Origin of the sequence: Oceanicella actignis, assembly GCF_008124525.1 — a bacterium.
GTDB classification, from domain to species: Bacteria; Pseudomonadota; Alphaproteobacteria; order Rhodobacterales; family Rhodobacteraceae; genus Oceanicella; species Oceanicella actignis.
Genome location: NZ_VNHJ01000007.1, coordinates 54,771 through 164,648 on the forward strand (window position 1 = coordinate 54,771; position 109,878 = coordinate 164,648).

The following is a 109,878-nucleotide window of genomic DNA, read 5'->3' on the forward strand; positions in this document are numbered from 1 at the left end:
GGCGAAGCTGGACCACGTCGAGATGCATTGCGCGGCTCCGAGGCTTGGGACAGGATGCGCCCGACCTTAACAGCTTCGCGCGCCCGGCGGTAACCCGGCCGCGCACCGCGAAAGGAGGCGCCGATGGCCCTGCACGTGACCGTGATCCCCTGCCTTTCCGACAACTACGGATACCTGATCCACGACGACGAAGCGGGCGTGAGCGCGCTGATCGACGCGCCCGAGGCCGCGCCGCTGCGCCGCGCCATCGAGGCGGCGGGGCGGGGGCTGGACCTGATCCTGCTGACCCACCACCACGCCGATCACGTCCAGGCCGCGGCCGAGCTGGCGCGCGCATACGGCGCGCGAATCGCCGGCCCGGCGGACGAGGCCGACAGGATGCCGCCCCTCGACCTGCATCTGCGCGACGGCGACGTGATAGCGGTGGGCGCGCAGCCGGCCCGGGTCATGGCCGTGCCGGGCCACACGCTGGGGCACATCGCCTATCACTTCCCCGACGCCGAGGTCGCCTTCACCGCCGACAGCCTCATGGCGCTGGGCTGCGGGCGCGTGTTCGAGGGCACGCATCTGATGATGTGGGAAAGCCTGAGCAAGCTGGCCGCCCTGCCCCCGCGCACGCGCATCTATTCGGGCCACAACTACGGCGCCGCCAACGGCCGCTTCGCCCTGACCATCGAGCCCGACAACGCGGCGCTGCGCGACCGGGTGGCGCGCATCGCGGCGCTGGACGCCGAGGGCGCGCCCATCGTCCCCGCCACGCTCGAGGAAGAGCTGGCCACCAATCCCTTCCTGCGCGCCTCGGTTCCGGCGGTGAAGGCGGCGGTCGGCCTGCCCGACGCCGACGACGCCGCCGTCTTCGCCGAGATCCGCCGGCGCAAGGACGCCTTCTGATGCCTCCGCCGCGCCCGGCGCCGCGCAAGATCCGCGCGCCGGGCGACGGCGCGCTGCCCGAAACGCTCTGGGGCTATGTCGTGCAGATGAGCGGCCGCAGCCAGCTGGGGCTGTGCCTGCTGGCGGTCGGGGTCTCGGCGCTGAACCTTGCGCCGGTCGAGCTGCAACGGCGCATCATCGACGACGCGATCGCCGCGGGCGACGCGGCGCTGCTGACGCGGCTTGCGGCCCTTTACGGCGCGGCGCTGCTGGTCCACCAGGGCGCCAAGTTCGCGTTGCGCATGTGGCAGGGGTGGATCTCGGAAAGCGCCATCGCCCATACCCGCCGGCGCGCGCTGGCGGCCAGGCGCGCGCGCACCGGCCAGAACGCGCCCAAGGGCGCGCCCATCGTCCTGGGCGCCGAGATCGACAAGCTGGGCGGCTTCGTGGGCGAAGGCCTGTCGGGCGCGGCGGCGAACCTGGCCATGCTGATCGGCGCGGCGGGCTACATGCTGGCGGTCGAGCCGACGATCGCCGCCTTCGCCATGCTGTTCCTGGCGCCCCAGCTGGCGCTGACGCCGCTCCTGCAGCGCCGGCTCAACGCGCTGATCGAAGAGCGCGTGGCCCTCGTGCGCGAGATGGGCGCGAGCGTGCGCAACCCCGACCTGTCGCCCGAGGCGCAGAGCGCGCAGATCGCGCCCATCTTCCGCAACCGGATGAAATTCCTGGCCTTGAAATTCGCCATGAAGGCGGCGCTGAACCTGTCCAGCGCGCTGGCGCCGCTGGCGGTGCTGGGCGTGGGCGGCATGATGGCCGTGCGCGGCGAAACCAGCGTCGGCGTGCTGGTGGCCTTCCTGTCCGGCTTCCAGCGCATCGCCGACCCGCTGCGCAAGACGGTCTCGTTCTACCGCCAATGGGCTCAGACCGAGGTCCAGCGCCGGATGGTCGCGCGCTGGATGCGCGGCGAGGACGGCCTAGATGAGGACGGCTGACGTCGCGCCCGCAGGCGGGCGCATGCCAACCGCCGCCGGCAAGGCGGCGCCGAAGAAGGAACCCCGATGACCGACGAACCGCTCTTGCTGCTCGTCTGCGGCTCGCTGCGCAAGGAAAGCCGGAACGCCGCGCTGTTGAACGAAGCCGCGCGCCTGTTCGGCCCCGCCCGGATCGAGCGCGCCGACCTGCGCCTGCCGCTATACGACGGCGATCTCGAGGCGCAGGGGATTCCGCCCGAGGTGATGCGCCTGGTCGAGCAGTTCCGCCGCGCCGACGCGGCGGCGATCGCCACGCCCGAGTACAACAAGAACCTGTCCGGCGTGCTCAAGAACGCGCTCGACTGGATCAGCCGCGTCAAGCCGCAGCCGCTTCTGGACAAGCCGGTCGCGATCATGTCCGCCGCGGCGGGGCGCTCGGGCGGCGAGCGCAGCCAGTTCTCGCTGCGCCACTGCCTGACGCCCTTCCAGCCGCGGGTGCTGCAGGGCCCCGAAGTGCTGATCGCCAACTGCGATCAGGCGTTCGACGAGGACGGGCGCCTGAAGGATGACCAGGCGCAGGCGCTGCTGCGGCGGCTGATGAACAAGCTGCGCGCCGAGATCGCGCTGCGCGCGGCGCAAGGCTCGTGACGCGCGGCCGCGCGCAGCGGGGGGCCTGAAGCGCCGCCGTCCGGGGGACCCGATGCGCCGGCGCGCGGCGCGGGCGGGCCGAAGCGCCGCCGCCGGACGCGCGCCCGACGGCGGCCGACGCGCCTAGCGGCGGATCTTTTCGGGCAGGATGCCCCTGGGCGCAAAGCGCAGCACCAGCAGCAGGATGAGCCCCATGAAGATCATCCGCATGTGCGGCGCGCCCTCGGACAGCGCCTGCGCCAGCGGGCTGCCCTCGGGCAGCAAGGCGCCCACGGTCTCGGCCAGCATCAACCCCGCCGGTTCGGCCTGAACCCAGACGAACCAGATCAGGAAGCCGCCCAGCACCGCGCCCCAGTTGTTGCCCGAGCCGCCCACGATCACCATCACCCAGATCAGGAATGTGTAGCGCAGCGGGTTGTAGGTTCCGGGCGTGAACTGACCGTCCAGCGTGGTCAGCATGGCGCCGGCCATGCCGATCACCGCCGAGCCCAGCACGAACACCTGCAGATGGCGCGCGGTCACGTCCTTGCCCATGGCCGCGGCCGCATGCTCGTTGTCGCGGATGGCGCGCATCATGCGCCCCCAGGGCGAGCGCAGCGCCCGCTCGGCCAGCCACAGGATCGCCAGCAGAACCGCCGCGAACAGCCCCGCATACATCGCCTTGACCGCCAGGCCCGAGGCCTCGGCCGGGTCCAGCCCCCAGGACTGCGCCTTGGCCACGAACCAGGCGCTCTGCTGCAGCTCCAGCTCGTAAGGCACCGGGCGCGACAGGCCGGACACGTTCTTGACCCCGCGCGCCAGCCAGTCCTCGTTCTTGATGATGGCGATGATGATCTCCGAGATGCCCAGCGTCGCGATGGCCAGATAATCCGAGCGCAGCCCCAGCGCGATCTTGCCCACCAGCCAGGCAGCCGCGGCCGCGAACAGCCCGCCCACCGGCCAGGACAGGATGATCGGCAGGCCAAGGCCGCCGATGTTGCCCGCGCTCGACGGGTCGATCGCCTCGATGGCCTCGACCGCCGGGTCGAAGAAATGCCGCGCCAGCGCATAGCCGCCCATGGCCAGGATGGCGGTCAGCGCCCCGCGCGCAAGGCCCGGCCGCATGCGCCGCCGGATGGCCGCGATCAGCGCCGCCGCCGCCAGCGCGCTGGCCGCCGCCGCGCCCAGCCCCGCGCCGCCGGCGCGCCATGCCTCGGGGCGGAAGGGCTCGGACACCAGCACCGCCGCCAGCCCGCCCAGCGCGACGAAACCCATCACGCCGGCATTGAACAGCCCCGCATAACCCCACTGGATGTTCAGCCCAAGCGCCATGATCGCCGAGATCAGGCACAGGTTGAGCATGGCCAGGCTGACCGACCAGCTCTGCGCATAGCCCACCGCGATCAGCAGCGCCGCCATCGCCCCGAAGGCCGCAAGGCCGCGGCCAAGCCCATTGCCCGCCATCACAGCACCCTTCCCTTGAAGATGCCCGTCGGCCGCACCAGCAGCACGACGACCAGGATGATGAAGCTGACCGCGAACTTGTAGTCGGTCGAGAGGATCTGCAGCAGCCCGTCGGGCTCCCACGCCGGGACCAGATAGGCGAAGAACTTGCGATAGGCGTAGGTCAGCGTGATTTCCGAGAAGGCGACCAGGTAGCCGCCCACGATGGCCCCGATCGGCTGGCCGATGCCCCCGACGATGGCGGCGGCGAAGATCGGCAGCAGAAGCTGGAAATAGGTGAAGGGCTTGAAGCTCTTGTCGAGGCCGTAGAGCACGCCGGCGATGGTCGCCAGCGCCGCGGCGATGATCCAGGTCACGCGCACCACCCGGTCGGGGTCCACGCCCGAGAGCAGCGCCAGATCCTCGTTGTCGGAATAGGCGCGCATGGCCTTGCCCGTGCGGGTGCGCTGAAGGAACCAGAACAGCGCCGCGACCACCAGCGCCGCCACGACCACGGTCAGCGCCTGGCTCTGACGCAGGGCGACGCCCTCGGCCAGCCCAGACCATTCCTTGAAGTCGCGGGCCGTGAAGACGAAGCGCGCGCCGTCGGCGAAGCGTTGATCGTTCGGCCCGATGATCAGGCGCACCAGACCGTTGAACAGGAACATCACGCCCACCGAGGCCATGACGAAGATCACCGGCTTGGCCCGCCGCGCGCGGTAGAAGCGGAACACCGCGCGGTCCGCGGCCAGGCTCAGCGCCACGGCGCCGAGAATGGCGACCGGCAGCGCCAGCAGCGCCGTCGGCAGCGGCGCGATGCCGATCCCCGCCCCCTGCAGCCCCCAGGTGGTCAGCACCGCCAGCATGGTGCCGAAGGCCATCAGGTCGCCATGGGCGAAATAGGCGAAGCGCAGGATCCCGAAGATCAGCGTCACGCCCAGCGCCCCCAGCGCCAGCTGCGAGCCATAGGCCAGCGCCGGGATCGCCACGAAATTCGCGAACAGCGCCAGCGCGTTGAGAATGTCGATCGTCTCGGGCACGGCCTCAGCCTCCCAGGAATGAACGGCGCACCTCGGGGTCGGCCAGCAGCTCGGCCCCCGTGCCCGTGTAGCGGTTGCGCCCCTGCACCAGCACATAGCCGCGGTCGGCGATGTTCAGCGCCTGGCGCGCGTTCTGCTCAACCATCAGCACGGCGATGCCCGCGCGGGCGATCTCGATGATGCGGTCGAACAGCTCATCCATGACGATGGGCGACACGCCTGCCGTCGGCTCGTCCAGCATCAGCACCGAGGGCCGCGTCATCAGCGCGCGCCCCACCGCCACCTGCTGGCGCTGGCCGCCCGACAGTTCGCCCGCGGGCTGGCGGCGCTTCTCGCGCAGCACGGGGAACAGCTCGAACACCTGCTCCATCGTGGCCGAGAAGTCGTCGTCGCGGATGAAGGCCCCCATCTCGAGATTCTCCTCGACGGTCATCGAGGCGAAGACGTTGTTCGTCTGCGGCACGAAGGCCATGCCCTCGCGCACGCGCTCCTGCGGGGTCAGGGCGGTGATGTCGCGCCCGCCCAGCCGAACCTGGCCCGCGCGCAGCGGCAGCATGCCGAACATCGCCTTCATGGCGGTCGACTTGCCGGCGCCGTTGGGGCCGACGATGACGGCGATCTCGCCCTTGTCCACGGCGATGGTCACGCCATGCAGGATGTCGGCGCCGCCATAGCCGCCGGTCATCTCGTCGCCGATCAGATAGCTGCCGGTCATGCGCGCGCCTCCGCCGCCCGCTGGGCGGGCGTCTTGTTCTTCAGGCCCGTGCCCAGATAGGCCTCGATCACGCGCTCGTCGTTCTTGATCTCTTCGGCCGTGCCCTGGGCCAGAACCTTGCCCTCGGCCATGCAGATCACCGGGTCGCACAGGCGCGAGATGAAATCCATGTCGTGCTCGATCATGCAGAAGGTGTAGCCGCGCTCGCGATTGAGGCGCAGGATCGCGTCGCCGATGGTGTTGAGCAGCGTGCGGTTCACGCCCGCGCCGACCTCGTCCAGGAACACGATGCGCGCGTCTGTCATCATGGTGCGCCCCAGCTCGAGCAGCTTCTTCTGGCCGCCCGACAGGTTGCCGGCCAGCTCGTCGGCGACGTGGCCGATCTCGAGAAACTCGATCACCTCGTCGGCGCGGGCGCGGATGCGCTCTTCCTCCTCGCGCACGGCGCCGCCGTGGAACCAGGCCTGCCACAGGCGCTCGCCCGGCTGGTTCGGCGGCACCATCATCAGATTCTCGCGCACCGTCAGGGTCGAGAACTCGTGCGCGATCTGGAAGGTGCGCAGCAGACCCTTGGCGAACAGCTGGTGAGGCTTGAGGCCGGTGATGTCCTCGCCGTCCAGATAGACCTTGCCCGAGGTCGGGGGAAAGGCCCCGGCGATGACGTTGAACAACGTCGTCTTTCCCGCTCCGTTGGGGCCGATCAGGCCGGTGATCGTCCCGGTCTTGATCTCGAGCGTCGCTCCGTCCACCGCGTGCACGCCGCCGAAATGCTTGTGCAGGTTCTCGACACGGATCATGAGACGCGTCCCGTCTTGTCAAAGACCCGGCGCGGGGGCCGCGCCGGGTCCGGTTGCGTGGATGAGGCCGCGCTCAGCGAACGCGGACGGTGGTGAACTTGCCGCCCTTGACCTCGAGTTCGCGATACGAGCCGGCGGCCTCGCCCGGGCCGATCAGCTCGACATTGGTGGCGCCGACGTAATCGACGTCGCCGCCCTTGGCCAGGATGTCCAGCGCCTTGGCCAGCTCGCCGGGGCCGATGGGCTCGCCGGGGGCGTTGGCCACCTCGATGATCTTGGACTGGATGGCGGCGCGGTCGTCGGAACCGGCGGCCTGCATGGCCAGCGCGATCAGCGCCGCGGCGTCGTAGGATTCGCCGCGATAGGGACCGTCGCCCATGATGCCGTTGGCCTTGGCCATCTTGTCGAACTTGGCGAAGTTGTCTCCCGCCGAGCCGGGCGCGGTGCCGAAGCTGCCGTCCAGCGCCGAGCCGAAGGTCTGGGTCAGGCTGTCGCCGATCATGCCGTCGCCAAGGATGAAGGTGTCGAAGGCGCCGGTGTCGAGCGCGGCCTGGATCACGCCCTTGCCGCCCTGATCGACATAGCCGAACACGGCCAGCGCGTCGGCGCCCGCCGCGGCCAGCGCGCCGACTTCGGCCGAGTAGTCGCCCTTGCCGTCCTCATGCGCCGAGACGATCGGAACCTCGCCGCCCGCGGCGGTGAAGGCGGCGACGAAGGCGTCGGCCAGGCCCTTGCCGTAGTCGTTGTTGGTGTAGGTGACGGCCACGCTCTTGATGCCGCGCTCCTTGACGATGTCGGCCAGCACCTGGCCCTGGCGCGCGTCGGACGGCGCGGTGCGGAAGAAGTAGCCCTTGTCCTCGATGGTCGAGAGCGCCGGCGAGGTGGCCGAGGGCGAGATGGTGACGACGCCGTTGGGCACCGACACGTTCGCGGTCACGGCCATGGTCACGCCCGAGCAGTCGGGGCCGTAGATGGCGGCGACCTTCTCCGAGGTGACCAGGCGCTCGGCCGCGGCGACGGCGGCGGCCGAGTCGACGCAGGTGCTGTCGGCGCGCACGGGCACGAGCACCTTGCCGCCCAGCAGCGTGCCGGCGTCCGAGGCCTCCTTCATGGCCAGCTCGGCCGAGGCGGCCATGTCGGGGGTCAGCGACTCGATCGGGCCGGTGAAGCCCAGGATGACGCCGATCTTGACCTCCTGCGCGCCCGCGGCGCCGGTCAGCGCCAGCGCGACGGCGGCCGAGGCGAGAAGCGTTTTCTTCATGATCATCTCCCGTTGGGTGTCTCGTTGCTTGTTGGGCGCGCGCCGGGCGCGCGGCGACGGAAAAGCCTTCCGCGCCGCCCGCCGGGGCGCCATGCCGCGGCGCCATTGTGTCTTGGATCGGCGGCGCGCTGTCAATCAAGACAAGCGCCAGCATATGTCTATTTGCGCGCCCTGCGCGCAGAATTCCGCCCCCGCAGAGGGCCGCGCGGCAATTTTCTTCCCAACTTTCCCCGCCGCGCCCCCCGCGCGCGAAATCCGCCCCGGCCGCGGCCGCGAAGGCGCGCTCAAGCGCCCTTGCGAGCGGCGCGCCGAGCCGCGATAAAGACCTGATCCTTCCCGCGGCGCCCCGGCCGCTCACAGGAACAAGGCTGGAATGGAAGCGAAAGACGTCAACCCGCGCTCGCTCGGCTTTCTGATCACCGACGTGGCGCGGCTGCTGCGCGCCGACCTGGAACGGCGCGTGGCCAGGGCCGGGCTGGCCCTGACCAGCGGCGAGGCGCGCGCGCTGGTTCATGCCGCCGCCGCCGAGGGCGCGCGCCAGACCCACCTGGCCGAGCGCATGGGCGTCGAGCCGATGACCCTGTGCGGCTATGTGGACCGCCTGGAATCGCAGGGGCTGGTGGCCCGCCAGCCGCACCCGCAGGACGGGCGCGCCAAGATCGTCACCCTGACCCCGCAAGGGCGCGAGATGATCCGCGAGATCGCGCCCCTGCTCGTCGCCATGCTGGCCGACGCCACCGAGGGCATGTCGCAGGCGCAGATCGACGCGCTGCGCGCCGCGCTCGAACACATGCGCGCGCGCCTGACCTCGGACGAGGGCTGAACGCTCAGCCCTACGGGGCGTGGAGGAACCGCGCCTCGGGCGCGCCGCGCACATCCTCCAGATCGATCGCGAACACCGCCCCCGCATCGGGCTGCGCGGCCAGCTGCGCCTCGCTCAGCCCCGCGCGCGCCGAGACCACGAAAAGCCGCCGCAGATCCGGGCCCCCGAAGGCCGGGCAGGTCGGGCGCTGGATCGGCAGCTCGACCACCCGCTCCTCGCGCCCGTCCGGGGCGTAGCGCACCACGCGCCAGGCGTCCCACTGCGCGTTCCACACATGCCCCTCGGCGTCGCAGACCGAGCCGTCGGGCCAGGCCTTGCCGCGCAGGTCCACGAACACCTCGGACTCGCCGCGCGGCGCGCCGTCGGCCGGGTCGAGCGGCTGGCGCCAGATGATCTGCTCGACCGTGTCGGTCCAGTAGGCCGCGCGCCCGTCGGGCGAGAAGCAGATCGAGTTGGGCACCGTCACGCCCTTGCGCCAGAGCCGCGGCCCCTCGGCGCCGACGCGCCAGATGGCGCCCGCGCCGCGCTCGAACTTCCAGCCCATGGTCCCGATCCAGAAGTTCCCCCACGGATCCGCCCGCCCGTCATTCGCGCGCGTGACGGGATCGTCGGCCTCGAGCGGCCAGAGGCGCTCGCACGCCTCGCCGTCCAGATCGAGCCGCCAGAGCCCGCTCTGCGAGGCGGCCAGGATGCGGCGGCGGTCGATCCAGGCGGCGGCCGAGAAGGCCTCGGGCAAGGCGCGGCGGCGCAGATTCCCGCCCTCCGCGCCGCATTGGAACATCGCGCGCTCGGGGATGTCGAACCAGATCAGCTCGCCGCGCTCGGGATGCCAGAGCGGCCCCTCGCCCAGACGGCAGCGCGTCGGCGCGATCACGCGCGGCCTGCCCATGCCTGCGCCTCCAGCCGGCGCGCTCAGCGGCCCGGCCCGAGCGATTCGCGCGCCATCTCGGCCGACAGGGCCAGGAACAGCCGCCACGGCGCCGCCAACAGCGTCATCATGTTCTGCACGCCCTGCAGCTGCGCCTCGGCAGCCCCGAACGAGAACGCGTCGCCCGCGACGGGCGCCGGGGCCTCGGTCATCGAATGTCTGCTCATCTTCGCCTCACGCAACTTTCTCGCGATCAACGGCGCAGCTGCGCAACGCCGTTTCGCAAAAGCTATCATGCGAAGAGTTTATGACAGGTTTCAAGCGCTTCGATCAGCGCATCGACCTCTTCGATGGTGTTATACAGCCCGAAGCTCGCCCGGCAGGTGGCGGGCACGCCCAGATGCTCCATCAGCGGCTGCGCGCAGTGATGGCCCGCGCGCACGGCCACGCCCTTGCGGTCGAGCACGGTCGAGATGTCGTGCGCATGGGCCGGCCCGCGCATGGTGAACGAGAAGATCGCCCCCTTGCCCGGCGCATCGCCCTGCACCTCGAGCCAGTCGAGCGCGCCGAGCCGCGCGCGGGCATGATCGCGCAGCCGCGCCTCGTGGGCGGCGATGTTCTCCATCCCCAGCCCCTCGAGATAGTCGATCGCCGCGCCCAGCCCGATCATCTGCACGATGGCGGGGGTGCCGGCCTCGAACTTGTGCGGCGGATCGTTGTAGGACACCGCGTCGCGGCGCACCTCGCGAATCATGTCGCCGCCGCCGAAGAAGGGGCGCATCTGCGCCAGCCGCTCGGCGCGCGCGAACAGCGCCCCCGAGCCGGTGGGGCCATACAGCTTGTGGCCTGTGATCACATAGAAGTCGCAGCCGATGCGCGAGACGTCCACCTTCATGTGCACCGCCGCCTGACTGCCGTCGATCAGCGTCGCCACGCCCCGCTCGCGCGCGGCGGCGCACACGCGCGCCACATCCACCACCGTGCCCAGCACGTTCGACATGTGCGTCAGCGCCACCAGCTTCGTGCGCGGCCCGATGGCGTCGATCACCTTCTGCGGATCGAGGCTGCCGTCGGGCTCGGGCTCGACCCAGCGCAGGACCGCGCCGTGGCGCTCGCGCATGAAATGCCAGGGGACGATGTTGGCGTGGTGCTCCATCACCGACAGGACGATCTCGTCGCCCGCCTCGATGCGCGGCTCGAGCCAGGCGTAGGAGACCAGGTTGACGCCATGCGTGGCGCCCGAGGTGAAGATGATCTCCTCCTCCGAGGGCGCGCCGAGGAAGGCGGCGATGCGGGCGCGCACGCTCTCGTAGCGCTCGGTGGCCAGGTTGGACAGGTGGTGCAGGCCGCGATGGACGTTGGCGTATTCCTCGGCATAGGCGCGCGTCACCGCCTCGATGACCGCGCGCGGCTTCTGCGCCGAGGCGCCGTTGTCCAGATAGACCAGCGGCTTGCCGTGGACGGTGCGCGAGAGGATCGGGAAATCCCGGCGCACGGCGTGAACGTCATACATGCGAAAGCCTCCTTGGATACCCGGCCCTCATCCCAGCAGCCCCCCGATCAGCCCCGCGGCGACCAGCGCCACGAAGCCCAGCGCGACGAAGCCGACCAGCGTGGCGCCGATGACCGGCGCAAGGCGCGTGAAGCCATGCGCCTCGGCCACGAACTGCGCGAACATCCAGATCGACACGCCGACCGAGAAGGGCAGCAGCAGCGCCAGCCCCTCGGGCAGCCCCGCCTCGGGGCGCGCGGCGGCCATGCCCAGCGCCGTCGCCGGCGCCAGGGCCGAGGTCGCCAGGCTGTGCCACGCCACCGCGGCCGCCACCTGCATGCGCGCGCCGCGCCCGCCGAAACGCGCGCCAAGGGCGTAGGCGCCCTGCGCGAGCAGCGCGAACATGAACAGCTGCGCCAGGAGCTCGAGCGCGCGCGCCGCCAGCCCCGCCGGCGCCGGCGGCAGGCCGGCCAGCGCGAAGGTCAGCCCCGACAGCACCGACTGGATCAGGTAGCCCAGCGTCACCATCAGCACGCAGGCCGACATGTCGGGCGCCGCGGCGATGATCCGCCGCGCCGATTCGCGCGGGCGCAGATAGGCGTCGCGCAGGTTCAGAAGAAAGTCGTTGATCATGCGGCGCGTCCCCTGATGCCGGGGCGACGCGCCGCGCGCGCGCGGGTCAGACGACGCCCCTCGCCGCCAGATAAACCGTGAAGACCGAAAGCGCCACCGCCGCGACGGACAATCCCATGAAGAGGAAACCCATGCGCCGGAAGCCATGCACCTCGGCCAGGGCGGAGGAGATGAAGAACAGGAAGGGAATCAGCCCCACGTAATAGGGCGGCAGGGCCAGCATGTCGTGCCTGAGGATCGGAAAATCGTCCTCGAACCAGCTCATCGCCACCGTCAGCAGCGCCGCCGCCAGGCCGAAGGGCGCCGAGACCAGCGCCCCCCAGAACACGGCCAGGCGCGTCTCCCACCACCCGGCGGCGCCGCCGAAGACGCGGCACACGATCCGCAGCCCGGCCGCGAGCGCATACATGAAGCTCGTGCGCGCCAGCAGCGCCAGCACCAGCCACATCCCGATCTGCGCCGGCAGCTTGGCCTGCGCGGCCGCGGTGGGCGCGACCACCGTCTTGATGGTCCAGCTGAGGAAGAAGATGATGTCCGAGAGCATGACGTAGAACAGGAGCCGCGCCTCGGAAGGCTCCTCGCGCAGCAGGCGCCGGGTCGAGGCGCGCATGTCCGCCCACGCATCCAGCACCCTGTCCTTGAGCGAGGCCCGCGCCAGATCGTCGCCATCCATGGCCGCAAGCCCGGAGTCCGCACGCTCCATCGATCCGCTCCCCTACGCAACGCACACGCCAAGCGCCCCCCGAAGGCAGGCGCCGCGCGCCGAGGCTAGCAAAGAACGGTCGGGTTGCGAAACCCTTTCGCGCATCGCGGCCCGCGGGCGCGGGCGTCGGGCAGCGCGCGGGGCCGGGCGCGCTCATGCCCCGCCCGTCAGCGCCGCCAGCGTCATGAAGGCCAGCGCCGCCCCGTTGACCAGCACGAACAGGCCCGCGAACACCGCCGCCGCCGAGCGGAAGCCATGCGCCTGCGCCACGCACGAGGCCCAGATCCACGCCGTCAGCGCCCAGGCCGCGGCGCCAAGCGCCGTCGCCGCCCAGCCCGCCCCCGCCATGCGCAAGAGGTCGCCGACCAGCGTCGCCCCCAGCTGCGCCGGCGCCGCCACGAGCAGCGCCCAGAAGGTCGCCAGCCGCGTCTCGTACCAGCCGCCGGCGCCGCCGAAGGCCCGCGCCCCCAGCTGCGTCAGCGCCGCGACGGCGTAAAGAACCAGCGGCAGAAAGAACAAAAGCGCCAGCATCGCCGCCCCGACCTGCGCGCCAAGCCCGCCCTGCAGGCTGCCCGCGGGCGCATGCAGCAGCTGCGCCAGACGGCCCAGGAACAGCGCCAGGCACGCGCCCATCGCATAGGCCAGCAGCCGCGACTCGGGCGGCCGCTCGGCCAGCTGCGCGGCCATCGAGGCGCGAAACCGCGGATACGCCCCCAGCACCGCCGCGGCCAGGCCGCGGCGGCGGGCGGGGGCGGATCCGGCGCCCGGCGCGCTCATCGCGAGCGGCGCTCGAGCCACGCGGCGACGCGCGCGCGCACCACGTCGGCCAGGGCCTCGTCCTCGATCTCGGCCACGGCCTCGTCGAGGAAGGCCAGCACCAGCATGTTGCGCGCCGCATCGGCCGGAATCCCGCGCGAGCGCAGATAGAACAGCGCCGTCTCGTCCACCGCCCCGACGGTCGAGCCGTGCGAGCACGCCACGTCGTCGGCGTAGATCTCGAGCTCGGGCTTGGAGTCGAACTCGGCGTTCTCGGTCAGCAGAAGCCCCTGGCTGAGCTGATACCCGTCGGTCTTCTGCGCGCCGGGCCGGACCAGGATCTTGCCCTGGAAGACGCCGCGCGCGCCCTCGCGCAGGACCTTCTTGAACACCTGGCGGCTTTCGCAGCCCACGGCGTCATGGGTGATGAACACCGTGTCGTCGTGCAGGAAGGCGCCGTCGCCCACGCACGCCCCGGCCAGATGCGCCGAGGCGCCGTCGCCCGCCAGGCGCACCACGGTCTCGTTGCGCGTCAGCCGCCCGTTCGCGGTCAGCGTGAAGCTCTTGAACGAGGCCTCCGCGTCGAGCAGCGCGAAGATGTGCGCGGCGCCCACGCGCTCGTGATCGCGCCCCTGCGCGCGCACGTGATGCAGCCGCGCGCCCTCGGCCAGCGAGACCTCGAGGCACATGTTCGCGCGCGCCGCCACGGCCCCCTCCTCGAGCAGCGTCAGCTCGGCGCCCGGCTCGAGCCGCACCAGGTTGCGCACCATGGCGTCGGCGCGCGGATCCTCGTGCACGTAGCGCAGGTCGATCGGACGCGCCGCCTTGCCGGTCGCGCGGATGGCGAAGCCCTGCGCCGCGCACGCAGTGTTGAGCGCGGCCAGCGGGCGCTCGACCTGCGACTGGCCCTCGGCCTCGAGCCGGCCGAACAGGTCGGCCGCCCAGTGGATGTCGGCCGCAAGCGCCTCGGACAGGGGCGCGATCTCGACCCCCTCCATGCGCGGATCGTCCGACAGGTCGGGGCGGAAGACGCCGTCCACGAACACCAGGCGCAGCGCGTCGGTCCCGGCCCAGAGCGGCCCCTCGTCGTCGGCCATGGCGGGCGCGGCGTCCGGCGCGGGCTGGAGCAGCGGCGCGGGGTCGGTGTATTTCCAGTATTCGTCGCGGCGCGCGGGCGCGCCCATCTCGCGCAGGCGCGCCTCGGCCGCGGCGCGGGCCTCGCGCGCCCAGCGCGCCTCGCCCTCGGGCGCGGGCCGGGCGGCCAGCAGCGCCTCGGCCGCCTCGAGCTTCTGCGGCGTCTTGCGGGTGCGGATCGGCGCCAGCATCAGGCGACCTCCGCCAGGATGTCGGAATAGCCGTTGCGCTCGACCTCGAGCGCCAGCTCGGGCCCGCCGGTCTTGACGATGCGCCCATCGGCCATGATGTGCACCACGTCGGGCGCGATGTGGTCCAGCAGGCGCTGGTAATGCGTGATGACCAGGAAGGCCCGCCCCGCGTCGCGCAGCGCGTTCACGCCCTCGGCCACCAGCTTCATCGCATCGACGTCAAGGCCCGAGTCGGTCTCGTCCAGGATGCACATCTTCGGCTCGAGCACCGCCATCTGAAGGATCTCGTTGCGCTTCTTCTCGCCGCCCGAGAAGCCCACATTGACCGGCCGCTTGAGCATCTCGGCGTCGATCTTCAGCGCCTTGGCCTTCTCGCGCACGATCTTGAGGAACTCGGCGGCCGAGACCTCGGGCTCGCCGCGCGCCTTGCGCTGGGCGTTGTAGGCGGTGCGCAGGAAGGTCATGTTGCCGACGCCGGGGATCTCGACCGGATACTGAAAGGCCAGGAACAGGCCGGCGGCGGCGCGCTCCTCGGGCTCCATCTCGAGCAGGTCCTTGCCCAGCAGCGTGACCGAGCCCTCGGTCACCTCGTAGCCCTCGCGCCCGGCCAGCACGTAGCTGAGCGTCGACTTGCCCGAGCCGTTGGGCCCCATGATCGCGTGCACCTTGCCCGCCTCGACCGTCAGATCGACGCCCTTGAGGATCGCCTTGTCCTCTTCCTCGAGCTTCACGTGCAGGTTCCTGATCTCAAGCATTCCCGATTTCCTTCTTTCCGTTTCGTCGGCCGCCTGGCGGCCATGTTCCGCGGGCGTCAGGGGCGCGACAGCGAAACCGCCGTGCCCGAAGCCGACACCATCAGCATCGACTCGCCCAAAACCTCGTAGTCCAGATCGACGCCCACCACCGCGTCGGCGCCCAGCGCGGCGGCGCGCTCGGTCATCTCGCGCAGCGCCGTCTCGCGCGCGTCGGCCAGCTTGCCTTCATAGGCGCCCGAGCGGCCGCCCACGATGTCGGTGATGGAGGCGAAGAAGTCGCGCAGCACGTTCGCGCCCATGATCGCCTCGCCCGTCACGATGCCGCGATAGGCCGTGATGCGCGCGCCCTCGACGGCGTGGGTTGTGGTCACGATCATGCCTCTCGCTCCGTCTCGTCGGCCTGACGCCGCTCCTCGTCCCCTTCGGCCAGGTTGAGCAGGATGCCCACCAGCGCCATGCCCGACAGCGCCGCCGCGCCCAGCGCGGCGCGCCCGACGCCCGTGGCGAAGCCGCCGCCGAAAAGCCCCGCCGCCGCCGCCGCCAGCATCAGCGCGAAGGCGGCCATGGCCCATGCCCGCGCCCCGCCCGACAGGAAGCGCGCCGCGGCGCGCCGCCCCTGGCGCGGGTCCGGCGCCCAGCGCGCCATGAAACCCGACAGGGTCAGAGCCCAGGTGCCCTGCGCCACCACCAGAAAGATCGCCGCCTGCGAGACCAGACCGCCCCCGGCGCGCGCCGACAGCGTGGCCGCCCCCTGGGCCGCCAGGACGGGGGCCAGCACGCAGGCGGCCCCCTCGAGCATCTGGCGCAGGCGGCGCGGCGTCACCCGACCGACCCTTCGAGCGAGATCGCCACCAGGCTTTGCGCCTCCATGGCGAATTCCATGGGCAGGGCCTGCAGCACCTCGCGGCAGAAGCCGTTGACCACCAGCGCCACGGCCTCTTCCTCGGTCATGCCGCGCTGGCGGCAGTAGAACAGCTGGTCCTCGTCCACCTTCGAGGCGGTCGCCTCGTGCTCGACCCGCGACGAGCTGTTCTTGCACTCGATGTAGGGCACGGTGTGGGCGCCGCACTTGTCGCCGATCAGCAGGCTGTCGCACTGGGTGTAGTTGCGGCTGCCCGACGCCTTGGGATGGATCGAGACCAGCCCGCGATAGGTGTTCTGCGCCCGACCCGCGCTGATGCCCTTCGAGACGATGCGGCTGCGCGTGTTGCGCCCCAGATGGATCATCTTCGTGCCTGTGTCGGCCTGCTGCATGTTGTTGGCGATGGCGATCGAGTAGAACTCGCCCTGGCTGCCCTCGCCGCGCAGGATGCACGACGGATACTTCCAGGTGATGGCCGAGCCCGTCTCGACCTGCGTCCACATCACCTTCGAGCGCGCGCCGCGGCAGTCGGCGCGCTTGGTGACGAAGTTGTAGATGCCGCCCTTGCCGTTCTCGTCGCCCGGATACCAGTTCTGCACCGTCGAATACTTGATCTCGGCGTCGTCCAGCGCCACCAGCTCGACCACCGCGGCGTGCAGCTGATTGGTGTCGCGCATGGGCGCGGTGCAGCCCTCGAGATAGCTGACGTAGGAACCCTTGTCGGCGATGATCAGCGTGCGCTCGAACTGGCCGGTGTTCTCGGCGTTGATGCGGAAATAGGTGCTCAGCTCCATCGGGCAGCGCACGCCGGGCGGCACGTAGACGAACGAGCCGTCCGAGAACACGGCCGAGTTGAGCGTGGCGTAGAAGTTGTCCGTGGCCGGCACGACCGAGCCCAGATACTTGCGCACCAGCTCGGGATGCTCCTGCACCGCCTCGGAGATCGAGCAGAAGATGACGCCGGCGCGCGCCAGCTCTTCCTTGAAGGTGGTGCCGACCGAGACCGAGTCGAACACCGCGTCCACCGCCACCTTGCGCGCGTCGGCGCGCGCGTCGGCCGGCGCCGCCTCGGCGCCCTCGACGCCGGCCAGGATCATCTGCTCGCGCAGCGGAATGCCCAGCTTCTCGTAGGTGCGCAGAAGCTCGGGGTCCACCTCGTCCAGCGACTTGGGCTTCTTGGCCATGCTCTTGGGCTGGGCGTAGTAATACTGCTCCTGGAAGTCGATGGGCGGATGCTCGAGCATCGCCCAGCGCGGCGGCTCCATGCCCTGCCAGCGGCGGAAGGCGTTCAGGCGCCATTCGAGCAGCCATTCGGGCTCGTTCTTCTTGGCCGAGATCAGACGCACGATGTCCTCGTTCAGGCCCTTGGGCGCGTATTCCGTCTCGACCTTGCTCTCGAAGCCGTATTTGTAGCGCTCGCCGATCGAGCGGACCGCCTCGACGGTCTCCTTCTCGACGCCTTCCTTGACCTTCGTCTCGTCCAAAGCGGCCATCCTCGTCTCCATTGCGTTTCGCCGGGGCGCAAGGCCGGCCGGCGTCCTGTCCTGCTGCGCGGCCCCCGCGGGCCGCATGGGGGCGCGCCCCCGTTCGTTCCTCATCCCCCGTCCGGATCCCCCGTCCGGGCCCCTCGGCGCCCGCGCGGGCCGTTCAGGCCGCCGAGGCGCTCCGGCGGCGCCGGCGCAGCTCGGCCCAGGCCTCGGCGAAGGCCAGCGCCTCGTCCTCGCGCGTGTCCGGGCCCAGCGAGACCCGCAGCGCGCAGCGCGCCAGTTCGGGCGCCAGCCCCATCGCCGCCAGCGCGCGGCTGGGCGCCGTCTTGCCCGAGGCGCAGGCCGAGCCGGCGCTGACCGCGAAGCCGGCGAGATCCAGCTGCATCACCTGCGTCTCGCCCTTCCAGCCCGGCGTGACGGCGCAGGTCGTGTTGGGCAGGCGCGGCGACCCCCTGCCGGGGAAGATGGTTTCGGGAGAAGCCTTTTCGAGCCGCTCCTCGATCATGTCGCGCAGCCTTTCGACCCGCGCCCAGACGCCCGCCTCCAGATCGCGCAGCGCCGCCTCGGCCGCGGCGCCGAAGCCGGCGATGCCGGGCACGTTCTCGGTGCCCGGCCGGCGGCGCAGCTCCTGCCCGCCGCCGGCGGGGCCGAAATCGACCCCGGCGCCCGCGCGCACGATCAGCGCGCCCACGCCCTTGGGCCCACCGATCTTGTGCGCCGACAGCATGAGCGCCCGCGCGCCCATGGCCGCGAAATCCAGCGCCGTCTTGCCCGCCGCCTGGGTGGCGTCGCACAGAAGAAGGGGTGCGCGGCGCGCGGCCGGCTGCATCACGCCGGTCTCGGAATTGGCCAGCTGAAGCGTCGCGGGCGCGCCCTCGGGCGCATCTTCAAGACGCACGCGCCCGCCCGCCTCGACCCCCAGCCGCGCCGGCGCGGCGCAGGCGACGGCCTCGGCATGGACCGAATCGTGCTCGACATCGGCGAAGGCCAGCGCGCGGCGCCCGCGCAGCATGATCCGCGCCGCCTCGGTGGCGCCCGAGGTGAAGACGACCTCTTCGGGCGCGCAGCCCGCCAGCGCGGCGACCTGGCGGCGCGCGCGCTCGATCGCGGCGCGGGCGGCGCGGCCCTCGGCATGGACCGAGGACGGGTTGCCGCAAAGGTCCAGCGCCGCCAGCATGGCCGCGCGCGCCTCGGGGCGCAGCGGGGCGCTGGCGTTCCAGTCCAGATAGACGCGCCGGGCGCTCATGGCGCGTTCGCCGCCGCGGCGGAATCCTCGGCGTCGTCCTCGATCAGCGCGGCGAAATCCGGCACCGCCGGGCACGGCGCCAGCCGGTCGGCCACCACGTCGGCCAGCGTCATGCGCGCCAGGAACACATGCACATGGGCCGAGAGCTGCTCCCACAGGTTATGCGTGAGGCAACCCGCCTTCGAGCCCCCGCAGCCCTGCCCCGGCTTCTTGTCGCAGCCCATGGCGTTGAGGCGCTCGTCCACCGCCGCCATGATCTGCGCGATGTTGATCTGCGTCGCGGGCCGCGCCAGCCGGTAGCCGCCGCCCGGGCCGCGCATCGACTCGACCAGCCCCGCCCGGCGCAGGCGCGCGAAGAGCTGCTCGAGATAGGCCAGCGAGATGTCCTGCCGCTCGGCGATCTCGGCCAGCGAGACCAGCCGCGCCTCGTCCCCGCCCGGCTCGGCGCCCTGCAGCGCGATGTCGGCCAGCGCGGTCACGGCGTAGCGTCCCTTGGTGCTGAGCTTCATGGCCGTGTCCTTTCCGAGGGGCGCGCAGGCGCACGCGACGCCGCGGCCATTGACGGCGCGGCCCGCGCCGACTACCTCCTGTCGGTCGATCCAGGCCGCGCACGGCGTGGCGGCCGCGCTCGATTCTGGAATGTTTCTAGGTTTTCCTAGTCAAACAGTCAAGCATCGGCGCGCGCATTCGCCGCCGCCGGCCCCAAAGGATGAGGAAAAGGCATGCCCGAGGTGATTTTTCCCGGCCCCGAAGGCTGGCTGGAGGGACGCTATCACCCGCAGAAGGAGAAGGACGCGCCGATCGCGCTGATCCTTCACCCCCACCCCCAATACGGGGGGACGATGAACAACAAGGTCGTCTACAATCTGCACTACGCCTTTCACCGTCTGGGCTTCTCGGTGCTGCGGTTCAATTTCCGCGGGGTCGGCCGCAGCCAGGGCGAATATGACCAGGGCGTGGGCGAGCTGTCGGACGCCGCTTCGGCGCTGGACTATCTGCAGGCGATGAACCCGGGCGCGCGCACGACCTGGGTGGCGGGGTTCTCGTTCGGCGCGTGGATCGGGATGCAGCTGCTCATGCGCCGCCCCGAGATCACGGGATTCGTCTCGGTCGCGCCGCCGGCGAACATGTATGACTTCAGCTTCCTCGCCCCCTGCCCGGCCTCGGGCCTGATCATCAACGGCGAGGCCGACCGCATCGCTCCGAAGGACGACGTGCAGAAGCTGGTGGACAAGCTCAAGACCCAGCGCGGCATCGAGATCACGCACAAGGTCATCCCCGGCGCGGGCCACTTCTTCGAGAAGGAGCTGGACGACATGATCGCCCAGGTCGAGGACTACGTGCGCGGGCGCATGCTGGCCGACGCCATCTGACCGGCCGCTCCCGCCCGACGCCATCTGATCGGCCGCTCCCGCCCGACGCCATCTGATCGGCCGCTCCCGCCGCCGCCTGGCGCAGGGCCGCGCGGGCGGGGCCGCGGCGCGCCGCGCGCTCAGGGCGGGCTGACGCGGCCGCCCCTGGTGGGCGCGCGGCAGCCCGTCGCGCCCGGCGCCGACAGCGGCAGGCCGCGCAGCGCGCGCACCGCCAGATGCGCGAAGGCCTGCGCCTCGAGCATGTCGCCGTCCAGCCCCGCCGCCTCGACCGGCTCGACCGGGGCGTCGAGCCGCTCGGCCAGCATCGCCATCAGCGCCGCGTTGCGCCGCCCGCCTCCGCAGATCAGCCAGCGCGCCGGGGCCGCCGGCAGGCGGCTTGCCGCCGCCGCGACGCAATCGGCCGTCAGCGCCGTCAGCGTGGCCGCGCCGTCCTCGACGCTCATCCCCGCGACCGCCGCCATCGCCGGCGCGAAATCGTTGCGGTCGAGGGATTTGGGCGGCGGACGCTCGAGCCACGCGGCGACGCCGCCAAGCCGCGCCAGACGCGCGCGCACGCGCCCGGCGGCCGCCGCCGCGCCGTTCTCATCGCATGGCGCGCCGGCGCGCGCGCGCATCCAGTCGTCGATCAGCGCATTGCCCGGCCCGGTGTCGAAGGCGACCAGGGCGCCGGGCGCCTCGGGCGCCGGGGCCGCGGGATCGACCCAGGTCACGTTCCCCACCCCGCCCAGGTTCAGAAACGCCAGCGGCGCGTCGGCGCCGATCATCCGCGCCAGCGCGAAGTGAAAGAACGGGGCCAGCGGCGCCCCCTGCCCGCCCGCCCGCATGTCCGCCGAGCGGAAATCCCACGCCACCGGCACGCCCAGCGCCCGCGCCAGCGCCGCGCCGTCGCCCAGCTGCCAGGTCCAGCCCTGATCGGGCGCATGCGCCACCGTCTGCCCGTGAAAGCCGACGATCGCGGCCGGCGGCGCGCCCGGCGCCGCCAGAAGCCGCCGCGCCGCGCGCGCGTGCAGCGTCAGCACCTCGTCCTCGGCCGCGGCCAACGCCGCCGCCTCGGCCGGGCCGCGCGGCGGGCGGAACGGGCGCCAGTCGGCGTGAACGCGCCTGAGCGCCGGCGCGTCGCCGGGCCCGTAGGGCGCCGCCAGGCTGGGGCCGAAGGCGCGCGGGGTCTCGCCGTCGGTCAGCACCAGCGCCGCGTCGATCCCGTCCAGCGAGGTGCCGCTCATCAGCCCGAGAGCCCATACCGGGCCATGCGCCGCTTCGTTCATGCGCTGCTCTTTCCTTCCTCGCGCGGCCGGTGCATACATCGCGGGCCGACCGGCCAGAGGTTAGCCAAAGCGACGGAACAGGACCATGACCTACACGCCCAAGTCTGACTTCCTTCACGTCATGCAGACGCGCGGCTTCCTGCAGGACTGCACGGACCTGCAGGGCCTGGACGAGGCGCTGCTTGCGGGCGTGGTGCCGGGCTATATCGGCTTCGACGCGACGGCGCCCTCGCTGCATGTGGGCTCGCTGATCCAGATCATGATGCTGCGCTGGCTGCAGAAGACCGGCCACAAGCCGCTCGTCCTGATGGGCGGCGGCACCTCGAAGGTGGGCGACCCCTCGTTCCGCGCCGAAGAGCGCGCGCTGCTGTCCGAGGAGCAGATCGCCGCCAACATCGCGGGCATCCGCCGCGTCTTCGCCAACTATGTCGAATTCTCGGACGCGCCGACCGGCGCGCTCATGCTCGACAACGCCGAGTGGCTCGACAACCTGAACTACCTGCGTTTCCTGCGCGAGGTGGGGCGGCATTTCTCGGTCGGGCGCATGCTCAGCTTCGAAAGCGTCAAGCAGCGCCTCGAGCGCGAGCAGTCGCTGAGCTTTCTCGAATTCAACTACATGATCCTGCAGGCCTACGACTTCATGGAGCTGAACGCCCGCTACGGCTGCCGGCTGCAGATGGGCGGGTCGGACCAGTGGGGCAACATCGTCAACGGCATCGACCTGACGCGGCGCATGCGCCGGCAGGAGGTGTTCGGCCTGACCTCGCCGCTGCTGACCACGGCCGACGGCAGGAAGATGGGCAAGACGCAGGACGGCGCGGTGTGGCTGAACGCCGACATGCGCTCGCCCTATGAGTTCTGGCAGTTCTGGCGCAACACCGCCGACGCGGATGTGGGCCGGTTCCTCAAGCTCTACACCGAGCTGCCGCTCGAGGAATGCGCGCGGCTGGGCGCGCTGCAGGGCGCCGAGATCAACGAAGCCAAGATCCGCCTGGCCAACGAGGTCACCGCCCTGGCCCACGGCCCCGAGGCTGCGGCCGCCGCCGAGGCCACCGCGCGCGAGGTGTTCGAGCGCGGCGGCGCGGGCGAAGACCTGCCCAGCGTCGCCCTCGGCGCCGACGAGCTGGCCGGCGGCCTGAGCGCGGCGCAGCTTTTCGTGCGCGCGGGGCTGGCGGCCTCGGGCAAGGAGGCGCGGCGGCTGTTCAAGGAGGGCGGCGCGCGCATCAACGACCGCCCCGAAAGCGACCCGGGCCGGATGATCGGCGCCGCCGACTTCGCCGACGGGCCGCTCAAGCTGTCGGCCGGCAAGAAGCGCCACGCCCTGGCCCGCCTGGCCTGAGGCCGCCCGCCGCGCCGGCGATCGCGGCGGCGGGCGCGGCCGGCCGGCCCCCGCGCCCCGTCGCGGGCCGCCCGCGCCGCCGGGCGCCGACAAGGGCCGCGCGCACGGGCAAGGCCACGCGCGCGCCGACACGCACCGGGCGCACGGGCAAGGCCATGCCCGCGCGGACATGCACCGCGCGCAGGAGCAAGGCGGCGCGCGAGGCCGACACGCACCGGGCGCTGCGGGCAAGGCGAAGCGGACCGGGCGTAGCCGCCGCGGCGACCGAGCCGCTCGGCGCCGGTCCCGCGGCCTGCGGCATGTCGCGTCTCAGCGTTCGATGCGCTCGTCATCCCGGACCGAGAACCCACCGCGGCGTCCAAGCCGCTCGGCGCCGGTCGGGCGCCCTGCGGCATGTCGCGTCTCAGCGTTCGATGCGCTCGTCATCCCAGACCGAGAACCCGCCGCGGCGCGCCGGAGGCGCCGGCTGCGCCGCGGGCGGACGAGCGCCCGCGGCCCCGTCGCCGGGCGCATCGGCGTCGCCCGCCGCCGCGCCGCTCCCGGCCCCGGCCCGGTCGGGCGGCGGGGCGGCTTGCGGCTCGCTTGCCCCGCCCGATCCGCCCGGCCCCGCCGACGCGGCTGCGGGGCCATCGCCGCTCGGGGCGGAGGACTGCGCATCCGCGCCCGGCCCCGCCGCAGCCGCATTTGCGCCTTCGGGCTGCGCGGGGCCCGCATCCGGCCCGCTACGGGCCAGGCCGCCCTCGTCGGGGCTGGCCACATCCTCGGGCACGCCGCGGCGCGGGGCGATCAGCTTGCGCAGCACCCCCGGCGCCAGCGCGGACAGCGGGTTGACCGACACCTCGGGATCCTCGCGCGGGCCGGCGATGGCGAAGGTCACGCCGATCAGCCCCTCGCCCTTGCCGCCGAACAGCGCGCCCAGAACCGGCAGCTGGGCCAGCGCCCCGTTGACGGCGTAGGCGGGGGTCAACACCCCGTCCATGGCGATGCGCCCGTCGCGCAGGTTGTAGACGCCGCCCAGCGTCAGCCCAAGGCTGGGGCCCTGGGCGCGGGCGTTCTCGATCTCGATCACGTCGCCATGCAGGCGGAAGGGCGCGTCGATGGTGGTGAACAGAAGGCCGCCGCCGCCCATGTCCTCGATCACGCCGAACAGCGACGCCGAGCGCAAGAGCCGCGTCAACGCCGTGTCGCTTTTCACGCGCATTCCGCGCACGACCAGCCGCCCGGTCAGATCCGCCCCCTGGGCGCCGCCCTGCGCGGCCGGGCGCGCGGTCAGCGTCAGCGCGCCGCCCTCGCCCGAGGGGAACAGATCGAGCGCGCGCAGCGTCGCGCCGGCATCCTCGGCCCGCACCCGCAGGCGCCCGCCCTGGCCGTCGTCGCTCCAGCGCGCCGTCGCCTCGGGGCCGCCGTTCACGCGCCCGCTCACCTCGGCGAGGACGCGGCCGGGCGCGATCTCGGCCGATCCGCGGGCCTCGTGCAGCGCGGCGCCTTCGGCCAGGATCAGCCGCTCGAGCGCAAGCGAGACGCGGGTCGGCACCCCCTCCGAGGCGCCCCCCGAGGCGCCCGACGAGCCCGCGTCCCGGGGCGCGGCGCCCTCGGACATCGCCTTGAGGCGGCGCAGATCCAGCAAGGCGCCGCTCAGCCGCAGCGTGCGCGCGCGCGCGTCGTCCTGCGACAGCTCGACCGCCAGATCGGCCGCCCCGTCGATCTTCAGCCGCGACAGCCGCAGCCGCGTCAGCGCCCCGCCGGCCGAGACCTGGCCCCGCCCCTCGGCCTCGAGCCCCGGCGCGCGAAGGCGCAGCGCGGTGATGCGCGCCGCCCCGCCGGGCGCGATCGCCGCCTCGGCCGACAGCGTTCCGGGCGCGCCGGCGGGCTTCGACCAGCCAAGCGCCGGGATCGACAGCGCCGCCTCCTCCAGCCGCGCATCGAGCCGCGCTTCGCCGCCGCGCCCGATGCGCGCATCAAGGCTGACCGCGGCCGCTCCCGCCTCGATGCGCACCGCCTCAACCCCCAGCCGACGCAGCAGCGCTCCGTCCACCGCCGCCGAGGCGCGCAGCCGCGTGCCCGCCCCCCCATCCGGCGGCGAAAAGCTCTCGTCCCAGCGCAGACGCACCGGCGCGCCTTCGATCATCGCGTCGCCGCTCAGGCTCAGCCCGTCGTCATCGGCCTTGAGCGTCGCCGTCTCGGCCCGCACCTGCAGGCCCAGCGCCGGATCGCGCAGCGCCAGCCCGCGCAGCGCCGCCTCGACCTGAACGCCCACGCGCTCGATCGACAGATCGGCCAGAAGCGGCACGCGCAGCCGCGCGCGCACGTCGGCGACGCCCCGCACCGGCCCCAGATCGGCGCCCAGCCGGCGCACGAGCCCAAGCGGCGGCTGGTCGATCAGCGCCAGCATGTCGGCGACGGCCCCGCGCGCGCGGATGTCCGGGCGGCCGATCTCGGGCGAGCGGGACAGGTCCTCGATGGCGAAGGACGATCCGGCCAGGTCGATGCGCCCGCCGCCCGGCGGCGCCGTCCAGCCGCGATCGATGCCGATCTCGAAGCGCCCGCCCGCAAGGCGCCCGCGCCCGGCGCCCTCGCGTATCGGGGGCATGCCGTCGAGCACGCGCGCCGACACGCCCGAGAAGGCGAAGTCAAGCGCCGCCTCGACGTCGTCGGGGCCGCGGCGGGCGAAAAGCTGGGCGCCGTCCACCCTGCCGCCGCTCAGACTGCGCGCGACCCATGCCCGCGCCCCGGGGGCCGCACCCAGCGGCCAGTTGGGCGCCAGCGCGGCGACGGGCATGGGGCCGAGCGTCGCGTGCAGCGCGCCCGCAAGGCCCGCCTCGACCAGGCGCCCCTCGACCCGGCCCTCGATGCGCGCGCCGGCCAGCGTCAGGGCGAAGCGCCCGTCGCGCAGCGCCCAGCCGGCGGACGGGTCGGACAGGTCGAGCGCGCCGCGAAACTCGGCCCCTTCCAGCGGGCGCGGCGCGGCGAACCCCAGCCCCGCGCCCAGCGCCCCGCGCTCGAGCAGCCGCAGCGCAAGCCGCGCCCCCGCGATGCGCCCCTCGGGATCGCGCGTCAGATCGGCGCGCCCCGCCAGCTTCAGCGCGCCGACATCGCCGCTCAGACTGGCCTCGCGCAAGGTCACGCGGTCGGACGAGGCATCATAGGCGAAGCGCGCCAGGGCCTCGGAGAGCGCCGGAACGGGCGCGGACAACGGCGCGCCCTGCCGCTCGAGACGCGCCGCGCCCTCGAGCGAGACCAAACGCAGCCCCGGGGCGAGGCGCGCGCGCGCCTCGATCGCGGCCGAGCCCTCCAGCCCCAGCCCCGCAAGCGCCGGCGCGCGCGCGCTCAGCGCGTCAAGACGCACCCCGGTCAGCCGCAGCCGCGCCTCGACGAGGCCGTCGGCGTCCATGCGCCGCGCCGTCGCGGTCAGCCGCGCGGGCGCGCCGCCGGGCAGCGGCAGCTCGGCGGCAAGCGCGGCCGACACGCCCCCGGCGACCCGCCGCAGCGTCAGCCGCGCGTTGCGCGCCGTCAGGTTCGCCCCCGCGGCGCGATCGACGTAGCGCAGACGCAGGCCGCGCCCCTCGATCACCCGCAAGGCCCCGGTCGGCCCCTCGGCGTCGGGCAGAAGCAGGTCCAGAAGCTGGTCGCCCGCCGCATCCTCCTCGGCGGCGCCCAGCGCGATGTCGAGCCGCCCGTCGCGGCCGCGCTCGAGCCGCAGATCGAGCCCCTCGGCCAGGATCGCCGTCGGCCTCAGCCGCCCCATGACCAGGTCCGGCAGGCGCACGCGCATGGTCAGCGCCGGCAGCCGCGCCACCACGCGCCCGTCCGCGTCGCGCATCCGCACGCCGCGCAGGCGCAGCCCGCCCATGCCCTCGGCCGCGCCAAGGGCGAATTCGGCGCCGTCCGCTTCGAACAGCGCGTTGGACGACTGGTTCAGCGCCTCGATCGCCGGCGCCAGCAGCGCATCCAGCGGCGCAGGCCCCTGGCGCAGGCGCAGATACCCCGCCGCGCCGACCAGCGCCGCCAGCATGGTCAGGCTGACCGCCAGGCCGACAAGCCGCGCCAGCGCCGCGCGCGCCGCAGAGCGCCGCGGCGGCCCCGCGCGGCGCGCCCGCGCCATTCGTTTGCGGTGATGCGGGTGCATCGGCCTCCATCTTTCGCCGCGCCGCGGACGAAGGGCGCCGCGCGCTTGACGCGGGCGGCGGCGGCTGTCTTCCTCGCCCGCGGAACCAGCAATGCTGGTCCACTCTAGGGCCCCTGCCCGTCAAGGAGAAGTCGAAGGATGAACGAACCGCTCAAGGTCGGCGCCCCCGCGCCGGATTTCACCCTGCCCAAGGCCGGCGGCGGCGAAACGTCGCTGCGCGATCTGCGCGGACGCAAGGTCGTGCTCTACTTCTACCCCAAGGACGACACCTCCGGCTGCACCCGCGAGGCGCAGGAGTTCACCGCCCTGCTGCCCGAATTCGAAGCCGCCGGCGCCGTCGTTCTGGGCGTGTCGCGCGATCCGGTCTCGAAGCACGAGAAATTCGCCGCCAAGCACGGGCTCGGCGTCACGCTGCTGTCGGACGAACAGGGCGAGACCTGCGCGCGCTACGGCGTGTGGGTCGAGAAAAGCATGTATGGCCGCAAGTACATGGGCATCGAGCGCGCCACCTTCCTGATCGACCCCGAGGGCCGCATCGCCCGCATCTGGCGCAAGGTCAAGGTTCCGGGCCACGCGCAGGCGGTGCTGGACGCGGTCAAGGCGCAATGAGGGGGTCCGACGCCCCCTCCGCCGCACAGCCCCCGGCGCTGCCGCCGACCCTGGCCGCCTGCGCCGAGGCGGTGCTGCGCGAGGGCGACGCGCGCGCCAAGGCCGCGCTGGCCCGCCGCGCCGCCGCCGCCTGGCTGGCCGGGCGCGAGGCCGGCGCGCCCATGCCGGTCGGGCGCGCCGATCCGCCCGACTTCCCCGCCCGACCCGCGCGCCCGGAACTGCGCCCCCCGCGCGAGATGCCCCGCCGCCGCGGCGGCACGCAGGCCGGGCGCGCGGCGCTGCTGCATGCGGTGGCGCATATCGAGCTCAACGCCGTCGATCTGCACTGGGACGTCATCGCGCGCTTCGCCCACATCCCCATGCCGCCGGGCTTTTACGACGACTGGGTGCGCGCCGCCGATGACGAGGCCAGGCACTTCAACCTGCTGGCCGACCGGCTCGAGGCGATGGGCAGCTTCTACGGCGCCCTGCCCGCCCATGCGGGCATGTGGCGCGCCGCCTCGGACACCGCGCATGACCTGATGGCGCGCCTGGCGGTGGCGCCCATGGTGCTCGAGGCGCGCGGGCTGGACGTGACGCCCGGCATGATCGAGCTCTTCCGCAAGGCCGGCGACGCCGAGACCGTGGCCGCGCTCGAGATCATCTACGCCGACGAGGTCAGCCACGTCGCCTACGGCGCCAAGTGGTTCAACTTTCTTTGCGGGCGCCATGACCTCGACCCGCGCGACGCCTTCCACGCCCTGGTGCGCAAGCATTTCCGCGGCGCGCTCAAGCCCCCCTTCAACGAGGAAAAGCGCGCCGAGGCCGGCCTGCCGCCCGATTTCTACTGGCCTCTGGCCGAAGAGCTCGCGCAGGCGGACGGGACGGCCGAGACCGATTGACGCGACGATCGCCGCGCGCGGGCGCGATTTACGTTGATCGCGGGGTCAAGCTTCGCTATCGATGCATTTCGACAACACAAGAACAAAAAATGCGGCCCCCGCGCGCCCTTCCCCACGCGCGACGGCCGCGCAAGCCGAGGGACCCGGACGATGGCTCAAGACGGGAATCACGCCGGCGGCTCGTCGCCCGAACATCCGGCGGGGCGCGCCGGCGCCGGCCTTTTCGCCGAGAAGCGCATCTTCATCCGCAGCGGCGAGCGCATGCGCTATCTGCGCCTGTCGCGGCGCGCGCAGATCGCCGCGGCGGCGCTCGGCGCGGCGCTGACCTGCTGGACGGCCTTCGCCACGGTCTCGCTGGCGACGCTTTACGCCGAGCGCGCGGCGCAAGGCGAGGCGGTCGCGGCGCTTCGCGCGGGCTACGAGCGGCGCCTGGCGCGCGAGGTCGCGCGCGCCGAGGCGGCCCAGGACGCCATGAGCCGCCTGCGCGAGCGCGTGGCGGCGCTGGATGCGGCGCTCGATTCCGAGCGCGGCGCGGTGATCGCCGCGCGCGCCGACCGCGCCGCCGCCCAGGCCGAGGCCGCCGCGCTGCGCGAGCGTCTGCGCCAGGCGGTCGCCGAGCGCGAGGCGGCCCGCCGCTCGGCCGAGGCGCTGCGCCGGGGGCTGGACCAGGCGCGCCGCCGGCTGGCAGGTCTGGACGACGCGGCCGAGGACTGGGGCGCGACCGTCGCCGCCGTCGCCGAGGCGCTGGATTCGGCCGTGGCCGAGCGCGACGCCGCCGAGCGCCGCGCCGCCGAGGCGGCCGAGAAGCTGGCCGCGCTCGAGAACCGCATGCGCGAGGACGAGGCGCGGCGCGCGCGCATGTATGCCCAGCTTGAGGATGCGATGCAGATCGGGCTCGGCTCGCTCGAGCGGATCTTCGCGCGCGCGGGCATGGATGTGGAAAAGCTGATCGGCCGCGTTCGGGCCGAGTATTCGGGCGCGGGCGGCCCGTTCATCCCCGTCGAGCCGGCTTCGGTGAACGCCGAGGCCGGCTCGGACGCGGCGCGGGTGACTTCGCTCATCACCGGGCTCGAGCGGCTCAACCTGATGCAGGTGGCGGCCGCGCGCCTGCCCCTGGCGGCGCCGCTGCGCGGGTCCTACCGCCTGACCTCGGGCTTCGGCATCCGCCGCGACCCCAAGAACGGACGCCGGCGCATGCATGACGGCGTGGACGTGGCCTCGGCCCGCGGCACGCCCATCCTGGCCACGGCCGACGGGGTGGTGACCTATGCCGGCTGGCAGCGCGGCTATGGCCGCGTGGTCAAGATCAGGCATGATTTCGGCTACGAAACCGTCTACGCGCATCTGGACAAGATCCGCGTCAAGAAGGGCGAGCGGGTTGCGCAGGGCGACCGTATCGGCGATATGGGGAACTCTGGTCGAAGCACCGGCGTCCATCTCCACTACGAGGTGCGCAATGGCGGAAGGCCGATCAACCCGCTCAGATATATCGAGGCTGCGCGCAATGTTTTCTAAGCCGAAGATCACCGACCCGATCGAGCCCGCGAAGGACCAGGCCGCCCCCAAGGCGCCGCCGGCCGCCCCGCCCGCGCCCTCGGGCGCGCCGGCCAAGCCCAAGGCCGCGCCCTCGGTGCTGTCCTCGGACCTGACCATCAAGGGCAACGTGACCACCACCGGCGACGTGCAGGTGGAAGGCTCGGTCGAGGGCGACATCCACGCCCATCTGCTGACCGTGGGCGAGACTGCCACCATCCGCGGCGAGGTCGTGGCCGACGACGTGGTCGTGCACGGCCGCGTGGTGGGCCGGCTGCGGGGGCTCAAGGTGCGGCTGACCTCGACCGCCAAGGTCGAGGGCGACATCATTCACAAGACCATCGCCATCGAATCGGGCGCGCATTTCGAGGGCTCTGTGCAGCGCTCGGACGACCCGCTGGGCGACGGCGGCAAGGCCAAGCCCGCCGCGGGCTGACGGCCTAAGACCGCTTGCCGGGACCGAGCGCCCGGCGCGCTTGGGGGGGGCGGGCGGCCGCAGGGCCGGCCCGCCCCTTTCGCATTTCTCCGCGGCGTTTCCGCCGGCCCGGCGCCGACAGGAGGCGGGCAAGCGCCTTGAGTCGGACAGGACGCACCGCGCCGCAAGAACCACGCCGGGCCGGGGCAGCGCCCGCGATGGGGCGCACCGCCTCGCGCCCCGGTTCGGCCGGCCGAGCGGCGGCTTGGGGGCGTCCCGCGCCCGGTTCCCTTGGTCTGGTTCCTTGCGCCCGGTTCCTTGCGCCCGGTTCCTTGCGCTCAGTCCTCGGCCTGGGCCTCGGCGCGCGACTTGCCGGAGACCTCCATGGCCAGGGCGGCGGCCATGAAGCGGTCGAGATCGCCGTCGAGCACGCCCTGGGTGTCGGAGGTCTCGACGCCCGTGCGCAGGTCCTTCACCATCTGGTAGGGCTGCAGGACGTAGGAACGGATCTGGTTGCCCCAGCCGATCTCGCCCTTGGCGTCGTGCTGCTCCTGGATCGCCTGGGTGCGCTTGCGCATCTCCAGCTCGTAAAGGCGCGACTTCAGCGCCGCCATGGCGTTGGCGCGGTTCTGGTGCTGCGACTTTTCCGAGCTGGTCACCACGATGCCCGTGGGCAGGTGGGTGATGCGCACCGCCGAGTCGGTGGTGTTCACGTGCTGCCCGCCCGCGCCGGACGAGCGGTAGGTGTCGATGCGGATCTCGTTGGGCTTGATCTCGATCTCGATGCTGTCGTCCACCACCGGATAGACCCACACCGACGAGAACGAGGTGTGCCGCCGCGCGGCGCTGTCATAGGGCGAGATGCGCACCAGGCGGTGCACCCCGCTTTCCGACTTCAGCCAGCCATAGGCGTTGGGGCCGATGATCTTGTAGGTGGCCGACTTGATGCCCGCCTCTTCGCCGGGGTTTTCCGAGATCAGCTCGACCTTGTAGCCGTGCTTCTCGGCCCAGCGCACATACATGCGCGCCAGCATCGCCGCCCAGTCGCAGCTTTCGGTGCCGCCGGCGCCGGCGTTGATTTCAAGGAAGGTGTCGTTGCCGTCGGCCTCGCCGTCCAGCAGCGCCTCGATCTCCTTCTGCGCGGCGCGCTCGCGCAGGTCCAGAAGGGCCTGCTCGGCCTCGGCCACCACCTCGGCGTCGCCCTCGGCCTCGCCCATCTCGATCAGCGCCCGGTTGTCGTCCAGCTCCTGCATCAAGGCCTTGCAGGCGTCGATGGCGTCGGCCAGCGTCTGGCGCTCGCGCATCACCTTCTGGGCCTTTTCGGGATCGTTCCACAGCTCGGGGTCCTCGGAGCGCGCGTTCAGCTCCTCGAGCCGGTGCTCGGCGGTTTCCCAGCCCAGGCGCTGGCGGATCAGATCCAGCGACTTCTCGATCTGCGCGACGGCGGATTGGATTTCGGCCCGCATCTGAAGTTCCGCTCCCATCATCGATGCCGCGCGCCAGCGCGCGCGCGAGGGTCAGAGAGATAGCCGCCGACGCGCGCCCCCGCAAGGGCGCGCGGGGCGCCGTTCAGTAGAGCCCGCCGCTGCCGAAGCCCGCGGCCGGGCGCGGCGGCGCCGGGCGCGCGTCCTGCCCGGCGCCGGGCGCGGCGGAGCCGGGGGCGCCGGAGGGCGGCGGCGCGGGCGCATCCTCTTCGGCGCGCATGGGCAGATCGCCCCCGTCCGGCGTGAAGCCGAACACGCCCTCGCCCACCACCGCGCCGCCGGTGAAGGCGCCGATCTGGGGGACCTGATCGGAGCGGAAGGCCTCGACCACCACCTCGGGGCCCTCGGCCTCGTCGGGCAGGCGCACGCCGGTGTGGCGGTCGATCTTGACCAGGACGGCGTCCCTGGGCGGCTTGAAGTCCAGCTTCGGGCGGTCGCGCATGGCCGCCTCCATGAACTCCTGGAAGACGGGCGCGCAAAGCGTGCCGCCATAGGCGCCCTTGCCCATGGGCCGGGGCGTGTCGTAGCCGATGAAGCAGCCGGCGACGAGGTTGGGCGTGAAGCCGATGAACCATGCGTCGCGCGCGTCGTTGGTGGTGCCCGTCTTGCCCGCCACGGGAAAGCCCAGCGCCGCCAGCTGACGCGCGGTGCCGCGGGTGGTCACGCCCTGCATCATGGAGGTCAGCTGATAGGCCGTGACGCCGTCCATGACGCGGCGCGCGGGGTCCTTGAGCCACGGATCGGGCAGATCGGGCCGCCAGGGCGCGTCGCAGCCCACGCACACGCGCCGGTCGTGGCGCAGCACGGTGACGCCGCGGCGGTCCTGCACGCGGTCGACCAGCGTCGGCTCGACCCGGAGCCCGCCATTGGCGAACATGGCATAGGCGGCGACCAGCCGGTAGAGCGTGGTCTCGCCCGCGCCCAGCGCGTAGCTGAGCAAGGGCGGCATCGAGTCGTAGACGCCGAAGCGCTCGGCGTATTCGGCCACCTTGTCCATGCCCAGATCCTGCGCCAGGCGCACGGTCATCACGTTGCGCGACTGCTCGATCCCCAGCCGCATGGGCGAGGGGCCGTAGAACTTGCGCGAGCTGTTCTGCGGCTTCCAAAGCTCGCCCGTGCCGTCGTCGACCACGATCGGCGCGTCCATGATGACGGTCGAGGGCGTATAGCCATTGTCCAGCGCCGCGGCGTAGACGAAGGGCTTGAAGGCCGAGCCGGGCTGGCGGCGGGCCTGGGTGGCGCGGTTGAAGACGCTCGTCTGGTAGGAAAAGCCCCCCTGCATGGCCAGCACCCGCCCCGTGCGCGGGTCCATGGCCATGAAGGCGCCCTCGAGCAGCGGGATCTGCCGCAGCGACCAGCGCAGGAAGGCGCCCTTCTCGTCGCGCAGATCGGTGGTCAGGATCACGTCGCCGCGCGCAAGCACGTCCGAAGGCCGGCGCGGCGCGGCGCCCAGCCGCCCGTCCTTGCCGCGCGGGCGGGCCCATGTCATGTCGCTGAAGGGGATGAAATGGCCGTCCGCATCCTCTTCGACGCCCTCGATGCCGATGCGCACCGACTTGGCGCCGACCTCCAGCACCACGGCCGGGCGCCAGCCCTCGATGTCGCGCGGGATCTCGCGCAGCTCGGCCAGGGCGGCGCGCCAGGCGGCCTCGTCGGCCATCTGCTCTTCGCTCAGGCGCGCCAGGGGGCCGCGCCAGCCGTCGCGCTCCCGATCCCAGCTTTCGAGCCGCCGCCGCAGCGCCCGCGCGGCCGCGCGCTGCATCTGGGGATCGACCGTCGCGCGCACCGTCAGGCCGCCCAAGGCGACCTCTTCCTCGCCCAGGACCGCCGTCAGCTGGCGGCGCACCTCTTCGGTGAAATGGTCGGGCGCGGGCGGGCGCGGCAGCCGGTCGGGCAGCCCGCCGTCCAGCACGGTCAGCAGCGGCGCCCGCATGGCGGCGTTGGCCTGCTCCTCGTCGATGTAGCCGTTCTCGAGCATCTGGCCGATGACGTAGTTGCGCCGCGCCACGGCCCGCTCGCGGTTGCGCACGGGGTGCAGCGTGCTGGGCGCCTTGGGCAGCGCGGCCAGATAGGCGGCCTCGGCGATGGTGAGCTCTTCGAGCGGCTTGCCGAAATAGGCGTCGGCGGCGGCCGCCACGCCATAGGCGCGCGCGCCCAGATAGATCTCGTTCAGGTAGAGCTCGAGGATCTGGTCCTTGCTCAGCGTCCGCTCGAGCCGCACGGCGAGGATGATTTCCTTGAGCTTGCGCTCGCCCGAACGCTCGTTCGACAGCAGGAAGTTCTTCATCACCTGCTGGGTGATGGTCGAGGCGCCGCGCAGCCGCCCCCCCGCCAGATAGTCGCGCACCGCCGCGAGGATGCCGATGGGGTCGAAGCCCGCATGCTCGTAGAAGTGCTTGTCCTCGGCCGAGATGAAGGCCTGCTTGACGATGTCGGGGATCTCGTCGATCGGGGCGAAGATGCGCCGCTCGGTCAGGTATTCGGCGATCAGCCGGCCGTCCTTGTCGTAGACGCGGCTGAGCGTTGGGGGCTGATAGGCGGCCAGCTGCTCGTGATCGGGCAGATCGCGCGAGAAATGCCAGATCAGCCCCGCGAATGCGCCGAGGCCGGCGATCCCGGCGATCGAGGCGAGGCTGAAGAGCGTGGCCAGAATTCGGATCATGCGTTCGGCGTCTTTCCCGTCATCGGGCGCGGCGCGGCCGATCCGCGCGCGCGCCGCGCACCGCATATATCGCCTGCGGCCCTCATTGGCGATACCCGGGCGCCGCCGCGCGGGCCTCGGCGGGCGGCGGCGCGAAGGCGGGGGCGCGGGCGCGCCGCTCGGCCCAGTCGCCCAGCGCCGCCGCCATCGCCCGCGCCGCGCGCCGCCGCCAGGCGGGATCGCTCAGGTTGCGCAGATCGTCCGGGTTCGACATGAAGCCCAGCTCGACCAGCGCCGAGGCCATGCTGGGCGATTTGAGCACGCGGAATCCGGCGAAACGGTGGGCGCGCCCGGGCAGGATCGGGGCGGCGCGGCCCAGCCCGCGCAAGAGCGCCTCGGCCAGCTCGCGCGAGCGCGCCTGCGCGCGCCGGCGCGCCAGGTCGATGAGCGCGCGCGCCACGTCGTCGCCCTCGCCCTCGAGCTCGTCGCCGCCGGGCAGGTCGGCGCGGTTCTCGAAGGCGGCCAGGGCGGCGGCCTCCTCGTCCGAGGCGCTCTCGGACAGGGTGTGCACCGAGGCGCCCGAGGCGTCGCCGCTCTCGACCGTGTTGACGTGGATCGAGACGAAGGCGGCCGCGCCCGCGGCGGCGGCGATGCGCACGCGCTCGCGCAGGCCCAGAAAGACGTCCTCGTCGCGCGTCATGGCCACGCGCACGCGCCCGTCGCGCCGCAGGGCGTCGCGCAGCTCGCGCGCGAAGGCCAGCGCCAGGTCCTTCTCCAGAACATCCCCGCGCACCGCGCCCGGATCGGCGCCGCCATGGCCGGGGTCGATGACCACCAGCGGCGGCGGCGCGGGCCGGGGCGCGGGCGGCGGCGCGTCGGCAGGCTGGGCGGGGGCCGCGCCGGGCAGCGCGCGCAGCAGCAGCTCGAAGCCGCCGCCGCCCTCGGGATAGCCGGCCGAGACGATGCGCGCCGGGCGCGACAGCGCCACCGTCAGCCGCGCGCCCCCCGCCCCCGCCGGCGCGGCCGAAAGCGCGCGCGCCAGCCCGCCCGCGGCGCGCGGGGCGGGAAGGGGCGCGCGCCATTCGAGGCGCGGAAACTCGAGCACGGCGCGCGGCGGATCGGCCAGCATGTAGGCGCGAAAGGGCGCCATGCGGTCAAGCTCCAGCCGCAACGCGAAGCCCGCGCGCCCCTCCTCCAGCCGCGCCGAGCGCACCTCGACCGACTGCGGCCCGGCCGCCGGCGCGCGCGGCGCCGTCGCCGCCCCCAGCAGGGCCAGCGACAGAAGGCCGGCCGCAAGGCGCGCCCACGACCCATGGCGCCCGTTGCGCGACGGTTCTTTCCGGCGCTCCTCGCCCGACAAGCCTTCCTCCCGCATGCGCGCGTCGATCGCGGCCGCTTCCCGCCCGCGCAGCATAGGGGGGCCTTGCGCCAATTCCAATTGTCAAGCCCCTCGCGGCAAGGCTATGGTGCTCGGGCCGCGAACCGTCCGCGCGTCCGCCCTCCGGCGGCGATCGGCGGCGCGCGCGAAAGACGAATTTTCGAATGAAGCGGCCAGACCTCGCCGAAGCTCCGCGGACGGAGCCGCCCGGGGTCCACCGAAAAGCGCTGCAGAGTTTCGAATGGCCCCGGCCCGAAGCCGCCCCAGGCGGCGCAGGAACCGGGGACCCGCCCGACCGGGGCCGACGCCGAATCGGCGCGGCTCGAAGAGAGATGAACGCGATGACCCGAGCCGAACGACAGGACATGCACGCCGCGCAGGACGGGGCCCAGCGCCCCGCCGGCGCCGCGCCGCGCTGCGGGCGGCCGGCTCCTCTCGCACAGAACGAGAACGCGGCGCCGCCCCGCGGCGGATGCGATCCCGCCCGGATTGCGCGCGCGCCGCGGCGCAGGAGAACATGGCCAAGAAGATGCTTATCGACGCGACGCATCCCGAGGAGACCCGGGTCGTCGTCGTGGACGGAAACAAGGTAGACGAGTTCGATTTCGAATCGAGCAGCAAGAGGCAGCTTGCAGGCAACATCTATCTGGCGAAGGTGACGCGCGTCGAGCCGTCGCTGCAGGCCGCTTTCGTCGAATATGGCGGGAACCGGCACGGCTTCCTCGCCTTTTCCGAGATCCACCCCGACTATTACCAGATCCCCAAGGCCGACCGCGAAGCGCTGCTGGCCGAAGAGGCCGCCGCCTCGCGCGCGGCGCAGGCGCGCGACGACGCCGCCGCGGGCGACGCCCCGGCCGGGGACGAGGACGAAGACGAAGCGCAAGAGGCCGGCGCCGCGGGCGACGAGGACGGATCGCGCAAGCGCCGCGGCCGCGCCCGCCGGGGCGGCCGTCGCCGGCGCCGCGAGGAAGGCGGCTCGGACGACGCCGCGGGCGGCGGCGAAGCGGCTGGCCAGGCGACGGGCGACGCCTCCGCCGAAGCAGCCGAGGCCGCCGCGCCCGCGGGCGACGAAGCCCCGGCGCCCCAGGGCGGCGCGCAGGCCGAGGACGCGGCGAATGCGGCCGACGCGCAGCCCGAGGGCGGCGAGGCCCCGGCGGCCAAGGCCGACGCGCAAACCGCGAACGCGGAGAAGGAGGCCGACGCGCCGGCTGACGCGGCAGCCGCCGCCCCCGAAGGCGACGAGCTCCCCGCCGCGCCCCAGACCGCCCCCGCCGACGCGCCCGCCGAGGATGTCGCGGCGGCTCGGACGGCCGACGCGGCGGACGAGGCGCCGATTTCGCCCCGGCAGCCCGCCGAAACGGCGCCCGCCGACGCGCCGGCCGGCGAGGGGGCGGCTGACGAGGCCGCTGACGGGGCGGACGACGCGAAGGATGATTCCGGCGAAGGCCCCCGCTCGATCGCCGAAAGCGCCGGCGCGGACAAGGACGAGACCATCCACGAAGACTACGCGCCCGCCGAGGCCGCCGGCGCGCGGGCGCCGGATGCGGCCGCGGGCGCCGAGGACCAGGCGGCCCCGCCCGTCGCCGCCGCCGGCGAAGCCGGCGAAGATGGCGCGCCCGCGCCCGAAACGCCCCTGACCGAAACGCCCGCCGCAGACGCCGCCGCTCAGGCGCCCGACGCCGTGACGGTCAAGGCCGGCGACGCGCCCGCCGACGAGCGCAACGAGACGACCACCGACGCGGCCGCCGAGTCGCCTTCCGACGCAGGCCGGCCCGACGCCGCCGATGCGCCCGAGACCGACGCCGAGGGCTCCGAAACGCCCGACTCCGGCGCCGCGGCGGCCGAAACGCCGCAGGACGACGACGCGGAAGGCGGGGCGGCGCAGGCCGAAACCGATCCGGCCCGGAGCGGGGAAGCCGAAGCGGACGAAGCCGACGACGCCCCCGCCCGCCCCCGCAGCCGACGCCGCCGTCCGGCGCGCGGCCGCGGCCGGGCGCAGCCCGACGCGCCCTCGGACGAGGACGCGCAGCCCGAAGCCGAAGCCGAAGCCGAGCCCGAGGTCGAGGAGATCGCCCCCGAGGATCCGATCGAAGAGGCGCGCCCCCAGCGCCCGCGCATGCGCCGCTACAAGATCCAGGAGGTGATCAAGGTCCGGCAGATCATGCTGGTTCAGGTCGTCAAGGAAGAGCGCGGCAACAAGGGCGCGGCGCTCACCACCTACCTGTCGCTGGCCGGGCGCTACTGCGTGCTCATGCCCAACACCGCGCGCGGGGGCGGCATCAGCCGCAAGATCACCAACGCCGCCGACCGCAAGAAGCTCAAGGAGATCGCCGCCGAGCTGCAGGTGCCCAAGGGCATGGGGCTGATCATCCGCACCGCCGGCGCCAAGCGCACGCGCGCCGAGATCCGGCGCGACTACGAATACCTGCTGCGCCAGTGGGAGCAGATCCGCGAGCTGACGCTGCGCTCGATCGCCCCGACCCTGGTCTACGAGGAGGGCAGCCTGATCAAGCGCGCCATCCGCGACCTCTACAGCCGCGACATCGACGAGATCCTGGTCGAGGGCGAAGAGGGCTACCGCGAGGCCAAGGACTACATGAAGATGCTCATGCCCTCTCACGCCAGGAACGTGAAGCGGTATGAGGACCGCGTCCCCCTCTTCATCCGCTACAAGGTCGAGGACGAGCTGGCCTCGATGTTCAACCCCGTCGTGCAGCTCAAGTCCGGCGGCTACATCGTCATCGGCGTGACCGAGGCGCTGGTGGCCATCGACATCAACTCGGGCCGCTCGACCAAGGAGGCCTCGATCGAGGAGACGGCGCTCAAGACCAATCTCGAGGCCGCCGACGAGATCGCCCGCCAGCTGCGCCTGCGCGACCTGGCGGGGCTGATCGTGATCGACTTCATCGACATGGACGATCCGCGCAACAACCGCGCGGTCGAAAAGCGGATGAAGGAGCGGCTCAAATCCGACCGCGCCCGCATCCAGGTCGGGCGCATCTCGCCCTTCGGCCTGATGGAGATGTCGCGCCAGCGCCTGCGCCCGGGCATGCTCGAGGCCTCGACCGCGCCCTGCCCCCACTGCCACGGCACGGGCGTCACGCGCTCGGACGAATCGATGGCGCTGTCGATCCTGCGCGAGGTCGAGGAAGAGGGCGTGCGCGGCAAGGCGCCCGAGATCCTGGTCAAGGCGCCGCTTTCGGTCGTCAACTTCCTGATGAACCAGAAGCGCGAGCATCTGATGCGCATCGAGGCGCGCTACGACATCTCGGTGCGCGTCGAGGCGGACCCGACCATGATCGTGCCCGACCGCAAGATCGAGCGCATCAAGACCCCGCTGCGCGAGCGCGCGCGCGTCCAGGCGCCGGCGGCGGTGACGGCGGCCGCCGTCTACGCCGCCTCGCCCGACCTGGCCGGCGCGGTCGAGGACGCCGAGATCGTCGCCCCCGGGGCCGAGGCGCCCGAGGCGCCCACGGCGCCCGCCCCGGCGCCCGAGGCCGAAGGCGCCGAGGCCAAGCCGCGCCGCGGCCGCCGCGGCGGACGGCGCCGGCGCAAGAGCGCTTCCGCCGAGACCTCGGATCAGGGCGCGCCCGTGCAGGCCCCGGCGCAGGCCGATGCGCAGCAGCGGGCGGATGCGGGCGCCGAGGCGGCGCTGGGCTTCGGCCCCGAAGGTCCGAACATCGCGGCGAGGGCGCCGAGGCCGACATCCCCGCGCCGCGCCGCAGCCGCCGCCGGCGCAAGCCCCGCGGCGAAGGCGTCGCCGAGGCCGCGCCGACGCCCGAAACCGGGACCGAGGCCGAAGCCGAAGCCGGGACCGGAGCAACGACCGCGCCGGCCCCCAAGGATGAGGGTGTCGCCGAGACCGGGGCGGCGACTGGCGCCGAGACCGGAGCCGAAACCCGAGCGGCCGAGACTGGGGCCGGGGTCGATGCCGCCGCAGGTCGGGCGGCCGACGCCGCCGCGCCGCCGGAACCCGAAGCGGACGAGGCCATGGCGACGGCAGAAACGCCGACGCAGGCCGAGGCCGCGGCCGAGGGCGCTCCTGCGCCGGAGCAACCGGCGACCGGCGACGGGTCCGCGCCCGCCGCCGCGCCCAAGGCCGAGGACGAAGCCGCGGCGGACGCACAGGCGGCGCGGGCGCCCGAAACCGAGCCCGAAACCCCGGCCGAAACCCTGACCCAAGCCGGGGCCGAAGCGGCGCCGACGCCCGAGGCGGGGACGAGCGACGCCGAGGACGGCGCCGCGCCAGAGCAAGGCGCGCAAGCCGAGGCGGCGCAGCCGCAAGCCGATGCCGCGCAGCCGCAGGGCGCCGCGCCGACGGACGCGGCGCCTCAGCCCGACTCGCCGCCCAAGCCGCGCAAGCGCGGATGGTGGTCGCTGCGCCGCTGACGCGCCTTGCCCTCTGAAAGACGACGCCCGGCCGCGCCTGCGGCCGGGCGTTTTCGTCGCCTCCTGGGTCCTGATCGCGCGGGCGCTCCTGCACATCCGCCGCCGCGCCGCGGCTGGCCATAGCGTTCTGCGCGACGATCCCGCGCCCGGGCCGCGCGGCCTTGTGGAGCCGCCGTGCCGGGCCGCCGGTTCCCGGGCGCATCTTGCGCCTCGGCCCCGCCGCCCGGCGCCGCCGCGGCGCGCATGCCATCGAGATTCGCTTGCGATCGCGCGGCGCAGCCCCGTCCGGCCGCATCGCGGGCGCCGCCGCGGCCAGGCGGGCGGTCAACGCGCCGCCTTGCCGCCCGCGCCCAGCCATGCCCTGAGCCGCCGGGCGCCCTCGCGCATCTGCGCCTCGGAGCCGGCGAAGCTGAAGCGGACCGTCCGCGCCCCGCGCACCGGGTCGAAATCCAGCCCCGGCGTCGCCGCGACGCCCGCCTCGTCAAGCATCCGCGCGCAAAAGGCGCGGCTGTCGTCGGTCAGATGCGCGACGTCGGCGTAAAGATAGAACGCCCCGTCGCAGGGCGCGATGTCGCGGAACCCGGCGCGCGGCAGCTCCTCGAGCAGCAGGGCGCGGTTGCGCGCATAGACGGCGCGGTTGGCCTCGAGCTCGTCCTCGGCCTCGAGCGCGCCCAGCGCGGCGACCTGGCTGGCATGGGTCGGGCAGATGAACAGGTTCTGCGCCAGCCGCTCGACCGCGCGCAGATGGCTCGGCGGCACGACCATCCAGCCGATGCGCCACCCCGTCATGGAGAAATATTTCGAGAAGCTGTTGATGACGAACACATCGTCCGTCGCCTCGAGCGCCGAGACCGCCGGGCGCTCGTAGGTCAGGCCGTGATAGATCTCGTCCGAGATGAAGGCCGCCCCGCGCGCGGCGCAGGCCTGCGCCAGCGCGCGCAGCTCGTCCAGCGCCAGCATCGTGCCGGTCGGATTGGCCGGGCTGGCGACCAGCAGGCCGTCCGAGTCGCCCAGATCCGCGGGCGTGGGCTGATAGCGCGTCTCGGGGCGCGTCTCGATCCGGCGCACCCGCACGCCCAGCGCCTTGAAGATGTTGCGATAGCTCGGATAGCTGGGATCGCCCAGCGCGACCTCGTCGCCGATCTCGAACAGCGCCAGAAAGGCCAGGAGGAACGCCCCCGACGAGCCCGCCGTGACCACCACCCGCGCCGGGTCCAGATCCAGCCCGTGCCGGCGCTTGTAGAGCCGCGCGATGCCCTCGCGCAGCTCGGGCAGGCCAAGCGCCACCGTGTAGCCCAGCGCGTCGCTGTCCAGCGCCCGCGCCAGACGCTCGCGCGCGAGGCGGGGCGCGGGCGTGGCCGGCTGGCCGACCTCCATGTGAATGACGTCGCGCCCGGCGGCCTGGGCGGCGCGGGCCTGCTCCATCACGTCCATCACGATGAAGGGATCGACCGATCCGCGTCTTGAAATCTTCATCTTCGCGCAGTCCTCTGATCGGGCCTCTGATCGGGCCTCTGGCCGGGTTCGCGCCGTGGTATGGGCCGCCGCGCGCCCAAGGGCAAGCGGCGCGCGCGCCCGAGTGCAAGCGGCGCGCGCGCCCGCCGGGGGTGACATGACGGCCCGAAGGGGCCATATGGTCGGGAATGATGACGCGCTTGACACGAACCCTATCGCGCGCGGCATGCGCGCTGGCCGTCGCGGCGGCGACGCTGCAGGCGGCGCCTGCGCAGGCCCTGTCGCTGATCCGCGACGCCGAGATCGAGGCGACGCTGCGCCGCCTGTCGGGGCCGGTGTTCCGCGCCGCGGGGCTCGATCCCGACGAGGTGCGCATCGTCATCCTTCAGGACCCGAGCGTGAACGCCTTCGTCTTCGGCGGGCGCAACATGGCGCTGACCACGGGGCTGCTGCGCGAATCCGAGCGCCCCGAGCAGCTGATCGGCGTCATCGCGCATGAGGCGGGGCATATCGTCGGCGGCCATCTGGCCCGGCGCCAGATCGCCGAGCGCAACGCCCGCGGCCCCGTGCTGCTGGGCCTGGCGCTGGGCGTGGCGGCGGCGGCGGCCGGCGGCGGGCCGGCGGCGGCCGCGGCCATCGCCGGCGGCGGGCAGGCCGCCGAGCGCGCGCTTCTGGCCTACAGCCGCGCCGAGGAAAGCGCCGCCGACCAGGCCGCGCTGACCTATCTCGAGCGCGCGGGGATCGACCCGGGCGGGATGCTCGAGGTGCTGGACCGTTTCCGCGGGCAGGAGGTGTTCTCCCAGCGCCACCAGGACCCCTTCGCGCGCACCCATCCCATCAGCGCCGAGCGCCTTTCGCTGGCGCGCGCGCGGGCGATGCGCTCGCCGGCCTGGGGGCGGGCCTCGCCGCCCGAAACCGTCTATTGGTTCGATCGCATGCGCGCCAAGCTCGACGGTTTTCTCGAGCGGCCCGACCGGCTTCTGGCGCGGCTCGATCCGGCCGACGGCTCGGAATTCGCGCGGCTCCGCCGGGCGGTGGCGCTGCATCGCCTGCCCGATCCCGACCGGGCGCTGGCCGAGGTGGACAAGCTGATCGCGATGCGCCCCTCGGACCCCTATTATCACGAGCTCAAGGGTCAGATCCTGCTCGAAAGCGGCCGCGCGGCCCAGGCCGTGCCCGCCTATCGCGAGGCGGTGCGCCTTGCGCCGGACGAGCCGCTCATCCTGGCGTATCTGGGCCGCGCCTTGCTGGCGCTGAACGATCCGGCCGCCGACCGCGAGGCGCGCGCGGCGCTCGAGCAGGGGGCGGCGCGCTCGGGCGGGGGCGACGCGACGCTGCTGCGCGATCTGGCGCTGGCCTATGCGCGCACCGGCGACGAGGGCATGGCCGCGCTGACCACCGCCGAGCGGCTGGCCATCGCCGGCGCGCGCCGCGACGCGGTGAACCAGGCCCGCCGCGCCCTGACCCTGCTGCCCAAGGGCAGCCCCGCCGCCACGCGCGCGCAGGACATCATCCTCAGCCTGCAGGACGGCTGAGGGAAGCAGACAGACCGCGAAAGGACCGACATGCCCGTTTTCCAGACTCTCCGCAGCCTTGCCGCAGGCGCCCTCGGCGCGCTGTGCGCGGCCGCCGCGCTGCTTCCCGCCGACCCCGCCGCCGCGCAGGAGATGCCGCCCGAGGAACGCGCCCTCTTGCGCGCCGAGGTGCGGCGCTATCTGCTCGAGCATCCCGAGGTGGTGATGGAGGCGCTGCGCACCCTCGAGCAGCGCCGCCGCGAACAGGCCGCCCAGGCCGACGGCCATCTGGTGCGCGCCAACGCCGACGCCTTGTTCAACGATGGCTACTCCTACGTCGCCGGCAACCCCGAGGGCGACGTGACGGTGGTCGAGTTCCTCGACTACAACTGCGGCTATTGCAAGCGCGCCCATGGCGAGGTGAAGAAGCTGCTCGAAACCGACCCGAACGTGCGCCTGATCATCAAGGAGTTCCCGATCCTCGGCCCCGGCTCGACCGTGGCGGCGCAGGCCGCGCTGGCGGCGCTCGAGCAGGATGGCGGGTCGCGCTACCTGGCCTTTTCCGACGCGCTGATGCGCCATCGCGGCGCGCTGGACGAGGACGCCGTGTGGCGCATCGCCGAAGAGGTGGGGCTTGACGTGCGGCGCCTGCGCGACGACGCCGCCTCGCGCCGGGTGCGCGAGCGCGTGCGCGCCAATCACGACCTGGCGCGCGCGCTGCGCATCGAGGGTACGCCGACCTTCGTCGTGGGCGATCAGCTGGTGCGCGGCTACGTGCCGCTCGAGCAGCTGCGCCAGCGCATCGAGAAGGCGCGCGCCGACAAGGGCTGAGCCGCGCTTGCAACCGCGCGGCGCGTTGGTGTAAAGCGCGGGTCTGTGAACGCGCCCGACAACGGGCCGGGCCGCGCCGAACGCGGACCGGGGCAAGCGCCGCGCGGGCCGTCATGGACCGCTGCGCCAGGAGATTCAGGGATCCCATGAGCAAGACCCACGAAAGCGACATCGCCTTCATCCGCGAACTGGCCGAGCTGCTGCGCGAAACCGACCTGTCCGAGATCGAGGTTGAGCGCGAATACGGCAAGGAAGACACCCTCAAGGTCCGCGTCGGCCGCCACGCCGCCGCCGCGCCCGTCGTCCATGCCTACGCCCCGCCGGCGCCCGCGGCGCCGGCCGCCCCCGCCCCTTCCGCCGCGCCGGCGGGCGAGGCGCCCGCGCCCGCCGATCCGGCGCAGCATCCGGGGGCGGTGACCTCGCCCATGGTCGGCACGGTCTATCTGCAGCCCGAACCGGGCGCCGCGCCCTTCGTCAAGGTCGGCGATCAGGTGGCCGAGGGGCAGACGCTGCTCATCATCGAGGCGATGAAGACCATGAACCAGATCCCCAGCCCGCGCGCGGGGACGGTCAAGCGGATTCTCGTCGAAGACGGCACGCCGGTCGAGTTCGGCGCGCCGCTCATGATCATCGAATAACCGCCCGGGAGGACCGGGCATGTCCCGAAACGAGCCGCTTTCCATCAAGAAGGTCCTGATCGCCAACCGCGGCGAGATCGCCCTGCGCATCCAGCGCGCCTGCCGCGAGATGGGCGTGCGCACGGTGGCGGTGCACTCGACCGCCGACGCCGACGCCATGCATGTGCGCCTGGCGGACGAGAGCGTGTGCATCGGCCCGCCCTCGGCGGCGCAAAGCTATCTGAACGTGCCGGCCATCATCTCGGCCGCCGAGATCACCGGCGCCGACGCGATCCACCCCGGCTACGGCTTTCTGTCCGAGAACGCCAGCTTCGTGCAGATCGTCGAGGATCACGGCCTGACCTTCATCGGCCCGACCGCCGAGCACATCCGCCTGATGGGCGACAAGATCGCCGCCAAGGAGACCATGCGCGCGCTGGGCGTGCCCTGCGTCCCCGGCTCGGAGGGCGGCGTCGCCGACGTCGAAGAGGCCCGGCGCATCGCCGACCAGATGGGCTATCCGGTGCTGGTCAAGGCCGCGGCGGGCGGCGGCGGGCGCGGGATGAAGGTGGCGCGCTCGGCGCAGGAGCTGCCCAACGCCTTCTCGACCGCGCGCTCCGAGGCCAAGGCCGCCTTCGGCGACGACGCCGTGTATATCGAGAAATATCTTGGCCGCCCGCGCCATATCGAGGTGCAGGTGTTCGGCGACGGCAAGGGCGGCGCCGTGCATCTGGGCGAGCGCGACTGCTCGTTGCAGCGCCGGCATCAGAAGGTCTTCGAGGAAAGCCCCTCGCCCGCCATCTCGGACGCCCAGCGCGCCGAGATCGGCCGCGTCTGCGCCGAGGCCGTGGCGCGCATGAACTATCGCGGCGCGGGCACCATCGAGTTCCTCTACGAGGACGGGGCCTTCTACTTCATCGAGATGAACACCCGCCTGCAGGTCGAGCATCCGGTGACCGAGGCGGTCTATGGCGTCGATCTGGTCAAGGAACAGATCCGCGTCGCCGCCGGTCTGCCCCTGTCCTTCCGCCAGGAAGAGCTGCGCCCGCGCGGCCATGCCATCGAGTGCCGCATCAACGCCGAGCGCCTGCCCGACTTCGCGCCCTCGCCGGGGCTGGTCTCGCATTATCACGCGCCGGGCGGGCTGGGCGTGCGCATGGACAGCGCGCTTTACTCGGGCTACCGCATTCCGCCCTATTACGACAGCCTGATCGGCAAGCTCATCGTCCATGCCGAGGACCGCCCCGCCGCGCTGGCGCGCCTGCGCCGGGCCCTGCGCGAGACGGTGGTGGACGGCATCGACACGACGCTGCCGCTGTTCGCGCAGCTGGCCGACGATCCGCAGGTGATCGCGGGCGATTACGACATTCACTGGCTGGAAAAGAAGCTGTCCGGCAAGTGACCCGGCGCGCCCGCGCGCCGCGGCCGTCAAGCGCAAGGCGTCCCAGCGCAAGGAGGCCCCATGCCCGGCCCGTCCGACCGCGACGGCGTCACGCCCGAGCTGCTGCTGCAAGCCTATGCGGCGGGGGTGTTTCCCATGGCGCAGTCGGCCGGCTCGACGCGCATCTACTGGGTCGATCCGCGCTGGCGCGGGATCCTGCCGCTGGCGCGCTTCCACGTCCCGCGCTCGCTGCGCAGGCGCGCGCGGCGGGGCGACTTCTCGATCACCGTCGACCGCGACTTCGCCGGCGTGCTGGACGGCTGCGCAGACCGTCCCGAAACCTGGATCAACCCGCGCATCCGCGAGCTTTACCTTGCGCTGCACCGCATGGGCTGCGCGCACTCGATCGAGGTGCGCATGGACGGCGAGTTGGCCGGTGGGCTGTATGGCGTGCGCATGGGGGCGGCGTTCTTCGGCGAAAGCATGTTCTCGCGGCGCACGGACGCCTCGAAGCTGGCCCTTGTGTGGCTGGTCGCGCGGCTTCGGGCCGGGGGCTTTCGCCTGCTGGACACGCAGTTCGTGACCGATCATCTGCGCCGCTTCGGCGCGATCGAGATCCCGCGCGCGCGCTACCTGACGCTGCTGGACGAGGCGCTGTCCTGCGCCGCCGATTTCCACGCGCTGCCCGAAGACGCCTCGTCCGAGCTGGTGCTGCAATTGACCAGCCAGACGTCGTAGCGCGCGTGATCCATGGCCGAGAGCGCGGGGCTCGAGGCGAACATCCACCCGGCGAAGCGCGGCGCCTCTTCGCGCAGGTCGCGCGCCTCGAGATAGGCGAAGGCGTCTTCGGCGGCGACGTCCTCGGGCGGGACGCGGCAGGCGCGCAGGACCAGTTCGAGGCGCCCGCGCCGCAGCCGCGCGCCCACGGGCAGGTCCAGCGTCTCGACCCGGCCGGTCATCTTGTCCAGCAGCCGAAGCCGCGCGCCGGGCTGGGAAACGCCGCGCCATTCGGGCGGGCGCGCGTCTTCGAAGCCGAACCATTGCGGCCCGTCCTCGGGCGCGGCGCCGTCCGGCGGGCGGCGGAAGAGCGCGCCCAGCGGGCCGCGATCGGCGCCGTCGTCGGGCGCGCGCGCGGCGGGCCCGTCGGCGGGTCCGTCGGCTGGCGCTTGCGCGGGGGCGTCCGGGGGCGCGGCGCCGGGGATGGCGGGCGTCTGGGCCGGCGCGGGCGCGGCCAGAAGCGCCAGGATCGCCGCGCAGGGCAGCGCGCGTCTCACTGCCCCGCCGCCGAAATCGCCTTGCCGACCAGGTCCAGGATGCTGATCGAGCCCTGCGTATACTGGATCTCGTCGCCGTTCTCGAACATAACGTCCGACGAGCCGGGCGTGATCGCCACATAGGCGCCGCCCAGAAGGCCCTCGGTGGCGACGGCGGCGTCGCTGTCCTCGGGCAGCTTGATCTTCTCGTCGATGGCCAGGCGGGCCAGCGCGCGATAGGTCTTGAGGTCAAGCTCGAGCGCGGCGACCGAGCCGACCTTGACCCCCGCCACGCGCACGTCCGAGCCCACGGCCAGCCCGTCGGCCTTGCGGAAGGGCGCGACCAGCTCGTAGACGCCGGCCTTCCCGCCCAGCTCGTAGCCGGTGGTCTGCGCCGCATAGGCGAAGAAGCCGCCGGCGGCGAGCAGAACCGCCGCTCCGATCACGGTTTCGGCTGCGGAATTGGCCATGTCGCTGTCTCCCGGAAAAGGCGGCGGCGCGCCGGGCGCGGCTCAGTCGGCGGGGCGCCAGGCTTCGTAGTCGGGGCGCATGCGCGGCGCTGGATCGGGGTTCAGCAGGCTTCCCGGCGGGTGATAGGCCGCCTCGGTGCCGGTCATGTTCGGCTTGTGCGGCTTCTCCCACGGCTTGTGCGGCAGCGGCGCCGCGGTGGGCGGCTGATCCCAGGTGTGGTGCAGCCAGCCATGCCATTCGGGCGAGATGCGCGAGGCCTCGGCCTCGCCGTTGTAGATCACCCAGCGGCGCTTGCCGTCGCGGCTCTGGTAGAACTGGTTGCCCTGCTCGTCCTCGCCCACCTTCACGCCATGGCGCGAGGTGAACAGCAAGGTGCCGACGGTGGCGCCGTTCCACCAGGTGAAGATCCTCTTGAGCAGCTGCATCACGGGCGTGGTTCCCTTGGCGATGTGTCCCGGGTCGCCCGCCGTTCTATCACAGCCTGCGGCCGGGTCCAGCCCGACATGGCGCCGCGCCGCTCAAAGCGGGGGCAGGTCGCCCTCGGCGCGGCGGGCGTGGAAATCGGCGACGAAGGCGTCGAGCCGCCCGGCGGCGATGGCGTCGCGCAGGCCCTGCATCAGCTCCTGGTAGTAGTGCAGGTTGTGCCAGGTCAGCAGCATGGCGGCGATGATCTCCTGCGCCTTGTGGACGTGGTGCAGATAGGCGCGCGAGTAGTTGCGGCAGCACGGGCAGGCGCAATCGGGATCGAGCGGGCGCGGGTCGTCCTGGTGGCGGGCGTTGCGCAGATTGACCGCCCCGCGCCGCGTCAGCGCCTGGCCGGTGCGCCCCGAGCGCGTCGGCAGCACGCAATCGAACATGTCGACCCCGCGCTGCACCGCGCCGACGATGTCGTCGGGCTTGCCCACGCCCATCAGATAGCGCGGCTTGTCCTCGGGCAGCAGGCCGGGGGCGTAGTCCAGCACGGCGAACATGGCCTCCTGCCCCTCACCCACCGCCAGCCCGCCGATGGCGTAGCCGTCGAAGCCGATGGCGCGCAGCGCCTGCGAGCTTTCCTCGCGCAGCTCGCGGAACACGCTGCCCTGCTGGATGCCGAACAGCGCATGGCCCGGCCGGTCGCCGAACGCCTCGCGCGAGCGCGCGGCCCAGCGCATGGACAGCCGCATGGATTCGGCCGCCGTCGCCTCGTCGGCCGGAAAGGGCGTGCACTCGTCGAAGCACATCACGATGTCCGAGCCGAGCAGGCGCTGGATCTCCATCGAGCGCTCGGGCGTCAGCTCGTGGCGCGAGCCGTCGACATGCGACTTGAAGGTCACGCCGCGCTCGTCCAGCTTGCGCAGGCCGGCCAGGCTCATGACCTGAAAGCCGCCCGAATCGGTCAGGATCGGCCGCTCCCAGTTCATGAAGCGGTGCAGCCCGCCCAGCCGGGCGATGCGCTCGGCGCCCGGGCGCAGCATCAGGTGATAGGTGTTGCCCAGGATGATGTCGGCCCCCGTGGCGCGCACGTTCTCGGGCAGCATGGCCTTGACGGTGGCGGCGGTGCCCACGGGCATGAAGGCGGGGGTGCGGATCTGGCCGCGCGGGGTGCTGACGACCCCCGCGCGGGCGGCGCCGTCGGTCGCGTGGACGGTGAAAGAGAATCGGGTCACGGGCCTTGCTCCTGCTTGCCGGATGGCGCTGCATACCCCCGCAAGGGCGGCCGACGCCAGAGCGGGCGGCGCTGGACCTGAACCCGCGCCGGGCCTATATCTGAGGAAACGGATCAGGCATGGAGAACGCGATGACGGACGCCGTCAAGGACCAAGCGCCCGAGGCCGGGCTCGGCGAGCGCGCCGGGACCGACGCGCCGGCCGAGGGACAGCCGCTGATCGGGCCCTCGAGCGTCGATCACCCTCTTTATCCCCAGATCGTCGAGGCGTGCCGCACCGTTCACGATCCCGAGATCCCGGTGAACATCTACGATCTCGGGCTTGTCTATCGCATCGCCATCGACGACGAGAACAACGTCGAGATCGACATGACCCTGACCGCCCCGGGCTGCCCCGTGGCCGGCGAGATGCCCGGTTGGGTCGCCGACGCGGTCGAGCCCCTGCCCGGCGTCAAGACGGTGAACGTGCGCCTGGTGTGGGAGCCGCCCTGGGGCATGGACATGCTCTCGGACGAGGCGCGGCTGGAGCTGGGCTTCATGTGAGGCCCGCCTTTCGGATCAAGGGAGCAAGCCGATGTTCGCAATGCCCGGAAAGCCGCCGGTCACCCTGACCGAGGCCGCCGCGCGCGAGGTGCGCCGGCTGATCGAGGAATCCGACGGCCGCGTGTTCGGCCTGCGCATCGGCGTGCGCAAGGGCGGTTGCGCGGGCATGGAATACACCATGGACTATGCCGAAGAGGCCGGCCCCCATGACGCGGTGGTCGAGCAGGACGGCGCGCGGGTGCTCATCGCCCCGACGGCGCAGATGTTCCTGTTCGGGACCGAGATCGACTACAAGTCCTCGCTGCTCGAATCGGGCTTCGTCTTCAACAACCCGAACGTGACGGAGGCTTGCGGCTGCGGCGAATCCGTCAAGTTCGCGAACGCATGATCATGGCCCTGGGCGCCGAGGCGCTGGCGCGGGCGCGGCGGCTGTTCGCCGCGCTGGCCGAGCTTGAGGTGCGCCCGATGGCCGGGGGCGCGGGGCTCTACTCGCAGGGCGTGCTCTTCGGGCTGATCTGCCCGCGCGCGCAGATCTTCCTGCGCGCCGAGGGCGTCGTGGCCCGCGCCATGGCCGCCGAGGGCGCGACGCGCTTCGCCTTCACCCGCGACGGCGCGCCGCGCACGCTGGGCTATTGGAGCCTGCCGGCCGACAGCGAAGACGACCCCCTCGCCGCCGCCCGATGGGCCCGCCGCGCCATCGAGCTGGCCCGCGCCGAGGCGCTGGGCTGACGCGGGGCCGATCGGCAGGGCGCAGGGCGCCTGCGCCCGCATCGTCGCAAGGCGCGCCCCGGGCTGTTGCGTGATCCGCGGCCGGCCGGCAAGGCGGCGGGCGCCCGCGCTCTTCTCGCGAAAGGCCTCGCGCGCCCCCGCCCTTGCCCCCCTTGCCCACGGCCCCTCGCGCGCCGAGGCGCGGGCCCGGAGCGACGCAAGGTCCGGCTTCGACGGCACGCGCCCAGGCCCCGCCGCCGCATCCGCGCCCTGCGGCCCCGGGACCCCCTGCGCGCGCCGCGCCCCTTGTCCCGCCAAGCCGAGGCCCGCGCCTCGCCCGTTCGCGACCGGCCGGCCCGCCGCGCGGCCCCCGCGCCCCCTTGCGCGCGCCGCGCCCCTGTCCCGCCAAGCCGCGGCCCGCGCCTCGCCCGTTCGCGACCGGCCGGCCCGGCCCGCCCCGGCCCCGGGCCCCTTGCGCACGCCGCGCCCCTTGTCCCGCCAAGCCGAGGCCGGCGCCTCGCCGCCCCTCCCGCGCCTGCGGCCGCCCGGCCTCAGCCCCGCCCCGGCCCCGCCCCGGCCCGCGCCGGCTCGGGCGAGCGCGCCTTGGCAGTCGGCGGGGCGCGGGCGGCGCCTTGTCCGCTGCCATGCGCGCGCGTTCCTGATATGACGCGGCCCAGGCATTGATCCGATCCGCAACAAGGGAGACCCCGCCATGGCCCGACGCAAGCTGGCCGCCGGAAACTGGAAGATGAACGGAACCCGCGCCGCCCTGGCCGAGGCCGAGGCGCTGGCCGCCGCCTGCCCCGCGCCGGGCTGCGACGTGCTGCTGTGCCCGCCCGCCACGCTGATCGCCGCCATGGCCGAGCGGCTGCGCGGCGGCCCCGTGCGCGTGGGCGGCCAGGATTGCCACCCCGCCCCTTCGGGCGCGCATACGGGCGACATCGCCGCCGAGATGCTGGCCGATGCGGGCGCCGTCGCGGTCATCGTCGGCCATTCCGAGCGCCGCGCCGACCACGGCGAGACCGACGCGCTGGTTCGCGCCAAGGCCGAGGCCGCGTGGCGCGCCGGGCTGACCGCCATCATCTGCGTCGGCGAGACCGAGGCCCAGCGCGACGCGGGCAAGGCGCTCGAGGTGGTGGGCGCGCAGCTTGACGGGTCGGTTCCCGACGGCCCGACGCCCGAGCGGCTGGTGATCGCCTACGAACCCGTCTGGGCCATCGGCTCGGGCCGCACGCCCACGCTCGAGGACATCGCGCAGGTGCACGAATTCATGCGCGCGCGTCTGGCCGCACGCTTCGGCGACGCGCTCGCCGACGGGGTGCGGCTGCTTTACGGCGGCTCGGTCAAGCCGGGCAACGCGGCGCAGATCTTCGGCGTGCCCAATGTCGATGGCGGGCTGGTCGGCGGCGCCAGCCTGAAGGCGGCGGATTTCGCCCCCATCGTCGAGGCCGCCTCGGCCTGAGGATCCGAAGCCGCTCCCGCGCCGCGCCGCGCCGTCGCGGCGCGGCCGCCGGTCGCACGCCGGGCGGGGGCGGGCAAGGGGCGCCGCGCGTCCGGTTCGGCGCGCCCGGTCAGGGGCCGCATGCGCCCGCCGAACGCCCCGGAACGGACCGCCGGCGCAAGACACGCTCGCCGGCCCAATTGCAGGGTTCGATCGCCCCGGTCGATCGTCTTGGCCGGTCGCCCACCAGGTCAGTCGCCCGGGTCAATCGCCTTGGCCGGCCGCCCGGGTCAATCGCCTTCGGGCGCCGCGCGCCGCCCTGGCCCGGTCGCGTCCTCGACCGCGTCGGCGAAGCGGTCGGCCAGCGCGGGCGCCATGCCCAGCCAGCGCTCGGGCGCCAGGATCACGGCCCAGTCGCCCTCGGGCGCGGGGGCCGGATGCAGCGTCTCCAGCGCCTCGGCCAGCGCGATTCCCCTGGCCAGCGCCTCGGCGCAGGCGCGCTTGACCAGCGCCTGCGCCTGCGGGCGCGGCAGGCTGCGGGCCAGGGCGAAGCTGGCCGCCTCGGCCATCGCCAACCCGCCGCGCGCGCCCAGATTGGCGGCCATGCGCGCCGGATCGGGGCGCAGATCGGCGGCCAGCGCCGCCGCATGGCGCAGCCCCCCCGCCGCGCCCACGCACAGCTGCGGCAGGGCGTGCCATTCCAGCGCCCAGGCCGCGCCGTCGCGCTCTCCTTCGTGCAGGAGCGCGTCGTTCATGCTTCCGGCCAGCCGCGCCGTCAGCCGCGCCAGCGTCACCAGCGCCTCGGGGCCGACCGGGTTCGCCTTGTGCGGCATGGTCGAAGAGCCGCCCCCCGCGCCGGCCCGCAGCTCGGCCACCTCGTCCTGGCCCATCAGCGCCACGTCGCGCCCCATCTTGCCCAGCGCGCCGCACAGGGCGGCCAGCGCGAAGGCCAGCTCGGCCAGGGGATCGCGCGCCGAATGCCAGGGCGCGGGCGCCGGCTCCAGCCCCAGGGACTCGGCCATGCGCCGCGCGGTCTCCTCGGCCTGCGGGCCGAGCGCGGCCAGCGTGCCCGCCGCGCCCCCAAGGCTCAGCGTCAGAAGGCGCGGGCGCAGCTGCGCCATGCGCGCGCGCGCGCGCAGGAGCGGCCAGCCCCAGCTCGCGACGCGCGCGCCGAAGGTGGTGGGGGCGGCGATGCGCCCGCGCGTGCGCGCGGCCATGGGCAGAGCCCGGTTCGCGCGCGCCGCCGCGGCCAGCGCGCGCAGCGCGTCGTCGAGCTGCGCCTCGATCAGCGCCAGCGCCCGGCGCAGCCGCAGCGCCAGCCCGGTGTCGGCGGCATCCTGGCTGGTGGCGCCGAAATGCACGTAGGCCGCGTGCTCGGGCGCGCCCATCGCGGCGCGAAAGGCCTCGACCGCGGCGGGAACGGGCGTGCCGTCGCGCGCGGCGCGGGCGGCCAGCGCGCCGGGGTCCAGCGTCACCTCGCGCGCGGCGCGGGCGATGGCGGCGGCGGCCTCGGCGGGGATCACGCCCAGCGCCCCCTGCGCCTCGGCCAGGGCGCCCTCGAACAGCAGGATCGCGCGCAGCTCGGCCGCGTCGGAAAACAGCGCCGCCACCTCGCGCGCCCCGAACAGGTCGCGCAGCAGCGCCGAGTCGAAGGGCGAGACGGCCATGCGCTCAGCCCGGCTCGGGCAGGCCCAGGATGCGCCGCGCCTGGCGCCAGTCGGCCACCGGGCGGCCGTGCTTCTCGCAGATCTCGGCCGCGATGCGCACCAGCGCCGCGTTGGACGGCGCAAGGGTGTCGCGGTCGAGGCGGATGTTGTCCTCGAGCCCGGTGCGCGTGTGGCCGCCCGCGGCGATGGACCATTCGTTCAGCGTGCGCTGGTGGCGCCCGATCCCGGCCCCGCACCAGGTGGCGTCGGGCATCAGGCGGCGCAGGGTGCGCACGTAGAAGTCGAAGACCTCGCGATCCACGGGCATGGCGTTCTTCACGCCCATCACGAACTGCACATGCAGCGGCCGCTTGAGCCGCCCGTCCTCGACCATGGCGGCGGCCTGGAAGATGTGGCTCAGGTCGAAGGCCTCGATCTCGGGCTTGACGTCGTGGCGGATCATCTCGGCCGCCAGCCAGTCGACCAGATCGGGCGGGTTCTCGTAGACGCGGGTGGGAAAGTTGTTCGACCCGACCGACAGCGAGGCCATGTCGGGCCGCAGGGGCAGCATGCCTCCGCGCGCCTTGCCCGCCCCCGAGCGCCCGCCCGTCGAGAACTGGATGATCATGCCGGGGCAGTGCTTTTCGATCCCCTCCTTGAGGCGCGCGAAGCGCTCGGGGTCCGAGGTCGGCCTGCCCTCGTCGTCGCGGACATGGCAATGGGCGATGGTCGCGCCGGCCTCGAAGGATTCGTGGACCGACTCGATCTGTTCCTCGACCGTGACGGGCACGGCGGGGTTGTCGGCCTTGGTCGGCACCGAACCGGTGATGGCGACGCAGATGATGCAGGGATCGGACATGGGGTCCTCGCTGGGTCTGTGGCTGGTTCCGTCCTAGACGTCGAGGAAGACGGTTTCCAGAGGTCCTTGCAGGCGGATCTCGAAGCGATGCACGGTCGGCCCGCCGCCCGGGTCGGGCTCGGGGCGCGAGATCAGCGTCTCGCGGCGGGAGGGCTGCTCGATCATGGCCAGGAGCGGGTCGGCGGCGTTGGCCTCGGGCTCGTCGCCGAAATACATGCGCGTGTGCAGGCCCATGTTGATGCCGCGCGCCACGATCCAGAAGGTGATGTGCGGCGCCTGCAAGCCGCCGCCGGGCCAGGGCACGGGGCCCGGCTTGACGGTCTCGAAGCGCCACAGCCCGTCCTCGAAGCCGGCGCACACGCGCCCGAAGCCGCGAAAGCGCGGATCGACCTCGTTCGCGCGGGGGTCTTCGGGGTGGCGGTGGCGGCCCATGTGGTCGGCCTGCCAGACCTCGATCAGCGCGTCGCGCAGGGGGGTTCCGGTTCCGTCCAGCACCACCCCCTCGACGGCGATGCGCCGGCCCGGGCAGCCGGGCGCCGCCGGGTCGCCCGCAAGCGGCCGGCCGACGGCGCGCAGCCCCGCCGCCTCGGGGGCGAGGCCGATATGCACATAGGGCCCCGCGGTCTGCGAGGGCGTCTCCTTGAGGTATCGGGGCGCGTTCGGGGTCATGTTCCCTCCGGGCGGTTCTCGAACGGGGTGGCGCGGCGGCCGCGCAGCACGATGTCGAAGCGGTAGGCCAGGCAGTCGAAGGGGATGGCGGCGTTCATGTCGAGCCGCGCGGTCAGCAGCTCGACCCCCGCCGGATCGGGCAGCGTGCGCACGATGGGGCATCGCGGGATCAGGGGGTCGCCCTCGAAATAGAGCTGCGTGATCAGCCGCTGGGCGAAGGCGCGCCCGAAGACCGAAACATGCACATGCGCCGGGCGCCAGGAGTTCGAGTCGTTGCCCCACGGATAGGGCCCCGGCTTGATGGTGCGGAAGGCGTAGCGCCCCTCGTCATCGGCCAGGGTGCGGCCGCAGCCGCCGAAATTGGGATCGAGCGGCGCAAGGTAGCGGTCGTTGCGATGGCGGTAGCGGCCGGCGGCGTTGGCCTGCCAGATCTCGATCAGCGCGCCGGGCACGGGGCGGGCGTTCTCGTCCAGAACCCGGCCGTGCAGGATGATGCGCTCGCCAACGGGCTCGCCGTCCTGCGCGTAGTTGCGGATCAGGTCGTTGTCGAGGGGGCCGATGTCGTCATGCCCGAAGACCGGCCCGGTGATCTCGGACAAGGTGTTGCGCAGCGACAGAAGCGGCGCGCGCGGCGCGCGGTGGACGGTGGTCTTGTAGAAGGGCGCGAAGGCGGGCGTGCGCCAGGCCGGATCGCGCGGGAGATAGTCGTGCGGCGTGCTCATGAGGCGGGCTCCTGCTGGGGGCGGGATTCGGCGCGCTCGGCGAACACCTCGCGCGCGATGGCGAAGGCGCGGTTGGCGGCGGGCACGCCGGCGTAGACGGCGACGTGCAGCAGCGCCTCGCGCACCTCGGCGGGGGCGGCGCCGGTGTTGCGGGTGGCGCGCAGATGCATCTCGAATTCCTCCCAGTGGCCCAGCGCCGCCAGAAGCGCCAGCGTCACCAGCGAGCGCTCGCGCCGGCCCAGCCCCGGCCGCGCCCACACGCCGCCCCAGGCGGCCTCGACGATGTATTCCTGGAACGGCGCGTCGAAATCGGTGGCGCGGGCGGCGGCGCGCTCGACATGCGCGTCGCCCAGAACCTGGCGGCGCACGCGCATGCCGCTTTCGCGGCGCGAGAATCCGGCGGGGTCGTCGGCGCGATCAGGCAAAGCCGTTCTCCTTCAGAAAATCCAGAATCAGCCGCGCGGTCTCGTCGGGGCGCTCGACGCCGGGCAGATGCCCCGCCCCGCGCACCAGCGCGAAGCGCGCGCCCGGGATCAGCGCCGCGGTCTCGCGCACCAGATCGGGCGGCGTCGAGCCGTCCTCGTCGCCCGCCAGCGCCAGGGTGGGCAGGCGCAGCCGCGCGGTGCTTTCAAGCAGGTCCGTGTCGCGGATCGCGGCGCAGCAGCCCAGATAGCCCTCGACCGGCGTGCGCGTGAGCATGTTGCGCCACAGCGCCAGCTCGTCGGGCCGCGCGGCGCGCGTTGCGCGCGAGAACCAGCGCTCGAGCACCTGATCGGCCACCGCCTCGACGCCCCCGGCGCGGATGGCGGCGATGCGCGCGTCCCACATGCCCGGCGCGCCGATCTTGGCGGCGGTGTCCATCAGCACCATGGCGCGGACAAGGTCCGGGCGCTCGGCCGCCAGGCCCTGCGCGATCATTCCGCCGATGGACAGGCCGACCACCGCCGCGCCTCGCACCTCGAGCCGGTCGAGCAGCGCCGCCAGGTCCTGCACCAGGTCGCCCATGCCCCACCCGCCCTCGGGCAGGCCGCTGAGCCCGTGCCCGCGCTTGTCGTAGCGGATGATGCGCAGCCCTTCCGGCAGCCGCGCGATCAGCCGGTCCCAGACGCGCATGTCCGTGCCCAGCGAGTTGGCGAAGACCACGGGCGCCCCCGCGCCCTGGTCGGCGTAGTGCATCAGGCATCCGTTGATGAGCGCGGCTTGCATGACCCAGGCTCCTTCTCAGCGTGCGGAAAAGAGTGTTGCCCGAAAGAGGCGGTTATGTGAAATGATGTTATCTGGCTTTTCCATAACCGGAACAACATGAACTTCGCGGCGCGCATAAAATTCCGCCATCTCCAGTGCTTCATGGAGATCGCCCGCCAGGGCCACCTGTCGCGCGCGGCCGAGGCGCTGGGGGTCACGCAGCCGGCCGCCTCGAAGACCCTGCGCGAGCTGGAAGAGACGCTGGGCGCCGCCCTGTTCGACCGCAGCGGCCGGCGCATGCGGCTGACCCCCGAGGGAGAGACCTTCCTGCGCCACGCCGGCGCCTCGCTGGCCGCGCTGCGGCGCGGGGTGGACAGCCTGCGCGGCGGCGGCGGGCGGCCGCGGCGCATCCGCGCGGGCGTGCTGCCGACCGCCGCCGGGCGCGTGATGCCGCGCGCGGCGCTGAACTTCGCGCGGCGCGCGCCCGACGTGCTGCTCAGCATCCATGCCGGGCCGAACGCGCTGCTGCTCGAACGCCTGCGCGCGGGCGAGCTGGACCTGATGATCGGCCGCCTGCCCGAGCCCGACCGCATGGCCGGGCTGACCTTTCAGCATCTCTACGACGAATCGATCCGCGCCGTGGTGCGCGCCGGCCATCCGCTGCTGGGACGCCCGCCCGAATTCGCGCGCATCGCCGCCTATCCGATGATCCTGCCGACGCCCGACTCGATCATCCGCGCGGACGTCGAGCGCTTTCTGCTGGCCAACGGCCTGCATTCCGAGGGCGCGCGCCTCGAAACCGTGTCGCTTGCGGCTGGGCGCGGCCTGCTGCGCGGATCGGATGCGATCTGGTTCATCTCCGAAGGCGTGGTGGCCGACGAGCTGGCCTCGGGCGAGCTGGCCGCCCTGCCCTTCGAGATCGGCGAAACCGCCGGCGCCGTGGGCGTGACCATGCGCGCCGATCACAAGCCCGACGCGCCGCTCTCGGATCTGGTCGCGGCGCTGCGCGAGGCGGCCATGGGGCTGCCCGGCGCGCCGCCCCCCGCCCCGCCCTGGGCCGCCCCGCGACAGGCGGCGGCGCGCTGACCACGCCCGCCCCCGCAACCGATCCCTCATGGCCCGCCATCTGCAAGGAACGCACGGCATGCCCGCCAAAGACGACGACATCCGCATCGGTCAGGTCCGCTCGGTGACCCGCGCGCTGACCGTGCTGCGCACCCTGGCCGAAAGCGCCGACGGCCTGACGCTGACCGAAACGGCGGCGCGGGCGGGGCTGGCCGCCTCGACCGCGCACCGCATCCTGACCACGATGGAAAGCGAGCGCTTCGTGCGCTTCGACGCGGCCAATGGCTGCTGGCATGTGGGCGTGGCCGCCTTCACCGTCGGCGCCGCCTTCGCGCGCACCCGCGACGTGATCCAGCTGGCGCGCCCCTACATGCGCCGCCTGGTCGAGCAGACCGGCGAGACGGCCAACATCTTTCTCGAATCGGGCGGCGAGGTGATCTGCATGGCGCAGGTCGAATCGCGCCACCAGATGCGCGCGCTGACCCGCGTCGGCGGCCGGGTGAAGATGCACTGGTCCGGCGCGGGCAAGGCCATGCTGGCCTTCATGGACCCCGCCCAGGTCCAGGCCGTGATCGCCGAGCACGGCCTGCCCCGCGCCACGGCGCGCACCATCGTCGCCCCCGAGGCGCTGGCCGACGAGCTGGCCCGCATCCGCCGCGAGGGCGTCGCCATCGACGACGAGGAGAACGCCGAGGGCCTGCGCTGCGTCGCGGCGCCGGTGCTCAACGAATCCGGCGCGCCGGTGGCGGCGATGTCGGTCTCGGGCCCCAAGACCCGCATCACCAACGAGCGCCTGCGCCATCTGGCGCAGGTGGTCGCCCGCGTGGCCGGCGACGTGACGCGCGATTTCGGCGGCGCGGCCGCTCCCGCGGCGCTGGGCGCGGCGCGCTGACAGGCCGCGCGGGCCCTTCGCGCGGGCCTGCGCGTGCGGGACGAAAAGCCTCTGGACGCGGCGAATCCGCTTTGCTATACGCTGCGGCGTCCCGGGGGGCCGGCCCTTCTGATCCGGCGTAGCTCAGTGGTAGAGCATCGGACTGTTAATCCGCTGGTCGCAGGTTCGAATCCTGCCGCCGGAGCCAATGACAGGCCGCCTCCCGGGACGATCGCCCCCTTCCCCGCAAACCGCGCCGCGCGCGCAACGCCGAACCGCGCCCGATCGCGCCGCGCGGCGGGGCCCGGCGCGCGCCGCGTCGGCCTGCCCGCCTTTCGCGCATGAAAAAGCCCCTCATCCGCGTCGGACAAGGGGCCTTGGGCGCCGCGCGCCGGCCGCCGCGCGGGGCGGTCAGCGGTTGAGCGTCTCGGCGATCTCCTCGATCGTCATGTCGGCGAAGCCGATGTCGGCCAGCTGCGTGGGCGTCAGGCGGCGCAGCGCGGCGATGGTGCGGCGGCGGCGCAGATGGGCGTGAACCGACGCGATCGCGGACTCGACCGCGGTCACGATGCGAAGGGCGGCGATGGCGCCGAAGGGCGCGACAGGCGCGTTGGGAGCGATGGCCATGGCGGCGTTCCTTGATGAAAGAGGGCGACGAACCGGCGACGGGCAAGCGCCTGTCGATGCGCGGCAGGTAGGCCTGCCCGCGTCTTTTCGCAACTGCGAAAAAAGCATGTCTCCCATGCGCGCCGCGCAAGGCCGGGCGGCGCCGAAAACGGTCGCCTCGCGCGCGTCGGGCCGCTATGCACCCGACATGAGCACGCAAGACGATCTGGACATTTTCCTGGCCGCCCCGCCGGGCCTCGAGGACGAGCTGCTGGCCGAGGCGCGCGAGCTGGGCTTCGCCGATCCGCGCCCCGAGCGCGGCGGCGTGGCCGTGCGCGGCGGCTGGACCGAGATCTGGCGGGCGAATCTGCAGCTGCGCGGCGCCCAGCGGGTCATGCTGCGGGCGGGCGCGTTCATGGCCTTTCACCTGGCGCAGCTGGACAAGCGTGCACGCCGCTTTCCCTGGGGCGATTTCCTGCGCCCCGACGTGCCGGTGCGGGTCGAGGCGAGCTGCGCGCGCTCGAAGATCTACCACGCCGGCGCGGCGGCCGAGCGCGTCGCGCGCGCCATCGCCGAGACCCTCGGCGCGCCCGTGCGCGACGACGCCCCCGTCCGGGTGCTGCTGCGCATCGAGAAGGACCGCGCGCAGCTGAGCATCGACTGCTCGGGCGCGCCGCTGCACAAGCGCGGGCACAAGCTGGCCGTCGCCAAGGCGCCGCTGCGCGAGACCATGGCCGCGCTGATGCTGCGCCGCTGCGGCTATGCGCCGGGCGCGCCGCTGGCCGATCCGATGTGCGGCTCGGGCACCTTCGTGATCGAGGCCGCCGAGATGAGCGCGCGCCTCGCCCCCGGACGCGGACGCGACTTCGCCTTCGCCCTGCTGCCCTCGTTCGACGCCGAGCGCTGGGAGGCGATGCGCGCCGAGGCCGCCGCGATGGCGCGCACGCCCGAGCCGGCCTTCTTCGGCGCCGACCGCGATCAGGGCGCCGTGCGCGCCGCCGCCGCCAACGCCGAACGCGCGGGCGTGGCCGCCTTCGCGCGCTTCGCCTGCCAGCCGGTCGGCGCCTTCGCGCCCCCCGACGGCCCGCCCGGCCTTGTGATGGTCAACCCGCCCTATGGCGGCCGGATCGGCCAGCGCCGCCCCCTGTTCGCGCTTTACGCCACGCTCGGGCGCGTGCTGCGCGAACGTTTCCAGGGCTGGCGCGTGGGGCTGGTGACCTCGGACCCGGGGCTTGCGCGCGCGACCGAACTGCCGCTCGCGCAGCTGGGGGCGCCGATCGGCCATGGCGGCATGACGGTGCGCCTGTTCGCCGCCGGGCCGCTCTGAGGCCCGGCCCGCTCAGTCGGCCAGGCGCTTGCCGCTGGCGGCGTCGAACAGGTGCAGCTGACCGGGGGCGAAGCGCATGATCCGCCCCGCCTCGGGCGCGCGCACCCCGTCGAGCTGCACGGTCATCTCGTGCTGCGTCCCCTCGAGGCGGCCATGGACCAGCGTCGCCGCGCCCAGCTGCTCGAGCACCTCGACCTCGACCGCCACCGGCCCGGCCTCGTCGGGCGTCAGATGCTCGGGCCGCGCGCCCAGCGTGGCCTCGCCCGCGGCGCGGGCGGGCGCGGGCAGCCGCGCGCCGTTCGGCAGGATCGCCGCGTCGCCCTCGACGCGCACGGGCAGGAAGTTCATCGCCGGGCTGCCGATGAAGCCGGCCACGAAGACCGAGGCCGGGCGCTCGTAAAGCTCGATGGGCGAGCCGAACTGCTCGACCACGCCCTTGTTGAGCACCATCAGCCGGTCGCCCAGGGTCATCGCCTCGACCTGGTCATGGGTGACGTAGATCGACGTCACCCCGAGGCGCCTCTGCAGCTTGCGGATCTCGAGCCGCATCTGCACGCGCAGCTTGGCGTCGAGGTTGGAAAGCGGCTCGTCGAACAGGAACACCTGCGGGTGCCGCACGATGGCGCGGCCCATGGCCACGCGCTGGCGCTGGCCGCCCGACAGCTGGCGCGGCTTGCGGTCAAGATAGGGGCGCAGCTCGAGGATGTCGGCCGCCTCGTCCACGCGCCGGGCGATCTCGGCCCTGGACATGCCGCGGATCTTCAGCCCGTAGGCCATGTTCTGCCGCACCGTCATGTGCGGGTAGAGCGCATAGTTCTGGAACACCATGGCGATGTCGCGCTGCGAGGGTTCAAGGTCGTTGACCACGCGCTCGCCGATCAGGATGCGCCCGGCGGTCACGGCCTCGAGCCCGGCGACCATGCGCAGCAAGGTGGACTTGCCGCAGCCCGACGGGCCGACGACGACGATCATCTCGCCATCCGCGATGTCGGCGTCGATGCCGTGCAGGATGCGCGTGTCGCCATAGGATTTGATCAGGTTCTCAAGCTTGATTCCGGCCATGGGTCGAACGCCTTACTTGTCGGTTTCCGTCAGGCCCTTCACGAAGAGCTTCTGCATGGCGATGACGACCGCCACCGGGGGCAGCATGGCCAGAAGGGCCGTCATCATGATGATGTTCCATTGCGGCGACTGCTCGGCCGCCTCGAGCATCTGCTTGATCGAGATCATCACCGTGGACATGTCGCGGTCGGTGGTGATGAGCAGCGGCCACAGATACTGGTTCCAGCCGTAGATGAACAGGATCACGAACAGCGCGGCGATGTTCGTGCGGCTGAGCGGCAGCAGGATGTCCCAGAAGAAGCGCAGCGGCCCCGCCCCGTCGATGCGCGCGCTTTCCAGCATCTCGTCCGGGATGGTCAGGAACACCTGACGGAACATGAAGGTCGCCGTGGCCGAGGCGATCAAGGGCACGGTCAGGCCCCAGTAGCTGTTCAGCAGGCCCAGATCCGAGACCACCTCGTAGGTGGGCAGGATGCGCACCTCGACCGGCAGCATCAGCGTGATGAAGATCATCCAGAAGAAGGCCATGCGGAAGGGGAACTTGAAATAGACGATCGCGAAGGCCGAGATGATCGAGATCGCGATCTTGCCCGCCGCGATGCCCAGCGCCATGACCAGGCTGTTGAGCAGCATGCGCCAGACGGGCGCGGTCTCGGCGCCGGACAGGCCTTCGCCGAACAGCGTGGCGCGCAGGTTCTCCCAGAAATGGCCGCCGGGCAGCATGGGAATGGGTGCCTGCATCATGCGCGCGGCCTCGTGCGAGGCGGCGACGAAGGTGATCCAGATGGGCAGCGCGACGATCGCCACCCCCAGGATCAGGGCCAGATGGGCGAAAAGGTTCAGCCAGGGGCGGTTCTCGATCATCAGTATTCCACCCGTTTTTCGACGAAACGGAACTGCACCGCCGTCAGGGCGATGACCAGCGCCATGAGGATCACCGACTGCGCGGCCGAGCCGCCCAGATCCAGGCCCACGAAGCCGTCGTTGAACACCTTGTAGACCAGCGTGGTCGTGGCGTTCGCCGGCCCGCCCTGCGTGACCGCGTGAATGATGCCGAAGGTGTCGAAGAAGGCGTAGACCGCGTTGATGACCAGCAGAAAGAAGGTCGTCGGCGAGATCAGCGGGAACACGATCGAGAAGAAGCGCCGCACCGGCCCCGCCCCGTCGATGGCCGCCGCCTCGATCACCGAGCGCGGGATCGACTGCATCGCCGCCAGGTAGAACAGGAAGTTGTAGGCCACCTGCTTCCACGCCGCCGCCAGGATGACCAGCAGCATCGCCTGCGTGCCGTTCAGATGGTGGTTCCACTCATAGCCGACCATCTCGAGCAGATAGGGCAGGATGCCCAGCGTCGGGTTGAACATGAACAGCCACAGCGCGCCCGCCAGCACCGGCGCCACCGCATAGGGCCAGATCAGCAGCGTGCGGTAGGTTCCCGCGCCCCGCCCCACATGATCGGCGAAGGCCGCCAGCGCCAGGGCGAAGGACATCGACAGGAACGCCACCGCGCCCGAAAAGACCAGCGTGCGCCAGAAGCTGGCCAGATACTGGCTGTCGTGGAACAGGGCCTCGAAATTCTCGAACCACACGAATTCGGTGGACAGGCCGAAGGCGTCCTCGATCAGGAAGGACTGCCACAGCGCCTGGCTTGCGGGCCAGATGAAGAAGACCAGCGTGATCAGCACCTGCGGCGCCACCAGCAGATAGGGCAGCGGCGAGGCGGGGAAGTGGACGCGCTTGAGCATGGCGAGGGGGAATCCCGGCGGATCTTGCGACGAAATCGCCCCGGCCGCGCTGGGCGGCCGGGGCGTCGGCGGGTTCGGGGCCTCAGCGGGCCGAGCGCTCGAACTTGCGCAGCAGGACGTTGCCGCGCGCCACGGCCTCGTCCATGGCCTGACGGGCGGTCTTGTCGCCCGCCCACAGGGCCTCGAGCTCTTCGTTGATGATGTCGCGGATCTGCACGAAGTTGCCGAAGCGCAGACCGCGCGAGTTCGGGGTCGGCGGGTTCAGGCTCAGCTGCTTGATGGCCGTGTCCGTGCCGGGGTTCTTCTCGTAGAAGCCCTGCTTCTTGGACAGCTCGTAGGCGGCGTGGGTGATCGGAACGTAGCCCGTCTCCTGATGCCACCAGGCCTGCACCTCGGGCGAGGACAGGTAGGACAGGAACTTGGCGACGCCCTTGTATTCCTCGGCGTCATGCCCCGACAGCACCCACAGCGTGGCGCCGCCGATGATCGAGTTCTGCGGCTTGTCGCGCACGGCGGTGTCGAGCGGCAGCATCGTCTGGCCGAAGTTGAACTTGGCCTGGCTCTTGATCGAGCCGTAATAGGCCGACGAGTTCATCCACATGCCGCACTCGCCGTTGACGAAGAGCGGCAGGCTGTCGCCGCGGCGCCCGCCATAGACGAACTCGCTGCGCTTGCCCATGTCGGCCACGCGGTCAAGCCGGTTGACCACATGGTCGTTGTTGAAGACCAGCTCGGTGTCGAGGCCGGCGAAGCCGTTCTCCTTCGTGCCGATGGGCAGATCGTGCCAGGCCGAGTAGTTCTCGATCATCACCCAGCTCTGCCAGCCGAAGGACAGGCCGCATTTCATGCCGTTGGCGACCAGGGCCTTGGCGGCGGCCTCGACCTCGTCCCAGGTGCTGGGCGGCTTGACGCCCGCGGCCTCGAGCGCGTCGGCGTTGTACCACAGCACCGGCGTCGAGCTGTTGAAGGGCATCGACAGCAGCTGGCCGTCCGAAGTCTGGTAATACGAGATCACCGCCGACAGGTAGTCGGACTTGTCGAAGGGCTCGCCCGCGTCGGCCATGAGCTTCTCGACCGGGTAGATGGCGCCCTTGGCGGCCATCATGGTGGCGGTGCCGACCTCGAAGACCTGCACGATGTGGGGCTGCTCGCCGGCGCGGAAGGCGGCGATGGCGGCGGTCATCGTCTCGGTGTAGTTGCCCTTGTAGACGGGCTTGACCTCGTATTCCGACTGCGTGGCGTTGAAGTCGGCGGCGATCTTGTTGACCCGCTCGCCGTTCACGCCGCCCATGGCGTGCCACCACTCGACCGTGACCTTGGCCGAAGCCGATCCGGCCGTGAGCGCAAGCGCGGCGACCCCCGCGGCGAAGGCTGTTTTCATCGTCATGCGACGTTTCTCCCTGCAAATGCCTGACGCGGGCGGTTTGGCCCAGGCGCCGTAGCCGCGCAAGTGAAACATTCTTGACGCCGGATGTCACCGATTTTTCACATTACCACGCAGAAACGAACGCAAACGCGGAATTTCGCGCATGCCGGCGCGCGAAACCGCCCCATGGGCGCGCAACCCGAAAGAAAAGGGCGGCGCGGGGCCGCCCAGTCCGACGTCGAATTCTCAGGCTTCTGATTGCTGCTCGGAGGTTTCTGCGCCCGCGGCCTGATTCCGTGGCCGGGGCGCGCGCGCCCCGGCGATTCTCGCTCAGCTGCAGCCGCTGGTGGCGCCGCAGGTGTTGCACTTCATGCAGGTGCCGTTGCGCACGAGGGTGAAGTTGCCGCACTCGCCGCACGGGTCGCCCTCATAGCCCTGCATCCGCGCCTTGGCGCGCTCGTCCATCACGGCCGCGCCCACGCGCGCCACCGTTTCGGCCACCGAGGCCGAGCCGCCCACCGTTTCGAGCACCGGCGCGCCCAGCCGCGCCGAGGCGCCGCCGTTCAGCACCACCAGCTCCTGCGGCAGGCGCTTGCGCAGATAGCCCGGCGACGAGACCTGGCGGATCATCTCCACCGCCGCCTCGGACACGCGCGGCGAGGCCTTGACCACGTTCGAGCGCCCCTCGTCCTGGCCGCGGCCGATCTCGTCCCAGCCCAGCCCGTCGGGCTTCACATGCGCAAGGTCCGTGCGGTCGAGATAGCTGACCGCCAGCTCGCGGAAGATGTAGTCGAGGATCGAGGTCGCGTTCTTGATCGAGTCGTTGCCCTGCACCAGCCCGGCCGGCTCGAAGCGGGTGAAGGTGAAGGCCTCGACGAATTCCTCGAGCGGCACGCCGTATTGCAGGCCCACCGACACGGCGATGGCGAAGTTGTTCATCATCGCGCGGAAGGCGGCGCCCTCCTTGTGCATGTCGATGAAGATCTCGCCCAGCGTGCCGTCCTCATACTCGCCGGTGCGCAGATAGACCTTGTGCCCGCCGACGATGGCCTTCTGCGTGTAGCCCTTGCGCCGCTCGGGCAGCTTGCGGCGCAGGCCGCGCTGGCGCTCGACCTCGCGCACCACGACCTTCTCGACGATCTTCTCGGCGATCATCTCGGCGCGGGCCGCGGCCGGGGCCTCGGTCAGCTCGTCGATGAAGTCCTCGTCATCCTCGTCGTCGATCAGCTGCGCGGCCAGCGGCTGGCTCAGCTTCGAGCCGTCGCGGTAAAGCGCGTTGGCCTTCACCCCGAGGCGCCAGCTCAGCTCGTAGGCCGAAAGGCAGTCCTCGATGCGGGCGTCGTTGGGCATGTTGATGGTCTTCGAGATGGCGCCCGAGATGAAGCTTTGCGCCGCCGCCATCATGCGGATGTGGCTTTCGACCGACAGGTAGCGCTTGCCGATCTTGCCGCACGGATTGGCGCAGTCGAAGACGGGCAGGTGCTCGGGCCGCAGGCCGGGCGCGCCCTCGAGCGTCATGGTCCCGCAGACGAAGTCGTTCGCCTCGGCGATCTGGCGGCGCGAGAAGCCCAGATGCGCCAGCAGGTTGAAGGTCGGATCGATCAGCTTCTCGGCCGGGACGCCCAGCACGCGGGTGCAGAACTCCTCGCCCAGCGTCCACTGGTTGAAGACGAACGAGATGTCGAAGGCCGTGGCCAGCGCGTCCTCGATCTTTTCGAGCTCGGCCTTGCCGAATCCCAGCGCCGCCAGCGTCTCGTGGTTGATGTGGGGCGCGCCGGCCAGCGTGCCGTGCCCGACCGCGTAGGCGACGATGCGCTCGATCAGCAGCGGATCGTAGCCCAGCTTCTGCAGCGCGGCGGGCACCGACTGGTTGATGATCTTGAAATAGCCGCCCCCGGCCAGCTTCTTGAACTTGACCAGCGCGAAGTCGGGCTCGATGCCGGTGGTGTCGCAGTCCATCACCAGGCCGATCGTGCCGGTGGGCGCGATGACGGTGGTCTGCGCGTTGCGGTAGCCGTGGCGCTCGCCCAGCTCCAGCGCGCGGTCCCAGGCGGCGCGGGCGCGCGCCGACAGCTCGGGGTCGGGGCAGTTGGCGTGGTCGAGCGGCACGGGCGGGGTGGCCAGCTCCTCGTAGCCCGAGGCCTGACCATGCGCGGCGCGGCGATGGTTGCGGATCACGCGCAGCATGTGCGGCGCGTTGCGCTCATAGCCGGGGAAGGCGCCCAGCTCGGCGGCCATCGCGGCCGAGGTGGCGTAGGCGACGCCGGTCATGATGGCGGTCAGCGCGCCGCACAGGGCGCGGCCCTCGTCCGAGTCGTAGCCATGGCCCATGTTCATCAGCAGGCCGCCGATATTGGCGTAGCCGAGGCCCAGCGTGCGGAACTCGTAGGAGCGGCGCGCGATCTCCTTCGAGGGGAACTGCGCCATGAGCACCGAGATCTCGAGCGTCACGGTCCACAGCCGCGCCGCGTGCTCGTAGGCGTCCACGTCGAAGCGGCCGTCCTTGTAGAACTTGAGCAGGTTCATGGACGCCAGGTTGCAGGCGGTGTCGTCCAGGAACATGTATTCCGAGCACGGGTTCGAGCCGCGGATGGGCCCGTCCTCGGGGCAGGTGTGCCAGGCGTTGATGGTGTCGTGGAACTGCACGCCCGGATCGGCGCAGGCCCAGGCGGCGTGGCCGATCTGCTCCCACAGCTCGCGCGCCTTGACGGTCTTGGCCACCTTGCCGTCGGTGCGGCGGATCAGCTCCCAGTCGCCGTCGCGGCGCACGGCCTCGAGGAAGGCGTCGGTGACGCGCACCGAGTTGTTGGAGTTCTGCCCCGACACCGTCAGATAGGCTTCGCTGTCCCAATCGGTGTCATAGGTGGGGAACTCGATCGAGGCGTAGCCCTGCTCGGCGTATTGCAGCACGCGCTTGACGTAGGTCTCGGGGATCATGGCGCGGCGCGCGGCCTTGATCGCCTTTTTCAGCGCGGGGTTCCTGGCGGGGTCGAAGGCGTCGGCCTCGGCGCCGTCCCAGCCGCGGATGGCGGCGAAGATCTCGTTCAGCTTCTTCTCGTGCATCTTCGAGCCGGCGACCAGGCTGGCCACCTTCTGCTCTTCGCGCACCTTCCAGTTGATGAACTCCTCGATGTCCGGGTGATCCATGTCGCAGATCACCATCTTGGCCGCGCGGCGCGTGGTGCCGCCCGACTTGATGGCCCCGGCGGCGCGGTCGCCGATCTTGAGGAAGCTCATCAGCCCCGACGACTTGCCGCCGCCGGCCAGCGGCTCGTTGGCGCCGCGGATGGACGAGAAGTTGGTGCCCGTGCCCGAGCCGTATTTGAACAGCCGCGCCTCGCGCGTCCACAGATCCATGATGCCGCCTTCGTTCACCAGGTCGTCCTCGACCGACTGGATGAAGCAGGCGTGGGGCTGCGGGTGCTCGTAGGCCGATTCCGAGCGCACCAGCTCGCCGGTGCGGAAATCGACGTAGTAGTGGCCCTGCCCCGGGCCGTCGATGCCATAGGCCCAGTGCAGGCCGGTGTTGAACCATTGCGGCGAGTTGGGCGCCGCCATCTGGTTGGCCAGCATGAAGCGCATCTCGTCGAAATAGGCGCGCGCGTCGGCCTCGGACGAGAAATAGCCCCCCTTCCAGCCCCAATAGGCCCAGGCGCCGGCCAGGCGGTCGAACACCTGGCGGGCCGAGGTCTCGCCGCCGAAGCGGACGTCTTCCGGCAGCCCGGCAAGCGCCTTCTCGTCGGGGACCGAGCGCCAGAGGAACTCGGGCACGTCCTTTTCGGCGACCTTGCGCAGGGCGCGCGCCACGCCGGCCTTGCGGAAATACTTCTGCGCCAGAACGTCGCAAGCCACCTGGCTCCACGCCGCGGGAACCTCGATGTCCTTGAGCGCGAACACCACCGAGCCGTCGGGGTTTCGGATCTCGGACGAGGTGCGGCGGAACTCGATGCGGGCGTAAGGCGACTCGCCCTCGGCGGTGAAGCGACGTTCGATCTTCATCTTTTTCCTGTCCCCGTCATCCGGGCGCAGCCGTTCGGCGGCGCGCAAGGCGCCTGCGGGCGGCGGCGGCCCGGGTGATGTGCTCGTCATGTGGTTGAGGGACGGACGCGCGGCGTCCAACCCGTTTCGGCGCGCGGGCCGCCCTGGCTTCAGCCACCAGATCTTGCGGCCAGCGCCCCCTGCACCACCAAGATTAGGGAATTCGGGGGGCGCATCAACCGATTTTTTATCTGTCTTAACGACATTTCGCGGTTGACGCGCCGCCGGCCGCCAAATGTGGGGCCCGCAATCAAGGGCTGCCTTTGGCCGACCACGCACACCCTATCCGTGTGTCGCGTCGGGCATTTTCGCCGCCGGGCGCATGCCGCGCTCGATTCGCGCGCCCCCGCCGCGCCGCGCCCGCGCCATGCGCGCCGGGGCGGCGGGCAAGGGACGGGCAAGGGACGGGCGGTCGAAGGGAATCGCCGCCGTCAGCCGCGGCGGGCGGGGGCGATGATTCTGGTCGCCTCGGTCCGGCGCACCGGCTCGAAGCCCGCGCGCTGATACAGCGGCAGCGCGCGCGGATCGTCGAGCGAGCAGGTGTTGACGGTCATCTTCTCAACGCCCTCGCGATCCCAGCCCATGCGCACCGCCTCGCCCAGCAGCCACTTGCCAAGGCCGCGGCCATGCAGCTGCTCGGCCAGGCCGAAATAGGCCAGCTCGCAGCGGCCCGCCTCGCGCCAGTCCAGAACGAAGAATCCCCCCGGCCAGCCGTCATGCAGCATGGCGAACAGCGCCACGTCGTCATCATGCAGCCAGGCGCGCAGCGCCTCGGCCGAGTCGGCGTGCCGGTCGGTCCAGTGATAGGCCGCGCCGACCATGTCGTAGAGATAGAGGAAATACGCGACCGGCGGGCGCACCGCCCGCATCAGCGACACCGGCGCGTTCATGGGCAGCGGCGCCGGCGGCGCCGAGGGGCGGCGCGTCATCTCGAGCCAGGTCACCACATAGGAGACTTCGTCGCCGGGCGTGGGGCTCATCCGCGTTCCACCTTCAGGTCGGGATAGGCGCCCCACTCGGCCCAGGAGCCGTCGTAAAGCGCGTGGTCGCGGTGGCCGATCAGCTCGAGCGCCAGCGACAGGATCGCCGCCGTCACGCCCGAGCCGCAGCTGGTGATCACCGGCCGCGACAGATCGACCCCGGCCGCCTCGAAGGCCGCGCGCAGCTCGGCCGGCGGCTTCATGCGCCCGTCCTCGGTCAGCAGCTCGCGGTAATGCAGGTTGATCGCGCCCGGGATGTGCCCCGAGCGCAGGCCGGGGCGCGGCTCGGGCTCGTCGCCGCGAAAACGCCCGGGCGAACGCGCGTCCACGATCTGCTCCGAGCCCAGCTTGACCGCCTGCGCCACCTGCGTGACGTCGCGCACCAGCGACGCGTCGCGCCGGGCGGTGAAGTGCCGGTCGCGCGGCGTCGCGGGCAGGTCCTCGACCGGGCGCCCCTCGGCGATCCAGCGCGGCAGGCCGCCGTCCAGCACCGCCACGTCGCGATGGCCGAACAGCCGGAACAGCCACCACGCCCGCGGCGCCGAGAAGATGCCCGCCTGATCGTAGATCACCACCCGGTGCCCGTCGCCCACCCCCAGCTTGCGCACGCGCGAGACGAACTTCTCGGGCGGCGGCGCCATGTGCGGCAGGGACGAGCGCGTGTCTGCGATCTCGTCGATGTCGAAGAACTGGGCGCCGGGGATGTGCGCGGCCGCGAATTCGGCGCGCGCGTCGCGGCCGCTGTCGGGCATGTGCCACGAGGCGTCCAGCACCTTGACGTCCGGCGCCGACAGATGCTCGGCCAGCCATTCGGTCGAGACCAGAAGCCTCGGATCGCTCTGGTATGAATCGCCATGCGCCACGCGCGGCCCTCCGGGTTGCGTTCCTTGCGTCTGCGGAAAGGCTTAGAGAAGCGCGGCGGCCAGATCAAGCGCCCGGGCGCGGGCGATCGGGCGCTGAAGCCGTGGTGCCGCAGGAGGGACTCGAACCCCCGACCCCATCATTACGAATGACGTGCTCTACCAGCTGAGCTACTGCGGCGTCCGACGCGCTCTATAGAGAGCGCGCCGGGGGATTGCAAGGGCTCACGCGCCGGCCGCGGGGCGCGCGCCGTCCTCGGCCTTCGCGCGGCCGTTCTCGCCCGCCTCGGCGTCGGGCGCGTCGGCCAGCTCGGCGTCCTGTGCATCCTCGCCGCGGCGCGAGGGCGGCGTCGGCGCGGCCTCGAGCGCGCCGACGATCAGCGGCAGCATCGCGCTTTCGGCGGCGGTCGATTCGCCCGCCCCCTCGGGCTGCTTCCACGCCAGGCTGTCGACCGCGCGGCAACGCTCGCACAAGGGGCGCCATTCGTCATGCACATGGCCGCAGGCCTCGCAGGTCCAGCGCTCGCCGCGCGGGGCGGACAGGGCCTTGGCCAGCCAGGCGCGCACCACATGCTCGTCGGCGCCCGAGCCGCGCTCGGCCGCCGCCATGATGGCCAGCGCGCGGGTGGTCGGCTCGGTGGTCGGCAGATCGCCCAGCGCGGCGCGCGCGCCGGGAAAGTCCTCGGCCGCCAGGGCCAGCTCGGCCTCGAGCATCCGGCTTTCCTTGTGGTCCGGGTTCTCGGCGATCAGGGCGCGGAAACGGCGGCGGCGGGCGACCGGGTCCTCGTCCGGCTCGAGCGCGGCGTAGGCGCGGGCGATGTCGGGATGCGGCGCCAGCTTCCAGGCCTTGCGCAGGATCTTCTCGGCGCGGCGCTTGCGCCCCTCGGCCATCAGGCGCTCGGCCGCGGCGACGGCGGCGGGCGCCAGGTCGGGCGCGCGGCGGTTGGCCTCGAGCGCCGCGTCGCGCGCGCGCGCCAGGTCGCCCTTCTCGAGCGCCTCGCGCGCCTCGGCCAGCGCCAGCACCGCGTCGCGGCGCGCGCCCACGTCGCGGGGCAGCACGCCGGCGCGCACCTCGGCCGCCAGCATGCGGCGCGCGGCGGCCCAGTCCTCGGCGCGGGTTTCGAGGTCGAACAGCGAGGACATCACCTCGGCGTCGCGCGGGCGCAGCGCGAAGGCGCGGCGGCCCAGAAGCAGGGCGCGCTCGACGTCGCCCTCCTCCATGGCCTGCTTCATCAGCCCCTTGACGCCGATGGCCTGGGTGCGCTCGTCGCGCGCCAGCGCCTTCAGATAGGCCTGCGCGCGCGCCTTGTCCCCGGCCAGCGAGGCGGCCTGCGCGCCGACCAGGTTGGTCAGTTCGGGATGGTCCAGAAGCCGCCCGGCCTTTTCGGCGCGCTCGACCGCGCGGCGCGCGTCGCCCTCGGCCAGGGCGATGAGGCTTTCGGCCATGGCGTTGACCCCGCGCCGCTGGCTCGAGCTGTTGAAGAAGCGGCTGAGCGCGGTCTCGTCGCCGCCGATCAGCCGCGCGATCGCGATCAGCAGCCCCACCAGCTTGAACAGAAGCCAAAGCGCGGCGAAGCCGGCCAGGATCAGCCCCGCGAAGGTGAGCGGATCGAACAGATAGCTCCGCCCGTTCCAGGTCAGCTCGACGCCGCCGGGCGTGTCGAGCAGCATCGAGACGCCCCAGGCCCCGGCCAGAACCAGGGCGACGAAGACGGCGGCGCGCAGAAGAAGCCAGATCATGGTCGCGTTCCTTTCCTGTGCGCAGCGTTCAGCCGCGGGTCAGCGCGGCGCGCCACTGGGCCAGCGCGCTCAGCGCCGCCTGGCGGGCGCGGGCGCGGTCGAGCCACGCGCCCATCGCCGCGCGCGCCGCTTCGGGCAGCGCCTCGGCCTCGGCCAGCGCGTCGTCCAGCCGCCCCTCGCTCAGCGCCGCGTTCATGCGCCCCAGCGCCGCGTCGGGCGAATCGCCCTCGATCGCGCCGGTGGGCAGGCCCGTCAGCCGCGCCTTGAGGCGCGCCGCCAGCCGTCCCTGCACGGTCGGCTCGACCTCGGCCATGATCGCCGCCTCGAGCGCGGCGCGCGCGGCGGCGGGGAATGCCTCCTGCAACGCCAGAAGCGTCGGCGCCCCCTTGGCCGCGACCAGCGCCAGCGCCTCGGGGGCGGCGACGCCCGAGGCGGCCTCGACTTCGTCCAGCGTCGCGGCGAAAGGCGCGCCGGTGTCGAGCGCGGCGCCGATGGCCTCGAGCCCGGCGCGAATGCGCGCCTGCGCCGCGGCCTTCGCGGCCTCTTCGCGCGCGGCCGCGGCCTCGGCGTCGGCCTGGGCGACGCGCGCGCGCATCTTCTCGAGCGCGTCGTTCAGACGCCGCTCGACCCCGGCCTCGACCGCGTCCACCCGGCCCGTCAGCGCCTCGACCCGCCGCGCCAGCTGGGCGAACTCGCCGCGCAAGGCGTCCACCTCGGCCTTGAAGGCGGTCACGCGCATGGCCGATTCCTCGCTCAGCCCGCCATTGGCCTGCCCCAGATCGGCCAGCCCGCCGGACAGCGCGCCAAGGCGCCCCTCGAGCCCGGCCAGCTTGGTCTCGAGCCCGGCGACGCGCGCGTTCACCCCGGCCGGGTCCAGCGCGTCAAGCTGCGCGGCCAGCGCCTCGAGGCGGGTTCTCAGCTCGGCCAGCTCGGCCGGATCCGCTCCCTGCGCGCGCGGCGCGGCCGACAGGCGCGACAGCTCGGCCTCGACCGCCTCGATGCGCGCCATCGCCTGCTCGAGCGCGGCGCCGACGCGCTGGTCCATCTGCGCGCCGATGCGTTCCTCGAGCGCGGCCAGATCCTCGGGCGTCACCGCCGCGGCCGGGGCCAGCAGGCGCGCCACGGGCGCGGGCAGATGCGGCGCGGCCTTGGGCGCAAGCCACAGCGCCAGCCCCGCGCCGGCCAGCAGCAGGATGAGGCCGGTCAGCAGCACCCCGGCCACCGAGCGCCCTCCCTCTTCGTGTTCGTCATGCGCCTCGTCCTCGAGCGCGCCGTCCTCGTCATGCGGATCGTCGAGCGGATCGCCATGCAGATCAGGCGCCTCGGAGCGGCGCCCATCCGCGCGCCCGGCCTCGGCCGAGAAGCGGCCCGCGCCGGGCGCGTCGGCCTTGTCCGTCGCGCCGGCGCGCGGGGCGTCGGCGCCGTCCTCGTCCTGCGCGGAGGCGGTTTCGGCCGCCTCGTCGGCCGCCTCGCCCTTGCGCGGCGCGGCGTCCTCGCCCTCGTTCGACGCGGCGCCCGCCGGGGGCGCGTCCGGCTGCGCGCCGTCCTCGGCCGGCGCGGCGTCGGCCGCGGCCGCCGCCTTGCCCGGGGTTCCCTCGCCCTGCGCCTGTTCGGAGCGCGGCGCGGCCTGCCCGGGGGTCTTTTCGTCTTCCGAGTCGCCGTTCCTGCCCGTCATTCGCCCGCCTCTGATCCTGAGTTTCCTGCCCGCGCGATAGTGCCGCCGCGCCTTGCGCCTGTCGATCCGCAACCGCCGCGGCCGATTGCTGCGGCCGCGCGCGCCGCTCACAAGGGCTTAGCGCGAAGCGCGGATGCGGTCCAGCAGCCTTGCCGCCGCGTCGCGCATCGCCGCCCCGTCGGGACGGGCTGCGATCTCGACCAGGCCCGGCGCCAGCGGCGCCAACGGCGCGGCCGCGGCGGGGCTGATCGCCGCCGCCCCCGCCAGCCGCGCAGCGCCCGCCAGCCGCGCAGCGCCCGCCAGCCGCGCAGCGCCCCCCTGCCCCGCCGCGCCCGCCTGCCCCGCCGCCAGCCGCGCCAGAAGGGCCGCGCCGCGCGGCGAATAGACCGCCGCCGACGCCCCGCCCTCGGCCAGCGCGCGCTGCGCGGGCTCGGGCAATGCCTCGCAGGCCTGCATGCGATAGACCACGGCCTCAATCACCTCGACGCCCGCAGCGCGCAGGCTGCGCGCGGGCTCGACGCGCGCCTCGGCGCCGCGCAGATGCAGCACCGGCCCGCGCTCGCCCGCCGCCAGCATCCGCGCCGCCAGCGCCGCGCCGTCGCCGCCGCCCTCGCGCACGTCGCGAAACCCCGCCGCGCGCGCCGCCGCCGCCGTGGCCGGCCCCACGCACCAGACCGGCAGCGCCAGCGCGGCGGCGCAAGGCCGCACGGCCCGCAGCGCCTTGGCCGAGGTCAGCGCCAGCGCGCGGGCCGAGGCCCAGTCGGGCGCCTCGGTCGTCGGGACGAATCGCGAGACCGGGCAGGGAATCGCCCGCCACCCCAGCGCCGACAACGCCTCGGCGTCGCGCTCGGCCTCGGGGCGGGCGCGCACGACCAGAAGCGGCGGCGCGCGCATGCTCAGCCCCAGTCGAAAAAGCCGGGCCCGGCGCGCCCGCGCAGCTCGGCCGCGGCGTCGGCCCCCATGGCGGCCCCGTCCGAGGCCGGCCCCTCGCGCTCGGTCGCAAGGCGCTCCGAGCCGTCGGGGCGCAGGATCTCGGCGCGCAGGCGAAGGCGGTCGCCGTCAAGCTCGGCAAGGGCGCCGATGGGCGTGCGGCACGAGCCGTCGAGCCCCGCCATCAGCGCGCGCTCGGCCGCAAGGCGCAGCCCGGTCGGGGCGTGGTCGATCGCCGCCAGGAGGGCGCGCACCTCGTCGTCGGCGGCGCGCTGCTCGATCCCGATCGCGCCCTGCGCGACCGCCGGCAGCATCACCTCGGGCGCGATCGGATGCGCGGCCAGATCCGCCATGCCCAGGCGCCGCAGCCCGGCCACGGCCAGGAAGGTCGCCTCGGCCACGCCCTCGGCCAGCTTGCGCAGGCGCGTCTGCACGTTGCCGCGGAACTCGACCACCTCGAGATCCGGGCGGAAGTGGCGCAGCTGCGCGCGCCGCCGCAGGCTCGAGGTCCCGACCCGCGCGCCCGGCGGCAGCGCCGCGATGCCCGCATGGCGCGACGAGATGAAGGCGTCGCGCACGTCCTCGCGCTCGAGATGGCAGGCGATGACGAGGCCCTCGGGCTGCTGCGCGGGCATGTCCTTCATCGAGTGCACCGCGATGTCGATGCGCCCGTCCAGCAGGGCCTCCTCGATCTCCTTGGTGAACAGGCCCTTGCCGCCGATCTCGGACAAGGGGCGGTCCAGCACGCGGTCGCCGGTGGTCTTGATGACGACGATCTCGAAGGCGGATTCGGGCAGGCCATGGGCGCGCATCAGCCGCGCGCGCGTCTCGTGCGCCTGCGCCAGCGCAAGCGGCGAACCGCGGGTGCCGATGCGCAGCGGCGCGTGGGCGCCGAAACGGCTCGAGGAACGGGCGGCGGGGCGCGGCGCGCGGGCTTCGGATTGCATCGTCATGCGCGCGGTGTTACCTGCCGCGAAAGCCGCGCGCAACGCCCGCGCGCCGTCCGGGGCCCGCGCGAGGGCCCCGCGGGGCGCGGCGGCGCGCATGCGAGCGGAGGTGCGACTGACCCGCCATCTGACCATTCTGGGCCTTGAGTCGAGCTGCGACGACACCGCCGCGGCGGTGGTGCGCGCGCGCATCGAGAACGGCGCGCCCGTCGGGCCGGGGCGGATCCTGTCCTCGGTCGTGGTGGGGCAGAACGCGCTGCACGCGGCCTTCGGCGGCGTCGTGCCCGAGATCGCCGCCCGCGCCCATGCCGAGCGGCTGGACCTGTGCGTCGAGCGCGCGCTGGCCGAGGCCGGCCTGTCGCTGCGCGACATGGACGCGGTGGCGGCGACCGCCGGGCCGGGGCTGATCGGCGGGGTGCTGTCGGGCGTGATGTGCGCCAAGGGGCTGGCCATGGGCGCGGGACTGCCGCTTGTGGGGGTCAACCACCTCGAGGGGCACGCCCTGACGCCGCGCCTGTCCGATGGGCTGCCCTATCCCTATCTGATGCTGCTGGCCTCGGGCGGGCACTGCCAGCTGCTGGCGGTGCGCGGGCCGGGCGCCTACGAGCGGCTGGGCGGCACCATCGACGACGCCCCCGGCGAGGCCTTCGACAAGGCGGCCAAGCTGCTGGGGCTGGGCTATCCGGGCGGCCCCGAGATCGAACGCGAGGCGGCGGCGGGCGATCCCTCGCGCTTCGCGCTGCCGCGCCCGCTGCTGGACCGCCCGGGCTGCGACATGAGCTTCTCGGGGCTCAAGACCGCGCTGCGGCGCGCGCGCGACCTGCTGGTCGAGCGGCAGGGCGGGCTGACCGCCGCCGACCGCGCCGATCTGTGCGCCGCCTTCCAGGCCGCCTGCGCCGAGGTCCTGGCAGAAAAGACCCGCCGCGCCCTGGCGCAGGAGCGCGCGCGCGCGGGCGCCGCGCCGGCGCTGGCGGTGGCCGGCGGCGTGGCGGCGAACCGGACGCTGCGCGCCGCGCTCGAGCAGGCCGCGCGCGACGAGGGCGGCGCCTTTTTCGCGCCCCCGCCGGCGCTGTGCACCGACAACGCCGCCATGATCGCCTGGGCGGGGGCCGAGCGCTTCGCCCGCGGCGCGCGCGACGGGCTGGACCTGGCGGCGCGGCCGCGCTGGCCGCTCGACCGTTCGGCCGCGCCGATGCTCGGCTCGGGCAAGCGCGGGGCCAAGGCCTGAGCGCCTTGCGGCGCGCGCCGGCGGCGGGCATATCTGCATCGGATCGCGCCCGATCCCGAACCCGGAACCCAGAACCCGACGGAGCGCCCATGCCCCATATCCTGATCTGCAAGGACAAGCCCGGACATCTCGAGGTCCGCAAGGCCAATCGCGACGCCCATCTGGCCTATGCCGAGCAATCGGGCCTGGTGATCTTCGGCGGCCCGATGACGGACGAGGGCGGCGCCATGATCGGCTCGGTCCTTGTGCTCGACACCGAGGATCGCGCCCGCGCCGAGGACTTCGCCGCCGGCGATCCCTATGCGCGCGCCGGCCTGTTCGAGAGCGTCGAGATCCGCGGCTTCCGCAAGGTGTTCGGCTGATGGCGCGCTGGCTGTTCAAATCCGAGCCCAACACCTGGTCCTGGGAGGATCAGGTCGCGCGCGGCGACGCGGGCGAGCCCTGGGACGGCGTGCGCAACTACCAGGCCCGCAACAACATGCGGGCCATGAAGAAGGGCGACAAGGGCTTCTTCTATCACTCGGTGAACGAGAAGCGCATCATGGGCGTGGTCGAGGTGATCGAAGAGGCCCGCCAGGACCCCACCACCGACGATCCGCGCTGGGAGTGCGTGACCATCCGCGCCCTCGCGCCCCTGCCCCGGCCGGTCACGCTCGAGGAATGCAAGAACGATCCGCGGCTGAAGGACATGGTGCTGGTGCGCAACTCGCGCCTGTCGGTCCAGCCCGTGAGCGAAGAGGAGTGGCGCGTGATCTGCGAGCTGGGCGGCCTGACCGGCCCGGCGGCGGACTGACGCCGCCCGCGCGCGCGCCGCAGGGGGGCTTGCGCGTGCGGGCCTTCTCAGGCGCCGGCGCCGCGCCCTGCGGCGCATGCGCGGCCCGGCATCGGGCGCGGCGGCTGCAAGAGCCAAGGCGCGCGTCATCGGCCCCGCATGGCGGCGCATCGGGCCTCGGCGCCCCGCCCCGCGGCGCACGCAACCCGGCATCCGCAAAAACCTGGTCGCGCGTCGTCGGCCGCACCGACGCCCCCGCCGAGGCTGCGCCGAGATCCCGCTGCGAAGGCGCGCAGCCGCCCCCCGGAACGCAACGCCAAACGCGGGCGACGAGGACGGGCGCGACCGGCAAGGCCGGCCGCGGCCGACGCATCCCGCCATCGCCCTCGCCCGTTGCCCCGAATGGCGGCCGCGACCTGCGCGGCGCGGCCCTGCGCGGCTCAGGCGAGCGCCTTGTCCGCGCCCGGTTCGGCCTCCGGCGCCGTCGCGCGGCGGTATAGATGCCAGGTCGCATGGCCCAGCACCGGCACCGCCACGACAAGCCCCGCGAACAGGGGCAGCATCCCCAGCGCCAGGGCGCCCGCCACGATCGCCCCCCAGGCCAGCGCCGGACCGGGGTTGAGCAGCGTGAAGCGCACCGAGGCCACCACCGCCGCCGGCAAGCCGACGTCGCGGTCGAGCAGCATGGGAAACGAGATCACGCTCGCCGCCAGCACCGTCGCGGCCAGAAGGCCGCCGACCGCCGCGCTGGCCGCGATCAGCGCCCAGCCCTCGGGCGTGGTCAGCGCAAGGCGCGCCAGATCGGCCAGCGAGGCCGGCGCATGGGCGCCCAGCGTCGCCGCATACAGCGCCGCCGCGATCGCCATCCAGGCCACGAAGACCGCGCCAAGCATCAGCGTCAGCGCGAAGACCGGCCCGAAGGCGGGCGAGCCGATCACGCGAAAGGCGTCGATCCAGCTGGGAGTCTCGCCGCGCTCGCGCCGGCGGCTGAGCTCGTAGAGCCCGATCGCCGCCGCCGGCCCGATCAGCGCAAAGCCGGCGGCGGCCGGAAACAGCAGCGGCAGAAGGCGCGCATCCGCGGCCGCCATCCAGGCCGCCAGGCCGACAAGCGGATAGATCACGCACAACAGCAACGCATGCGTGCGGCAGGCCAGGAAATCATCCCAGCCCGCGCGCAGCGCGGCGCGGATGTCCTCCATCCCGATCCGACGCAGGGCCGGCGGCGCCTCGCGCCCATCCGCCGCCCCGCCCAGGCGCGCGCCCGCCTCGGACAAGCCGCCCAGCGCGCGTTCCAGCGCCTCGGCGCCCCAGACCAGGGGGTTTCGTATGGTGTTCGCCATGACGGACTCCTTTCGAGCCTCGCCCGCCGCCGCGGCGCCTTCGCGCACGGCTGGCGGGCTATTGTTGACGTAACGTCATCATAGCACGATGCGCCGCCGCGCGCTTTCACATCTGCGCGCCGCCACGACATGCGCGGCCCAGGGCTCGGTGATCTGGATCAAGGCCGGCAAGGGGCGGCGCCGGCACGATGCGCGCCGAACGCCGCAACGGATTGGACGCCCATGCCCGCTTTCGCCCTCGCCCTTGGCTATCTTGCCACGCTGCTCGGACCGCTGGCGCTGGCGGCCTGGCGCGGACCCGCCCCGCGCAGCCCCGCCGACGAGCTGGCCTCGGGCGCCGGGATGATGGCCCTTTCCATCATCCTGGTCGAATTCGCCCTGTCAGGACGCTTCGCCGTCATATCGCGGCGCACGGGGCTGGATGCGACGATGCGCATGCATCAGCTTTTCGCGCGCACGGCGCTGGCCCTGGCGCTCGTGCACCCGTTCCTCTATCGCGCGCCGGCCGCGCCGCCCCCGCCCTGGGACCCCACGCGCCAGGGCGTGATCGCGCACGAGCCCTGGGCGCTGGCCGGGGGCATCGCCGCCTGGCTGATCCTGCCCGCGCTGAGCCTGTCGGCCATCGGGCGCGACGCGCTGGGCTGGCGGCACGAAACCTGGCGGCTGACCCATGGCGCGCTGGCGCTGGCGGCGCTGGGCGGCGCGCTGCACCATGCGCTGAGCGCCGGGCGCTACGCGGCCGAGCCGACGCTGGCGGCGGTCTGGATCGGGGGATCGGCGCTTGCGGCGCTGTCGCTGCTGTGGGCGCGGATCGGGCGGCCGCTGGCGCTGGCGCGTCGCCCCTGGCGCATCGCCGCGCTGGCGCCCGCCGCCGAGGGCGTGTGGCGGCTGCGGCTCGAGCCCGACGGCTGGCGCGGGTTTCGCTACACGGCGGGCCAGTTCGCCTGGCTCAAGCTGGCATGCGGGCCGTTCTCGATCCGCGAGCATCCGTTCTCGATCGCCTCGGCGCCGGCTTCGGGCGACGGGCTGGAATTTCTCATCAAGGAGCTGGGCGACTTCACCTCGCGCATCGGGGCGCTCGAGGTCGGCGCGCGCGCCTGGGTGGACGGCCCCCATGGCGCGCTGACGATCGAGGGCCGGCCCGCCCCGCGCGTGGCGCTGATCGCCGGGGGCGTGGGCATCGCGCCGCTTCTGGGCATCGCGCGCCAGATGGCGCTGACGAACGACCCGCGCCCGCTGACGCTGGTCTACGGCAACCGCCGCGCCGAGCAGATCGTCCATGCCGACGAGCTCGAGGCCCTGGCCGCGCGCCCGCGCACGCGCGTCGCGCTGGCCCTGTCCGAGCCGCCGCCGGGTTGGCGCGGACATCGCGGCGTCATCGACCCCGGCCTGATCCGCGCGCTGTTCGGCGCGCCCGAGCATCGCGACACGCTGTTTCTGCTGTGCGGACCGCCCGCGATGATGGAATCGGTCGAGGACGCGCTCATCGCCCTTGGCGTGCCCGCCCGACGCATCCTGTTCGAAAGGTTCCGCCATGACTGACCCGCGCGACCGGCTGCCCCAGCGCGCCCGCCTGCTGCTGGCCTTTCACGCGTTCAATCTGGCCGCGGCGCTGGCGCTGATCGCCTTCGCGCTGCGCTGACGCGGCGCGCCCGGCCGGATCGCTCCGGCCGGGCGCTGCGGCAAGATGGCGTCGCAGGATGCCTGCGGAAGATGCCTGCGGGGCGCGCTCAGAAGACCTCGAACAGGCCCGCCGCGCCCTGACCGCCGCCGATGCACATGGTGACGACCACATACTTCACGCCCCGGCGCTTGCCCTCGATCAGCGCGTGGCCGACCATGCGCGCGCCCGACATGCCGTAGGGGTGGCCGATCGAGATCGAGCCGCCGTCGACGTTCAGGATCTCGTCGGGGATGCCGAGGCGGTCGCGGCAGTAGAGCACCTGGCTGGCGAAGGCCTCGTTCAGCTCCCACAGGCCGATGTCGTCCATCTTCAGCCCGGCCCGCTCGAGCAGTCGCGGCACGGCGAAGACCGGGCCGATGCCCATCTCGTCGGGCTCGCAGCCGGCGACCTGGAAGCCGCGGAAGGCGCCCAGCGGCTCGAGCCCGCGGCGTTCGGCCTCCTTGGCCTCCATCAGGATGCAGGCCGAGGCGCCGTCGGACAGCTGCGAGGCGTTGCCCGCGGTGATGAAGTTGCCCGGCCCGCGCACCGGCTCGAGCGCGGCCAGCCCCTCGAGCGTGGTGTTGGGGCGGTTGCACTCGTCGCGGTCGAGGACGACCTCCTTGTGCGTGACCTCGCCCGTCTCCTTGTCCTTGACGGCCATGGTGACGGTGATGGGCACGATCTCGTCGGCGTAGCGCCCCTCGCGCTGGGCGGCGGCGGTGCGCATCTGCGACTGGTAGGCGTATTCGTCCTGCGCCTCGCGGCTGATGCCGTAGCGCTGGGCCACGATGTCGGCCGTGTCGATCATGGGCAGGTAGAGATCGTCCTTGTGCTTCTCGAGCCAGGGATCCTTGCGCGCCACCGGGTTGAGGTTGGCCTGGGTGATCGAGATGCTCTCGAGCCCGCCCGCGCCCATCACCGGCGAGCCGTTCTGCGTGACGGCGTGCGCCGCCATGGCGATCGCCTGCAGCCCCGACGAGCAGAAGCGGTTCACCGTCACGCCGCAGGCGGTGACCGGAAGGCCGGCGCGCAGGGCGATCTGGCGGGCGATGTTGCCGCCCGTGGCCGCCTCGGGCAGGCCGCAGCCCATGATCACGTCCTCGACCTCGGCCGGATCGATGCCCGCGCGCTTGACCGCGTGCTCGAGCGCATGGCCGCCCATGGTCGCGCCATGCGTCATGTTCAGCGAGCCGCGGAACGCCTTGCCGATGCCCGTGCGGGCGGTGGAGAGGATGACGGCCTCACGCATTGTTCAGATCTCCGAATTTCCGGCCGCTCTCGACCAGTTCAACCAGCAGAGGCGCCGGCTTCCAGAAGCGCGGATCCTCCTTCTCGAATTCGCGGATGTCGGCCAGGATCCTGTCCAGCCCGACATGATCGGCGTAGTGCATCGGCCCGCCCCGCCAGCGCGGATAGCCGTAGCCGAAGATGCTGACCATATCGACGTCCAGCGGCCGCAGGGCGATGCCCTCGCCCACCACCTTGGCGGCCTCGTTGACCGTGGCGGCGACGTAGCGGCGCATGATCTCTTCCTTCGAGAACTCGCGCGGGGCGATGCCCAGCTTCTTGCGCTCTTCCTCGATCAGGGGCATGACGCCGGGGTTGGGCGGGCCCGAGCGCGGGTTCTGCGAGTAGTCGTAGAAGCCGATGCCCGCCTTCTGCCCGATCCAGCCCTTCTCGTACATGCGGTCGAGAAAGCCCGCCGCGTAGCGGTCGGCCGGATCGCGCGTGGCGTCGCGGTCGCGGCGCGACAGGTAGCCGATGTCCAGCCCCGCCAGGTCGCCCATCTGGAACGGCCCCATGGGGTAGCCGAACTCGCGCACCGCCTCGTCGATGACGTAGGGGCTGGCGCCGTCCTCGACCATCATGTTGGCGGCCTTCATGTAGCTGCCGAGGATGCGGTTGCCGATGAAGCCGTCGCACACGCCGCAGCGCACGCCGACCTTCTTCATCTTCTTGGCCAGCAGGAAGCCCGTGGCCACCGCGTCGGGCGCGGATTTCTCGCCCACGATCACCTCGAGCAGGCGCATGATGTGCGCCGGCGAGAAGAAGTGCAGCCCGATCACGTCCTGCGGGCGGCGGGTGCAGGCGGCGATCTCGTCGATGTTCAGATACGAGGTGTTCGAGGCCAGCACCGCCCCCTCGGGGACCACCGCGTCGAGCTTGGCGAAGACCTCCTTCTTCACCGCCATGGTCTCGAACACCGCCTCGATGACCAGGTCCACGTCGGAAAGCGCGCCGTAGTCGTCCGTGGCCTGGAAGTTGGCGGCCAGAAGCGCGTCGAGCTGCTCCTGCGTCATGCGGCCCTTCTTGACTGACGAGGCGAAGTTGCGGCGCACGTTCTGCTCGCCGCGCGCGGCGGCCTCGGCGTCGCGCTCGACCATCACCACCTTGAGCCCGGCCTGAAGCGCCGCCGCGGCGATGCCCGCGCCCATGGTGCCGCCGCCGATGATGCCGATCTTCTCGAGCTTGCGCGGCGTGGCGCTGGCCTCGGGCACCTTGGCCACGGCCCGCTCGGCGAAGAAGGCGTGCACCAGCGCGGCGCGCTGGGGATCGTCATGCAGCTTCTGGAACAGCTCGCGCTCGCGCTTGAGGCCCTCGGGCAGCGGCAGGTTCGAGGCCTCGACCGCGTCCACGCACACCACCGGCGAAAGCTGGCCGCGCGACTTTTTCTTCATCTCGGCGCGCCAGGCGTCGAACAGGGCCGGATCGTGGCCCGCGGCGGTCATGTCGCCGGTGCGGCGCACGCCCTTGCCCTCGGCCAGCAGCTTGCGCGCGAAGGCGACGCCCGCGGCGCGCGGGTCGCCCGAATCGTCGATGGCGTCGATGATCCCCTTCTCGAGCGCCTCGGCGGCGGGCACATGGCGGCCCGAGGTGATCATGTCCAGCGCGGTCTCGACCCCGGCCACGCGCGGCAGGCGCTGCGTGCCGCCGGCGCCGGGCAGGATGCCCAGATGCACCTCGGGCAGGCCGACGCGGGTGTCCGGCTGCGCCACGCGCCAATGGGCGCCCAGCGCCACCTCGAGCCCGCCGCCCAGCGGCGTTCCGTGCAGGCTGGCGACCACCGGCTTCGAGCAGGCCTCGATCTCGTTGACCAGCTCGGGCAGCCAGGGCTCCTGCGGGGGCTTGCCGAATTCCGAGATGTCGGCGCCGGCCATGAAGGTGCGCCCCTCGCCGACGATGACCGCGGCCTTGGCCTCGGGGTCCGACTCGAACTTGCGCAGCGCGTCCTGCATGCCCTTGCGCACGGCGTGGCTCAGGGCGTTGACTGGCGGATTGTTGACGGCGATGACGGCGATGTCGCCGTCGCGCGTGTATGTCACCACGTCGGACATGTTCCTCTCCTGACTTCGGACGGCCCGCACGTTTTGCTGTGCGGCACAACGTTTCGCAATGTCGGAGCCGGAGTTTAGACACGCAGACCGCCAGCGCAACCCCCCGCCGCGACGCGGCGCGATTTTCCGCGCCGCCGGGGCGGAGCCGCGCCCGGCGCCCGGCGTCATGGCCCATGGTCCATGGTCCCGAGCGGATCTCGGGCGCGGGCGGTTGGCGCGCCGAGGCCGGATCTTCGAGGCGACGCAAGGGCGCGCGCGGCGACCGGCCGGGCAAGGCGCCCGGGCGCAAGGTCTTCGGCGCCGCCGGATGGCGATCTGCCGATGGACATGCACGCCCCCCGCGCGCACGCGGTCTCGCGGCGGGGCGGCAAGGACTTCGCCCGCGACCCGCAGAGCGCCGCGTTGCCGGCGCCCCGCGCGCACGCAATGAAGGAAATGGCGACGAAGGAACGCCGCGGTCGTTCGGGGGGCGCCATGTCGGGCCGGCGGCGCGGCGCGAACGCGGAATGGCGGAGGGTCCCCCAACCCTCCGCCTCCCCACGTTCAGCCGCGATCGCGGCTGCGCTCCCACCCGTTCGGACGCCTCGAGCGGCGCTGGCGAATGGTCTTCCGTTCTGGAGAGTCTCTTCCGGTCCTCGCGCCGGCCATGGGCCGGGCTTGCCGCGGAGGGCGGGCGCATCCTGCGCCGGCCCGTGGGGGCGGGGCCAAGCCTGCCGCCCCCTCTACATGGATGTTTCTACGGGATGATTCTTAACAAAGCATGGCCGCCCGCCGGCCGCTCGGAAAAAACCGCCGGCGGGCCGAAGCGTCAGTAGCGGTAGTGTTCGGGCTTGAAGGGCCCCTCGGGCCTGACTCCGATATAGGCCGCCTGCTCGGGCGTCAGCGACGTCAGCTTCACGCCCAGCTTGCCCAGATGCAGCCGCGCCACCTTCTCGTCCAGATGCTTGGGCAGGACGTAGACCTTGTTCTCGTAGGCGTCGCCATTGGTCCACAGCTCGATCTGCGCCAGCACCTGGTTGGTGAAGCTGGCCGACATCACGAAGCTGGGATGGCCGGTCGCGTTGCCCAGGTTCAGGAGCCGCCCCTCGGACAGAAGGATGATGCGCGCGCCCGAGGGCATCTCGATCATGTCCACCTGCGGCTTGATGTTGGTCCACTTGCAGTTGCGCAGCGCCGAGACCTGGATCTCGTTGTCGAAGTGGCCGATGTTGCCGACGATGGCCATGTCCTTCATCCTGCGCATGTGCTCGATGCGGATCACGTCCCTGTTGCCGGTGGCGGTGATGAAGATGTCGGCCGTCTCGACCACGTCCTCGAGCGTGACCACCTCGAACCCGTCCATCGCCGCCTGCAGCGCGCAGATCGGATCGACCTCGGTCACCTTGACCCGCGCCCCCGCGCCCGCCAGCGAGGCGGCCGAGCCCTTGCCCACGTCGCCATAGCCGCACACGACCGCGACCTTGCCCGCCAGCATCACGTCCGTGGCGCGGCGGATGCCGTCGACCAGCGACTCGCGGCAGCCATACTTGTTGTCGAATTTCGACTTGGTGACCGAGTCGTTCACGTTGATGGCCGGGAAGGGCAGCCGCCCCTGCTCCATCAGCTGGTAGAGCCGGTGCACGCCGGTGGTGGTCTCTTCGGACACGCCGCGGATCATGTCGCGCTGGCGCGCGAACCAGCCCGGCGAGCGCGCCATGCGCTTGCGGATCTGGGCGAACAGCGCCTCTTCCTCCTCCGACTGCGGCGCGGCGATCAGCTCGGTCTCGCCCTCTTCGACGCGCGCGCCCAGCAGGATGTACATCGTCGCGTCGCCGCCGTCGTCCAGGATCAGGTTCGCGCCGCCCTCGGGGAAATCGAAGATGCGGTCGGCGTAGTCCCAGTATTCCTCCAGCGTCTCGCCCTTGACGGCGAAGACCGGGATGCCCCGCGCCGCGATGGCCGCGGCCGCGTGATCCTGCGTCGAGAAGATGTTGCACGAGGCCCAGCGCACCTCGGCGCCCAGCGCCGTCAGCGTCTCGATCAGGACGGCGGTCTGCACCGTCATGTGCAGCGACCCGGCGATCCGCGCGCCCTTGAGCGGCTGCGCCGCGCCGTATTCCTCGCGCAAGGCCATCAGCCCCGGCATCTCGGTTTCGGCGATGTCGAGCTCCTTGCGGCCGTAATCGGCCAGCGAGATGTCCTTGACGACGTAATCGGTCATGTTCCCGTCTCCTTCGCGCGCCCGGCCCGCGGGCGCATTCCCGCGTGGTGTTATCAGCGCCGGGCGGCCGCGGCAATGCGGGGGCCGGGCGCGCGCTCGACAAGGCGGCGGCGCTGCACTAGACCTCGGCGCGCAGGCTGGATCGGGAACCGGAGGCGACATGGCCGCCGCGCGCGCATGGCAAAGGATGCTTTCGGGGCGCAGGCTGGACCTGCTCGACCCCGCGCCGCTCGACATCGAGATCGAGGACATCGCCCACGGCCTGGCCTTCGTGGCGCGCTGGAACGGGCAGACCCGCGGCGAGTGGGCGTTCTCGGTCGCGCAGCATTCGCTGATCGTCGAAGAGATCTTCGGACGCATGGCCGAGGCGCCGGCGCGCTGGCGCCTGGCGGCGCTCTTGCACGACGCGCCCGAATACGTGATCGGCGACATGATCTCGCCCTTCAAGGCGGCGCTGGGGCTTGACTACAAGGACTTCGAGCGCCGCCTGGCGGCCGCGGTGCACATCCGCTTCGGCCTGCCGGCCGAGCTGCCGCGAACCATCAAGGCCCGCATCAAGCGCGCCGACCGCGCCTGCGCCTGGCTCGAGGCGACGCAGCTGGCCGGCTTTTCCGAGGCCGAGGCGACGCGCCTGTTCGGCAAGCCGCGCTTCGGCGGCTGGGACGGGATCCGCCTGAAGCCCCTGCCGCCGGCCGAGGCGCGGGGGCGGTTCCTGGCGCGCTTCGCGCAGCTCACCGGGGCGGACTGAGCGGTGGCGTCCGCGCGCCCCATCGCCGTCGATCTGAGCGCCGTCATCGTCGCGCTCGACGAAAGCGAGCGCGACGCGCAGCCGCTGGCGCTGGTGACCGATCAGGGGCGGCTGCCCAGCGTCGGCTACGATCCGGGGCGCGGCCGCACCCTGGCGCTGGCGCTGCGCGACAGCGTGCGCCGCACCACGGGTCTGTCGCTGGGCTATATCGAGCAGCTCTACACCTTCGGCGACAGCGCCCGCGCCCCCGAGGACGACCCCGGCGCGCCGCATGTGGTCTCGATCGGCTATCTGGCGCTGACCCGCCGCGGCCCCGAGCCGCCGCCCGGCCACCAATGGGTCCCCTGGCGCCAGTTCTTTCCCTGGGAGGACCGCCGCGGCCCGGCCCCGGCGCTGGACGAAATCGAATCGCGGCTGCGCGTCTGGACCGAAGGCCGCGGCGCGGCCGAGCGCGAGCGCGCGCGGATGCTGTTCGGGCTGGACGGCGCGCCCTGGCGCGACGAGCTGACGCTCGAGCGTTACGAGCTGCTCTACGCCGCCGAGCTGGTCGAAGAGGCCTGGCGCGACCGCGGCGCGGCGCCGCCGCCCGATCTGCCGCGCCTTGGGCTGGCGGGCTGGCGCGACAACCGGCGCATCCTGGCCACGGGCGTCAGCCGCCTGCGCGGCAAGCTCAAATACCGCCCCGTCCTGTTCGAGCTGATGCCCGACGAGTTCACCCTGTTCGAGCTGCAGCGCGCCGCCGAGGCTGTGTCGGGCGTGCCGCTGCACAAGCAGAACTTCCGCCGCATGGTCGAGAAATCGGGGCTGGTCGAGCCCACCGGGCGCACCTCGTCGCGGCTCGGCGGACGGCCGGCGGCGCTGTTCCGCTTCGTCTCGGACGGGCGCTGGGAACGCGGCCTGGTCCCCGTGCGTTTCGGCGGCGCCCGGCGCGGCTGAGCGCGGGTCGCGGGCCGGCTGCGGCGCAGGCCCGCCGCCCCGGGCGGCGCGGGCGATCCGGCCCGGCGCGGGCGCAGAACCGGCCCCGGCCTCGCGGGCGGCATGCGAAAGCGGGCGGGACCTTGCCGGCGGACAAGGGGCGCAAGCGCCGGCCGGGCGTGGCTTGGCGCATGCCCGCGCAAGGCGCCCGAGGCGGCGCCGCGGTCAGGCGTCGGGGCCGCGCTCCTTGGCCGCCTTGCGCGCGCGCTGGAAGGCGTCCGAGAAGGCCGCCGCCAGAATGCCGGCGGGCACCGAGATCAGCGCGATCGAGCTGAGCATGGTGAACCCCGCGATCGCCTTGCCCAGCCCCGTCGCCGGCACCGCGTCGCCGTAGCCGACCGTGGTCAGCGTCGCCACCGCCCACCACATGGCGCGGGGAATCGAGCCGAAAACCTCGGGCTGGACCGCGCGCTCGGCCAGATACAGCCCCACCGCCGAACCCATGATCAGGATCAGCCCCAGCACGCCCGCCAGCGCCAGCTCGATGCCGCGCTCGCGGATCGCCCAGACCAGTTCGCGCGTGGCCATGCCCACCGCCGATTCCCGCGTCAGGGCGAAGATGCGCAGGATGCGCGCCAGACGCAGCATCACCGCCCAGCTCACGTCATGGCCGATCAGCGCCTCGGACCACACCGCCGCCAGCGCCGCCAGGTCGATCAGCGCATGCCAGCGCAGCGCATAGCGCAGCCAGCCCCAGCGCCCGGAAAAATCCGGCGCCAGCGGCTTGACCCACAGCCGCGCGACGTATTCGACCGTGAAGACGGCGGCCAGCGTCAGGCCGATCGCCGAGAGCGTCGGGCGCAGATGGGCCAGCGTCGGTTCCGTGCCGAGCGCCGCGCAGGCGACCGAGACCAGCACCAGCGCCAGGATCAGGCGGTTGAGCGGCGACACCCCCTCGCCGCGCCAAGCGTCGAGATCCAGCTGGCGATAGAGCCGCTCGCGAAGGCGCTCCACGGCTCAGAGTTCCCGCGCGCGCGCGCGCAGCTCGAACTTCTGGATCTTGCCGGTCGAGGTCTTGGGCAGCGGGCCGAACACCACCTTGCGCGGCGCCTTGAAATGGGCCAGATGCGCGCGGCAATGGGCGATCAGCTCGGCCTCGTCGGCCCGGGCGCCCTCGCGCAGCTCGACGAAGGCGCAGGGGGTTTCGCCCCATTTCTCGTCGGGCTTGGCCACCACCGCGCAGAAGGCCACGGCCGGATGCCGGTAAAGCGCCTCTTCGACCTCGATCGAGGAGATGTTCTCGCCGCCCGAGATGATGATGTCCTTCGAGCGGTCCTTGAGCTGGATGTAGCCGTCCGGGTGCCGCACCGCCAGATCGCCCGACCAGAACCAGCCGCCGCGAAAGGCCTTGGCCGTGGCCTCGGGGTTCTTGAAGTAGCCCTTCATCACCACGTTGCCGCGGAAGCAGACCTCGCCCATCGTCTGGCCGTCGGCGGGCACGGGCTTCATGGTCTCGGGGTCGAGCACCTCGAGCGCCTCGAGCGCGGCGTAGCGCACCCCCTGCCGGGCCTTGAGCCGCGCCTGCTCGGCCGGCGGCAGGGCGTCCCATTCGGGCTTCCACTCGTTGATGACGGCGGGGCCGTAGACCTCGGTCAGCCCGTAGACATGCGTGACGCGAAAACCCGCCGCCGCCATCGCCGCCAGCACCGCCTCGGGGGGCGGGGCGGCGGCGGTCCAGAACTCGACGGGATGGGGCAGCGGGCGCTTCTCGCTCTCATCGGCGTTCAGAAGCGTCGACATCACGATGGGCGCGCCGCACATGTGCGTGACCCCGTGGCGGGCGATGGCGTCGTAGATCGCGCCCGCGCGCACCTGCCGCAGGCACACATGCGTGCCCGCCTTGGCCGCGATCGACCACGGAAAGCACCAGCCGTTGCAGTGGAACATGGGCAGCGTCCACAGATAGACCGGGCGGTCGCGCATGCCCGCATGCAGAACGTTGCCCGTGGCCAGCAGCATGGCGCCGCGGTGATGATAGACCACGCCCTTGGGATCGCCCGTGGTGCCCGAGGTGTAGTTGAGGCTGATGGCGTCCCACTCGTCCTGCGGGCCGGGGGCGGCGAAGTCGGGATCGCCCGCGGCGAGGAAGGCCTCGTAATCCTCGCCCTCGGCCTCGGCCGGCGCCGTGGGATCGCGCCAGACGATGACGCGCGGGCGAACGCGCGCCAGCGCCAGCGCCTCGTTGGCCAGCCCGGCCAGCTCGGCGTCCACCAGCAGCACCCTGGTCTCGGCATGGTCGAGGATGAACGCCACCCCCGCCGGATCGAGGCGCGTGTTGATGGCGTTGAGCACCGCCCCCAGCATGGGCACGCCGAAATGGGCCTCGAGCATGGGCGGCGTGTTGAGCAGCAGCGCCGACACCACGTCGTCCCGCCCCACCCCGGCGGCCGCCAGCGCCGAGGCCAGCCGGCGCGAGCGCGCCGCGAACTGCGCCCAGGTGAAGCGCATGTCGCCGTGGATCACCGCCTCGCGGTCGGGAAAGACCTGCGCCGCGCGGTCCAGAAGGCTCAGCGGCGTCAGCGGCTGGTGGTTGGCGGCGCATTTGTCCAGGTCGCGCTGGAAGGCGTCGTTCATGGTCGGGGTCTCCGCGTCATGGCGCATCGGGGCGTGCGGCGCATATTCGCCGCCTTGCGCGGCCATGCGCAAGGGGCCGCGCGCCCTCGCCAGGCGGGCCGCGTTCGGCTAGGGTCCGCCCCGGCCGGCCGCTTCCCCGCCGGCGCGAAAGAACACGGAGATCTTCCGATGACCGATCTGCTCGAGGGCAAGACCGCCATCGTCACCGGGGCCGCCCATGGCGTCGGCCGCGCCGCGGCGCGCCGGCTGGCGCGGGCCGGCGCGCGCGTCGTCGCCTCGGACCGCGATCACGACGCGCTGGCGCGCACGGTGGCGCAGATCGTCGAGGATGGCGGCCAGGCGGTCGCCTTCGCCTGCGACATGCGCGGCGCGCTCAGCGCCTCGAACCTGATCGCCTCGACGCTGGACGCCTACGGGCGGCTGGACATTCTGGTGAACGCGGCGCGCTCGGTGGTGCCGGGAACCTTTCCGGACGGCGACGACGGCGCCCTGCAGGACGCCTTCGACGCCAACGTCCGCTCGGCCTATGTGATGAGCCGCGCGGCCGCGCGGCGCATGATCGCGCAGGCCGAGGCCGACCCGCAAGAGGGCCGCGGGCGCTGCGCGGGGGCGATCGTGAACATCTCGTCCATCGCCGCGCAGCGCACGATCCCCGAGCTGCTGCACTATTCGGTCAGCTGCGCCGCGCTCGACCAGATGACGCGGGCCATGGCGGTGGCCCTGGCGCCGCACCGCATCCGGGTGAACGCGGTGGCGCTGGGCAGCGTGATGACGGCCAGCCTGCGCGACGCGCTGCGCGAGCGCGCCGAGCTGCGCGAGGAACTTGTGCGCGTCACCCCGCTGGGCCGAATCGCCGAGCCCGACGAGGCCGCCGAGGCGGTGCTCTACCTCGCGTCCGAGCGCTCGAGCTTCGTCACCGGGCAGGTGCTGAGCGTGGACGGCGGACGCACCGTGCTGGACCCGCTGAGCGCGCCCGCCCACTGACGCGCCGCGCGCGGCGGCGGCCGGACGCCGGGTCGGCCCGAGATCGCGCCGCCCCCGCCGCGCCATGCCCCCGGCGCGGCGCGCATGACGGGGGCGGATGGGCCGCGCGGCCGCGCGTCATTCAAGACATTGATAGGTGCGGATCACCGTCGTCCGAAGGCAGGTTCCATAGCCGTCGGACACGTCGCAGCGCGTGCGCACGCCCTCGTAACCCTCGGCGCGCGCGTAGCCCCATTGCCGGCAGCGCCTGCTCGCGGCGTCCTCGGCGGCGGTCCAATCGACCACCGGCTTCTCGAAAAGGCCCACCTGATAGGCCATCTCGATCGCCGCATCCGCGCGGCTGCCGCCGATCGGAACCGGCGTCTTGGCCACGTTCTGCGCGCACGCGCCGGTCATGGACGCAAACGCCAAAAGCAGGATCGGCTTGATGCCCGGGCGCATGAACTTACCTCCTGAAGCGAAATATCGCCCCTCGCAACTCTACCTATACGGGCACACAACCTGAACGGCAAACCCCATTTTCCCATAGCACCTTCGCGTCGGCCGGGCCGCGGCGCGCGCCGCACCCTCGCCGGCCGTCGGCGCCCCTTCGGGGCCGCCCGGCGCCGCCGCCATGCCCTGCGCGCAAAAAAGCCCCGGCGGCGCCTTGCGGCGCGCCGGGGCGCGGTCGGGCGGGGCCGGGCCGGTCAGACGGGCTGGTCGTCCTCGTCGCCCTTGCCCTTGGGCAGGTTGAACAGCGCGTCCGGGTCGGCCGAGTCGGGATCCGCGTCGCGCGGATCGTCGGCATGTTCGACAAGGCTGAAATTCTCGAGCCCCGAGATCGCCGAGGGCATCCGCGGCGAGGGCTCGGCCGAAAGGCTTTCGTCGGTGGAAAGAAGGCTCATGCGCTCTTCGGCGGACATGACCTCTTCCTGCTCGCGGCGCTTGCGCTCGGCGGCCTTGCGCACGGCCTCGTCCAGCTCGGTCTGCTTGCACAGCCCCACCGCCACCGGATCGACCGGCACGATGTTGGCCGAGTTCCAGTGCGTGCGGTCGCGGATCGACTGGATGGTGGGCTTGGTGGTGCCGACCAGCTTCATGATCTGCGAGTCGCTCAGCTCGGGGTGATAGCGCACCAGCCAGGCGATGGCGGCCGGCCGGTCCTGCCGGCGGCTCAGCGGCGTGTAGCGCGGCCCCTTGCGCTTCTGCTCGCCCTCGGCGGCGGGGTTGCGCTTGAGGCGCAGCCGGGCCTTGGGATCGGCCTCGCAGCGCTTGATCTCTTCGGGGTCGAGCTGGTTGTTCGCGATCGGATCGAACCCCTTCATGCCCACGGCCACCTCGCCATCCGCGATGCCGTTGACCTCGAGCTCGTGCAGGCCGGTGAACTCGGCGATCTGCTTGAAGGTCAGGCTGGTGTTCTCCACCAGCCACACGGCGGTGGCCTTGGGCATCAGCGGCAGCGTCATCGTTCTAGTCTCCATGCAACATACGGCTTCGCCGCGGTCCGAGAACCAGGCGGGAGGTCCGGCTGAGGTTTTCGCGGGGGAGCTTCGCCGGTTATATAGCCATGATCGAGACCGAACGAAAGGGTCAAACATGCGCCTTCTGCTCGCCATCGCCGCCTTCTGGGCGCTTTCGGGGCCGATTCTGGCCGATCGGCAAAGGCCGGCGGGCGATTTCGACCATTACATCCTGGCCCTGAGCTGGTCGCCCGCCTGGTGCGCCCAGGAGGGGCGCGCGCGCGGCGCCGAACAATGCGCGCCCGGGCGGCGGCTGGGATTCGTGCTGCACGGGCTCTGGCCGCAATACGAGCGCGGCTGGCCCGCCTGGTGCCGGTCCGGGCGCCGCGACCCCAGCCGCGCCGAAAGCGCCGCCATGGCCGACATCATGGGATCGGCCGGGCTGGCCTGGCACCAGTGGAAGAAGCACGGGCGCTGCACCGGGCTGAGCGCGGGCGACTACTACGCGCTGATGCGCCAGGCCTGGGCGCGCGTCGTCCGCCCCGAGGCGCTGCGCCGCCTCGAGCGCGCGGTGCGCATCGACGCGCGGGTGATCGAGCAGGCCTTCCTCGAGGCGAACCCCGAGCTGACGCCCGACGCGATCACCATCGTCTGCCGCGACGGAGCGATTCGCGAGGTGCGAATCTGCCTGAACAAGGACCTGTCCCCGCGGCCCTGCGCGCCCGAAAGCGCGCGCGATTGCCGGGGGATGGCCAGGCTTGACCCGCCGCGCTGACGAAATTTCGCGAACGGGACAAGAACACCCCGCCCGACCGCGCCGCGACCCCTTGACGCGCCCCGAGGCGGGCCTTCTAGGTTGAGTCGGTCACGCCACGTTCACCGACGCGAGGACGCCAGGAATGCGCCATTTGCGGCTTGTCGAGCTGGAACAGCACTGCACCGCCCCCGACGCCTCGACCGCCGAGCGCGCCGCGCTGGCCCGGATCCTGATCTGGGCGCGCGCCGAAGCCGAAAGCATGGGCTGCGAGGGCGCCGCGGCGCATCTGCGCGCGGCGCTCTTGTGCATTCACGGCAAGTCCGACGCCCAGTCCTGACGCTGCGTCACCCTCACCTGACGCGGCGCGCCGGCCCCGCGGCGCGCCGTGACGCCGGCCGCGCCGGTCAGACCGTCAGCACGATCTTGCCCATATGCGCCGAGCTTTCCATCAGCTCGTGCGCCCTGGCCGCCTCGGCCAGCGGGAAGGTCGCGTGCACGCGCGGACCCACGCGCCCGGCCTCGATCAGCGGCCAGACATGCGCCTCGAGCGCGCGGGCGATGGCCGCCTTGGCCTCGATCGACTGCGGGCGCAGCGTCGAGCCGGTGATCGTCAGCCGCCGCACCATCACCGGCGCGAAGTTGAGCGTCGCCTTCGACCCGCCCAGGAAGGCGATCATCACCAGCCGCCCGTCATCGGCCAGCGCCGCCACGTCGCGGGCCAGATACTCGCCCCCCACCATGTCCAGGATCACGTCCACGCCGCGCCCGCCGGTCGCGCCGCGCACCGCCTCGACGAAATCCTCGGTCTTGTAGTTGATCGCCAGCTCGGCCCCGAGCGCGCGGCAGAAGGCGGCCTTTTCCTCCGAGCCGACCGTGGCGAAGACGCGCGCGCCGAAGGCCCGCGCCAGCTGGATCGCGGTCGAGCCGATGCCCGACGAGCCGCCATGGACCAGAAAGGTCTCGCCGTCGCGCAGCCGGGCGCGGTCGAAGACGTTGGTCCAGACGGTGAAGAAGGTTTCGGGCAGCGCCGCGGCCTCGACCGCCGTCAGCCCCGCAGGGATGGGCAGCGCGTGATCGGCATGGGTCAGCGCGTATTCGGCATAGCCGCCGCCGGGCAGCAGAGCGCACACCCGGTCGCCCGGCTTCCAGCGGTCGACGCCGGGCCCGACCGCGACGACCTGGCCCGCGCATTCGAGCCCCGGCAGATCCGAGGCCCCCGGCGGCGGCGGATAGGCCCCCGCGCGCTGCAGGACGTCGGGCCGGTTGACGCCGGCCGCCTCGACCTTGATCAGGATCTGCCCCTGCTCGGGCGTCGGGATCGGACGCCGCGCGGGGGTCAGCGCCTCGGGGCCGCCGGGGCGCGCGATCTCGACCGCGAGCATGTCGGTGGGAAGGTCTTGCATCTGGGTTCTCCGCTGCGCGCCTGGCCGGCGCCGTCGCGCCATCAATGCCCGACCCGCCCCCCGCGCGGCAAGCCCCGCGCGGCCCGTTTCAGCGCGCCGGGGCGGCGGCGCGGGCCTTGCGCGCGCGCTCGGTGGCGGATTTGAGCTGCCCGCAGGCGGCCATGATGTCCTGCCCGCGCGGCGTGCGCACGGGGCTGGCGTAGCCGGCGCGGTTGACGATCTCGGCGAAGGCCTCGATGCGGTCCCAGTCCGAACGCTCGTAGGGCGCGCCCGGCCAGGGGTTGAAGGGGATCAGGTTGATCTTGGCCGGAATCCCCGCGATCAGGCGCACGAGGCGGCGCGCGTCCTCGTCCGAATCGTTCACGCCCTTGAGCATCACGTATTCGAAGGTGATGCGCTCGGCGTTGGACAGGCGCGGATAGGCGCGGCAGGCGTCCAGCAGCTGGGCGATGTTCCACTTGCGATTGATGGGCACCAGCTTGTCGCGCACCTCGTCGGTGGTGGCGTGCAGGCTGATGGCCAGCATGCAGCCAATCTCTTCGCCCACACGCGGGATCAGCGGCGCGACGCCCGAGGTCGACAGGGTGATGCGCCGGCGGCTCAGGCTGATGCCCTCGGGGTCCATGGCGATCTTCATCGCGTCGCGCACGGCCTCGAAATTGTAGAGCGGCTCGCCCATGCCCATGAGCACGATGTTCGACAGCAGGCGCTTGTCCGAGGGGCGCTCGCCCGGGCGCGGCCATTCGCCCAGATCGTCGCGGCACGCCAGGATCTGGCCGACGATCTCGGCCGCCGTCAGGTTGCGCACCAGCCGCTGCGTGCCCGTGTGGCAGAACGAGCAGGTCAGCGTGCACCCCACCTGCGAGCTGACGCACAGCGTGCCGCGGTCCTCTTCGGGAATGTAGACGGCCTCGACCTCGTGCCCGCCCTCGATGCGCAGCAGATACTTGCGCGTGCCGTCCTGCGAGATCTGGCGCGTGACGATCTGCGGCCGGCCGACCACGAAACGCTCGTCCAGAAAGGCGCGAAAGGCCTTGGACAGGTTGGTCATCTGCGCGAAATCCGTCGCGCCGCGCTGGTAGATCCACTGCCACAGCTGCCCGGCGCGCATCCTGGCCTGCCCCTCGGGCGCGCCGGCCTCGATCAGCGCCGCGCGCAGCGCCTCGCGCGTCAGGCCGACCAGCGCGGGCTTGCCCGCCGCCGGGCGCGGGGCATAGGCGGCGACGTCGGGGCGCAGCGGCGCCGGCTCGGGCGTCGCGGCCGGCTGCGGATGCGATGCGGTCATGGCGGCGGCCTCCGTTGCAGGCGCCGCGCGGCCCGCGGCCTGCGGCGCAAAAGCGCGCGCGCCCCCAGCACAGGGCGGGAGGCGCGTCGCCCGTTGGCTATCACATCCGCGCCGCCGCGCCAAGGCGCCGCGGGCGCCGGCGGCTCACTTGCAGCGCGCCTGCGCCTCGGCCAGCGCCGCCGTGAAGCCCAGAAGCGAGAAGGTGTCCTTCGTCACCGTGCCGCGGCTGGAGACGCCCGTCAGCACCGCCGTCGCCCCGCGCTTCATGTCGGCGACCATGCGGTCGTCCTCCTTGGCCGAGCTGAGCCAGGCGCCCTCGCCCTTGGTGAACATCTCGTATTCCGACGAGCCGACCCTGGCCTTCACCTTCGACCCCGGCTTGAACGGATAGCCCGACAGCATCGAGACCTCGTTCTTCACGCCCCTGGTCGGACGCACCGAGACCATCAGGAAGATGTCGCCGCGGCGCACCGACACCGGCTTGCCGTCGCGCAGCGCCACCGAGGCGGTCGGCCTGCTGGCGATCCAGCACAGCTTGCCGTCGCGGTCGGATCCGACGAAGACCGACCAGTCCTTCTTCGCGTCGACGCGGTTGGCCGTCTGCGCCAGGGCCTTCCCCGCCGGCGCGGCCGCCAGCCCCAGCGCGAGGATGGCCGCCGCCGCCGCCCGGATTCCGGTTTCGATTGCTCTCATCATCGCCTCATCGTCGTTTTTCGTCGTCCGCTCGCGGTTCGCTTCTTCGCGGCGCGCGCGCGTCGCGGCTTTTGCTTGTGCGCCTGCACGGTTAATCTAGCCGCAAAGCGCCGCCGCGCGCCACCCCCGGCGGGCCGCCGCGCGCCACCCCCGGCGGGCCGCGGCGCGGGCTCCGCCGCTTGTCCGCCGCTCGAAGGATCCGCCCCCATGACCCGACCCTCATTCGACGACGCCGCCCCCGTGCTGGTCGAGCTGCGCCGCGGCGAGATGACCGAATCGGTCCATCGCGGCATCGCCGCCGTCTGCGCCCCCGACGGCGCGCTGATCGCCGCCTGGGGCGACGTCGATCGGCCGATCTACCCGCGCTCGTCATGCAAGATGCTCCAGGCGCTGCCGCTGGTCGAAAGCGGCGCCGCCGACCGCTTCGGGCTGAACGACGAGCGCCTTGCGCTGGCCTGCGCCTCGCACAACGGCGCGCGGATGCACGTCGCGCGCGTGCGCGCCTGGCTGGCGGATCTTGGCCTGGCCGAGAGCGACCTGCGCTGCGGCCCCCAGCGCCCCGACGACCGCGAAGAGCGCGAGCGCCTGCGCGCCTGCGGCTGCCCGCCCGACCAGACCCACAACAACTGCTCGGGCAAGCATGCGGGCTTTCTGACCCTGGGGCGGCATCTGGGCGGCGGGTCCGAATACGTCGATCCCGACCACCCCGTTCAGCGCGCCGTGGCCGAGGCCTTTCACGAAATGACCGGGCAGGAGCCGATCGGATACGGCATCGACGGCTGCTCGGCGCCCAACCACGCCGCCCGGCTGCGCGGGCTGGCGCTGGCGATGGCGCGCATGGCCCGGCCCGAAGGAACCCTGCCGCCCGCCCGCGCCCAGGCCGCGCGGCGCCTGACCGAGGCCATGGCCGCGCATCCCGAGCTGGTCGCCGGCGAGGGGCGCGCTTGCACCGAGCTGATGCGCGCCGTCAACGGCGGCGGGCGCGTGCGCGCCGTGATCAAGACCGGCGCCGAGGGCGTCTTCGCCGCCATCCTGCCCGAGCTGGGGCTGGGCGTGGCGCTGAAGATCGACGACGGCGCCACGCGCGCCTCCGAGGCCGCCATCGCCGCGATCCTGGTGCGTCTTGGCGTGGCCGATCCCCAGGATCCGGCAGTGCGCAAGCGCCTTTCGCCCGACGAGATCAACCGCCGCGGCCTGCGCGTGGGCGCGCTGCGCGCGGTCCTGCCCGATCCGGCCTGAGCGCCGCTCTCCCGCCCGCGCCCGCCGCGCTAACGCGCCTTTCACGAATGCGCGCCATTCTTCGGAGCGTGGTGATGCGGCGCCCTGCGGCGCCTATGGGAGAGAACGGAGACATGAGCGCAACCATCGTCAGGATTCTGCCGACGGCGCGGGAAGCCGCGCTGGACATCGACGCCATCGAAGCCCTGCGCGAGGCGGTCGGGCCGCATCTGTGCCGCGAGATCATCGAAGACGGCATCCTGCACGCCACCGATCGCCTCGCGGCGCTCGAGCGGGCGCTGCGCGAAGACGACTGGGCCGCCGTCGCCCGCATCGCGCGCGACCTGATCGCCGTGCCGGGCCAGATCGGCATGACCGAGGTCTCGCGCCAGGCGCGCGCGCTGCTGGACGTGTGCGTCGCGCATGACCCAGTGGCGCTGCACGCCGTCGCCGCGCGGCTGCTGCGCACGGGCCGCGACGCGCTGATGGCCGCGCCCTTCGACGCCGACCGGCTGGACGACGAGGGCGGGCGCGGCGTCTGATCCGCCGCCAGACGGAAAGGCGGCCCGGCGCCTCTTGCGCCGCGGGGCGCGCGGGGCGATCGTCCGGCCAGGCGGCCCGCGCCAGGGCCGCGCGCGCACGCAGGAGGATCGCTCATGCCCCAGCCCCTCACGCCCCCGGCCGGCGCCGCCTCCGCGACCGTCTGCGTCTTCGATGCCTACGGCACGCTCTTCGACGTGGCCGCCGCGGCGCGCAATCTTGCCGCCCAACCGGGCAAGGAAAGCTTCGCGCGCATCTGGCCCCGCCTGTCCGAGATCTGGCGCGCCAAGCAGCTGCAATACACATGGCTGCGCGCGGCGGCCGGCGTGCATGCCGATTTCTGGACGGTGACGGCGCAGGCGCTCGACTACGCCATCGAGGCTGTCGGCCCCGACGCCGCCCCCGAGCGCGAGGCGCTGCTCGCGCTCTACCGCCGGCTCGACGCCTATCCCGAGGCGCCGGCGGCGCTGAGGGCGCTGCGCGCGGCGGGCCTGCGCACGGCCATCCTCTCGAACGGCACGCCCGACATGCTGGCCGACGCGGTCGAAAGCGCCGGCATGGCCGATCTTCTCGACGCCACGCTGTCGGTCGAATCGGTGGGCGTGTTCAAACCCGCCCCCGCGGCCTACGCGCTGGTCGAGCGCCATTTCGGCGTTCCCGCGGGCCAGGTTCTGTTCCTTTCGTCCAACGGCTGGGACGCGGCGGGCGCGGCGGGCTACGGCTTTCGCGCCGCCTGGGTCAACCGCGCGGGCGACCCGGTCGAGCGACTGCCCTGGCGCCCGGCCGCCATCCTGCGCGATCTGAGCGGCGTCCCCGCCCTGGCGGGCGTCGCATGAGCGCCGAGCCCCGCTTCTTCGCCGCACCCGATGGCCGCCGGCTGGCCTATTGGGACGAGGGCGACGGGCCGCCGGTGCTGTGCCTGGCCGGGCTGTCGCGCAACCGCCGCGATTTCGAGCCCTTGCGCGACGCGCTGGTCGGCCGGTGGCGCGTCATCCGGCTGGATTCGCGCGGCCGCGGCCGGTCCGAGCGCGCGCGCGATCCGCTGGCCGAATACGCCCCCGCGGTCGAGGCCGCCGACGCGCTGGCGCTGCTCGACCATCTGGGGCTGGAGGGCGCGGCGGTGGTCGGGACCTCGCGCGGGGGCATATTGGGCATGACCATGGCGGCGCTGCGCCCGGGCTCGGTGCGCGCCCTGGTCCTCAACGACATCGGCATCGAGGTGCGGATCAACGGGCTGCGGCGCATCATGGGCTATCTTGGTCTGCCCCCGGACCACGCCAGCTTCGAAGAAGCCGCCCGCGCCATCGCCGAGGCCGAGGCGGCGCGTTTCCCGGGCGTTCCCCTGGCGCGGTGGGAGCGGCATGCGCGCGCGATTTTCGACGACGAGGGCGGGCGGCCCGTCCTGTCCTACGACCCGCGGCTGCGCGACGCGACGGCGGCGGCGCTGGCCGCGGTCGAAGGCGATTCGCTGTCGCTAGAGCCGCTGTTCGCCGCGCTCGAGGGCGTGCCGCTCCTGACGATCCGCGGCGAGAATTCCGACATCCTCGACGCCGACGCGCTGGCGCGGATGGCCGCTCTGCGCCCGGACATGGCGCATGTGACCATCGCCGATCGCGGGCATGCGCCGTTCCTGGACGAACCCGAGGCGATCGCGGCGATCGAATCGCTGCTGGCGCGCGCGCGATGAGCGGCTTCGCGGTCGATCCGGCCATGATCGCCGACGCGGCGCGCCGGCTGGACGGGCGGGCGCTGCGCACGCCGCTGCTGGAATCGGCGTTGCTCAACGAAGCGGCAGGGCGGCGAATCCTGATCAAGGCCGAATGCCTTCAGCATGGCGGCGCCTTCAAGTTCCGCGGCGCCTGGTCGGCGATGACCGCGCTGGCGCCCGAGCGCCTGCGGGCCGGCGTCATCGCCTATTCATCGGGCAACCATGCGCAGGGCGTGGCGCTGGCGGCGCGGCTTCTGGGCGTTCCGGCGGTGATCGTGATGCCCGAGGACGCCCCGCGCGCCAAGCGCGAGGCGACGCGCGCGCTGGGGGCCGAGCTGGCGACCTATCGCCGGGGCGAGGAAAGCCGCGAGGAGCTTGCCGCCCGCATCGCCCGCGCCCGCGGCCTGACGCTGGTGCGGCCCTATGACGATCCGCACGTCATCGCCGGCCAGGGCACGGCGGGGCTCGAGATCGCCGCCCAGGCCCGCGCCGCGGGCGTCGCGCGCGCCGAGGTGCTGGTTCCCTGCGGCGGCGGCGGGCTGACGGCCGGGGTCGCGCTGGCCCTGGCCGAGGCGGCGCCGGACATGCGCGTGCGTCCGGTCGAGCCCGAGGGCTTCGACGACGTCGCGCGCTCGCTCGCGGCCGGGCGGCGGCTGAGCAACCCGTCCGAGAAGGGTTCGATCTGCGACGCCATCCTGACCCCCTGCCCCGGCGAGCTGACCTTTCCCATCATGCGCGCGCTGTGCGGCCCCGGCCTTCGGGTGCGGGACGACGAGGCCCTGCGCGCCATGGCGACGGCGTTCGAGCGCCTGCGGATCGTCGTCGAGCCGGGCGGCGCGGCGGCGCTGGCGGCGGCACTGTTCCGGCCCGATTCGCTCGAATCCGACGCGGCGATCGTGATCGCCTCGGGCGGCAACGTCGATTCGGCGCTTTTCGCGCGCGCATTGACCCGCAATGACGGCGCCGAGGTCTGAATCCCGCGTCGCGCCTCGCCCTGTTAGGTATTTCTACGGCGCCTGACGGCGCTGCGCGCGCGGACGCGTCACGAACCGATCACGCGGAATCGCCCATACATGTCCTGCAACGCACGGTGAGGGTGTGGGGCGAAGAACAGGAAGGCGCAGGACATGTGAACGGCGCCGCTGAGGAACCGGAAATTGAGGCCGGGAGACAGCGGGAACACCGCCGCCACGCGACGGCAACTCTTGGGGAAGACATGCCGCGCCGCGGCGCCGCCTGACGAAGGCCCGTCTCGAGATTTCCGAGACGGGCCTTCAACTTGTTTTCAGCGCCCGCCCCCCCGTCGCGGCGGACGTCGCGCCGGGGCGGGCGCGCGGTCGGCCCCGGCGCGGGCGGACCCGGAGCGGGCGGCGGTCAGCCGTCCTTGCGGATGCGCTCGTTCTTCGGATCGTAGGGGCTTTCCTCGACCACCTCGGCGTCCCACAGCCGGCGCAGCATGCGCACCTGCAGCTTCGTGCCGGGCGCGGCCAGATCGGGGCGCACATAGCCGATGCCGATCGACTTGCCGAAGGCCACCGAATATCCGCCCGAGGTCAGACGCCCGACCTTCTCGCCGTCCTTGAGCAGCGCCTCGCGCCCCCAGGGGTCGGCGTCCTCGGGACCGTCGATCAGCAGCGTCACGCAGGACGAGCGGATGCCCAGGGCCTGCATCGCCGCCTTGCCGCGGAAGTCCTTCTCCATGTCCACGAAGCGGTGCAGGCCGGCCTCGAGCGGGGTGGCGTCGCGGCCCAGATCCGAGCCGAAGGCGCGGTAGGACTTCTCCTGCCGCAGCCAGTTCTGCGCGCGCGCGCCCACCAGCTTGAGGCCGTGCTTCTCGCCCGCCTCCATCAGCCGGTCGAAAAGGTGGTTCTGCATCTCGATCGGGTGGTGCAGCTCCCATCCCAGCTCGCCGGTGTAGGCCACGCGGATCGCCAGCGTGCGGACCATGCCCAGGTCGATCTCCCTGGCCGAGAGCCAGGGGAACGCCTTGTTGGTCAGCGCCGAGGCGGGGTCGGCGTCGACGATCAGCTCGCGCAGGATATCGCGGCTGTTGGGGCCGGCCAGGGCGAAGACGCCATATTGGGTGGTGACGTCCTGCACCTCGATCCAGCCGAATTCGTCGCGCTTCTTCTCGGCCTGCTTGACGAAGAAGTCGTGGTCGTATTCCTGCGCCGCGCCGGCGGTGATGACGTAGTAGTCGTCCGGCGCAAGGCGCACGATGGTCGCCTCGGTGCGGATCGTGCCGGCCTCGGTCAGCGCATAGGTCAGATTGATGCGCCCCACGCGCGGCAGCTTGTTGCAGGTCAGCCAGTCGAGGAAGGCGGTCGCGCCCGGCCCCTTGATGCGGTGCTTGGCGAAGGCGGTGGCGTCGATCATGCCCGCCGCGCCGCGGATGGCCTTGGCCTCTTCGACCGCGTAGGGCCACCAGCCGCCGCGGCGGAAGCTGCGCGCGGCGTGGTCGTCGAAGCCCTGGGGAGCGAAGTAGTTCGGGCGCTCCCAGCCGTTGACCTGGCCGAACTGGGCGCCGCGCGCCTTCATGCGGTCATAGCAGGGGGCGGTGCGCAGGGGCCGGCAGGCGGGGCGCTCCTCGTCCGGGTGGTGCAGGATGTAGACGTGCTCGTAGGCCTCCTCGTTCTTCTTCGCCGCGTATTCGCGGTTGACCCAGCGGCCGAAGCGGCGCGGGTCGAGCGACCACATGTCGATCTCGGCCTCGCCCTCGGTCATCAGCTGCGCCAGGTAATGGCCGGTTCCGCCGGCGGCGGTGATGCCGAAGCTGAAGCCCTCGGCGAACCAGAAGTTCTCGACCCCCGGCGCGGGGCCGACCAGCGGGTTTCCGTCGGGCGTGTAGCAGATGGGGCCGTTGAAATCGTCCTTCAGGCCCACCGTCTCGGTCGAGGGGATGCGGTGGATCATGGACATGTATTCCTCCTCGATCCGCTCGAGATCGAGCGGGAAGAGGTCGGCGCGGAAGCTGTCGGGCACGCCGAACTTGAAGCAGGCCGGGGCGCCGCGCTCATAGGGCCCCAGGATCCAGCCGCCGCGCTCTTCGCGCACATACCACTTGGCGTCGGCGTCGCGCAGCACGGGATGCTCGGGATTGCCGGCCTTGCGCCATTCGACCAGGGCGGGGTCGGGCTCGGTGACGATATACTGGTGCTCGACCGGAATGGCGGGGATGTAGCAGCCGACCATGGCCGCCGTGCGCTGGGCGTGGTTGCCGGTGGCGGTGACGACGTGCTCGCAGACGATCTCGAAGGTTTCCTCGCCGGGCACGAGGTTGCCGCCCTTCTCGATCATCTTGCGGCCCTTGACGACCCACTCGCCGCCGCGGCGCTCGAAGCCGTCGACCTGGACCTTGCGGTAGATCGCCGCGCCGCGCTGGCGCGCGCCCTTGGCCATGGCCTGGGTGACGTCGGCGGGGTTGATGTAGCCGTCGGTGGGGTGGAAGATCGCGCCCTTGAGGTCCTCGGTGCGGACCAGGGGCCAGCGCTCCTTGATCTGGGCGGGGGTCAGCCACTCGACCGGGATGCCGACCGATTCGGCGGTCGAGGCGTAAAGCGCGTATTCGTCCATGCGCGCGTCGGTCTGCGCCATGCGCAGGTTGCCCACCACCGAAAAGCCGGGGTTGAGGCCGGTTTCGGCCTCGAGCGTCTTGTAGAACTTGACCGAATAATCGTGGATGTGGCTGACCGCGTAGCTCATGTTGAACAGCGGCAGCAGCCCGGCGGCGTGCCAGGTCGAGCCGGCGGTCAGCTCGTCGCGCTCGAGCAGGACCGTGTCCCAGCCGGCCTTGGCAAGGTGGTAGGCGATCGAGACGCCGACGGCCCCGCCTCCGACGACGACTGCGCGCGCATGGGTTTTCATCTGTATCCTCCGTCGGATGCCTCGGAATGCGTCGCCCCTATCAAGCGCGCCGCGCCGCGCCGCGCGCGGCGGCAGGCGACGCGCGGGCGCGGCTTTGCGACACGCGCCGTCGCGGCGGGCCGTCAGCGCCTGCCCGCCACGTCCTTGTGGATGATGACCTCGGCCTCGGGGAAGGCCTCGAGCAGGCGCCGGCGCAGCGCCGCGCCGATGTCGTGCGCCTCGCGCAGCGACTGCTCGCCGTCCAGCTCGACATGCACCTGGATGAACAGCCGCGCCCCCGAGGTGCGCGTCTTCAGGTCGTGAAAGCCCCGCACCCCCGGATGCGCGCGCACGATCGCCTCGATCCGCGCCACCACGTCAGGGGCCGCGCGCCGGTCCATGAGCGCGTGAAACGCGCCCGCGGCGATGTTGCGCGCCCCCGCCAGCAGCAGCGCCGAGGCGCCCAGCGCCACGATGCTGTCCAGCGTCGAGACCCCGAACCGCGCCGAGGCCCAGAGCGCGGCCAGCGCGCCCAGATTGGGCAGAAGGTCCGACAGGTAGTGCAGCGAGTCGGCCGCCACCACGCGGCTGCCGGTGCGCGCCGCCACGCGCCGCTGCCAGGCCACCAGCGCCGCCGTCAGCGCGATGGACAGGAGCATGACCGCAAGCCCCGCCTCCTCGTGACGCAGCGGCGCGGGCTCGTCCGCCGTCAGCCGGGCGATCGCGCGCCATCCGATCATCAGCGCCGATCCCGCCACCAGGACCGCCTGCCCCAGCGCGGCCAGATCCTCGGCCGCGTCATGGCCGAAGGCGTGGTCCTCGTCCGGCGGGCGCGCGGCGTAAAGGATCGCCGCCAGCCCGGCCAGCGAGGCGACGAGGTCGAGCGCGCTGTCCGCCAGGCTGGCCGCGATCGACAGCGACCCCGTCTGCGCCAGCGCCCACAGCTTGGCCGCCACCAGGATCACCGCCACGCTCACCGAGGCGGCGCTTGCCGACAGGTTGAGCCGTACGCGCGCGGCCCGGCGATCTTGGCTCATGCGGCGCCTCCTTGTCCGCGGGCCTGACATCGGGTCCGCCCCTTCGTGGCCGGCCCCGGGCGGGCGCGAAACCTAGCAGCCCGCGCCCGCCGACGAAAGACGCCGGCGCGCGGGCGGCGACGCATGGGCGGGCGCGCGAGCCGCCGCCGCGCGGCGCGGATTCCGCCCCCGACCCCCCATCGGCGCCGGCCCGGCGGCGCGCCCGAACGTCGCGCCGCAGGATTTCTCTTTCATATCAACATCTTGCATCTTTACGCCAAGCGCATCGCAGCGGGTTGACACACCATTGACCCCCTCATAATGTGCGCGCCAACCGAAGGCGCGGCTCCGCACCGGCGAAGGAGACATCATGTCGGACCCCGACACGTCGACCGATCGCCTCAAGCGGCTGGAGACGCAGCTGGAAGAAGCGCGGCGACGTCGGGCCCCCAAGCCCCGGGCCGCGCGGCCGGGCAAGTTCGCGGGCGCCGAGCTGGCCTGGCGGATGGTGATCGAGCTGAGCGCGGGGATCGCGGTCGGCACGGGGATGGGATGGGGGCTCGACGGCCTCTTCGGCACGAAGCCGGTCTTTCTCATCCTGTTCATATTGCTGGGCTTCGCGGCCGGGGTGCGGGTGATGCTTCAATCCGCCGCCGGCGAGGAGCGCAGAAGAAAGCGCCGCGAGGCGGACGCCGCGCAGGTCGGCGGCGCCGAGCGGAACGGAAACGAGCCCCCCGGCGGGGGCGGCAACGCCGGCGCCTGAGCGCCGCAAAGCGAGGGAAGCGAACGTGGCGGCGACCGAACACGCCCAGGGCGGCATCAACGCGCATCCGATGGAGCAGTTCACCATCCGTCCGCTTTTTGGCGACGAGGTGGGCCTTTTCACCATCACCAACTCCACGCTGTGGATGTTCATCGCGATCCTTGCGGCGACGGCGCTTCTGGTGCTGCCGACGCGCAACGGCGCGCTGGTTCCCACGCGCATGCAGCTGGTGGCCGAGGGCATCTACGGCTTCGTGCGCAAGATGGTGGACGACACGCTGGGGCCGGAAGGGCGTCCCTTCTTCCCCTACATCTTCACGCTGTTCGTCTTCATCCTGATGTCGAACGTGCTGGGGCTGCTGCCCTGGTCGTTCACCACCACCTCGCACATCGCCGTGACCGGCGTTCTGGCGCTGGCGGTGTTCATCTCGGTGACCGCGATCGGCTTCGCGCGGCACGGGCTGCACTTCATCTCGCTGTTCTGGGTGTCCAGCGCCCCGACCGTCGCGCTGCGCTGCGTGCTGTTCGTGATCGAGTTCATCTCGTATTTCGTGCGCCCGCTCAGCCACTCCGTGCGACTTGCGGGCAACATGATGGCCGGCCACGCGGTGCTCAAGGTCTTCGCCGCCTTCGTGCCGGCCATGGGCATCGCCGGCATCATCCCGATCGGCGCGATGACGGGCATCTACGCGCTCGAGCTGCTTGTGGCCTGCGTGCAGGCCTACATCTTCACGATCCTGACCTGCGTCTACCTCAACGACGCGCTGCACATGCACTGACGGTCGGGACCGCACAACCACCCCAACGGGCAAGCCATTCCAACTCAGAGGAGCACATCATGGAAGGCGATATCGCGAACATGGGCCAGTACATCGGCGCGGGCCTCGCCACGATCGGTCTGGGCGGCGCCGGCATCGGCGTGGGTCACGTGGCCGGCAACTACCTGGCCGGCGCCCTGCGCAACCCGGCCGCGGCCGCCGAGCAGCAGGCGACCCTCTTCATCGGCATCGCCTTCGCCGAGGCGCTGGGCATCTTCTCGTTCCTCGTCGCGCTGCTGCTGCTGTTCGCGGTCTGAGGAAGCGACCCCCGGCGCCGGCCGCCCCAGGGCCGTCGGCGCCGGACGCCAAGCCGGAGCGCGGCCGCGACGATCAGAAGAACGCGCCCCGCGCCGTTCCATGATCGGCCCCGCTCCAGCGCCGCGCCCATCCGCGCGGCGCAGTCATGTCCGCCCGGCGCGGCAGGCGCGCGCGCCCCGCCCCGCCAAAGGGGACGCCGGGGCCGCCGCCCGCCCGCGGCGCCCGTCCACAGCCGCCCCTGGCGGCGCGCAGAACCGGAGAGCCCCATGGGTCTGTTCCTTGCAGCCGCCCAGGCCGCCTCGACCGCCGGTCACGGCGCCGAGGCCGCCCACGGCGCCGAAGCCGCCGCAAGCGGTCTTCCCCAGCTCGCCACCCACACCTACGCCTCCCAGATCTTCTGGCTGGCCGTTGCGGTGGCGGTCATGTATCTCATCTTTTCGCGCGTGGCCCTGCCGCGCATCGCGGGCCTGATGGAAGAGCGCCGCGACGCCGTCGAGGACGATCTCGACCGCGCCGCCGAGCTGCGCCGCAAGGCCGAGGACGCGCAGAAGGCCTATGAGGCCGCCCTGGCCGAGGCCCGCGCCGAGGCCCAGAAGATCGCCGAGCAGACGCGCGCCGAGATCCAGAAGCAGGTCGACGAGGCCATGGCCAAGGCCGACGCCGAGATCGCCGCCCGCACCGCCGAGGGCGAGAAGCGCATCGCCGAGATCCGCGCCTCGGCGCTCGAGGCCGTCGAGGCCGTCGCCGCGGACGTCGCCGCCGAGATCGTCGCCGCCATCCTGCCCGCCGCCGCCGACGCCGAGCGCGTCAAGGCCGCCGTCGCCGCCAAGCTGAAGGGCTGAGACCATGGAACTTCTGCACGACAGCTACTTCGTGGTCGCCATCGCCTTCTTCTGCTTCATCGGCGTGCTGCTGTGGCTCAAGGTCCCGGCCAGGGTGGCCGAGATGCTGGACAAGCGCATCGCCGCCATCCGGCAGGAGCTGGACGACGCCCGCCGCCTGCGCGAAGAGGCGCAGGCCCTGCTGGCCTCGTTCGAGCGCAAGCAGAAGGACGTCGAGGGCCAGGTCGCCGACATCAAGGCGCATGCGCGTCTCGAGGCCGAAGAGGCCGCCCGCGTCGCCCAGGAGCAGATCCGCGAGTCGGTCGCGCGCCGCATCAAGGCCGCCGAAGAGCAGATCCAGGCCGCCGAGAAGGCCGCCATCCGCGAGGTGCGCGAGCGCGCCGCCGCCATCGCCGTCGCCGCCGCGGCCGACGTCCTGTCGGGCGCCATGACCGACGAGCAGCGCGCGCGCATGACCGACGAATCCATCGCCAAGGTCGGCGGGCTTCTGCACTGAACGCCCGGCCGGCCTGAAGGACCGGAAAAAAACGGGGGGCGCCGACCGCAAGGTCGGCGCCCCCTTCTCGTCGCGGCCGAGCCCTTCAGCGCGCCATGGCGTGGTATTCGTCGTTCGGGCGCATGTCCACCGCCGAGGCCATGCGGTTGGTCATGTTGAAGAACGAGGCGACGGCGGCGATGTCCCAGATGTCGCGGTCGCCGAAGCCCGCCTCGCGCAGCGCCTGGCGGTCGGCCTCTTCGATCTCGTGGCCGCGCTCGGTCATCTTGACGGCGAAGTCCAGCATCGCCCGCTGGCGCGGGGTCAGATCGGCGGCGCGGTAGTTCATGACCAGCGCCTCGCCCAGCTTCGGATCGCCCGACAGCTGCCGCACGGCGGCGCCATGCGCCGTCAGGCAGTAGAAGCAGCGGTTGACCGAGGACACGGCCACGGCGATCATTTCGCGCTCGAGCTTGGACAGGCCGCTGTCGGCCAGCATCAGGTCGTTGTAGAGCGTCGAGAAGGCGCGCAGCTTCTCCGGCGCGAAGGCGTAGGCGCGCAGCACGTTGGGCACGAGGCCCAGCTTCTCCTGGCAGACTTCGAAATACCTGGCGATGTCCTCGGGCAGCGGATCGGCCTGGGGCAGATCAAGCGCGGTGGGCGCGTCGGGGTCGGTGCTGGTCATGGGCGTCTCTCTTTGTTCGTCGGCGCGGCCGTCTCGGCGGCGGCGCGGTAATGGTAGC

104 protein-coding genes and 2 tRNA genes (2 of these 106 running past the window's edge) are annotated in these 109,878 nt (G+C 72.7%); 43 read left to right on the forward strand and 63 right to left on the reverse strand.

The window, feature by feature from the left end; translation table 11 throughout:
* Window positions 1–28 carry the 5' end (the start) of a class I SAM-dependent methyltransferase gene (locus LY05_RS10625; RefSeq protein WP_091764219.1) on the reverse strand. Its footprint begins 764 nt before the window's first position, so only the first 28 of its 792 coding nucleotides appear in the window; it begins with the start codon at window positions 26–28; its stop codon lies off the left edge, out of view.
* Window positions 29–123: 95 nt separating this feature from the next.
* On the opposite strand from LY05_RS10625, the gene gloB reads away from it, so the two are divergent.
* The 3 genes from gloB to LY05_RS10640 all read left to right on the forward strand — a co-directional run bounded on the left by gloB (window position 124) and on the right by LY05_RS10640 (window position 2,489).
* Window positions 124–891: a hydroxyacylglutathione hydrolase gene (gene gloB / locus LY05_RS10630; RefSeq protein WP_148923160.1), complete on the forward strand. Its 768-nt coding sequence runs from the start codon at window positions 124–126 to the stop codon at window positions 889–891.
* The gene (locus tag LY05_RS10635; RefSeq protein WP_148923161.1) at window positions 891–1,862 is read left to right on the forward strand and encodes an ABC transporter ATP-binding protein; all 972 of its coding nucleotides are present in this window, start codon (window positions 891–893) and stop codon (window positions 1,860–1,862) included. The genes gloB and LY05_RS10635 overlap by 1 nt, the downstream gene beginning before the upstream one ends.
* 66 nt (window positions 1,863–1,928) lie before the next feature.
* Window positions 1,929–2,489: an NADPH-dependent FMN reductase gene (locus tag LY05_RS10640; RefSeq protein ID WP_148923162.1), complete on the forward strand. Its 561-nt coding sequence runs from the start codon at window positions 1,929–1,931 to the stop codon at window positions 2,487–2,489.
* Between the two features lie 123 nt (window positions 2,490–2,612).
* Here the strand turns inward: LY05_RS10640 and LY05_RS10645 are convergent, their stop codons facing one another.
* From LY05_RS10645 to LY05_RS10665, 5 genes are all read right to left on the reverse strand, one after another.
* On the reverse strand, window positions 2,613–3,932 hold the full coding sequence (locus LY05_RS10645; RefSeq protein WP_148923163.1) for a branched-chain amino acid ABC transporter permease: 1,320 nt from the start codon (window positions 3,930–3,932) through the stop codon (window positions 2,613–2,615).
* On the reverse strand, window positions 3,932–4,939 hold the full coding sequence (locus tag LY05_RS10650; protein ID WP_072747632.1) for a branched-chain amino acid ABC transporter permease: 1,008 nt from the start codon (window positions 4,937–4,939) through the stop codon (window positions 3,932–3,934). The genes LY05_RS10645 and LY05_RS10650 overlap by 1 nt, the downstream gene beginning before the upstream one ends.
* A 16-nt stretch (window positions 4,940–4,955) precedes the next feature.
* The gene (locus tag LY05_RS10655) at window positions 4,956–5,666 is read right to left on the reverse strand and encodes an ABC transporter ATP-binding protein (RefSeq protein WP_072747566.1); all 711 of its coding nucleotides are present in this window, start codon (window positions 5,664–5,666) and stop codon (window positions 4,956–4,958) included.
* Window positions 5,663–6,463: an ABC transporter ATP-binding protein gene (locus LY05_RS10660; protein ID WP_072747565.1), complete on the reverse strand. Its 801-nt coding sequence runs from the start codon at window positions 6,461–6,463 to the stop codon at window positions 5,663–5,665. The genes LY05_RS10655 and LY05_RS10660 overlap by 4 nt, the downstream gene beginning before the upstream one ends.
* Window positions 6,464–6,536: 73 nt before the next feature.
* Entirely contained in the window at window positions 6,537–7,724 is a 1,188-nt protein-coding gene (locus tag LY05_RS10665) for an ABC transporter substrate-binding protein (protein ID WP_072747631.1), read from the reverse strand.
* Between the two features lie 373 nt (window positions 7,725–8,097).
* Here LY05_RS10665 and LY05_RS10670 point away from each other — a divergent pair, with 373 nt between their 5' ends.
* Complete coding sequence (locus tag LY05_RS10670; protein ID WP_148923164.1) at window positions 8,098–8,547, forward strand: MarR family winged helix-turn-helix transcriptional regulator; 450 nt, start codon at window positions 8,098–8,100, stop codon at window positions 8,545–8,547.
* A gap of 10 nt (window positions 8,548–8,557) precedes the next feature.
* Here the strand turns inward: LY05_RS10670 and LY05_RS10675 are convergent, their stop codons facing one another.
* From LY05_RS10675 to LY05_RS10735, 13 genes are all read right to left on the reverse strand, one after another.
* The gene (locus tag LY05_RS10675) at window positions 8,558–9,436 is read right to left on the reverse strand and encodes an SMP-30/gluconolactonase/LRE family protein (RefSeq protein ID WP_148923165.1); all 879 of its coding nucleotides are present in this window, start codon (window positions 9,434–9,436) and stop codon (window positions 8,558–8,560) included.
* Between the two features lie 23 nt (window positions 9,437–9,459).
* Window positions 9,460–9,642 (reverse strand): hypothetical protein, encoded by a 183-nt coding sequence (locus LY05_RS10680; RefSeq protein WP_125459030.1) that lies wholly within the window; start codon window positions 9,640–9,642, stop codon window positions 9,460–9,462.
* Between the two features lie 65 nt (window positions 9,643–9,707).
* On the reverse strand, window positions 9,708–10,928 hold the full coding sequence (locus LY05_RS10685) for a cysteine desulfurase (protein ID WP_148923166.1): 1,221 nt from the start codon (window positions 10,926–10,928) through the stop codon (window positions 9,708–9,710).
* A 27-nt stretch (window positions 10,929–10,955) separates the two neighbouring features.
* Window positions 10,956–11,540, reverse strand: coding sequence for a YIP1 family protein (locus tag LY05_RS10690; protein ID WP_148923167.1), 585 nt, complete (start codon window positions 11,538–11,540; stop codon window positions 10,956–10,958).
* 46 nt (window positions 11,541–11,586) lie between these two features.
* Window positions 11,587–12,243: a YIP1 family protein gene (locus tag LY05_RS10695; protein WP_148923168.1), complete on the reverse strand. Its 657-nt coding sequence runs from the start codon at window positions 12,241–12,243 to the stop codon at window positions 11,587–11,589.
* A gap of 153 nt (window positions 12,244–12,396) precedes the next feature.
* Window positions 12,397–13,020: a hypothetical protein gene (locus LY05_RS10700; RefSeq protein ID WP_072747559.1), complete on the reverse strand. Its 624-nt coding sequence runs from the start codon at window positions 13,018–13,020 to the stop codon at window positions 12,397–12,399.
* Complete coding sequence (sufD, locus tag LY05_RS10705; protein ID WP_148923169.1) at window positions 13,017–14,324, reverse strand: Fe-S cluster assembly protein SufD; 1,308 nt, start codon at window positions 14,322–14,324, stop codon at window positions 13,017–13,019. Before sufD ends, LY05_RS10700 begins: the two co-directional genes overlap by 4 nt.
* Entirely contained in the window at window positions 14,324–15,079 is a 756-nt protein-coding gene (sufC, locus tag LY05_RS10710; protein ID WP_148923170.1) for a Fe-S cluster assembly ATPase SufC, read from the reverse strand. Before sufC ends, sufD begins: the two co-directional genes overlap by 1 nt.
* 56 nt (window positions 15,080–15,135) lie before the next feature.
* Window positions 15,136–15,456: a heavy metal-binding domain-containing protein gene (locus tag LY05_RS10715; RefSeq protein ID WP_072747556.1), complete on the reverse strand. Its 321-nt coding sequence runs from the start codon at window positions 15,454–15,456 to the stop codon at window positions 15,136–15,138.
* The gene (locus LY05_RS10720) at window positions 15,453–15,902 is read right to left on the reverse strand and encodes a hypothetical protein (protein WP_072747555.1); all 450 of its coding nucleotides are present in this window, start codon (window positions 15,900–15,902) and stop codon (window positions 15,453–15,455) included. Before LY05_RS10720 ends, LY05_RS10715 begins: the two co-directional genes overlap by 4 nt.
* Window positions 15,899–17,434 (reverse strand): Fe-S cluster assembly protein SufB, encoded by a 1,536-nt coding sequence (gene sufB, locus LY05_RS10725; protein ID WP_072747554.1) that lies wholly within the window; start codon window positions 17,432–17,434, stop codon window positions 15,899–15,901. Before sufB ends, LY05_RS10720 begins: the two co-directional genes overlap by 4 nt.
* A gap of 154 nt (window positions 17,435–17,588) precedes the next feature.
* A complete protein-coding gene (locus tag LY05_RS10730) occupies window positions 17,589–18,674 on the reverse strand; it encodes a cysteine desulfurase family protein (RefSeq protein ID WP_148923171.1) in 1,086 nt (361 codons plus the stop codon).
* Window positions 18,671–19,183 (reverse strand): Rrf2 family transcriptional regulator, encoded by a 513-nt coding sequence (locus LY05_RS10735; RefSeq protein WP_148923172.1) that lies wholly within the window; start codon window positions 19,181–19,183, stop codon window positions 18,671–18,673. Before LY05_RS10735 ends, LY05_RS10730 begins: the two co-directional genes overlap by 4 nt.
* 213 nt (window positions 19,184–19,396) lie before the next feature.
* Between LY05_RS10735 and LY05_RS10740 the strand changes: the two genes are divergently transcribed.
* Window positions 19,397–20,047: an alpha/beta hydrolase gene (locus tag LY05_RS10740; RefSeq protein WP_148923173.1), complete on the forward strand. Its 651-nt coding sequence runs from the start codon at window positions 19,397–19,399 to the stop codon at window positions 20,045–20,047.
* Window positions 20,048–20,166: 119 nt separating this feature from the next.
* Here LY05_RS10740 and LY05_RS10745 read toward each other — a convergent pair whose 3' ends face one another.
* The gene (locus tag LY05_RS10745) at window positions 20,167–21,312 is read right to left on the reverse strand and encodes an anhydro-N-acetylmuramic acid kinase (protein WP_148923174.1); all 1,146 of its coding nucleotides are present in this window, start codon (window positions 21,310–21,312) and stop codon (window positions 20,167–20,169) included.
* 85 nt (window positions 21,313–21,397) lie between these two features.
* Between LY05_RS10745 and tyrS the strand changes: the two genes are divergently transcribed.
* The gene (gene tyrS, locus LY05_RS10750) at window positions 21,398–22,651 is read left to right on the forward strand and encodes a tyrosine--tRNA ligase (RefSeq protein ID WP_148923175.1); all 1,254 of its coding nucleotides are present in this window, start codon (window positions 21,398–21,400) and stop codon (window positions 22,649–22,651) included.
* 403 nt (window positions 22,652–23,054) lie between these two features.
* On the opposite strand, the gene LY05_RS10755 is transcribed toward tyrS, so the two are convergent.
* Window positions 23,055–26,777 carry an AsmA-like C-terminal region-containing protein gene (locus tag LY05_RS10755; protein WP_148923176.1) on the reverse strand — a complete coding sequence of 1,241 codons (3,723 nt, stop codon included), beginning with the start codon at window positions 26,775–26,777 and terminating at the stop codon, window positions 23,055–23,057.
* A gap of 138 nt (window positions 26,778–26,915) precedes the next feature.
* Between LY05_RS10755 and bcp the strand changes: the two genes are divergently transcribed.
* The 4 genes from bcp (at window position 26,916) to LY05_RS10775 (ending at window position 30,236) form a co-directional block, all read left to right on the forward strand.
* Complete coding sequence (gene bcp / locus LY05_RS10760) at window positions 26,916–27,386, forward strand: thioredoxin-dependent thiol peroxidase (RefSeq protein ID WP_148923177.1); 471 nt, start codon at window positions 26,916–26,918, stop codon at window positions 27,384–27,386.
* Window positions 27,383–28,267 carry a ferritin-like domain-containing protein gene (locus LY05_RS10765; RefSeq protein WP_148923178.1) on the forward strand — a complete coding sequence of 295 codons (885 nt, stop codon included), beginning with the start codon at window positions 27,383–27,385 and terminating at the stop codon, window positions 28,265–28,267. The genes bcp and LY05_RS10765 overlap by 4 nt, the downstream gene beginning before the upstream one ends.
* Before the next feature lie 150 nt (window positions 28,268–28,417).
* Entirely contained in the window at window positions 28,418–29,782 is a 1,365-nt protein-coding gene (locus LY05_RS10770; RefSeq protein ID WP_148923179.1) for a DUF5930 domain-containing protein, read from the forward strand.
* Complete coding sequence (locus LY05_RS10775; RefSeq protein WP_072747546.1) at window positions 29,772–30,236, forward strand: bactofilin family protein; 465 nt, start codon at window positions 29,772–29,774, stop codon at window positions 30,234–30,236. The genes LY05_RS10770 and LY05_RS10775 overlap by 11 nt, the downstream gene beginning before the upstream one ends.
* A 317-nt stretch (window positions 30,237–30,553) precedes the next feature.
* On the opposite strand, the gene prfB is transcribed toward LY05_RS10775, so the two are convergent.
* From prfB to LY05_RS10790, 3 genes are all read right to left on the reverse strand, one after another.
* Window positions 30,554–31,681 carry a peptide chain release factor 2 gene (gene prfB / locus LY05_RS10780; RefSeq protein WP_148923180.1) on the reverse strand — a complete coding sequence of 376 codons (1,128 nt, stop codon included), beginning with the start codon at window positions 31,679–31,681 and terminating at the stop codon, window positions 30,554–30,556.
* A 103-nt stretch (window positions 31,682–31,784) separates the two neighbouring features.
* Window positions 31,785–34,361, reverse strand: coding sequence for a penicillin-binding protein 1A (locus LY05_RS10785; RefSeq protein ID WP_148923181.1), 2,577 nt, complete (start codon window positions 34,359–34,361; stop codon window positions 31,785–31,787).
* Window positions 34,362–34,443: 82 nt separating this feature from the next.
* The gene (locus tag LY05_RS10790) at window positions 34,444–35,715 is read right to left on the reverse strand and encodes an N-acetylmuramoyl-L-alanine amidase family protein (RefSeq protein WP_148923182.1); all 1,272 of its coding nucleotides are present in this window, start codon (window positions 35,713–35,715) and stop codon (window positions 34,444–34,446) included.
* A 520-nt stretch (window positions 35,716–36,235) separates the two neighbouring features.
* Here LY05_RS10790 and LY05_RS10795 point away from each other — a divergent pair.
* Window positions 36,236–39,895: an Rne/Rng family ribonuclease gene (locus LY05_RS10795; RefSeq protein WP_282957563.1), complete on the forward strand. Its 3,660-nt coding sequence runs from the start codon at window positions 36,236–36,238 to the stop codon at window positions 39,893–39,895.
* A 536-nt stretch (window positions 39,896–40,431) separates the two neighbouring features.
* On the opposite strand, the gene LY05_RS10800 is transcribed toward LY05_RS10795, so the two are convergent.
* Window positions 40,432–41,583 carry a pyridoxal phosphate-dependent aminotransferase gene (locus LY05_RS10800; protein ID WP_148923183.1) on the reverse strand — a complete coding sequence of 384 codons (1,152 nt, stop codon included), beginning with the start codon at window positions 41,581–41,583 and terminating at the stop codon, window positions 40,432–40,434.
* Between the two features lie 179 nt (window positions 41,584–41,762).
* Between LY05_RS10800 and LY05_RS10805 the strand changes: the two genes are divergently transcribed.
* From LY05_RS10805 to aat, 5 genes are all read left to right on the forward strand, one after another.
* Window positions 41,763–43,097: a M48 family metalloprotease gene (locus LY05_RS10805; RefSeq protein WP_170258976.1), complete on the forward strand. Its 1,335-nt coding sequence runs from the start codon at window positions 41,763–41,765 to the stop codon at window positions 43,095–43,097.
* 30 nt (window positions 43,098–43,127) lie between these two features.
* Window positions 43,128–43,907 (forward strand): DsbA family protein, encoded by a 780-nt coding sequence (locus LY05_RS10810; RefSeq protein WP_148923185.1) that lies wholly within the window; start codon window positions 43,128–43,130, stop codon window positions 43,905–43,907.
* Between the two features lie 146 nt (window positions 43,908–44,053).
* A complete protein-coding gene (gene accB, locus LY05_RS10815; RefSeq protein ID WP_148923186.1) occupies window positions 44,054–44,545 on the forward strand; it encodes an acetyl-CoA carboxylase biotin carboxyl carrier protein in 492 nt (163 codons plus the stop codon).
* Between the two features lie 19 nt (window positions 44,546–44,564).
* Window positions 44,565–45,926: an acetyl-CoA carboxylase biotin carboxylase subunit gene (gene accC, locus LY05_RS10820; protein WP_148923187.1), complete on the forward strand. Its 1,362-nt coding sequence runs from the start codon at window positions 44,565–44,567 to the stop codon at window positions 45,924–45,926.
* A 60-nt stretch (window positions 45,927–45,986) separates the two neighbouring features.
* Window positions 45,987–46,643, forward strand: coding sequence for a leucyl/phenylalanyl-tRNA--protein transferase (aat, locus tag LY05_RS10825; RefSeq protein ID WP_072747539.1), 657 nt, complete (start codon window positions 45,987–45,989; stop codon window positions 46,641–46,643).
* Here aat and LY05_RS15425 read toward each other — a convergent pair.
* The 4 genes from LY05_RS15425 to tgt form a co-directional block, all read right to left on the reverse strand.
* Window positions 46,535–47,179 (reverse strand): DUF2155 domain-containing protein, encoded by a 645-nt coding sequence (locus LY05_RS15425; RefSeq protein WP_249041933.1) that lies wholly within the window; start codon window positions 47,177–47,179, stop codon window positions 46,535–46,537. The genes aat and LY05_RS15425 overlap by 109 nt on opposite strands.
* Complete coding sequence (gene mlaD / locus LY05_RS10835; protein ID WP_072747537.1) at window positions 47,176–47,628, reverse strand: outer membrane lipid asymmetry maintenance protein MlaD; 453 nt, start codon at window positions 47,626–47,628, stop codon at window positions 47,176–47,178. Before mlaD ends, LY05_RS15425 begins: the two co-directional genes overlap by 4 nt.
* Before the next feature lie 42 nt (window positions 47,629–47,670).
* Entirely contained in the window at window positions 47,671–48,054 is a 384-nt protein-coding gene (locus tag LY05_RS10840; RefSeq protein ID WP_072747536.1) for an NADH:ubiquinone oxidoreductase subunit NDUFA12, read from the reverse strand.
* A 93-nt stretch (window positions 48,055–48,147) separates the two neighbouring features.
* Window positions 48,148–49,275 (reverse strand): tRNA guanosine(34) transglycosylase Tgt, encoded by a 1,128-nt coding sequence (gene tgt, locus LY05_RS10845; protein WP_148923188.1) that lies wholly within the window; start codon window positions 49,273–49,275, stop codon window positions 48,148–48,150.
* A 131-nt stretch (window positions 49,276–49,406) separates the two neighbouring features.
* On the opposite strand from tgt, the gene LY05_RS10850 reads away from it, so the two are divergent.
* The 4 genes from LY05_RS10850 to tpiA all read left to right on the forward strand — a co-directional run bounded on the left by LY05_RS10850 (window position 49,407) and on the right by tpiA (window position 51,987).
* A complete protein-coding gene (locus LY05_RS10850; RefSeq protein WP_148923189.1) occupies window positions 49,407–49,817 on the forward strand; it encodes an SUF system Fe-S cluster assembly protein in 411 nt (136 codons plus the stop codon).
* A 31-nt stretch (window positions 49,818–49,848) separates the two neighbouring features.
* Window positions 49,849–50,205: a HesB/IscA family protein gene (locus LY05_RS10855; RefSeq protein WP_072747534.1), complete on the forward strand. Its 357-nt coding sequence runs from the start codon at window positions 49,849–49,851 to the stop codon at window positions 50,203–50,205.
* Entirely contained in the window at window positions 50,202–50,546 is a 345-nt protein-coding gene (locus tag LY05_RS10860) for a TfoX/Sxy family protein (protein WP_148923190.1), read from the forward strand. The genes LY05_RS10855 and LY05_RS10860 overlap by 4 nt, the downstream gene beginning before the upstream one ends.
* 691 nt (window positions 50,547–51,237) lie before the next feature.
* The gene (gene tpiA / locus LY05_RS10865; RefSeq protein WP_148923191.1) at window positions 51,238–51,987 is read left to right on the forward strand and encodes a triose-phosphate isomerase; all 750 of its coding nucleotides are present in this window, start codon (window positions 51,238–51,240) and stop codon (window positions 51,985–51,987) included.
* 269 nt (window positions 51,988–52,256) lie between these two features.
* On the opposite strand, the gene LY05_RS10870 is transcribed toward tpiA, so the two are convergent.
* The 6 genes from LY05_RS10870 to pcaD are packed head-to-tail and all read right to left on the reverse strand — an operon-like array spanning window position 52,257 to window position 57,068.
* Window positions 52,257–53,633: a lyase family protein gene (locus LY05_RS10870; protein WP_148923192.1), complete on the reverse strand. Its 1,377-nt coding sequence runs from the start codon at window positions 53,631–53,633 to the stop codon at window positions 52,257–52,259.
* Window positions 53,634–53,637: 4 nt separating this feature from the next.
* Window positions 53,638–54,471, reverse strand: a complete 834-nt coding sequence (locus tag LY05_RS10875; protein ID WP_072747530.1) for a 3-oxoadipate:acetyl-CoA acetyltransferase — start codon at window positions 54,469–54,471, stop codon at window positions 53,638–53,640.
* A 33-nt stretch (window positions 54,472–54,504) separates the two neighbouring features.
* A complete protein-coding gene (pcaG, locus tag LY05_RS10880; protein WP_148923193.1) occupies window positions 54,505–55,140 on the reverse strand; it encodes a protocatechuate 3,4-dioxygenase subunit alpha in 636 nt (211 codons plus the stop codon).
* Window positions 55,137–55,862, reverse strand: coding sequence for a protocatechuate 3,4-dioxygenase subunit beta (gene pcaH / locus LY05_RS10885; protein ID WP_072747528.1), 726 nt, complete (start codon window positions 55,860–55,862; stop codon window positions 55,137–55,139). The genes pcaG and pcaH overlap by 4 nt, the downstream gene beginning before the upstream one ends.
* Entirely contained in the window at window positions 55,859–56,287 is a 429-nt protein-coding gene (pcaC, locus tag LY05_RS10890) for a 4-carboxymuconolactone decarboxylase (protein WP_256598383.1), read from the reverse strand. The genes pcaH and pcaC overlap by 4 nt, the downstream gene beginning before the upstream one ends.
* A complete protein-coding gene (pcaD, locus tag LY05_RS10895; RefSeq protein WP_148923194.1) occupies window positions 56,280–57,068 on the reverse strand; it encodes a 3-oxoadipate enol-lactonase in 789 nt (262 codons plus the stop codon). The genes pcaC and pcaD overlap by 8 nt, the downstream gene beginning before the upstream one ends.
* Before the next feature lie 96 nt (window positions 57,069–57,164).
* Between pcaD and pcaQ the strand changes: the two genes are divergently transcribed.
* From pcaQ to LY05_RS10910, 3 genes are all read left to right on the forward strand, one after another.
* The gene (pcaQ, locus tag LY05_RS10900) at window positions 57,165–58,133 is read left to right on the forward strand and encodes a pca operon transcription factor PcaQ (protein WP_148923195.1); all 969 of its coding nucleotides are present in this window, start codon (window positions 57,165–57,167) and stop codon (window positions 58,131–58,133) included.
* Window positions 58,134–58,191: 58 nt separating this feature from the next.
* Window positions 58,192–59,004, forward strand: coding sequence for an IclR family transcriptional regulator (locus LY05_RS10905; protein WP_211356319.1), 813 nt, complete (start codon window positions 58,192–58,194; stop codon window positions 59,002–59,004).
* A 112-nt stretch (window positions 59,005–59,116) separates the two neighbouring features.
* Window positions 59,117–59,191, forward strand: a tRNA-Asn gene (locus LY05_RS10910).
* A 203-nt stretch (window positions 59,192–59,394) separates the two neighbouring features.
* Here LY05_RS10910 and LY05_RS15170 read toward each other — a convergent pair.
* Complete coding sequence (locus tag LY05_RS15170; protein ID WP_170258977.1) at window positions 59,395–59,610, reverse strand: DUF1127 domain-containing protein; 216 nt, start codon at window positions 59,608–59,610, stop codon at window positions 59,395–59,397.
* A gap of 187 nt (window positions 59,611–59,797) precedes the next feature.
* Here LY05_RS15170 and LY05_RS10920 point away from each other — a divergent pair, with 187 nt between their 5' ends.
* On the forward strand, window positions 59,798–60,916 hold the full coding sequence (locus tag LY05_RS10920) for a THUMP domain-containing class I SAM-dependent RNA methyltransferase (protein ID WP_148923197.1): 1,119 nt from the start codon (window positions 59,798–59,800) through the stop codon (window positions 60,914–60,916).
* A gap of 12 nt (window positions 60,917–60,928) precedes the next feature.
* Here the strand turns inward: LY05_RS10920 and LY05_RS10925 are convergent, their stop codons facing one another.
* The 12 genes from LY05_RS10925 to hemC form a co-directional block, all read right to left on the reverse strand.
* Window positions 60,929–61,978 (reverse strand): sn-glycerol-3-phosphate import ATP-binding protein UgpC, encoded by a 1,050-nt coding sequence (locus LY05_RS10925; RefSeq protein WP_148923198.1) that lies wholly within the window; start codon window positions 61,976–61,978, stop codon window positions 60,929–60,931.
* A 12-nt stretch (window positions 61,979–61,990) separates the two neighbouring features.
* Window positions 61,991–62,842, reverse strand: coding sequence for a sn-glycerol-3-phosphate ABC transporter permease UgpE (gene ugpE, locus LY05_RS10930; RefSeq protein ID WP_072747522.1), 852 nt, complete (start codon window positions 62,840–62,842; stop codon window positions 61,991–61,993).
* Window positions 62,842–63,723 (reverse strand): sn-glycerol-3-phosphate ABC transporter permease UgpA, encoded by an 882-nt coding sequence (gene ugpA / locus LY05_RS10935; RefSeq protein ID WP_072747521.1) that lies wholly within the window; start codon window positions 63,721–63,723, stop codon window positions 62,842–62,844. The genes ugpE and ugpA overlap by 1 nt, the downstream gene beginning before the upstream one ends.
* An 82-nt stretch (window positions 63,724–63,805) precedes the next feature.
* A complete protein-coding gene (gene ugpB / locus LY05_RS10940) occupies window positions 63,806–65,110 on the reverse strand; it encodes a sn-glycerol-3-phosphate ABC transporter substrate-binding protein UgpB (RefSeq protein WP_072747520.1) in 1,305 nt (434 codons plus the stop codon).
* Window positions 65,111–65,419: 309 nt separating this feature from the next.
* Window positions 65,420–69,088: a vitamin B12-dependent ribonucleotide reductase gene (locus LY05_RS10945; protein WP_148923199.1), complete on the reverse strand. Its 3,669-nt coding sequence runs from the start codon at window positions 69,086–69,088 to the stop codon at window positions 65,420–65,422.
* Between the two features lie 470 nt (window positions 69,089–69,558).
* Window positions 69,559–70,107: a GNAT family N-acetyltransferase gene (locus LY05_RS10950; RefSeq protein ID WP_148923200.1), complete on the reverse strand. Its 549-nt coding sequence runs from the start codon at window positions 70,105–70,107 to the stop codon at window positions 69,559–69,561.
* On the reverse strand, window positions 70,104–70,970 hold the full coding sequence (gene sseA, locus LY05_RS10955; protein WP_072747517.1) for a 3-mercaptopyruvate sulfurtransferase: 867 nt from the start codon (window positions 70,968–70,970) through the stop codon (window positions 70,104–70,106). Before sseA ends, LY05_RS10950 begins: the two co-directional genes overlap by 4 nt.
* Window positions 70,971–71,072: 102 nt before the next feature.
* A tRNA-Thr gene (locus tag LY05_RS10960) sits at window positions 71,073–71,148 on the reverse strand.
* Between the two features lie 44 nt (window positions 71,149–71,192).
* A complete protein-coding gene (locus LY05_RS10965; RefSeq protein WP_072747516.1) occupies window positions 71,193–72,707 on the reverse strand; it encodes a heme biosynthesis protein HemY in 1,515 nt (504 codons plus the stop codon).
* Window positions 72,708–72,735: 28 nt separating this feature from the next.
* Entirely contained in the window at window positions 72,736–74,382 is a 1,647-nt protein-coding gene (locus LY05_RS10970; RefSeq protein ID WP_148923201.1) for a hypothetical protein, read from the reverse strand.
* A 117-nt stretch (window positions 74,383–74,499) separates the two neighbouring features.
* Window positions 74,500–75,276 carry a uroporphyrinogen-III synthase gene (locus LY05_RS10975; RefSeq protein ID WP_148923202.1) on the reverse strand — a complete coding sequence of 259 codons (777 nt, stop codon included), beginning with the start codon at window positions 75,274–75,276 and terminating at the stop codon, window positions 74,500–74,502.
* A gap of 2 nt (window positions 75,277–75,278) precedes the next feature.
* Window positions 75,279–76,259, reverse strand: a complete 981-nt coding sequence (gene hemC / locus LY05_RS10980; protein ID WP_148923242.1) for a hydroxymethylbilane synthase — start codon at window positions 76,257–76,259, stop codon at window positions 75,279–75,281.
* A 115-nt stretch (window positions 76,260–76,374) separates the two neighbouring features.
* Here hemC and tsaD point away from each other — a divergent pair, with 115 nt between their 5' ends.
* The 3 genes from tsaD (at window position 76,375) to LY05_RS10995 (ending at window position 78,280) form a co-directional block, all read left to right on the forward strand.
* Window positions 76,375–77,487 (forward strand): tRNA (adenosine(37)-N6)-threonylcarbamoyltransferase complex transferase subunit TsaD, encoded by a 1,113-nt coding sequence (tsaD, locus tag LY05_RS10985; RefSeq protein ID WP_148923243.1) that lies wholly within the window; start codon window positions 76,375–76,377, stop codon window positions 77,485–77,487.
* Between the two features lie 89 nt (window positions 77,488–77,576).
* Window positions 77,577–77,849, forward strand: coding sequence for a YciI family protein (locus tag LY05_RS10990; RefSeq protein WP_072747513.1), 273 nt, complete (start codon window positions 77,577–77,579; stop codon window positions 77,847–77,849).
* Window positions 77,849–78,280, forward strand: coding sequence for an EVE domain-containing protein (locus tag LY05_RS10995; protein WP_072747512.1), 432 nt, complete (start codon window positions 77,849–77,851; stop codon window positions 78,278–78,280). The genes LY05_RS10990 and LY05_RS10995 overlap by 1 nt, the downstream gene beginning before the upstream one ends.
* A gap of 419 nt (window positions 78,281–78,699) precedes the next feature.
* On the opposite strand, the gene LY05_RS11000 is transcribed toward LY05_RS10995, so the two are convergent.
* The gene (locus LY05_RS11000; protein ID WP_148923203.1) at window positions 78,700–79,599 is read right to left on the reverse strand and encodes a DUF2189 domain-containing protein; all 900 of its coding nucleotides are present in this window, start codon (window positions 79,597–79,599) and stop codon (window positions 78,700–78,702) included.
* Window positions 79,600–79,821: 222 nt separating this feature from the next.
* Between LY05_RS11000 and LY05_RS11005 the strand changes: the two genes are divergently transcribed.
* A complete protein-coding gene (locus tag LY05_RS11005) occupies window positions 79,822–81,141 on the forward strand; it encodes a ferredoxin reductase family protein (RefSeq protein WP_170258978.1) in 1,320 nt (439 codons plus the stop codon).
* A 188-nt stretch (window positions 81,142–81,329) separates the two neighbouring features.
* Here the strand turns inward: LY05_RS11005 and LY05_RS11010 are convergent, their stop codons facing one another.
* From LY05_RS11010 to ahcY, 3 genes are all read right to left on the reverse strand, one after another.
* Window positions 81,330–82,511 (reverse strand): acetyl-CoA C-acyltransferase, encoded by a 1,182-nt coding sequence (locus LY05_RS11010; protein ID WP_072747509.1) that lies wholly within the window; start codon window positions 82,509–82,511, stop codon window positions 81,330–81,332.
* On the reverse strand, window positions 82,504–84,597 hold the full coding sequence (locus tag LY05_RS11015) for a 3-hydroxyacyl-CoA dehydrogenase NAD-binding domain-containing protein (RefSeq protein ID WP_148923205.1): 2,094 nt from the start codon (window positions 84,595–84,597) through the stop codon (window positions 82,504–82,506). Before LY05_RS11015 ends, LY05_RS11010 begins: the two co-directional genes overlap by 8 nt.
* Before the next feature lie 808 nt (window positions 84,598–85,405).
* The gene (gene ahcY / locus LY05_RS11020) at window positions 85,406–86,797 is read right to left on the reverse strand and encodes an adenosylhomocysteinase (protein WP_148923206.1); all 1,392 of its coding nucleotides are present in this window, start codon (window positions 86,795–86,797) and stop codon (window positions 85,406–85,408) included.
* A 160-nt stretch (window positions 86,798–86,957) separates the two neighbouring features.
* Between ahcY and LY05_RS11025 the strand changes: the two genes are divergently transcribed.
* Both LY05_RS11025 and LY05_RS11030 read left to right on the forward strand, forming a co-directional pair.
* Window positions 86,958–87,545, forward strand: coding sequence for an HD domain-containing protein (locus LY05_RS11025; RefSeq protein WP_148923207.1), 588 nt, complete (start codon window positions 86,958–86,960; stop codon window positions 87,543–87,545).
* A 3-nt stretch (window positions 87,546–87,548) separates the two neighbouring features.
* Entirely contained in the window at window positions 87,549–88,481 is a 933-nt protein-coding gene (locus LY05_RS11030) for an NUDIX hydrolase (RefSeq protein WP_211356320.1), read from the forward strand.
* A 204-nt stretch (window positions 88,482–88,685) separates the two neighbouring features.
* Here LY05_RS11030 and LY05_RS11035 read toward each other — a convergent pair whose 3' ends face one another.
* On the reverse strand, window positions 88,686–89,474 hold the full coding sequence (locus LY05_RS11035) for an ion transporter (protein ID WP_148923208.1): 789 nt from the start codon (window positions 89,472–89,474) through the stop codon (window positions 88,686–88,688).
* Between the two features lie 3 nt (window positions 89,475–89,477).
* On the reverse strand, window positions 89,478–91,094 hold the full coding sequence (locus LY05_RS11040; protein WP_148923209.1) for an acyl-CoA synthetase: 1,617 nt from the start codon (window positions 91,092–91,094) through the stop codon (window positions 89,478–89,480).
* 168 nt (window positions 91,095–91,262) lie between these two features.
* Here LY05_RS11040 and LY05_RS11045 point away from each other — a divergent pair, with 168 nt between their 5' ends.
* Window positions 91,263–92,078, forward strand: a complete 816-nt coding sequence (locus LY05_RS11045; protein WP_072747504.1) for an SDR family NAD(P)-dependent oxidoreductase — start codon at window positions 91,263–91,265, stop codon at window positions 92,076–92,078.
* Between the two features lie 117 nt (window positions 92,079–92,195).
* Here the strand turns inward: LY05_RS11045 and yecR are convergent, their stop codons facing one another.
* Window positions 92,196–92,519 (reverse strand): YecR family lipoprotein, encoded by a 324-nt coding sequence (gene yecR / locus LY05_RS11050; protein ID WP_072747503.1) that lies wholly within the window; start codon window positions 92,517–92,519, stop codon window positions 92,196–92,198.
* A 245-nt stretch (window positions 92,520–92,764) separates the two neighbouring features.
* On the reverse strand, window positions 92,765–93,523 hold the full coding sequence (locus tag LY05_RS11055; RefSeq protein WP_072747502.1) for a DUF1013 domain-containing protein: 759 nt from the start codon (window positions 93,521–93,523) through the stop codon (window positions 92,765–92,767).
* 130 nt (window positions 93,524–93,653) lie between these two features.
* Here LY05_RS11055 and LY05_RS11060 point away from each other — a divergent pair, with 130 nt between their 5' ends.
* Together LY05_RS11060 and LY05_RS11065 are read left to right on the forward strand one after the other, a co-directional pair.
* Complete coding sequence (locus LY05_RS11060) at window positions 93,654–94,292, forward strand: ribonuclease T2 family protein (protein WP_072747501.1); 639 nt, start codon at window positions 93,654–93,656, stop codon at window positions 94,290–94,292.
* A 124-nt stretch (window positions 94,293–94,416) separates the two neighbouring features.
* Window positions 94,417–94,611 carry a hypothetical protein gene (locus tag LY05_RS11065; RefSeq protein WP_148923210.1) on the forward strand — a complete coding sequence of 65 codons (195 nt, stop codon included), beginning with the start codon at window positions 94,417–94,419 and terminating at the stop codon, window positions 94,609–94,611.
* Window positions 94,612–94,678: 67 nt separating this feature from the next.
* On the opposite strand, the gene LY05_RS11070 is transcribed toward LY05_RS11065, so the two are convergent.
* The 3 genes from LY05_RS11070 to LY05_RS11080 form a co-directional block, all read right to left on the reverse strand.
* Window positions 94,679–95,677, reverse strand: coding sequence for an NAD(P)H-quinone oxidoreductase (locus LY05_RS11070; RefSeq protein ID WP_072747499.1), 999 nt, complete (start codon window positions 95,675–95,677; stop codon window positions 94,679–94,681).
* An 88-nt stretch (window positions 95,678–95,765) separates the two neighbouring features.
* Window positions 95,766–96,962 (reverse strand): dual-specificity RNA methyltransferase RlmN, encoded by a 1,197-nt coding sequence (gene rlmN, locus LY05_RS11075; protein ID WP_148923211.1) that lies wholly within the window; start codon window positions 96,960–96,962, stop codon window positions 95,766–95,768.
* Between the two features lie 144 nt (window positions 96,963–97,106).
* On the reverse strand, window positions 97,107–97,655 hold the full coding sequence (locus LY05_RS11080) for an invasion associated locus B family protein (RefSeq protein WP_148923212.1): 549 nt from the start codon (window positions 97,653–97,655) through the stop codon (window positions 97,107–97,109).
* A gap of 207 nt (window positions 97,656–97,862) precedes the next feature.
* On the opposite strand from LY05_RS11080, the gene LY05_RS11085 reads away from it, so the two are divergent.
* The 5 genes from LY05_RS11085 (at window position 97,863) to LY05_RS11105 (ending at window position 102,095) form a co-directional block, all read left to right on the forward strand.
* A complete protein-coding gene (locus tag LY05_RS11085; RefSeq protein ID WP_072747497.1) occupies window positions 97,863–98,894 on the forward strand; it encodes an asparaginase in 1,032 nt (343 codons plus the stop codon).
* 113 nt (window positions 98,895–99,007) lie between these two features.
* Window positions 99,008–99,415, forward strand: a complete 408-nt coding sequence (locus LY05_RS11090) for a hypothetical protein (RefSeq protein ID WP_072747496.1) — start codon at window positions 99,008–99,010, stop codon at window positions 99,413–99,415.
* Between the two features lie 114 nt (window positions 99,416–99,529).
* Entirely contained in the window at window positions 99,530–100,249 is a 720-nt protein-coding gene (locus tag LY05_RS11095) for a haloacid dehalogenase type II (protein ID WP_148923213.1), read from the forward strand.
* The gene (locus tag LY05_RS11100) at window positions 100,246–101,100 is read left to right on the forward strand and encodes an alpha/beta fold hydrolase (protein ID WP_148923214.1); all 855 of its coding nucleotides are present in this window, start codon (window positions 100,246–100,248) and stop codon (window positions 101,098–101,100) included. The genes LY05_RS11095 and LY05_RS11100 overlap by 4 nt, the downstream gene beginning before the upstream one ends.
* Complete coding sequence (locus LY05_RS11105) at window positions 101,097–102,095, forward strand: threonine ammonia-lyase (RefSeq protein WP_072747493.1); 999 nt, start codon at window positions 101,097–101,099, stop codon at window positions 102,093–102,095. The genes LY05_RS11100 and LY05_RS11105 overlap by 4 nt, the downstream gene beginning before the upstream one ends.
* 400 nt (window positions 102,096–102,495) lie before the next feature.
* Here LY05_RS11105 and LY05_RS11110 read toward each other — a convergent pair whose 3' ends face one another.
* A complete protein-coding gene (locus LY05_RS11110; RefSeq protein ID WP_148923215.1) occupies window positions 102,496–104,985 on the reverse strand; it encodes a GcvT family protein in 2,490 nt (829 codons plus the stop codon).
* Window positions 104,986–105,107: 122 nt separating this feature from the next.
* Window positions 105,108–106,001 carry a cation diffusion facilitator family transporter gene (locus LY05_RS11115; RefSeq protein WP_072747491.1) on the reverse strand — a complete coding sequence of 298 codons (894 nt, stop codon included), beginning with the start codon at window positions 105,999–106,001 and terminating at the stop codon, window positions 105,108–105,110.
* A 349-nt stretch (window positions 106,002–106,350) separates the two neighbouring features.
* On the opposite strand from LY05_RS11115, the gene LY05_RS11120 reads away from it, so the two are divergent.
* The 5 genes from LY05_RS11120 to LY05_RS11140 all read left to right on the forward strand — a co-directional run bounded on the left by LY05_RS11120 (window position 106,351) and on the right by LY05_RS11140 (window position 109,156).
* On the forward strand, window positions 106,351–106,743 hold the full coding sequence (locus tag LY05_RS11120; RefSeq protein WP_072747490.1) for an AtpZ/AtpI family protein: 393 nt from the start codon (window positions 106,351–106,353) through the stop codon (window positions 106,741–106,743).
* Window positions 106,744–106,813: 70 nt separating this feature from the next.
* Complete coding sequence (locus LY05_RS11125; protein WP_072747617.1) at window positions 106,814–107,521, forward strand: F0F1 ATP synthase subunit A; 708 nt, start codon at window positions 106,814–106,816, stop codon at window positions 107,519–107,521.
* A gap of 59 nt (window positions 107,522–107,580) precedes the next feature.
* Entirely contained in the window at window positions 107,581–107,817 is a 237-nt protein-coding gene (locus LY05_RS11130) for a F0F1 ATP synthase subunit C (protein WP_072747489.1), read from the forward strand.
* A gap of 267 nt (window positions 107,818–108,084) precedes the next feature.
* A complete protein-coding gene (locus tag LY05_RS11135) occupies window positions 108,085–108,660 on the forward strand; it encodes a F0F1 ATP synthase subunit B' (protein WP_072747488.1) in 576 nt (191 codons plus the stop codon).
* Between the two features lie 4 nt (window positions 108,661–108,664).
* Complete coding sequence (locus tag LY05_RS11140; RefSeq protein ID WP_148923216.1) at window positions 108,665–109,156, forward strand: F0F1 ATP synthase subunit B family protein; 492 nt, start codon at window positions 108,665–108,667, stop codon at window positions 109,154–109,156.
* Between the two features lie 85 nt (window positions 109,157–109,241).
* On the opposite strand, the gene LY05_RS11145 is transcribed toward LY05_RS11140, so the two are convergent.
* Both LY05_RS11145 and LY05_RS11150 read right to left on the reverse strand, forming a co-directional pair.
* Entirely contained in the window at window positions 109,242–109,820 is a 579-nt protein-coding gene (locus tag LY05_RS11145) for a peroxidase-related enzyme (RefSeq protein ID WP_072747486.1), read from the reverse strand.
* On the reverse strand, window positions 109,817–109,878 hold the final stretch of the coding sequence (locus tag LY05_RS11150) for a GNAT family N-acetyltransferase (RefSeq protein ID WP_091764224.1). The gene runs 718 nt beyond the window's last position; only the last 62 of its 780 coding nucleotides appear in the window; its start codon lies off the right edge, out of view — the gene reads right to left on this strand; the stop codon is at window positions 109,817–109,819. The genes LY05_RS11145 and LY05_RS11150 overlap by 4 nt, the downstream gene beginning before the upstream one ends.

Bases quoted from the DNA above. Each gene is read 5' to 3' on its own strand.
- gloB (WP_148923160.1), top strand. From the start codon at position 124: ATGGCCCTGCACGTGACCGTGATCCCCTGCCTTTCCGACAACTACGGA.
- LY05_RS10635 (WP_148923161.1), top strand. From the start codon at position 891: ATGCCTCCGCCGCGCCCGGCGCCGCGCAAGATCCGCGCGCCGGGCGAC.
- LY05_RS10640 (WP_148923162.1), top strand. From the start codon at position 1,929: ATGACCGACGAACCGCTCTTGCTGCTCGTCTGCGGCTCGCTGCGCAAG.
- LY05_RS10645 (WP_148923163.1), bottom strand. From the start codon at position 3,932: ATGGCGGGCAATGGGCTTGGCCGCGGCCTTGCGGCCTTCGGGGCGATG.
- LY05_RS10655 (WP_072747566.1), bottom strand. From the start codon at position 5,666: ATGACCGGCAGCTATCTGATCGGCGACGAGATGACCGGCGGCTATGGC.
- LY05_RS10660 (WP_072747565.1), bottom strand. From the start codon at position 6,463: ATGATCCGTGTCGAGAACCTGCACAAGCATTTCGGCGGCGTGCACGCG.
- LY05_RS10665 (WP_072747631.1), bottom strand. From the start codon at position 7,724: ATGAAGAAAACGCTTCTCGCCTCGGCCGCCGTCGCGCTGGCGCTGACC.
- LY05_RS10670 (WP_148923164.1), top strand. From the start codon at position 8,098: ATGGAAGCGAAAGACGTCAACCCGCGCTCGCTCGGCTTTCTGATCACC.
- LY05_RS10675 (WP_148923165.1), bottom strand. From the start codon at position 9,436: ATGGGCAGGCCGCGCGTGATCGCGCCGACGCGCTGCCGTCTGGGCGAG.
- LY05_RS10680 (WP_125459030.1), bottom strand. From the start codon at position 9,642: ATGAGCAGACATTCGATGACCGAGGCCCCGGCGCCCGTCGCGGGCGAC.
- LY05_RS10685 (WP_148923166.1), bottom strand. From the start codon at position 10,928: ATGTATGACGTTCACGCCGTGCGCCGGGATTTCCCGATCCTCTCGCGC.
- LY05_RS10690 (WP_148923167.1), bottom strand. From the start codon at position 11,540: ATGATCAACGACTTTCTTCTGAACCTGCGCGACGCCTATCTGCGCCCG.
- LY05_RS10695 (WP_148923168.1), bottom strand. From the start codon at position 12,243: ATGGAGCGTGCGGACTCCGGGCTTGCGGCCATGGATGGCGACGATCTG.
- LY05_RS10700 (WP_072747559.1), bottom strand. From the start codon at position 13,020: ATGAGCGCGCCGGGCGCCGGATCCGCCCCCGCCCGCCGCCGCGGCCTG.
- sufD (WP_148923169.1), bottom strand. From the start codon at position 14,324: ATGCTGGCGCCGATCCGCACCCGCAAGACGCCGCAGAAGCTCGAGGCG.
- sufC (WP_148923170.1), bottom strand. From the start codon at position 15,079: ATGCTTGAGATCAGGAACCTGCACGTGAAGCTCGAGGAAGAGGACAAG.
- LY05_RS10715 (WP_072747556.1), bottom strand. From the start codon at position 15,456: ATGATCGTGACCACAACCCACGCCGTCGAGGGCGCGCGCATCACGGCC.
- sufB (WP_072747554.1), bottom strand. From the start codon at position 17,434: ATGGCCGCTTTGGACGAGACGAAGGTCAAGGAAGGCGTCGAGAAGGAG.
- LY05_RS10730 (WP_148923171.1), bottom strand. From the start codon at position 18,674: ATGAGCGCCCGGCGCGTCTATCTGGACTGGAACGCCAGCGCCCCGCTG.
- LY05_RS10735 (WP_148923172.1), bottom strand. From the start codon at position 19,183: ATGAAGCTCAGCACCAAGGGACGCTACGCCGTGACCGCGCTGGCCGAC.
- LY05_RS10740 (WP_148923173.1), top strand. From the start codon at position 19,397: ATGCCCGAGGTGATTTTTCCCGGCCCCGAAGGCTGGCTGGAGGGACGC.
- LY05_RS10745 (WP_148923174.1), bottom strand. From the start codon at position 21,312: ATGAACGAAGCGGCGCATGGCCCGGTATGGGCTCTCGGGCTGATGAGC.
- tyrS (WP_148923175.1), top strand. From the start codon at position 21,398: ATGACCTACACGCCCAAGTCTGACTTCCTTCACGTCATGCAGACGCGC.
- LY05_RS10755 (WP_148923176.1), bottom strand. From the start codon at position 26,777: ATGCACCCGCATCACCGCAAACGAATGGCGCGGGCGCGCCGCGCGGGG.
- bcp (WP_148923177.1), top strand. From the start codon at position 26,916: ATGAACGAACCGCTCAAGGTCGGCGCCCCCGCGCCGGATTTCACCCTG.
- LY05_RS10765 (WP_148923178.1), top strand. From the start codon at position 27,383: ATGAGGGGGTCCGACGCCCCCTCCGCCGCACAGCCCCCGGCGCTGCCG.
- LY05_RS10770 (WP_148923179.1), top strand. From the start codon at position 28,418: ATGGCTCAAGACGGGAATCACGCCGGCGGCTCGTCGCCCGAACATCCG.
- LY05_RS10775 (WP_072747546.1), top strand. From the start codon at position 29,772: ATGTTTTCTAAGCCGAAGATCACCGACCCGATCGAGCCCGCGAAGGAC.
- prfB (WP_148923180.1), bottom strand. From the start codon at position 31,681: ATGCGGGCCGAAATCCAATCCGCCGTCGCGCAGATCGAGAAGTCGCTG.
- LY05_RS10785 (WP_148923181.1), bottom strand. From the start codon at position 34,361: ATGATCCGAATTCTGGCCACGCTCTTCAGCCTCGCCTCGATCGCCGGG.
- LY05_RS10790 (WP_148923182.1), bottom strand. From the start codon at position 35,715: ATGCGGGAGGAAGGCTTGTCGGGCGAGGAGCGCCGGAAAGAACCGTCG.
- LY05_RS10795 (WP_282957563.1), top strand. From the start codon at position 36,236: ATGGCCAAGAAGATGCTTATCGACGCGACGCATCCCGAGGAGACCCGG.
- LY05_RS10800 (WP_148923183.1), bottom strand. From the start codon at position 41,583: ATGAAGATTTCAAGACGCGGATCGGTCGATCCCTTCATCGTGATGGAC.
- LY05_RS10810 (WP_148923185.1), top strand. From the start codon at position 43,128: ATGCCCGTTTTCCAGACTCTCCGCAGCCTTGCCGCAGGCGCCCTCGGC.
- accB (WP_148923186.1), top strand. From the start codon at position 44,054: ATGAGCAAGACCCACGAAAGCGACATCGCCTTCATCCGCGAACTGGCC.
- accC (WP_148923187.1), top strand. From the start codon at position 44,565: ATGTCCCGAAACGAGCCGCTTTCCATCAAGAAGGTCCTGATCGCCAAC.
- aat (WP_072747539.1), top strand. From the start codon at position 45,987: ATGCCCGGCCCGTCCGACCGCGACGGCGTCACGCCCGAGCTGCTGCTG.
- mlaD (WP_072747537.1), bottom strand. From the start codon at position 47,628: ATGGCCAATTCCGCAGCCGAAACCGTGATCGGAGCGGCGGTTCTGCTC.
- LY05_RS10840 (WP_072747536.1), bottom strand. From the start codon at position 48,054: ATGCAGCTGCTCAAGAGGATCTTCACCTGGTGGAACGGCGCCACCGTC.
- LY05_RS10850 (WP_148923189.1), top strand. From the start codon at position 49,407: ATGACGGACGCCGTCAAGGACCAAGCGCCCGAGGCCGGGCTCGGCGAG.
- LY05_RS10855 (WP_072747534.1), top strand. From the start codon at position 49,849: ATGTTCGCAATGCCCGGAAAGCCGCCGGTCACCCTGACCGAGGCCGCC.
- LY05_RS10860 (WP_148923190.1), top strand. From the start codon at position 50,202: ATGATCATGGCCCTGGGCGCCGAGGCGCTGGCGCGGGCGCGGCGGCTG.
- tpiA (WP_148923191.1), top strand. From the start codon at position 51,238: ATGGCCCGACGCAAGCTGGCCGCCGGAAACTGGAAGATGAACGGAACC.
- LY05_RS10870 (WP_148923192.1), bottom strand. From the start codon at position 53,633: ATGGCCGTCTCGCCCTTCGACTCGGCGCTGCTGCGCGACCTGTTCGGG.
- LY05_RS10875 (WP_072747530.1), bottom strand. From the start codon at position 54,471: ATGTCCGATCCCTGCATCATCTGCGTCGCCATCACCGGTTCGGTGCCG.
- pcaG (WP_148923193.1), bottom strand. From the start codon at position 55,140: ATGACCCCGAACGCGCCCCGATACCTCAAGGAGACGCCCTCGCAGACC.
- pcaH (WP_072747528.1), bottom strand. From the start codon at position 55,862: ATGAGCACGCCGCACGACTATCTCCCGCGCGATCCGGCCTGGCGCACG.
- pcaD (WP_148923194.1), bottom strand. From the start codon at position 57,068: ATGCAAGCCGCGCTCATCAACGGATGCCTGATGCACTACGCCGACCAG.
- pcaQ (WP_148923195.1), top strand. From the start codon at position 57,165: ATGAACTTCGCGGCGCGCATAAAATTCCGCCATCTCCAGTGCTTCATG.
- LY05_RS10905 (WP_211356319.1), top strand. From the start codon at position 58,192: ATGCCCGCCAAAGACGACGACATCCGCATCGGTCAGGTCCGCTCGGTG.
- LY05_RS15170 (WP_170258977.1), bottom strand. From the start codon at position 59,610: ATGGCCATCGCTCCCAACGCGCCTGTCGCGCCCTTCGGCGCCATCGCC.
- LY05_RS10920 (WP_148923197.1), top strand. From the start codon at position 59,798: ATGAGCACGCAAGACGATCTGGACATTTTCCTGGCCGCCCCGCCGGGC.
- LY05_RS10925 (WP_148923198.1), bottom strand. From the start codon at position 61,978: ATGGCCGGAATCAAGCTTGAGAACCTGATCAAATCCTATGGCGACACG.
- ugpE (WP_072747522.1), bottom strand. From the start codon at position 62,842: ATGATCGAGAACCGCCCCTGGCTGAACCTTTTCGCCCATCTGGCCCTG.
- ugpA (WP_072747521.1), bottom strand. From the start codon at position 63,723: ATGCTCAAGCGCGTCCACTTCCCCGCCTCGCCGCTGCCCTATCTGCTG.
- ugpB (WP_072747520.1), bottom strand. From the start codon at position 65,110: ATGACGATGAAAACAGCCTTCGCCGCGGGGGTCGCCGCGCTTGCGCTC.
- LY05_RS10945 (WP_148923199.1), bottom strand. From the start codon at position 69,088: ATGAAGATCGAACGTCGCTTCACCGCCGAGGGCGAGTCGCCTTACGCC.
- LY05_RS10950 (WP_148923200.1), bottom strand. From the start codon at position 70,107: ATGAGCCCCACGCCCGGCGACGAAGTCTCCTATGTGGTGACCTGGCTC.
- LY05_RS10965 (WP_072747516.1), bottom strand. From the start codon at position 72,707: ATGATCTGGCTTCTTCTGCGCGCCGCCGTCTTCGTCGCCCTGGTTCTG.
- LY05_RS10970 (WP_148923201.1), bottom strand. From the start codon at position 74,382: ATGACGGGCAGGAACGGCGACTCGGAAGACGAAAAGACCCCCGGGCAG.
- LY05_RS10975 (WP_148923202.1), bottom strand. From the start codon at position 75,276: ATGCGCGCGCCGCCGCTTCTGGTCGTGCGCGCCCGCCCCGAGGCCGAG.
- hemC (WP_148923242.1), bottom strand. From the start codon at position 76,259: ATGCAATCCGAAGCCCGCGCGCCGCGCCCCGCCGCCCGTTCCTCGAGC.
- LY05_RS10990 (WP_072747513.1), top strand. From the start codon at position 77,577: ATGCCCCATATCCTGATCTGCAAGGACAAGCCCGGACATCTCGAGGTC.
- LY05_RS10995 (WP_072747512.1), top strand. From the start codon at position 77,849: ATGGCGCGCTGGCTGTTCAAATCCGAGCCCAACACCTGGTCCTGGGAG.
- LY05_RS11000 (WP_148923203.1), bottom strand. From the start codon at position 79,599: ATGGCGAACACCATACGAAACCCCCTGGTCTGGGGCGCCGAGGCGCTG.
- LY05_RS11005 (WP_170258978.1), top strand. From the start codon at position 79,822: ATGCCCGCTTTCGCCCTCGCCCTTGGCTATCTTGCCACGCTGCTCGGA.
- LY05_RS11010 (WP_072747509.1), bottom strand. From the start codon at position 82,511: ATGCGTGAGGCCGTCATCCTCTCCACCGCCCGCACGGGCATCGGCAAG.
- LY05_RS11015 (WP_148923205.1), bottom strand. From the start codon at position 84,597: ATGTCCGACGTGGTGACATACACGCGCGACGGCGACATCGCCGTCATC.
- ahcY (WP_148923206.1), bottom strand. From the start codon at position 86,797: ATGACCGATTACGTCGTCAAGGACATCTCGCTGGCCGATTACGGCCGC.
- LY05_RS11025 (WP_148923207.1), top strand. From the start codon at position 86,958: ATGGCCGCCGCGCGCGCATGGCAAAGGATGCTTTCGGGGCGCAGGCTG.
- LY05_RS11040 (WP_148923209.1), bottom strand. From the start codon at position 91,094: ATGAACGACGCCTTCCAGCGCGACCTGGACAAATGCGCCGCCAACCAC.
- LY05_RS11045 (WP_072747504.1), top strand. From the start codon at position 91,263: ATGACCGATCTGCTCGAGGGCAAGACCGCCATCGTCACCGGGGCCGCC.
- yecR (WP_072747503.1), bottom strand. From the start codon at position 92,519: ATGCGCCCGGGCATCAAGCCGATCCTGCTTTTGGCGTTTGCGTCCATG.
- LY05_RS11055 (WP_072747502.1), bottom strand. From the start codon at position 93,523: ATGACGCTGCCGCTGATGCCCAAGGCCACCGCCGTGTGGCTGGTGGAG.
- LY05_RS11060 (WP_072747501.1), top strand. From the start codon at position 93,654: ATGCGCCTTCTGCTCGCCATCGCCGCCTTCTGGGCGCTTTCGGGGCCG.
- LY05_RS11065 (WP_148923210.1), top strand. From the start codon at position 94,417: ATGCGCCATTTGCGGCTTGTCGAGCTGGAACAGCACTGCACCGCCCCC.
- LY05_RS11070 (WP_072747499.1), bottom strand. From the start codon at position 95,677: ATGCAAGACCTTCCCACCGACATGCTCGCGGTCGAGATCGCGCGCCCC.
- rlmN (WP_148923211.1), bottom strand. From the start codon at position 96,962: ATGACCGCATCGCATCCGCAGCCGGCCGCGACGCCCGAGCCGGCGCCG.
- LY05_RS11080 (WP_148923212.1), bottom strand. From the start codon at position 97,655: ATGAGAGCAATCGAAACCGGAATCCGGGCGGCGGCGGCGGCCATCCTC.
- LY05_RS11085 (WP_072747497.1), top strand. From the start codon at position 97,863: ATGACCCGACCCTCATTCGACGACGCCGCCCCCGTGCTGGTCGAGCTG.
- LY05_RS11090 (WP_072747496.1), top strand. From the start codon at position 99,008: ATGAGCGCAACCATCGTCAGGATTCTGCCGACGGCGCGGGAAGCCGCG.
- LY05_RS11095 (WP_148923213.1), top strand. From the start codon at position 99,530: ATGCCCCAGCCCCTCACGCCCCCGGCCGGCGCCGCCTCCGCGACCGTC.
- LY05_RS11100 (WP_148923214.1), top strand. From the start codon at position 100,246: ATGAGCGCCGAGCCCCGCTTCTTCGCCGCACCCGATGGCCGCCGGCTG.
- LY05_RS11105 (WP_072747493.1), top strand. From the start codon at position 101,097: ATGAGCGGCTTCGCGGTCGATCCGGCCATGATCGCCGACGCGGCGCGC.
- LY05_RS11110 (WP_148923215.1), bottom strand. From the start codon at position 104,985: ATGAAAACCCATGCGCGCGCAGTCGTCGTCGGAGGCGGGGCCGTCGGC.
- LY05_RS11115 (WP_072747491.1), bottom strand. From the start codon at position 106,001: ATGAGCCAAGATCGCCGGGCCGCGCGCGTACGGCTCAACCTGTCGGCA.
- LY05_RS11120 (WP_072747490.1), top strand. From the start codon at position 106,351: ATGTCGGACCCCGACACGTCGACCGATCGCCTCAAGCGGCTGGAGACG.
- LY05_RS11125 (WP_072747617.1), top strand. From the start codon at position 106,814: ATGGAGCAGTTCACCATCCGTCCGCTTTTTGGCGACGAGGTGGGCCTT.
- LY05_RS11130 (WP_072747489.1), top strand. From the start codon at position 107,581: ATGGAAGGCGATATCGCGAACATGGGCCAGTACATCGGCGCGGGCCTC.
- LY05_RS11135 (WP_072747488.1), top strand. From the start codon at position 108,085: ATGGGTCTGTTCCTTGCAGCCGCCCAGGCCGCCTCGACCGCCGGTCAC.
- LY05_RS11140 (WP_148923216.1), top strand. From the start codon at position 108,665: ATGGAACTTCTGCACGACAGCTACTTCGTGGTCGCCATCGCCTTCTTC.
- LY05_RS11145 (WP_072747486.1), bottom strand. From the start codon at position 109,820: ATGACCAGCACCGACCCCGACGCGCCCACCGCGCTTGATCTGCCCCAG.